Source organism: Klebsiella sp. K-Nf6, from assembly GCF_002806655.1.
GTDB lineage: Bacteria > Pseudomonadota > Gammaproteobacteria > Enterobacterales > Enterobacteriaceae > Klebsiella > Klebsiella variicola.
The window spans coordinates 57672-173014 of sequence record NZ_PIBN01000008.1; the positions used below are offsets into that span (position 1 = coordinate 57672).

At 56.9% G+C, this 115343-nt stretch carries 94 protein-coding genes, 1 tRNA gene and 1 pseudogene (2 of these 96 cut by a window edge); 58 read left to right on the forward strand and 38 right to left on the reverse strand.

The genetic code is table 11. The features are described from left to right. The 8 genes from ftsK to CWM61_RS15010 form a co-directional block, all read left to right on the forward strand. Positions 1–2231 carry the 3' portion of a DNA translocase FtsK gene (gene ftsK, locus CWM61_RS14970; protein ID WP_100631470.1) on the forward strand. Its footprint begins 1957 nt before the window's first position, so the window shows 2231 of its 4188 coding nt (coding positions 1958–4188); the start codon falls outside the window, past its left edge; the stop codon is at positions 2229–2231. Positions 2232–2353: 122 nt separating this feature from the next. Continuing rightward, positions 2354–2965: an outer membrane lipoprotein chaperone LolA gene (gene lolA, locus CWM61_RS14975; RefSeq protein WP_061155191.1), complete on the forward strand. Its 612-nt coding sequence runs from the start codon at positions 2354–2356 to the stop codon at positions 2963–2965. 8 nt (positions 2966–2973) lie between these two features. Continuing rightward, positions 2974–4317: a replication-associated recombination protein RarA gene (rarA, locus tag CWM61_RS14980; protein ID WP_061155190.1), complete on the forward strand. Its 1344-nt coding sequence runs from the start codon at positions 2974–2976 to the stop codon at positions 4315–4317. 91 nt (positions 4318–4408) lie between these two features. Beyond that, complete coding sequence (serS, locus tag CWM61_RS14985; RefSeq protein ID WP_049003789.1) at positions 4409–5701, forward strand: serine--tRNA ligase; 1293 nt, start codon at positions 4409–4411, stop codon at positions 5699–5701. A 200-nt stretch (positions 5702–5901) separates the two neighbouring features. Further along, on the forward strand, positions 5902–8340 hold the full coding sequence (dmsA, locus tag CWM61_RS14990) for a dimethylsulfoxide reductase subunit A (RefSeq protein ID WP_100631471.1): 2439 nt from the start codon (positions 5902–5904) through the stop codon (positions 8338–8340). A gap of 10 nt (positions 8341–8350) precedes the next feature. Continuing rightward, entirely contained in the window at positions 8351–8968 is a 618-nt protein-coding gene (locus CWM61_RS14995) for a DMSO/selenate family reductase complex B subunit (protein ID WP_100631472.1), read from the forward strand. A gap of 1 nt (position 8969) precedes the next feature. Beyond that, the gene (locus tag CWM61_RS15000) at positions 8970–9833 is read left to right on the forward strand and encodes a dimethyl sulfoxide reductase anchor subunit family protein (RefSeq protein ID WP_074386421.1); all 864 of its coding nucleotides are present in this window, start codon (positions 8970–8972) and stop codon (positions 9831–9833) included. A 274-nt stretch (positions 9834–10107) separates the two neighbouring features. Further along, positions 10108–11256, forward strand: a complete 1149-nt coding sequence (locus CWM61_RS15010) for an MFS transporter (RefSeq protein ID WP_061155186.1) — start codon at positions 10108–10110, stop codon at positions 11254–11256. Positions 11257–11423: 167 nt separating this feature from the next. Here CWM61_RS15010 and pflA read toward each other — a convergent pair whose 3' ends face one another. The 4 genes from pflA to ycaO form a co-directional block, all read right to left on the reverse strand. Continuing rightward, positions 11424–12164 (reverse strand): pyruvate formate lyase 1-activating protein, encoded by a 741-nt coding sequence (pflA, locus tag CWM61_RS15015; protein ID WP_002898145.1) that lies wholly within the window; start codon positions 12162–12164, stop codon positions 11424–11426. Positions 12165–12356: 192 nt separating this feature from the next. Continuing rightward, positions 12357–14639 (reverse strand): formate C-acetyltransferase, encoded by a 2283-nt coding sequence (gene pflB / locus CWM61_RS15020; RefSeq protein WP_061155185.1) that lies wholly within the window; start codon positions 14637–14639, stop codon positions 12357–12359. Between the two features lie 51 nt (positions 14640–14690). Beyond that, entirely contained in the window at positions 14691–15548 is an 858-nt protein-coding gene (gene focA, locus CWM61_RS15025; RefSeq protein WP_061155184.1) for a formate transporter FocA, read from the reverse strand. Between the two features lie 385 nt (positions 15549–15933). Further along, on the reverse strand, positions 15934–17694 hold the full coding sequence (gene ycaO, locus CWM61_RS15030) for a 30S ribosomal protein S12 methylthiotransferase accessory factor YcaO (RefSeq protein ID WP_061156392.1): 1761 nt from the start codon (positions 17692–17694) through the stop codon (positions 15934–15936). Between the two features lie 116 nt (positions 17695–17810). On the opposite strand from ycaO, the gene CWM61_RS15035 reads away from it, so the two are divergent. The 13 genes from CWM61_RS15035 to CWM61_RS15095 all read left to right on the forward strand — a co-directional run bounded on the left by CWM61_RS15035 (position 17811) and on the right by CWM61_RS15095 (position 32778). Beyond that, on the forward strand, positions 17811–18503 hold the full coding sequence (locus CWM61_RS15035) for a DUF421 domain-containing protein (protein ID WP_061155183.1): 693 nt from the start codon (positions 17811–17813) through the stop codon (positions 18501–18503). A gap of 188 nt (positions 18504–18691) precedes the next feature. Further along, positions 18692–19780, forward strand: a complete 1089-nt coding sequence (serC, locus tag CWM61_RS15040) for a 3-phosphoserine/phosphohydroxythreonine transaminase (protein WP_100631473.1) — start codon at positions 18692–18694, stop codon at positions 19778–19780. A 73-nt stretch (positions 19781–19853) separates the two neighbouring features. After that, positions 19854–21137: a 3-phosphoshikimate 1-carboxyvinyltransferase gene (gene aroA / locus CWM61_RS15045; protein WP_100631474.1), complete on the forward strand. Its 1284-nt coding sequence runs from the start codon at positions 19854–19856 to the stop codon at positions 21135–21137. 174 nt (positions 21138–21311) lie between these two features. Next, complete coding sequence (gene cmk / locus CWM61_RS15050; RefSeq protein WP_012542319.1) at positions 21312–21995, forward strand: (d)CMP kinase; 684 nt, start codon at positions 21312–21314, stop codon at positions 21993–21995. 133 nt (positions 21996–22128) lie between these two features. Beyond that, positions 22129–23802 (forward strand): 30S ribosomal protein S1, encoded by a 1674-nt coding sequence (gene rpsA / locus CWM61_RS15055; RefSeq protein ID WP_061155180.1) that lies wholly within the window; start codon positions 22129–22131, stop codon positions 23800–23802. 151 nt (positions 23803–23953) lie between these two features. Beyond that, the gene (ihfB, locus tag CWM61_RS15060) at positions 23954–24241 is read left to right on the forward strand and encodes an integration host factor subunit beta (RefSeq protein ID WP_004100704.1); all 288 of its coding nucleotides are present in this window, start codon (positions 23954–23956) and stop codon (positions 24239–24241) included. Positions 24242–24446: 205 nt separating this feature from the next. Further along, positions 24447–26711, forward strand: a complete 2265-nt coding sequence (locus tag CWM61_RS15065; RefSeq protein WP_100631475.1) for a ComEC family protein — start codon at positions 24447–24449, stop codon at positions 26709–26711. Between the two features lie 36 nt (positions 26712–26747). Next, positions 26748–28496: a lipid A ABC transporter ATP-binding protein/permease MsbA gene (msbA, locus tag CWM61_RS15070; protein ID WP_061155178.1), complete on the forward strand. Its 1749-nt coding sequence runs from the start codon at positions 26748–26750 to the stop codon at positions 28494–28496. After that, positions 28493–29473, forward strand: a complete 981-nt coding sequence (lpxK, locus tag CWM61_RS15075) for a tetraacyldisaccharide 4'-kinase (protein ID WP_100631476.1) — start codon at positions 28493–28495, stop codon at positions 29471–29473. The genes msbA and lpxK overlap by 4 nt, the downstream gene beginning before the upstream one ends. A 54-nt stretch (positions 29474–29527) precedes the next feature. Next, on the forward strand, positions 29528–30757 hold the full coding sequence (locus tag CWM61_RS15080) for a winged helix-turn-helix domain-containing protein (protein ID WP_100631477.1): 1230 nt from the start codon (positions 29528–29530) through the stop codon (positions 30755–30757). A gap of 63 nt (positions 30758–30820) precedes the next feature. Next, a complete protein-coding gene (gene ycaR, locus CWM61_RS15085; RefSeq protein WP_004201390.1) occupies positions 30821–31003 on the forward strand; it encodes a protein YcaR in 183 nt (60 codons plus the stop codon). After that, positions 31000–31746 carry a 3-deoxy-manno-octulosonate cytidylyltransferase gene (gene kdsB / locus CWM61_RS15090; protein ID WP_100631478.1) on the forward strand — a complete coding sequence of 249 codons (747 nt, stop codon included), beginning with the start codon at positions 31000–31002 and terminating at the stop codon, positions 31744–31746. Before ycaR ends, kdsB begins: the two co-directional genes overlap by 4 nt. 138 nt (positions 31747–31884) lie before the next feature. Then, on the forward strand, positions 31885–32778 hold the full coding sequence (locus tag CWM61_RS15095; RefSeq protein ID WP_100631479.1) for a YcbJ family phosphotransferase: 894 nt from the start codon (positions 31885–31887) through the stop codon (positions 32776–32778). On the opposite strand, the gene elyC is transcribed toward CWM61_RS15095, so the two are convergent. Continuing rightward, positions 32755–33534, reverse strand: coding sequence for an envelope biogenesis factor ElyC (gene elyC, locus CWM61_RS15100; RefSeq protein ID WP_100631480.1), 780 nt, complete (start codon positions 33532–33534; stop codon positions 32755–32757). The two genes, CWM61_RS15095 and elyC, sit on opposite strands and share 24 nt — an antisense overlap. Before the next feature lie 121 nt (positions 33535–33655). Here elyC and cmoM point away from each other — a divergent pair, with 121 nt between their 5' ends. From cmoM to CWM61_RS15140, 7 genes are all read left to right on the forward strand, one after another. Beyond that, on the forward strand, positions 33656–34456 hold the full coding sequence (cmoM, locus tag CWM61_RS15105; RefSeq protein ID WP_016160569.1) for a tRNA uridine 5-oxyacetic acid(34) methyltransferase CmoM: 801 nt from the start codon (positions 33656–33658) through the stop codon (positions 34454–34456). Next, positions 34453–35775: a chromosome partition protein MukF gene (mukF, locus tag CWM61_RS15110; protein WP_008805866.1), complete on the forward strand. Its 1323-nt coding sequence runs from the start codon at positions 34453–34455 to the stop codon at positions 35773–35775. Before cmoM ends, mukF begins: the two co-directional genes overlap by 4 nt. Further along, positions 35756–36460 (forward strand): chromosome partition protein MukE, encoded by a 705-nt coding sequence (gene mukE / locus CWM61_RS15115; RefSeq protein ID WP_100631481.1) that lies wholly within the window; start codon positions 35756–35758, stop codon positions 36458–36460. The genes mukF and mukE overlap by 20 nt, the downstream gene beginning before the upstream one ends. After that, complete coding sequence (gene mukB, locus CWM61_RS15120; protein WP_100631482.1) at positions 36460–40908, forward strand: chromosome partition protein MukB; 4449 nt, start codon at positions 36460–36462, stop codon at positions 40906–40908. The genes mukE and mukB overlap by 1 nt, the downstream gene beginning before the upstream one ends. A 200-nt stretch (positions 40909–41108) precedes the next feature. Next, positions 41109–42902 (forward strand): L,D-transpeptidase, encoded by a 1794-nt coding sequence (ldtD, locus tag CWM61_RS15125; RefSeq protein ID WP_100631483.1) that lies wholly within the window; start codon positions 41109–41111, stop codon positions 42900–42902. A 303-nt stretch (positions 42903–43205) separates the two neighbouring features. Further along, positions 43206–43757 (forward strand): YcbK family protein, encoded by a 552-nt coding sequence (locus tag CWM61_RS15135; protein ID WP_061156391.1) that lies wholly within the window; start codon positions 43206–43208, stop codon positions 43755–43757. Between the two features lie 13 nt (positions 43758–43770). Beyond that, positions 43771–44418 (forward strand): MBL fold metallo-hydrolase, encoded by a 648-nt coding sequence (locus CWM61_RS15140; RefSeq protein WP_061155170.1) that lies wholly within the window; start codon positions 43771–43773, stop codon positions 44416–44418. Between the two features lie 76 nt (positions 44419–44494). Here the strand turns inward: CWM61_RS15140 and CWM61_RS15145 are convergent, their stop codons facing one another. The 4 genes from CWM61_RS15145 to CWM61_RS15160 all read right to left on the reverse strand — a co-directional run bounded on the left by CWM61_RS15145 (position 44495) and on the right by CWM61_RS15160 (position 49582). Beyond that, on the reverse strand, positions 44495–45685 hold the full coding sequence (locus CWM61_RS15145) for an amino acid aminotransferase (RefSeq protein ID WP_061155169.1): 1191 nt from the start codon (positions 45683–45685) through the stop codon (positions 44495–44497). 187 nt (positions 45686–45872) lie between these two features. Further along, positions 45873–46952 (reverse strand): porin OmpK35, encoded by a 1080-nt coding sequence (gene ompK35 / locus CWM61_RS15150; RefSeq protein ID WP_077268408.1) that lies wholly within the window; start codon positions 46950–46952, stop codon positions 45873–45875. A gap of 591 nt (positions 46953–47543) precedes the next feature. Further along, positions 47544–48944 carry an asparagine--tRNA ligase gene (gene asnS / locus CWM61_RS15155; RefSeq protein ID WP_039103039.1) on the reverse strand — a complete coding sequence of 467 codons (1401 nt, stop codon included), beginning with the start codon at positions 48942–48944 and terminating at the stop codon, positions 47544–47546. A gap of 176 nt (positions 48945–49120) precedes the next feature. Beyond that, a complete protein-coding gene (locus CWM61_RS15160; protein ID WP_074386408.1) occupies positions 49121–49582 on the reverse strand; it encodes an Lrp/AsnC family transcriptional regulator in 462 nt (153 codons plus the stop codon). A 369-nt stretch (positions 49583–49951) separates the two neighbouring features. Between CWM61_RS15160 and dpaL the strand changes: the two genes are divergently transcribed. The 4 genes from dpaL to CWM61_RS15180 all read left to right on the forward strand — a co-directional run bounded on the left by dpaL (position 49952) and on the right by CWM61_RS15180 (position 55023). Beyond that, positions 49952–51166, forward strand: coding sequence for a diaminopropionate ammonia-lyase (dpaL, locus tag CWM61_RS15165; protein ID WP_227521382.1), 1215 nt, complete (start codon positions 49952–49954; stop codon positions 51164–51166). A 122-nt stretch (positions 51167–51288) separates the two neighbouring features. Then, positions 51289–52578, forward strand: a complete 1290-nt coding sequence (locus tag CWM61_RS15170) for an aromatic amino acid transport family protein (protein ID WP_074386406.1) — start codon at positions 51289–51291, stop codon at positions 52576–52578. Between the two features lie 24 nt (positions 52579–52602). Next, positions 52603–53841, forward strand: coding sequence for a Zn-dependent hydrolase (locus CWM61_RS15175; protein ID WP_074386405.1), 1239 nt, complete (start codon positions 52603–52605; stop codon positions 53839–53841). A gap of 18 nt (positions 53842–53859) precedes the next feature. Then, the gene (locus CWM61_RS15180; protein WP_100631484.1) at positions 53860–55023 is read left to right on the forward strand and encodes a M20 aminoacylase family protein; all 1164 of its coding nucleotides are present in this window, start codon (positions 53860–53862) and stop codon (positions 55021–55023) included. Between the two features lie 44 nt (positions 55024–55067). On the opposite strand, the gene pncB is transcribed toward CWM61_RS15180, so the two are convergent. Further along, complete coding sequence (pncB, locus tag CWM61_RS15185; RefSeq protein ID WP_100631485.1) at positions 55068–56270, reverse strand: nicotinate phosphoribosyltransferase; 1203 nt, start codon at positions 56268–56270, stop codon at positions 55068–55070. Between the two features lie 325 nt (positions 56271–56595). Here pncB and pepN point away from each other — a divergent pair, with 325 nt between their 5' ends. Continuing rightward, positions 56596–59211, forward strand: a complete 2616-nt coding sequence (gene pepN / locus CWM61_RS15190) for an aminopeptidase N (RefSeq protein ID WP_061155167.1) — start codon at positions 56596–56598, stop codon at positions 59209–59211. A gap of 97 nt (positions 59212–59308) precedes the next feature. Here pepN and ssuB read toward each other — a convergent pair whose 3' ends face one another. From ssuB to ssuE, 5 genes are read right to left on the reverse strand one after another with little or no spacing between them, the layout of a single operon-like run. Beyond that, complete coding sequence (gene ssuB, locus CWM61_RS15195) at positions 59309–60082, reverse strand: aliphatic sulfonates ABC transporter ATP-binding protein (RefSeq protein ID WP_074386401.1); 774 nt, start codon at positions 60080–60082, stop codon at positions 59309–59311. After that, positions 60079–60870 carry an aliphatic sulfonate ABC transporter permease SsuC gene (ssuC, locus tag CWM61_RS15200; RefSeq protein ID WP_008805877.1) on the reverse strand — a complete coding sequence of 264 codons (792 nt, stop codon included), beginning with the start codon at positions 60868–60870 and terminating at the stop codon, positions 60079–60081. Before ssuC ends, ssuB begins: the two co-directional genes overlap by 4 nt. Positions 60871–60880: 10 nt before the next feature. Beyond that, positions 60881–62026: an FMNH2-dependent alkanesulfonate monooxygenase gene (gene ssuD / locus CWM61_RS15205; protein WP_061155165.1), complete on the reverse strand. Its 1146-nt coding sequence runs from the start codon at positions 62024–62026 to the stop codon at positions 60881–60883. Beyond that, entirely contained in the window at positions 62023–62985 is a 963-nt protein-coding gene (locus tag CWM61_RS15210; protein ID WP_074386400.1) for a sulfonate ABC transporter substrate-binding protein, read from the reverse strand. The genes ssuD and CWM61_RS15210 overlap by 4 nt, the downstream gene beginning before the upstream one ends. After that, positions 62978–63553 (reverse strand): NADPH-dependent FMN reductase, encoded by a 576-nt coding sequence (ssuE, locus tag CWM61_RS15215; protein WP_008805880.1) that lies wholly within the window; start codon positions 63551–63553, stop codon positions 62978–62980. The genes CWM61_RS15210 and ssuE overlap by 8 nt, the downstream gene beginning before the upstream one ends. 248 nt (positions 63554–63801) lie before the next feature. Here ssuE and pyrD point away from each other — a divergent pair, with 248 nt between their 5' ends. Together pyrD and zapC are read left to right on the forward strand one after the other, a co-directional pair. Next, complete coding sequence (gene pyrD / locus CWM61_RS15220) at positions 63802–64812, forward strand: quinone-dependent dihydroorotate dehydrogenase (RefSeq protein ID WP_074386399.1); 1011 nt, start codon at positions 63802–63804, stop codon at positions 64810–64812. Between the two features lie 169 nt (positions 64813–64981). Further along, complete coding sequence (zapC, locus tag CWM61_RS15225) at positions 64982–65524, forward strand: cell division protein ZapC (RefSeq protein ID WP_061155162.1); 543 nt, start codon at positions 64982–64984, stop codon at positions 65522–65524. On the opposite strand, the gene CWM61_RS15230 is transcribed toward zapC, so the two are convergent. Continuing rightward, a complete protein-coding gene (locus CWM61_RS15230; protein WP_074386398.1) occupies positions 65521–66630 on the reverse strand; it encodes a YcbX family protein in 1110 nt (369 codons plus the stop codon). The genes zapC and CWM61_RS15230 overlap by 4 nt on opposite strands. Before the next feature lie 99 nt (positions 66631–66729). Here CWM61_RS15230 and rlmKL point away from each other — a divergent pair, with 99 nt between their 5' ends. The 6 genes from rlmKL to rmf all read left to right on the forward strand — a co-directional run bounded on the left by rlmKL (position 66730) and on the right by rmf (position 74649). Then, on the forward strand, positions 66730–68835 hold the full coding sequence (gene rlmKL, locus CWM61_RS15235) for a bifunctional 23S rRNA (guanine(2069)-N(7))-methyltransferase RlmK/23S rRNA (guanine(2445)-N(2))-methyltransferase RlmL (RefSeq protein ID WP_074386397.1): 2106 nt from the start codon (positions 66730–66732) through the stop codon (positions 68833–68835). Between the two features lie 12 nt (positions 68836–68847). Beyond that, positions 68848–70755, forward strand: coding sequence for an ABC transporter ATP-binding protein (locus tag CWM61_RS15240; RefSeq protein WP_061155159.1), 1908 nt, complete (start codon positions 68848–68850; stop codon positions 70753–70755). Between the two features lie 14 nt (positions 70756–70769). Further along, on the forward strand, positions 70770–72038 hold the full coding sequence (pqiA, locus tag CWM61_RS15245) for a membrane integrity-associated transporter subunit PqiA (protein WP_074386396.1): 1269 nt from the start codon (positions 70770–70772) through the stop codon (positions 72036–72038). Further along, the gene (gene pqiB / locus CWM61_RS15250) at positions 72028–73665 is read left to right on the forward strand and encodes an intermembrane transport protein PqiB (protein ID WP_074386395.1); all 1638 of its coding nucleotides are present in this window, start codon (positions 72028–72030) and stop codon (positions 73663–73665) included. The genes pqiA and pqiB overlap by 11 nt, the downstream gene beginning before the upstream one ends. Then, positions 73665–74228, forward strand: coding sequence for a membrane integrity-associated transporter subunit PqiC (pqiC, locus tag CWM61_RS15255; RefSeq protein ID WP_074386394.1), 564 nt, complete (start codon positions 73665–73667; stop codon positions 74226–74228). Before pqiB ends, pqiC begins: the two co-directional genes overlap by 1 nt. Positions 74229–74481: 253 nt before the next feature. Continuing rightward, positions 74482–74649 carry a ribosome modulation factor gene (rmf, locus tag CWM61_RS15265; RefSeq protein WP_002898396.1) on the forward strand — a complete coding sequence of 56 codons (168 nt, stop codon included), beginning with the start codon at positions 74482–74484 and terminating at the stop codon, positions 74647–74649. Positions 74650–74717: 68 nt separating this feature from the next. On the opposite strand, the gene fabA is transcribed toward rmf, so the two are convergent. Both fabA and CWM61_RS15275 read right to left on the reverse strand, forming a co-directional pair. Further along, positions 74718–75236, reverse strand: coding sequence for a bifunctional 3-hydroxydecanoyl-ACP dehydratase/trans-2-decenoyl-ACP isomerase (gene fabA, locus CWM61_RS15270; RefSeq protein ID WP_012542300.1), 519 nt, complete (start codon positions 75234–75236; stop codon positions 74718–74720). A gap of 69 nt (positions 75237–75305) precedes the next feature. Beyond that, positions 75306–77063, reverse strand: a complete 1758-nt coding sequence (locus CWM61_RS15275; RefSeq protein WP_100631486.1) for an AAA family ATPase — start codon at positions 77061–77063, stop codon at positions 75306–75308. A gap of 185 nt (positions 77064–77248) precedes the next feature. Between CWM61_RS15275 and matP the strand changes: the two genes are divergently transcribed. After that, the gene (gene matP / locus CWM61_RS15280; protein WP_008805891.1) at positions 77249–77701 is read left to right on the forward strand and encodes a macrodomain Ter protein MatP; all 453 of its coding nucleotides are present in this window, start codon (positions 77249–77251) and stop codon (positions 77699–77701) included. Between the two features lie 107 nt (positions 77702–77808). Here matP and ompA read toward each other — a convergent pair whose 3' ends face one another. Next, a complete protein-coding gene (ompA, locus tag CWM61_RS15285; RefSeq protein ID WP_008805892.1) occupies positions 77809–78861 on the reverse strand; it encodes a porin OmpA in 1053 nt (350 codons plus the stop codon). Positions 78862–79213: 352 nt separating this feature from the next. Then, complete coding sequence (gene sulA, locus CWM61_RS15290) at positions 79214–79723, reverse strand: SOS-induced cell division inhibitor SulA (protein WP_074386393.1); 510 nt, start codon at positions 79721–79723, stop codon at positions 79214–79216. 350 nt (positions 79724–80073) lie between these two features. On the opposite strand from sulA, the gene CWM61_RS15295 reads away from it, so the two are divergent. Beyond that, complete coding sequence (locus CWM61_RS15295; RefSeq protein WP_100631487.1) at positions 80074–80670, forward strand: TfoX/Sxy family DNA transformation protein; 597 nt, start codon at positions 80074–80076, stop codon at positions 80668–80670. Positions 80671–80683: 13 nt separating this feature from the next. Here the strand turns inward: CWM61_RS15295 and yccS are convergent, their stop codons facing one another. Together yccS and CWM61_RS15305 are read right to left on the reverse strand one after the other, a co-directional pair. Further along, positions 80684–82819 carry a YccS family putative transporter gene (yccS, locus tag CWM61_RS15300; protein ID WP_100631488.1) on the reverse strand — a complete coding sequence of 712 codons (2136 nt, stop codon included), beginning with the start codon at positions 82817–82819 and terminating at the stop codon, positions 80684–80686. A 17-nt stretch (positions 82820–82836) separates the two neighbouring features. Then, on the reverse strand, positions 82837–83283 hold the full coding sequence (locus CWM61_RS15305; protein ID WP_012542294.1) for a YccF domain-containing protein: 447 nt from the start codon (positions 83281–83283) through the stop codon (positions 82837–82839). A 124-nt stretch (positions 83284–83407) separates the two neighbouring features. On the opposite strand from CWM61_RS15305, the gene helD reads away from it, so the two are divergent. Next, the gene (gene helD, locus CWM61_RS15310; protein ID WP_100631489.1) at positions 83408–85462 is read left to right on the forward strand and encodes a DNA helicase IV; all 2055 of its coding nucleotides are present in this window, start codon (positions 83408–83410) and stop codon (positions 85460–85462) included. A gap of 11 nt (positions 85463–85473) precedes the next feature. On the opposite strand, the gene mgsA is transcribed toward helD, so the two are convergent. Beyond that, positions 85474–85932 carry a methylglyoxal synthase gene (gene mgsA, locus CWM61_RS15315; RefSeq protein ID WP_008805898.1) on the reverse strand — a complete coding sequence of 153 codons (459 nt, stop codon included), beginning with the start codon at positions 85930–85932 and terminating at the stop codon, positions 85474–85476. Positions 85933–86085: 153 nt separating this feature from the next. On the opposite strand from mgsA, the gene CWM61_RS15320 reads away from it, so the two are divergent. Continuing rightward, positions 86086–86499, forward strand: coding sequence for a CoA-binding protein (locus CWM61_RS15320; protein ID WP_002898434.1), 414 nt, complete (start codon positions 86086–86088; stop codon positions 86497–86499). Positions 86500–86528: 29 nt separating this feature from the next. Here the strand turns inward: CWM61_RS15320 and hspQ are convergent, their stop codons facing one another. Continuing rightward, positions 86529–86846: a heat shock protein HspQ gene (hspQ, locus tag CWM61_RS15325; protein WP_002898441.1), complete on the reverse strand. Its 318-nt coding sequence runs from the start codon at positions 86844–86846 to the stop codon at positions 86529–86531. A gap of 59 nt (positions 86847–86905) precedes the next feature. Then, positions 86906–88108 carry a 23S rRNA (cytosine(1962)-C(5))-methyltransferase RlmI gene (gene rlmI / locus CWM61_RS15330; protein WP_100631490.1) on the reverse strand — a complete coding sequence of 401 codons (1203 nt, stop codon included), beginning with the start codon at positions 88106–88108 and terminating at the stop codon, positions 86906–86908. Between the two features lie 190 nt (positions 88109–88298). Between rlmI and CWM61_RS15335 the strand changes: the two genes are divergently transcribed. From CWM61_RS15335 to yccX, 3 genes are read left to right on the forward strand one after another with little or no spacing between them, the layout of a single operon-like run. Further along, complete coding sequence (locus CWM61_RS15335) at positions 88299–88853, forward strand: YbhB/YbcL family Raf kinase inhibitor-like protein (RefSeq protein ID WP_077268407.1); 555 nt, start codon at positions 88299–88301, stop codon at positions 88851–88853. Between the two features lie 17 nt (positions 88854–88870). Further along, complete coding sequence (locus CWM61_RS15340) at positions 88871–89659, forward strand: AraC family transcriptional regulator (RefSeq protein WP_061155147.1); 789 nt, start codon at positions 88871–88873, stop codon at positions 89657–89659. A 48-nt stretch (positions 89660–89707) separates the two neighbouring features. Then, positions 89708–89989, forward strand: a complete 282-nt coding sequence (yccX, locus tag CWM61_RS15345) for an acylphosphatase (protein ID WP_012542291.1) — start codon at positions 89708–89710, stop codon at positions 89987–89989. Here the strand turns inward: yccX and tusE are convergent. Together tusE and yccA are read right to left on the reverse strand one after the other, a co-directional pair. Next, positions 89986–90315 carry a sulfurtransferase TusE gene (tusE, locus tag CWM61_RS15350; protein WP_002898457.1) on the reverse strand — a complete coding sequence of 110 codons (330 nt, stop codon included), beginning with the start codon at positions 90313–90315 and terminating at the stop codon, positions 89986–89988. The two genes, yccX and tusE, sit on opposite strands and share 4 nt — an antisense overlap. A gap of 89 nt (positions 90316–90404) precedes the next feature. Further along, positions 90405–91064 carry an FtsH protease modulator YccA gene (yccA, locus tag CWM61_RS15355; protein WP_002898458.1) on the reverse strand — a complete coding sequence of 220 codons (660 nt, stop codon included), beginning with the start codon at positions 91062–91064 and terminating at the stop codon, positions 90405–90407. 268 nt (positions 91065–91332) lie between these two features. On the opposite strand from yccA, the gene CWM61_RS15360 reads away from it, so the two are divergent. From CWM61_RS15360 to CWM61_RS15375, 4 genes are all read left to right on the forward strand, one after another. Beyond that, positions 91333–92958 (forward strand): ABC transporter substrate-binding protein, encoded by a 1626-nt coding sequence (locus tag CWM61_RS15360; protein WP_100631491.1) that lies wholly within the window; start codon positions 91333–91335, stop codon positions 92956–92958. A gap of 146 nt (positions 92959–93104) precedes the next feature. Then, a tRNA-Ser gene (locus tag CWM61_RS15365) sits at positions 93105–93192 on the forward strand. A gap of 302 nt (positions 93193–93494) precedes the next feature. Then, complete coding sequence (locus CWM61_RS15370) at positions 93495–95921, forward strand: glycogen/starch/alpha-glucan phosphorylase (protein ID WP_100631492.1); 2427 nt, start codon at positions 93495–93497, stop codon at positions 95919–95921. A gap of 63 nt (positions 95922–95984) precedes the next feature. After that, a complete protein-coding gene (locus CWM61_RS15375) occupies positions 95985–96323 on the forward strand; it encodes an STAS domain-containing protein (RefSeq protein WP_061155144.1) in 339 nt (112 codons plus the stop codon). A 38-nt stretch (positions 96324–96361) separates the two neighbouring features. Here the strand turns inward: CWM61_RS15375 and CWM61_RS29875 are convergent, their stop codons facing one another. Together CWM61_RS29875 and CWM61_RS29880 are read right to left on the reverse strand one after the other, a co-directional pair. Beyond that, positions 96362–97129 (reverse strand): cyclic diguanylate phosphodiesterase, encoded by a 768-nt coding sequence (locus CWM61_RS29875; protein WP_227521386.1) that lies wholly within the window; start codon positions 97127–97129, stop codon positions 96362–96364. 153 nt (positions 97130–97282) lie between these two features. Continuing rightward, positions 97283–97897, reverse strand: a pseudogene (locus CWM61_RS29880) (CSS-motif domain-containing protein); the annotation flags it as partial. A 402-nt stretch (positions 97898–98299) separates the two neighbouring features. Between CWM61_RS29880 and CWM61_RS15385 the strand changes: the two are divergent. The 4 genes from CWM61_RS15385 to CWM61_RS15400 all read left to right on the forward strand — a co-directional run bounded on the left by CWM61_RS15385 (position 98300) and on the right by CWM61_RS15400 (position 103085). Then, complete coding sequence (locus CWM61_RS15385; RefSeq protein WP_074386385.1) at positions 98300–99316, forward strand: iron ABC transporter substrate-binding protein; 1017 nt, start codon at positions 98300–98302, stop codon at positions 99314–99316. A gap of 21 nt (positions 99317–99337) precedes the next feature. Continuing rightward, a complete protein-coding gene (locus CWM61_RS15390; protein WP_165785078.1) occupies positions 99338–100912 on the forward strand; it encodes an ABC transporter permease in 1575 nt (524 codons plus the stop codon). Position 100913: 1 nt separating this feature from the next. Beyond that, complete coding sequence (locus CWM61_RS15395; RefSeq protein WP_100631495.1) at positions 100914–101942, forward strand: ABC transporter ATP-binding protein; 1029 nt, start codon at positions 100914–100916, stop codon at positions 101940–101942. Positions 101943–102185: 243 nt separating this feature from the next. Next, positions 102186–103085 (forward strand): GGDEF domain-containing protein, encoded by a 900-nt coding sequence (locus CWM61_RS15400; RefSeq protein ID WP_100631496.1) that lies wholly within the window; start codon positions 102186–102188, stop codon positions 103083–103085. A 17-nt stretch (positions 103086–103102) separates the two neighbouring features. Here CWM61_RS15400 and CWM61_RS15405 read toward each other — a convergent pair whose 3' ends face one another. Continuing rightward, the gene (locus tag CWM61_RS15405; RefSeq protein WP_100631497.1) at positions 103103–103936 is read right to left on the reverse strand and encodes a helix-turn-helix transcriptional regulator; all 834 of its coding nucleotides are present in this window, start codon (positions 103934–103936) and stop codon (positions 103103–103105) included. A gap of 260 nt (positions 103937–104196) precedes the next feature. On the opposite strand from CWM61_RS15405, the gene CWM61_RS15410 reads away from it, so the two are divergent. Beyond that, entirely contained in the window at positions 104197–104964 is a 768-nt protein-coding gene (locus tag CWM61_RS15410) for a phytanoyl-CoA dioxygenase family protein (protein ID WP_074386380.1), read from the forward strand. A gap of 13 nt (positions 104965–104977) precedes the next feature. Here the strand turns inward: CWM61_RS15410 and CWM61_RS15415 are convergent, their stop codons facing one another. From CWM61_RS15415 to CWM61_RS15435, 5 genes are read right to left on the reverse strand one after another with little or no spacing between them, the layout of a single operon-like run. Further along, positions 104978–105319 (reverse strand): PTS fructose-like transporter subunit IIB, encoded by a 342-nt coding sequence (locus tag CWM61_RS15415; RefSeq protein WP_074386379.1) that lies wholly within the window; start codon positions 105317–105319, stop codon positions 104978–104980. A gap of 15 nt (positions 105320–105334) precedes the next feature. Further along, positions 105335–106210, reverse strand: coding sequence for a [formate-C-acetyltransferase]-activating enzyme (locus CWM61_RS15420; protein ID WP_100631498.1), 876 nt, complete (start codon positions 106208–106210; stop codon positions 105335–105337). Next, entirely contained in the window at positions 106176–108473 is a 2298-nt protein-coding gene (locus tag CWM61_RS15425) for a formate C-acetyltransferase (RefSeq protein ID WP_100631499.1), read from the reverse strand. Before CWM61_RS15425 ends, CWM61_RS15420 begins: the two co-directional genes overlap by 35 nt. Positions 108474–108523: 50 nt before the next feature. Continuing rightward, entirely contained in the window at positions 108524–108844 is a 321-nt protein-coding gene (locus CWM61_RS15430) for a PTS fructose-like transporter subunit IIB (RefSeq protein WP_004179264.1), read from the reverse strand. Between the two features lie 20 nt (positions 108845–108864). Continuing rightward, a complete protein-coding gene (locus tag CWM61_RS15435) occupies positions 108865–109941 on the reverse strand; it encodes a PTS fructose transporter subunit EIIC (RefSeq protein WP_074386376.1) in 1077 nt (358 codons plus the stop codon). A gap of 309 nt (positions 109942–110250) precedes the next feature. Here CWM61_RS15435 and ptsP point away from each other — a divergent pair, with 309 nt between their 5' ends. Further along, positions 110251–112752, forward strand: a complete 2502-nt coding sequence (ptsP, locus tag CWM61_RS15440; protein ID WP_074386375.1) for a phosphoenolpyruvate--protein phosphotransferase — start codon at positions 110251–110253, stop codon at positions 112750–112752. A 37-nt stretch (positions 112753–112789) separates the two neighbouring features. On the opposite strand, the gene CWM61_RS15445 is transcribed toward ptsP, so the two are convergent. The 3 genes in view from CWM61_RS15445 to yeaW are tightly spaced (at most 57 nt apart) and all read right to left on the reverse strand, a layout consistent with a single transcriptional unit that may run on beyond the window. Then, positions 112790–113755: a PDR/VanB family oxidoreductase gene (locus tag CWM61_RS15445; RefSeq protein WP_074386374.1), complete on the reverse strand. Its 966-nt coding sequence runs from the start codon at positions 113753–113755 to the stop codon at positions 112790–112792. Positions 113756–113812: 57 nt separating this feature from the next. Then, the gene (locus tag CWM61_RS15450; RefSeq protein WP_100631500.1) at positions 113813–115261 is read right to left on the reverse strand and encodes an NAD-dependent succinate-semialdehyde dehydrogenase; all 1449 of its coding nucleotides are present in this window, start codon (positions 115259–115261) and stop codon (positions 113813–113815) included. Between the two features lie 18 nt (positions 115262–115279). After that, a protein-coding gene (gene yeaW / locus CWM61_RS15455) for a carnitine monooxygenase, oxygenase subunit YeaW (RefSeq protein WP_100631501.1) crosses the window boundary here: on the reverse strand, positions 115280–115343 show its 3' portion. Its footprint extends 1061 nt past the window's final position; only the last 64 of its 1125 coding nucleotides appear in the window; its start codon lies off the right edge, out of view — the gene reads right to left on this strand; it ends in the stop codon at positions 115280–115282.

The window sequence follows — 115343 nt, forward strand, 5'->3', positions numbered from 1 at the left end:
CATCCGCTGCGGCTGCGCCATTGTTCAGCCCGGCGTCCAGCGGACCGCGGGTTCAGGTGAAAGAAGGCATCGGTCCGAAATTACCGCGACCAAATCGCGTTCGTGTCCCAACGCGTCGGGAGCTGGCCTCATACGGCATCAAGCTACCGTCGCAACGGGAGGCTGAACAGCGTGCGCGGCAGGCGGAACGCGATCCTCATTATGACGATGAGCTGCTCTCTGATGAAGAAGCCGACGTTCTGGAGCAGGATGAACTGGCCCGCCAGTTCGCCGCCACCCAGCAGCAGCGCTATGGTCATCGCTGGGAAGACGATAACGCGACTGATGACGATGACGCCGACACTGCGGCGGAAGCGGAGCTGGCGCGTCAGTTTGCTGCCACCCAGCAGCAGCGCTACGCCGCTGAGCAGCCGCCGGGGGCGAACCCGTTCTCGCCGGCGGATTATGAATTTTCACCAATGAAGACGCTGGTCAATGACGGACCGAGCGAGCCGCTGTTTACGCCGACACCGGAAGTCCAGCCGCAGCAACCGGCCCCGCACTATCAACAACCGGCGGCCGCTCCGCAGCAGGGTTATCACGCTGCGCAGCATCAACCTGTACACCATCAGCCAGTGCCGCCGCAGCCAGTGCAGCAGCAACAACCGGTTGCCCCGCAGGGGTATCAGCCTGCTGCGCCTGCGCCGCAGGAGAGCTTGATCCACCCGCTGCTGATGCGTAATGGCGATAGCCGTCCGCTGCAAAGACCGACCACGCCGCTGCCGTCGCTGGATCTGTTAACGCCGCCGCCCAGTGAAGTCGAACCGGTGGATACCTTTGCTTTAGAGCAGATGGCGCGACTGGTAGAAGCACGCCTGGCCGATTTCCGTATCAAAGCGGATGTCGTTAACTACTCGCCAGGCCCGGTGATCACCCGCTTTGAGCTCAATCTGGCGCCAGGTGTTAAAGCGGCGCGGATCTCGAATCTGTCACGGGACCTGGCGCGTTCGCTGTCAACGGTTGCTGTGCGCGTGGTGGAAGTGATCCCGGGCAAGCCGTATGTCGGCCTGGAATTACCGAACAAAAAGCGTCAGACCGTCTATCTGCGTGAAGTGCTCGACAATACCAAGTTCCGCGATAATCCGTCGCCGCTGACCGTGGTGCTGGGTAAAGACATCGCTGGCGACCCGGTGGTGGCTGACCTGGCGAAAATGCCGCACCTGCTGGTTGCCGGTACTACCGGTTCCGGTAAGTCAGTCGGTGTGAACGCCATGATCCTCAGCATGCTCTACAAAGCGCAGCCGGAAGATGTGCGTTTCATTATGATCGACCCGAAAATGCTCGAGCTGTCGGTCTACGAAGGTATTCCACATCTGCTGACGGAAGTGGTCACTGACATGAAAGACGCCGCCAATGCGCTGCGCTGGAGCGTCAACGAGATGGAGCGCCGCTACAAGCTGATGTCAGCGCTGGGCGTGCGTAACCTGGCGGGCTATAACGAGAAGATCGCGGAGGCCGCGCGCATGGGGCGTCCGATTCCGGATCCGTACTGGAAGCCGGGCGACAGCATGGATGCCGTGCATCCGGTGCTGGAAAAACTGCCATACATCGTGGTGCTGGTGGACGAGTTCGCCGACCTGATGATGACCGTCGGCAAGAAGGTGGAAGAGCTGATTGCCCGTCTGGCGCAAAAAGCGCGTGCGGCGGGGATCCATCTGGTGCTGGCGACGCAGCGTCCGTCAGTGGATGTCATTACCGGCCTGATTAAGGCCAACATCCCGACGCGCATCGCCTTTACCGTATCGAGTAAAATCGACTCGCGTACCATTCTCGATCAGGGCGGCGCGGAATCGCTGCTGGGTATGGGGGATATGCTCTACTCCGGGCCGAACTCTACCACGCCGGTGCGTGTCCACGGGGCGTTTGTGCGCGACCAGGAAGTCCACGCCGTGGTTCAGGACTGGAAAGCCCGCGGTCGTCCGCAGTACGTCGATGGCATTACCTCCGACAGCGAAAGTGAAGGCGGCGGTGGTGGCTTAGACGGCGGTGAAGAACTTGATCCGCTGTTCGATCAGGCGGTCAACTTTGTGACTGAGAAGCGCAAAGCATCGATTTCCGGCGTACAGCGTCAGTTCCGCATTGGGTATAACCGTGCAGCGCGCATTATTGAACAGATGGAAGCGCAGGGGATCGTCAGCGAGCAGGGCCATAACGGTAACCGCGAAGTGCTGGCACCGCCGCCCTTTGAATGAGTGCAAAGTTGGGTAAATAAGCGCAAAATCAGCCAATTCTTCTGTTCCGCCGCCATCAGCGGTCCTACATTAGGGGCAGAAGAGGCTCCCGCGTCGGGAGTGACGCACATTAAGGAATAACAATGAAAAAACTCGCAATCACCTGTGCATTACTGTCTGGTATGGTCGTCAGCCAGGTCTGGGCAGATGCGGCCAGTGACTTAAAAAGCCGTCTTGATAAAGTGAGCAGTTTCCATGCCAGCTTCACGCAGAAAGTCACTGACGGCAGCGGTAATGCCGTCCAGGACGGTCAGGGCGACCTGTGGGTAAAACGTCCGAACCTGTTTAACTGGCATATGACCCAGCCGGACGAGAGCGTCCTCGTCTCTGACGGTAAAACACTGTGGTTTTACAACCCGTTCGTTGAGCAGGCCACGGCGACCTGGCTGAAAGATGCTACCAGCAACACGCCGTTTATGCTGATTGCCCGCAACCAGTCCAGCGACTGGCAGCAGTACAATATCAAACAAAACGGCGATGATTTTGTGCTGACGCCGAAAAGTGGCAGCGGTAACCTGAAGCAGTTCACGATCAACGTCGGTCGGGATGGCACCATCCACCAGTTCAGCGCCGTCGAGCAGGATGATCAGCGCAGCAGTTATCAGCTGAAGTCGCAGCAGAATGGCGCAATCGACGCATCTAAGTTCACCTTTACGCCGCCGAAAGGGGTGACGGTGGACGATCAACGTAAGTAGAGGCGAAAGTGAGCAATCTGTCGCTCGATTTTTCCGACAACGCGTTTCAACCTCTGGCCGCTCGTATGCGGCCAGAAAATTTAGCGCAGTATATTGGCCAGCAGCACCTGCTGGCGCCGGGTAAACCCCTGCCGCGGGCGATTGAAGCCGGGCACCTGCATTCAATGATCCTCTGGGGGCCGCCGGGCACCGGCAAGACCACCCTCGCGGAAGTGATTGCCCGCTACGCCAGCGCCGATGTCGAACGGATCTCGGCGGTGACCTCAGGGGTCAAAGAGATCCGCGAAGCCATTGAGCGCGCGCGGCAAAACCGCAACGCTGGCCGACGGACCATCCTGTTTGTTGACGAAGTGCATCGTTTCAACAAAAGCCAGCAGGATGCCTTTCTGCCCCATATTGAAGACGGCACCATCACTTTTATTGGCGCGACCACCGAAAACCCCTCCTTTGAGCTTAACTCAGCGCTGCTCTCCCGTGCGCGCGTCTACTTACTGAAATCGCTGACCGCCGACGATATCGAGCGGGTGCTTGACCAGGCGATGAACGATAAGTCCCGCGGCTACGGTGGGCAGGATATTATTCTGCCGGATGAGACCCGCAAGGCCATCGGCGAACTGGTGAACGGCGACGCGCGTCGGGCGCTGAATACCCTGGAAATGATGGCCGATATGGCCGAGAGCGATGACTCGGGCAAGCGGGTGCTGAAGGCGGAACTGCTGACCGAGATCGCCGGCGAGCGCAGCGCGCGCTTTGATAACAAAGGCGACCGGTTCTACGATTTGATTTCCGCCCTGCATAAGTCGGTGCGCGGTAGCGCGCCGGATGCGGCACTTTACTGGTACGCGCGGATCATCACTGCCGGTGGCGACCCGCTGTACGTTGCCCGTCGCTGCCTGGCGATTGCCTCGGAAGATGTCGGCAACGCCGACCCAAGGGCGATGCAGGTCGCTATTTCGGCGTGGGACTGCTTTACCCGCGTCGGGCCAGCAGAGGGCGAACGAGCAATTGCCCAGGCCATTGTCTATCTGGCCTGTGCGCCGAAGAGCAACGCCGTCTACACCGCCTTTAAAGCGGCGCTGGCCGACGCCCGCGATCGTCCTGACTATGACGTTCCGGTGCATCTGCGCAATGCGCCGACCAAACTCATGAAAGAAATGGGTTACGGGCAGGAGTATCGTTACGCTCATGACGAACCCAACGCCTACGCCGCTGGCGAGCAGTACTTCCCGCAGGAAATGGCGCAAACGCGCTATTATCACCCGACAAACCGGGGGCTTGAGGGCAAAATTGGCGAAAAGCTCGCCTGGCTCGCTGAACAGGATCAAAATAGCCCGATAAAACGCTACCGCTAATTGAGGCGTTGCGGTAAGGTTATTACACTATTTCCGTGGTCGTAGTCTGCGGCCACTTTTCTTTATTTAATTCGATAAGCACAGGATAAGCATGCTCGATCCCAATCTGCTGCGTACCGAGCCAGACGCAGTCGCAGAAAAACTGGCACGCCGGGGCTTTAAGCTGGATGTAGATAAACTTCGCGCGCTTGAAGAGCGTCGTAAAGTTCTGCAGGTGCAAACGGAAAACCTGCAGGCGGAGCGCAACTCCCGATCGAAATCCATTGGCCAGGCGAAAGCGCGCGGGGAAGATATCGAGCCATTACGCCTGGAAGTGAACAAGCTTGGCGAACAGCTGGATGCCGCAAAATCCGAACTGGAAGCGCTACTGGCGGAAATTCGCGATATTGCCCTGGCAATCCCGAACATTCCCCATGATGATGTGCCGGTTGGCCGTGACGAAAACGACAACGTTGAAGTTAGCCGCTGGGGTACGCCGCGCCAGTTCGATTTCGAAGTGCGCGATCACGTGACGCTGGGGGAAATGCACGGGGGGCTGGATTTTGCCGCCGCCGTTAAGCTCACTGGCTCGCGTTTTGTAGTGATGAAAGGCCAACTGGCCCGTCTGCATCGCGCTCTGGCCCAGTTCATGCTGGATCTGCACACCGAACAGCATGGCTATAGCGAAAACTATGTCCCGTATCTGGTGAACCAGGACACGCTGTATGGCACCGGCCAGTTGCCGAAATTCGCAGGCGACCTGTTCCATACTCGTCCGCTGGAAGAAGAAGCCGACAGCAGCAACTACGCGTTGATCCCGACGGCGGAAGTGCCGCTGACCAACCTGGTGCGCGATGAAATCATCGACGAAGACGATCTGCCGATCAAAATGACCGCCCATACGCCGTGCTTCCGCTCTGAAGCCGGTTCCTATGGTCGCGACACCCGCGGTCTGATCCGTATGCACCAGTTCGACAAAGTTGAAATGGTGCAGATCGTGCGTCCGGAAGACTCCATGGCGGCGCTGGAAGAGATGACCGGCCATGCCGAGAAAGTGCTGCAGCTGCTGGGTCTGCCGTACCGTAAGGTCGCGCTGTGCACCGGCGATATGGGCTTCAGCGCCTGCAAAACCTACGACCTGGAAGTGTGGGTTCCGGCGCAGAACACCTATCGTGAAATTTCTTCCTGCTCTAACGTCTGGGATTTCCAGGCGCGTCGTATGCAGGCTCGCTGCCGCAGCAAGTCCGACAAGAAGACTCGTCTCGTTCATACTCTGAATGGTTCTGGTCTGGCGGTAGGTCGTACCCTGGTGGCGCTGATGGAAAACTATCAGCAGGCCGATGGCCGTATTGAAATCCCGGAAATTCTGCGCCCGTATATGCGTGGCCTCGAATATATCGGGTAATTTTTTCTTCCTCTCTTTTAAAAGCGCCTGCGGGCGCTTTTTTTACGCCCTTATTGATACCGGGCAATAATCCATTCTACGAATGCAGTGATACTCCCTTTGGATTAAATCAGCATAAAAAACCAATAATATTTCAAAGCAATATATATATGACTATATAGCGCTTGTCAGTTTATTGTGAGCAACCAAAGCGAGTATCCATGAAAATTAAAGCCCCCGATGCTTTACTGGCTGCTGAGGTAAGCCGCCGTGGTTTAATGAAAACCACGGCAATAGGCGGCCTGGCGCTGGCCAGCAACGCACTAACATTACCCTTTACCCGTATGGCGCATGCCGCCGATACACCGGCTCCCGCCAGCGAGAAGGTGGTCTGGAGCGCCTGTACCGTCAACTGCGGCAGCCGCTGCCCGCTGCGCATGCACGTGGTGGATGGCGCGATTAAATACGTTGAAACCGATAATACCGGTGACGATAACTATGATGGCCTGCATCAGGTTCGCGCCTGCCTGCGTGGTCGCTCGATGCGTCGCCGGGTCTATAACCCGGATCGCCTGAAGTACCCGATGAAGCGCGTCGGTAAACGCGGCGAGGGCAAGTTCGAGCAAATCAGCTGGCAAGAGGCGTTCGATACCATCGCCAGCAATATGCAGCGGCTGATTAAAGAGTACGGCAACGAATCCATCTACCTGAACTATGGCACCGGCACGCTCGGCGGCACGCTGACACGCTCCTGGCCGCCAGGGAAAACGCTGATTGCTCGCCTGATGAACTGCTGCGGCGGCTATCTCAACCACTACGGCGATTACTCTTCGGCGCAGATTGCCGAGGGCCTCAATTATACCTACGGCGGCTGGGCCGACGGCAATAGCCCGTCGGATATTGAAAACAGCCAGCTGGTGGTGCTGTTCGGCAATAACCCCGGCGAAACGCGGATGAGCGGCGGCGGGGTGACATACTACCTTGAACAGGCGCGGCAGAAATCCAATGCCCGTATGATCATCATCGATCCGCGCTATACCGACACCGGCGCCGGACGCGAAGATGAATGGATCCCGATTCGCCCCGGGACCGATGCGGCGCTGGTATCAGGTCTGGCGTGGGTGATGATCACCGAAAACCTGGTCGATCAGCCGTTCCTCGATAAATACTGTGTGGGATACGACGAGAAAACGCTGCCCGCCGGTGCGCCAGCCAATGGTCACTACAAAGCTTACATTCTTGGCCAGGGCGCTGATGGTATCGCCAAAACGCCGGAGTGGGCCTCGACGATTACCGGTATTCCGCGCGAACGTATTGTTAAACTGGCGCGCGAAATTGCCACCGCCAAACCGGCCTATATCAGCCAGGGTTGGGGGCCGCAGCGTCACGCCAACGGCGAAATCGCCACCCGGGCTATCTCGATGCTCGCTATCCTGACGGGTAACGTCGGGATCAACGGCGGCAACAGCGGCGCGCGCGAGGGCTCCTACAGCCTGCCGTTTGAGCGCATGCCGACGCTGGAGAATCCGGTTCAGACCAGTATCTCGATGTTTATGTGGACCGACGCTATCGAGCGTGGTCCGGAAATGACCGCGCTGCGCGACGGCGTTCGTGGCAAAGATAAGCTCGACGTGCCGATCAAAATGATCTGGAACTATGCGGGCAATTGCCTGATTAACCAGCATTCTGAGATCAACCGTACCCATGAGATCCTGCAGGACGACAAGAAGTGCGAGATGATCGTAGTCATCGACTGCCATATGACCTCGTCAGCGAAATACGCCGATATTCTGCTGCCGGACTGCACCGCCTCCGAGCAGATGGATTTCGCGCTGGATGCCTCCTGCGGCAACATGTCCTACGTCATCTTTGCCGATCAGGCCATCAAGCCGCGTTTCGAATGCAAAACCATCTATGAGATGACCACCGAGCTGGCAAAACGCCTCGGCGTGGAGCAGCAGTTTACAGAAGGCCGTACCCAGGAAGGCTGGATGCGCTATCTGTATGAGAAGTCGCAGAAAGCGATTCCCGATCTGCCAGATTTCGACACCTTCCGCCAGCAAGGCATTTATAAGCAGCGCGATCCGCAAGGACACCATGTGGCCTACAAAGCCTTCCGCGAGGATCCGCAGGCCAATCCGCTGACCACGCCGTCGGGCAAGATCGAAATTTACTCGCAGGCGCTGGCGAAAATCGCGGCTACCTGGGAACTCCCGGAAGGGGATGTTATCGATCCGCTACCTATCTATACCCCGGGCTTCGAAAACTACAACGATCCATTGACAGCGAAATACCCGCTACAGCTGACCGGCTTCCACTATAAATCGCGCGTTCACTCAACTTACGGCAACGTCGATGTGCTGAAGGCCGCCTGTCGGCAGGAGATGTGGATTAACCCGATCGACGCCCGCAAGCGCGGTATTGCCAACGGCGATCGCATTCGCATCTTCAACGACCGCGGTGAAGTACATATCGAAGCGAAGGTGACGCCGCGCATGATGCCGGGCGTTGTCGCGCTGGGGGAAGGGGCCTGGTATAACCCGGACGCTTCGCGGGTGGATCAGGCGGGCAGCATCAACGTGCTGACCACCCAGCGTCCTTCGCCGCTGGCGAAGGGGAACCCGTCGCATACCAACCTCGTCCAGGTTGAGAAGCTGTAAGGAGTAACCGATGACAACTCAGTATGGATTTTTTATTGATTCCGCCCGTTGCACCGGTTGCAAGACCTGCGAACTGGCCTGTAAGGATTACAAGAACCTGACCCCGGAGGTCAGCTTCCGCCGCATCTATGAGTATGCCGGCGGCGACTGGCAGGAGGACAACGGCGTCTGGCAGCAGAACGTGTTCGCCTACTACCTCTCCATCGCCTGTAACCACTGCGAGGATCCGGCCTGCACCAAGGTCTGCCCGAGCGGGGCAATGCACAAGCGTGAAGACGGTTTTGTCGTGGTCAACGAAGAGGTGTGCATTGGCTGCCGCTACTGCCATATGGCCTGTCCGTACGGCGCCCCGCAGTACAACGCCGACAAAGGCCATATGACCAAGTGCGACGGCTGTCACGAGCGCGTCGCCGAGGGGAAAAAGCCGATCTGCGTCGAGTCCTGCCCGCTGCGGGCGCTCGATTTCGGGCCGATTGCCGAACTGCGCGCTAAGCACGGCCAGCTGGCCGCGGTGGCCCCGCTGCCGTCGGCGCACTTTACCAGTCCGAGTATCGTTATCAAACCTAACGCCAATGCCCGGCCGTGTGGCGATACCACCGGTTATCTGGCGAACCCGAAGGAGGTGTGAGATGGGAAACGGATGGCATGAATGGCCGCTGATGATCTTTACGGTCTTCGGCCAGTGCGTCGCAGGCGGGTTTATCGTCATGGCGCTGGCGTTGATGACGGGCAATCTCTCCCGTGAGCAGGAGCGGCGCGTGGTGGGGAGCATGTTTGGCCTGTGGGTATTGATGGGGATCGGTTTTATTGCCTCGACGATGCACCTTGGCTCACCGCTACGGGCCTTTAATTCGCTGAATCGCGTGGGGACCTCGTCGCTGAGTAATGAGATAGCCAGCGGGGCGATCTTCTTCGCCGTCGGCGGAATTGGCTGGCTGCTGGCCGTGTGCAAAAAGCTGCCTGCCAGCCTGCGTAGCCTGTGGCTGATAGTCACCATGGTGTTGGGCGTGATCTTCGTCTGGATGATGGTGCGGGTGTACAACACCATCGACACGGTGCCGACCTGGTATACCGTCTGGACACCGCTGAGCTTCTTTCTGACGCTGTTTATCGGTGGTCCGCTGCTGGGATATCTGTTGCTGCGCGTGGCAGGCGTTGACGGTTGGGCGCTGCGCCTGCTGCCGGTGGTCTCTTTGCTGGCACTGCTGGTGAGTATTGTCGTGATCCTGATGCAGGGGAGTGAACTCACTACTATCCGCAGTTCAATCCAGCAGGCCTCGGCCCTGGTGCCGGATTACGGGGTGCTTATGGCCTGGCGGGTGGTGCTGCTGGCGCTGGCCCTGGCCTGCTGGTGTGTGCCGCAGATCCGCGGCCGCAAGCCGGCGGTCTCTCTGCTCAGCCTGGCGTTTGTTCTGGTGCTGGCGGGAGAGATGATTGGCCGCGGCGTATTCTATGGTCTGCATATGACCGTGGGAATGGCCGTCGCCAGTTAATCCGCGTCATCATGCCGGCGTGCGACCGCCGGCATGATGAAAACGTGCTGTCGATAGATGAAATTTTTCAACTGAAATTAACATCGACATTTATTAATAAATTAAGAAAAACAACAGCGTATTATCTGTTGCCTCACCTTTACCCATTCTGTGGATAAAAAACTTCTATCGTAGCCTGCAAAACCGCGTCACGCCTGATTTCAGGTGGATTGACATTGTTTTTAGCGGTGGCATGATGCGCTCGCGATCTGAACATTCCTCACGGTTTTTACCCATGACCATCTATACCCGGCCAGTGCAAATGCTGCTCTGTGGCCTGCTTTTACTGACCCTGGCGATAGCGGTGCTGAATACGCTCGTCCCGCTCTGGCTCGCCCATGAAAATATGCCAACCTGGCAGGTCGGCATGGTGGGGTCATCTTATTTTACCGGCAACCTGGCCGGTACGCTGCTGGCCGGTTGGGTGATTAAGCGCCTTGGGTTTAACCGCAGCTATTATCTCGCGTCGTTAATTTTCGCCGTCGGCTGCGTAGGGCTGGGGATCACCGTTGGCTTCTGGACGTGGCTGAGCTGGCGTTTTATCGCCGGCGTAGGCTGCGCGATGATTTGGGTGGTGGTGGAAAGCGCGCTGGTCTGCAGCGGGACTTCCCGCAGCCGCGGCCGTCTGCTGGCGGCGTACATGATGGTCTATTATGTCGGTACCGTACTGGGCCAGCTGATGGTCAGTAAATTACCCACCGATTTAATGAGCGTCCTGCCGTGGGTGACAGGGCTGGCGCTGGCGGCGATCCTGCCGCTGCTGTTTACCCGTATTATGGGACAGGCTGAAGAGCCGCATGAAACAGTACGTATCTGGCCGATGCTGAAGCTGCGCCAGGCGCGCCACGGTGTCAATGGCTGCATTATCTCGGGGATTGTCCTCGGCTCGCTGTACGGCCTGATGCCGCTATGGCTGAACCATCAGGGCGTCAGCGACTCCGGCATTGGTTTCTGGATGGCGGTGATGGTTAGCGCGGGCATCCTGGGGCAGTGGCCGGTAGGGCGCCTGGCTGATCGTTATGGCCGCCTGCTGGTGCTGCGGGTGCAGGTCTTTGTGGTGATCATCGGCTGTCTGGCGATGCTGAGTCAGGCGGCAATGGCCCCGGCGCTGTTTGTGCTTGGGGCATCCGGTTTCACGCTGTATCCGGTGGCAATGGCCTGGGCCTGTGAAAAAGTGGAGCACCATCAGCTGGTGGCGATGAATCAGGCGCTGCTGATGAGCTATACCATCGGCAGCCTGCTGGGCCCGACCCTGACGGCGATGCTGATGCAGAACTTCTCAGACAACTTGCTGTTTATCATGATCGCCAGCGTGTCGTTTATCTATCTGCTGACCCTGCTGCGTAAAGCCGGGCATCATCCGACGCCGGTGGCGCACGCATAACCATTGTGACGTGCAGCGAAGGCTGCGCGTCATCTGCTTCAATCGATCGTGTTTTCCACTGCAGAGAGACGGCATTGCGCTTTTCATGAGGATCAACGGCGGGGCTGGAACGATTTCCCGTGTCGCTTCGGGCCGGCGTAAGCGCACCACCGACCCTGATGAGGCTATTAGTACATCACCTTGTGACCATACTGCTCAAGAATGCCTTTCACCCGCTCCATGGTCTCTTTCTTCGGCGGGTGGACACCGTCCAGTTTGTATTCTTCACCCATCGCTACCCATTTGTGTTTGCCCAGCTCATGGTAGGGCAGCAGCTCAATTTTCTCGACGTTGCCCATATCGCGGGTAAATTCGCCCAGGCGGTGTGCGGAGTCATCATCGTCTGACCAACCCGGAACCACCACATAGCGGATCCAGACATTGATATTCTTTTTCGCCAGGTACTGGGCAAACTCGAGGGTGCGGTGGTTGGACACGCCGACCAGGTTCTGGTGAATTTCATCGTTCATCTGTTTGAGATCCAGCATGACCAGGTCAGTCACCTCCAGCAGTTCGTCGATAACCGGATCGTAGCGACGGACAAAGCCGTTGGTATCGAGGCAGGTATGAATACCTTCCTTCTTACAGGCGCGGAACCAGTCGCGAACAAACTCCGCCTGCAGGATCGCTTCGCCGCCCGACGCCGTGACGCCGCCGCCTGAGGCATTCATAAAGTGACGATAGGTCACTACCTCTTTCATTAACTCTTCAACAGTGATTTCTTTGCCGCCGTGGGTATCCCAGGTGTCACGGTTATGGCAGTACAGGCAGCGCATCAGGCAGCCCTGGAAAAAGGTAATAAAGCGGATGCCCGGGCCATCAACGGTGCCACAGGATTCAAAGGAGTGGATGCGACCAATAACTGACATTGCGGTGTTTTCTCCAGATGTGGCCCATCCGGGGCCGTGTTGGTGCACAGCTCAGCGGCTGTGTCGAGTCTGTTTTGACAGGTACCCAAAGTATAGATAACTGGCAAAGCAGGCTGGGGCGGGGAAGCACTTGTTAAAAAGGCCCCACTGACGTGGGGCCTTTATTGTACGCTTTTTCAGTCAGACTGGGAATTACATGGTCTGAGTGAAGGTACGGGTAATAACATCCTGCTGCTGTTCTTTCGTCAGGGAGTTAAAACGTACGGCGTAGCCAGATACGCGGATGGTCAGCTGCGGATATTTTTCCGGGTTTTCCATCGCGTCGAGCAGCATTTCGCGGTTCATGACGTTCACGTTCAGGTGCTGACCACCTTCGATGGACGCTTCGTGATGGAAGTAACCATCCATCAGGCCCGCCAGGTTGGTCTTACGAACTTCGTCATCTTTACCCAGTGCGTTCGGCACGATAGAGAAGGTGTAAGATATACCATCTTTCGCGTAAGCAAACGGCAGTTTAGCTACGGAGGTCAGAGAGGCAACAGCACCTTTCTGGTCACGACCGTGCATCGGGTTAGCACCTGGTCCGAACGGCGCGCCAGCGCGACGACCGTCTGGGGTGTTACCGGTTTTCTTACCATATACCACGTTAGAGGTGATGGTCAGAACAGACTGAGTCGGGATAGCGTTGCGGTAGGTGTGCAGTTTCTGAATTTTCTTCATGAAACGTTCAACCAGGTCAACGGCCATATCATCGACGCGAGCATCGTTGTTACCAAACTGCGGGTATTCGCCTTCGATTTCGAAGTCGATAGCCAGACCGTCTTCGTCACGAATCGGTTTAACTTTCGCATATTTGATAGCAGACAGGGAGTCAGCAGCAACGGACAGACCAGCGATACCACACGCCATGGTGCGGATAACGTCACGGTCGTGCAGCGCCATCAGAGAGGCTTCGTAGCTGTACTTGTCGTGCATGTAGTGGATGATGTTCAGCGCGGTGACGTACTGTTTAGCCAGCCAGTCCATGAAGTGATCCATGCGATCCATGACTTCGTCGAATTTCAGGACGTCGCCTTTGATCGGTTCAGATTTCGGACCCACCTGCATTTTCAGTTTTTCATCCACGCCGCCGTTGATAGCGTACAGCATGGTTTTCGCGAGGTTGGCACGAGCGCCGAAGAACTGCATTTGCTTACCAACAACCATCGGGCTTACGCAGCATGCGATAGCGTAGTCGTCGTTGTTGAAGTCCGGACGCATCAGGTCATCGTTCTCGTACTGCAGAGAAGAGGTATCGATAGACACTTTAGCAGCGAATTTCTTGAAGCTCAGCGGCAGTTTTTCAGACCACAGGATAGTGATGTTCGGCTCCGGAGACGGCCCCATGGTGTACAGGGTGTTCAGGAAGCGGAAGCTGTTTTTGGTCACCAGGGTACGACCGTCAACGCCCATACCACCGATGGATTCCGTTGCCCAAATCGGGTCACCGGAGAACAGTTCATCATATTCCGGGGTACGCAGGAAGCGAACCATACGCAGTTTCATGACCAGGTGGTCAACCATTTCCTGCGCGTCTTGCTCGGTGATTTTACCCGCTTTCAGGTCACGTTCGATGTAGATATCCAGGAAGCTGGAGGTACGACCGAAGGACATTGCCGCGCCGTTCTGAGATTTCACGGCAGCCAGGTAACCGAAGTAGGTCCACTGGATTGCTTCCTGAGCAGTTTTTGCCGGAGCAGAGATATCGCAGCCGTATTTCGCTGCCATTTCTTTGATCTGACCCAGAGCGCGATGCTGTTCAGCGATTTCTTCACGCAGACGGATAGTTGCTTCCAGATCTTCGCCGCTTTCCAGTTTCGCTTGCAGAGACTGGAACTGAGCGTATTTGTCTTTCATCAGGAAGTCGATACCGTACAGCGCAACGCGACGATAGTCACCGATGATACGGCCACGGCCATAAGCATCCGGCAAACCGGTCAGCACGCCGGATTTACGGCAGTTCAGGATGTCTTTGGTGTAAACATCAAATACGCCCTGGTTGTGGGTTTTACGGTACTCGGTGAAGATTTTTTTCAGCATCGGGTCCAGCTCGCGATTGTACGCTTTGCAGGAACCTTCAACCATTTTGATACCACCGAACGGGATGATTGCACGTTTCAGCGGCGCTTCGGTCTGCAGACCAACAATTTTTTCCAGACCTTTCTCGATATAGCCTGCGTCGTGAGAGGTGATGGTGGAAGCCAGGGCAGTGTCAAAATCAACAGGCGCGTGAGTGCGGTTTTCCTGTTTTACACCTTCCATTACGCTGTCCCACAGCTTGGTGGTCGCTTCAGTTGCGCCAGCCAGGAAGGATTCGTCGCCTTCATATGGGGTGTAGTTTTTCTGAATGAAGTCACGGACGTTGACTTCATTCTGCCAGTCACCTTTCGCAAAACCTTCCCAGGCTGTGGCTAACTTTTCATTAAGCTCGGACATGTAACACCTACCTTCTTAAGTGGATTTTTTATTTACTGCCTGAAACAACCCTTAGTGATGGTCGTTGCCACGCAGGTAAATGACCCAGTATGTCAACCCGACCAGCAGACCTCCGCCGATAATGTTCCCAATAGTCACCGGAATCAGGTTATCAGTGATGAAGTTCATAACGGTCAAGTGTGAGAAACTTTCCGGAGTTGAACCGACCGCGGTCCAGAATTCCGGGCTCGCAAAATTGCGGATTACGATACCCATTGGGATCATAAACATGTTGGCGATGCTGTGCTCAAAGCCGCTGGCAACGAACATCGCTACCGGCAGGACCATGATCATCGCTTTATCCATCAGGCTACGACCGGAATAGCTCATCCATACGGCGAGACAAACCATCAGGTTAGCGAGGATACCCAGGCTCACGGCCTCCACAAAAGTATGGTGCATTTTGTGGTCAGCGGTCTGCAGGACGTTTAGCCCCCAACCGCCGTTGGCAGTCATATATTCGCCTGATAACCACATCAGCAGCACAAACAGCAGTGCGCCCACCAGGTTACCAAAATAGACGTTGAGCCAGTTTTTTGCCAGTTGCCCCCATGTAATTCGACCGCTGGCTTTCGCCACCACGATCAATACGGTAGAGGTAAAGAGGTCAGCGCCGCAGATGATGCACAGAATCAGACCCAGGGAAAAACAGACCCCACCGATAAGCTTGGCAATCCCAAAAGGCATCGCGGCAGTGCCGGTGGTCGCGGTGATATAGAATACGAAAGCGATGGAGATGAAAACGCCAGCGGTGATCGCCAGATAAAAGGTCTTCATCGGATGCTTCGTTGCTTTATAGACACCTGCTTCTTCGGCGACTTTCGCCATCGCGGCAGGGAGCAAAAGATCAAAAGGGTTGTCAGCTTTCACACTAACTCTCTCTTTATATAAGTTGGCGGTGAGATACTAACAAAGCATTATAGAAGGGAAATTGATATAGATCATATCTCACCGGAACTATATGCCTTTTTAGTGTGTGGTTTTTGTCTATTTGATGTTTAACTATTTGAATTTTTTATGGAAAATAAATTTTAAAATTTATAACTTATGTTGAATTTTTTCGTTTTCGCCCCAGTTTTTGAGTTAATTAAAATGGAGTATTTTATTTAAAATTAACAATTGGTAAATGATATAAGTTCGATATTTACTATTAATTAACTTTGCAACTACAAACTATAGTGGATACCTCGCCAGGTTTAAATAACGGAGCCGCATCGGGCTCCGTTGTTGGCAAGCATGTTGGCGCAATGAGGGCTTATTTTGCCCAGAATGCCGCTTTCGCCCGCTGCAGCTTTTCATACGCTTTCAGCAGCGACTGATGAGCCGGGAAGGCTTGCAGATCGCTGTCGACAGCCTGAAGGCCATAGAACGGGGCTTCCCCGCTCAGCGCAGCGCTGGCGGCCTCGACCGCATCAGTGCCGTACATACGGAGGAAGGCGTTCAGATACTGTAGCGGCTGACGATCCTCTTCCTGGCTCAGCAGCAGCAGGGTCTGCAGGCAACGATAGTAGTTTGCGCGCTCAGGGCTGAAGATAGAGGCATTGAATTCCATGGTCCATTCGGTCCAGATCAGCGCCTGTTCCAGATCGCCGCCAGCCAGGGCCAGCATCGCTTTCAGCTCGCCGATGCGCAGGGTATACCAGCCGTTGTCTTTCCCGGTGGCAAGGCCCAGCAGTTCGCGAACGCGGGTGAAATCATCCAGGCCTTCGTCATCCATTTGTTCGATGAGCGCCAGATAATCTTCTTTTTCCCACTCGCTGCCCGGCAGAGACAGAATGGTGTCCCGCAGATGGGCGCCCATGCTGTTGTTTGCCAGCCACAGGTCTTCTGCCGGATAAATATCCGACATTCCCGGAACGATGATACGGCAGGCGTAAACGCCCAGATGCTCGTAGTCGGCAATGTACACTTCTTTATCTTCGGCCTTGAAGATGGCCATCAGGGTGGCGAACTCTTCTTCGGTGGTACCGGAGAAACTCCAGTCAACGAACGGATAGTCGGCATCCTGCTTGAACATATCCCAGGAGATCAGACCGCTGGAGTCGATGAAGTGGGTTTCGAGGTTAGCGTGCTCGGCGACTTCTTCGTCATCAAAGGTCGGCGGTGTAAAGACGTCGAGGTCTTTCAGGCTGCGGCCCTGCAGCAGTTCTGTGACGGTACGCTCCAGCGCCACGCCGAAGTCCGGGTGGGCGCCAAAGGAGGCGAAGCAGGTGCCGTTAGCCGGGTTAAACAGCACGACGCAGATAACCGGGTATTTGCCGCCCAGTGATCCATCGTAGGCAAAAATCGGGAAACCTTCGGCTTCAAGTTTAGCGATCGACTCCACGACGCCAGGATAGCGCGCCATGACTTCCGCCGGGATCTCCGGCAGGCTGATGCTCTCTGCGATGATGCGGTTTTTGATGTGACGCTCAAAGACTTCGGACAAACCCTGCACGCGCGCTTCATTCGGGGTGTTACCCGCTGACATACCGTTGGATACGTACAAGTTACCAACGATATTCATCGGAATATAGACGGTTTCGCCGTCGGACTGGCGGGTAAAGGGCAGGCCGCACACGCCGCGCTCATCGTTCCCCGACTGCAGATCCACCAGCATACCGGCGGTCAGTTGATCGTCAGGATCGTAGAACGCGCGCAGGCGGGCATCCAGCAGACCTTCCGGTACTTCATCGTCTTCGGTCAGTGGGAACCATTTTTCGTTCGGGTAATGAACAAATGGGCCGTTAGCGATGGTGTCGCCTAACCAGAAGTCGGCGAAGAAATAGTTGGTGGACAGACGCTCGAAATATTCGCCCAGCGCGGAGGCCAGGGCTGCCTTTTTGGTGGCGCCTTTACCATTGGTAAAGCACAGCGCGCATTCTTTATCGCGAATGTGAACGGACCACACGTGCGGCACCGGGTTCAGCCACGAGGCCTCTTCGATATCAAATCCGAGGTCGAGCAATTTCTGCTGGAAGCGAGCGATGGAATCTTCCAGGGCGGCATCTTTGCCGGGAATAAACGTTTGGGTCATGGCGATCACTTTTGTCGTACGGAAAGCGCGCAATGATACGGCTTTTATCTGACAGGTGCTATCTCCATCATCTGGCTATGCTTAGAGGCAACTTATGACCCACAGGGAGATGATAGATGAAAGCCTTTGACTGGCAGCGGATGGCGCTCGATAAAGTGCCGGTGGAGTTTCTTGCCGAGGTGGCGCTGCGTTGCCTCTACACCTTCGTTCTGGTCTTTATTTTCCTCAAAATCACCGGACGGCGCGGCGTGCGGCAGATGTCACTATTTGAGGTGCTGATAATTCTGACCCTCGGCTCGGCGGCAGGGGACGTGGCGTTTTATGACGATGTACCGCTACTGCCGGTGCTGGTGGTCTTCATCACCCTGGCGCTGTTGTATCGCGGTATCATGTGGCTGATGGGGCACAGCGAAAAGCTGGAGGATCTGCTGGAAGGCAAACCTATTGTGGTGGTCGAGGAGGGGCAGCTGGCGTGGGAGAAGCTGCATGCGGAAAACATGACCGAATTCGAATTTTTCATGGAGCTGCGGGTCAACAGCGTCGAGCAGCTTGGCCAGGTCCGGCTGGCGATCCTCGAAACCAACGGGCAGATCAGCGTGTTTTATTATCCCGATGAAGAGGTCAGAGCGGGGTTGTCTATCCTGCCAACACACTGTACCGCGCGTTACACCACCATTCCGCAGGAGGGGATCTATGCCTGCGTACGCTGCAGCATCGTAATGGCGATGCAGGCGGGAGAAAAGCGAATATGTCCGCGCTGCGCAAATGCAGAATGGTCGAAGGCCAGCCGGGCGAAACGGCTCACCTGACAGCAAATATGTCGGTTTTATTACGTCAAGCCGATAGATTCTGTTGTGTGACGGAGGCCGCGTTTTACCGTTGGCGAGTTTTAGCCATTGCGGACCGTGTCACTGAATGATAAAACCGATAGCCACAGGAATAACTTATGCCCGCGGCGGTTCGCGGGCAAAACAACATAGCAACGTGGTGAGGGGAAATGGCTCAGGTCTATAACTTTAGTTCGGGCCCGGCAATGCTGCCGGCGGAAGTACTCAAACTGGCTCAGCAAGAACTGTGCGACTGGCACGGTCTGGGTACGTCGGTCATGGAGATCAGTCACCGTGGTAAGGAGTTTATCCAGGTGGCAGAAGAGGCAGAACAGGACTTCCGCTCCCTGCTGAATATCCCTTCCAACTATAAAGTTTTGTTCTGCCACGGCGGCGGCCGCGGCCAGTTCGCGGGGATCCCGCTGAACATCCTCGGCGATAAAAACGTCGCTGACTATGTGGACGCCGGCTACTGGGCAGCCAGCGCGGTCAAAGAGGCGAAGAAATACTGCACGCCGAACGTTATCGACGCGAAAATCACCGTCGATGGCAAGCGGGCTGTTACGCCGATGAGCGAGTGGCAGCTGACGCCGGGCGCTGCCTATCTGCATTACTGCCCGAACGAAACCATTGACGGTATCGCGATTGATGATACGCCGAACTTTGGCGACGACGTCATCGTCGCGGCCGATTTCTCCTCCACCATTCTGTCCCGTGAAATTGACGTCAACCGCTACGGCGTGATTTATGCCGGCGCGCAGAAAAATATTGGCCCGGCAGGGCTGACGCTGGTTATCGTGCGTGAAGATCTGCTGGGTAAAGCCAGCGTGGCCTGTCCGTCGATCCTCGACTACACCGTGTTAAGCGAGAACGACTCAATGTTTAACACGCCGCCGACGTTCGCCTGGTATCTGGCTGGTCTGGTGTTTAAGTGGCTGAAACAGCAGGGCGGCGTCGCTGCGATGGATAAAATCAACCAGCAGAAAGCCGAACTGCTGTATGGCGTGATCGATAACAGCGGGTTCTACCGTAACGATGTGGCGCAAGCCAACCGTTCACGCATGAACGTGCCGTTCCAGCTGGCGGACAGCGCGCTGGACAAACTGTTCCTCGAAGAGTCGTTTGCCGCCGGGTTGCACGCGCTGAAGGGCCACCGCGTGGTGGGCGGCATGCGTGCCTCCATCTACAACGCGATGCCGCTGGACGGCGTGAAGGCGTTAACCGACTTTATGCTGGACTTCGAACGCCGCCACGGTTAATCGCCTGTTTCTTTCTTCCTCCCCGCGGCCAGTCTGCGGGGTTTTTATTCTGTTTGTTTGAGAGTGAAGTTTGATGGAATCCCTGACGTTACAACCCATCGCTCGCGTAGAGGGCACCGTGAACCTGCCAGGTTCGAAAAGCGTCTCCAACCGCGCGCTGCTGCTGGCCGCCCTGGCCCGCGGCACGACGGTGCTGACCAACCTGCTGGACAGCGACGATGTGCGCCATATGCTGAATGCCCTGAGTGCGCTGGGAGTTCATTACACCCTGTCTGCTGACCGCACCCGCTGCGAAGTGACTGGCAACGGTGGTCCGCTGCGCTCTACTGCGGCGCTGGAACTGTTCCTCGGCAACGCCGGTACCGCGATGCGCCCACTGGCTGCGGCCCTGTGCCTTGGCAGCAACGATATTATGCTGACCGGCGAGCCGCGGATGAAAGAGCGCCCGATCGGCCATCTGGTGGATGCCCTGCGTCAGGGCGGAGCTCAGATCGACTATCTTGAGCAGGAAAATTATCCACCGCTGCGCCTGCGCGGCGGTTTTCAGGGGGGCAATGTCGAGGTTGACGGCAGCGTCTCCAGTCAGTTCCTGACCGCGCTGCTGATGACCGCGCCGCTGGCACCGCAGGATACCGTGATCGCCATTAAGGGCGATCTGGTGTCGAAACCCTACATCGACATTACACTGCACCTGATGAAAACCTTCGGCGTTGAGGTGGACAATCAGTCTTATCAGCGTTTTGTGGTGCGCGGCAAGCAACAGTATCAGTCACCAGGGGATTACCTGGTGGAAGGCGATGCTTCCTCGGCCTCGTATTTCCTCGCCGCTGGCGCCATTAAGGGCGGCACGGTAAAAGTCACCGGTATCGGCCGCGGCAGCGTACAGGGCGATATTCGTTTCGCCGACGTACTGGAAAAAATGGGCGCCACCGTGACCTGGGGCGACGATTTCATCGCCTGCACCCACGGCGAGCTCAAGGCTATCGATATGGATATGAACCATATCCCGGACGCGGCGATGACCATCGCCACCGCCGCGCTGTTCGCGCAAGGGACCACTACGCTGCGTAATATCTACAACTGGCGTGTCAAAGAGACGGACCGTCTGTTCGCCATGGCGACCGAGTTGCGTAAAGTGGGCGCCGAGGTGGAAGAGGGGGAAGATTATATTCGCATCACCCCGCCGGCGAAGTTGAAGTATGCTGAAATCGGCACCTATAACGACCACCGGATGGCGATGTGCTTCTCGCTGGTGGCGCTGTCTGATACGCCGGTGACCATCCTTGATCCCAAATGTACGGCCAAAACGTTCCCGGACTATTTTGAGCAATTGGCGCGGATCAGTACCCTCGCCTGAGTAAAACTTTGTCATCCCGCGGGCTGATGTCCTGTCAGCCCGCTATAATTGCGCAAAACTTCTGCTTTTCATTTCCTGTAGTCCGTAATTTACAAGCAATGCTCACTTTCCGGCGTATTGATGCGTATAATGCGCGGCGTTTATATTCCATGCGCCTTGCTGAAGGAGAAAAAGATGACGGCGAATATTCCGGTAATCACCATTGATGGGCCTGGCGGTGCGGGTAAAGGTACGTTGTGCAAGGCAATGGCGGAAGCGCTGGGCTGGCATCTGTTAGATTCAGGCGCGATCTACCGCGTTCTGGCGCTGGCGGCGCTGCATCATCATGTTGACGTAGAGTCCGAAGAGGCGCTGGTGCCCCTGGCGGCCCATCTTGACGTGCGCTTTATTTCTACTGACGGCACCCTGGAAGTGGTGCTGGAAGGGGAAGATGTCAGCGGCGAAATTCGCACTCAGGAGGTCGCCAATGCCGCCTCGAAAGTGGCCGCTTTCCCACGCGTTCGCGAAGCGCTGCTGCGCCGCCAGCGTGCTTTCCGTGAACTGCCCGGGCTCATCGCCGACGGGCGCGATATGGGCACGGTGGTTTTCCCGGACGCACCGGTCAAAATTTTCCTTGATGCCTCTGCCGATGAACGGGCGCATCGCCGTATGCGGCAGTTGCAGGAAAAGGGCTTTGATGTTAACTTTGAACGTCTTTTGTCCGAGATAAAAGAGCGTGACGATCGCGACAGAAATCGTGCCGTGGCGCCGCTTGTCCCGGCTGCCGATGCATTAGTTCTCGATTCAACAGAACTAAACATTGAGCAAGTGATTGAAAAAGCGCTACAATATGCGCGCGAAAAATTGGCCGTTGCGTAAGCCTTAGCCGGTAACGCGCCGAAGCCTCCGAATTATAGCAGTACCCCGCGGCAATGGATGGTCAGCGGGTATGTGAAACAACCCCATCCGGCACGGAGCCAGGTGGACGTTAATATTAACCTGAAGATTAAACATGACTGAATCTTTTGCTCAACTGTTTGAAGAATCCTTAAAAGAAATCGAAACCCGCCCGGGTTCCATCGTTCGTGGTGTTGTTGTTGCTATCGACAAAGACGTAGTACTGGTTGACGCCGGTCTGAAATCTGAGTCCGCCATCCCGGCTGAGCAGTTCAAAAACGCCCAGGGCGAGCTGGAAATCCAGGTTGGTGACGAAGTTGACGTTGCTCTGGATGCAGTAGAAGACGGCTTCGGTGAAACTCTGCTGTCCCGTGAGAAAGCTAAACGTCACGAAGCTTGGATCACGCTGGAAAAAGCTTACGAAGACGCTGAAACTGTTACCGGTGTTATCAACGGCAAAGTTAAAGGTGGCTTCACTGTTGAGCTGAACGGTATTCGTGCGTTCCTGCCGGGTTCCCTGGTAGACGTTCGTCCGGTGCGCGACACGCTGCACCTGGAAGGCAAAGAGCTTGAGTTCAAAGTCATCAAGCTGGACCAGAAGCGTAACAACGTTGTTGTTTCTCGTCGTGCCGTTATCGAATCCGAAAACAGCGCAGAGCGCGATCAGCTGCTGGAAAACCTGCAGGAAGGCATGGAAGTCAAAGGTATCGTTAAGAACCTCACTGACTACGGTGCATTCGTTGATCTGGGCGGCGTTGACGGCCTGCTGCACATCACCGATATGGCCTGGAAACGCGTTAAGCATCCGAGCGAAATCGTAAACGTTGGCGACGAAATCACTGTTAAAGTGCTGAAGTTCGACCGCGAGCGTACCCGTGTATCCCTGGGCCTGAAACAGCTGGGCGAAGATCCGTGGGTAGCTATCGCTAAACGTTATCCGGAAGGTACCAAACTTACCGGTCGCGTGACCAACCTGACCGACTACGGCTGCTTCGTTGAAATCGAAGAAGGCGTTGAAGGCCTGGTTCACGTTTCCGAAATGGATTGGACCAACAAAAACATCCACCCGTCCAAAGTTGTTAACGTTGGCGACGTAGTGGAAGTGATGGTTCTGGATATCGACGAAGAGCGTCGTCGTATCTCCCTGGGTCTGAAGCAGTGCAAATCTAACCCATGGCAGCAGTTCGCGGAAACCCACAACAAGGGCGACCGTGTTGAAGGTAAAATCAAGTCTATCACTGACTTCGGTATCTTCATCGGCCTGGACGGCGGCATCGACGGCCTGGTTCACCTGTCTGACATCTCCTGGAACGTTGCAGGCGAAGAAGCAGTTCGTGAATACAAGAAAGGCGACGAAATCGCAGCAGTTGTTCTGCAGGTTGACGCAGAGCGTGAGCGTATCTCCCTGGGCGTGAAACAGCTCGCGGAAGATCCGTTCAACAACTACGTTGCTCTGAACAAGAAAGGCGCTATCGTTGTTGGTAAAGTGACTGCAGTTGACGCTAAAGGCGCAACCGTAGAACTGGCTGACGGCGTAGAAGGTTACCTGCGTGCTTCTGAAGCATCCCGTGACCGCGTTGAAGACGCAACTCTGGTTCTGAGCGTTGGCGACGAAGTTGAAGCGAAATTCACCGGCGTGGATCGTAAGAACCGCGTAGTGAGCCTGTCTGTACGTGCGAAAGACGAAGCGGATGAAAAAGACGCTATCGCTACCGTGAACAAGCAGGAAGACGCGAACTTCTCCAACAACGCCATGGCTGAAGCGTTCAAAGCAGCGAAAGGCGAGTAATCTTTGTCATTCAGGTAATAACAACCTGAATAGTGACGAGTTTACTTGACAGATTGCAGGATTCGTCCTGTAATCAAGCACAAAGGGCGGCTACGGCCGCCCTTGTTTAAGCTGTTAGCTAATTTTTGCCTTGAAGGAAACCGGAGGAATAATGACCAAGTCAGAATTGATTGAAAGACTTGCCAGCCAGCAATCTCACATTCCGGCGAAAGCGGTGGAAGATGCTGTTAAAGAAATGCTGGAACATATGGCCTCAACGCTTGCTCAAGGTGAGCGCATTGAAATCCGCGGTTTCGGCAGCTTCTCTCTGCACTATCGAGCACCTCGCACCGGACGTAACCCGAAAACTGGTGATAAAGTCGAACTGGAAGGTAAGTACGTTCCGCACTTTAAGCCCGGGAAAGAATTACGTGACCGCGCCAATATTTATGAAGAGTAAGTTGCACGACGTGCAACCTGCCTGACGATAAAAAAAGCACCTTCGGGTGCTTTTTTTGTGCCCGCGATTTACCTCCTCCTTCGCAAAAAAACTGTGCCTGACTGCAACAGATGTGAATGTCTGGAACGCGCTGCGCAAGCCTGAACTCGGCGGCAGGACGCCCCCGTTGCTTTGCGTAACACTGCCTGCTCACAGGGAGGTGTTTATGCGTCTACCATGGCTTGCCGGATGCGCCATCATCGGTATGCTGCCGCTACTCTGGTTACCCGCCTTGCCGGGTCCGCGTATTTTGGCAGGCGCGTGCTTCATGGCGTTGCTGTTGACCCGCCTGCATGGAACAGCCATGGCTTGTGTGGCGATGACGCTTCTGCTGATGGTCTGGGGAGTATTGAGCGGACATCAGGCGCTGTGGCCTGCGCAGCACCTCTCCGGCGCCACCCGGCAGGCGGAAGTGATCCTCAGCGAGACGGATGGCCAGGCTCAGCACCGTGGTCAGATTGTGCGGCTGGCGGGTCGCTACCTGTTTCCCCCGGTTGGCGTGACGCTGTACGGTGAACTTGCACCTGCACCCGCCTGTGCGGGTCAGCACTGGCTGATGACGCTGCGCCTGCGCCCGGTACACGGGCAGCTCAATGATGGGGGCTTCGACAGCCAGCGTTATGCGCTGGCGCAGCACCGGCCGCTGAGCGGGGGAATTGTCGCAGCTTCCGCGCTGGATCCCCGCTGCAGCCTGCGCGCCCGCTATCTGGCGTCGCTGACCCGACGGCTGCAGACTTATCCCTGGCATCCGGTGATGCTGGGACTGGGGATGGGGGAGCGGCTGGCCCTGCCGACGGCGATTAAAGTCCTGATGCAGAACACGGGCACCTCTCATCTGATGGCCATCTCCGGTCTCCATATTGCCCTCGCAGCTTCCCTTATCGTGCTCATGCTGCGCGGCGTGCAGTATATTCTCCCGGGCCGCTGGATCGGCTGGCGGTTGCCGCTGCTGGCCGGGCTGGCCGGCGCCGTCGGTTACGGCTGGCTGACCGGCATGCAGCCGCCGGCGCTGCGGACTTGCGTAGGGTTGGGCGTGTGCTGCGCCTTACGCTTGTCGGGGCAGCGCTGGACGGCGTGGCAGGTGTGGCTCTGCTGTCTGGGGGCGATACTCGTTGCCGACCCGCTGGCGGTGCTGTCGCAAAGCTTGTGGCTATCCGCCTTCGCCGTGGCGGGGCTGATCTTCTGGTTTCAGTGGGTACCGCTTCCTGTCGGCCGCTGGCGCTGGCCGTGGAAAGCACTGTTCGCCCTCGTTCATTTGCAGGCTGGCGTGACGCTGCTGCTGGCGCCGCTCCAGCTCCTGCTTTTCCATGGAGTTAGCCTGACGTCCATGGCCGCCAATTTGCTGGCGGTACCCCTGGTGACCCTGCTGGCGGTGCCGCTTATTCTCGGCGCGATGCTGCTGCATCTCACGGGTCCGGGGATGGTGGAGTCGCTGCTCTGGCTGGCGGCCGATCGCGTGCTGGCGCTGCTGTTCTGGGGATTACGACATTTACCGGACGGCTGGCTGCCTCTTGACGCCCGCTGGCTCTGGTTCAGTAGCCTGCCGTGGCTGCTGGTGATGGGCTGGCGTTTTCAGAGCTGGCGGCATTTCCCGGCCCTGTGTCTGAGTGTACTGCTTTTGCTGATGCGGCCCTTCTGGAGGCAAATTCCCGCAGACGAATGGCGGGTGACGATGCTGGATGTCGGGCAGGGGCTGGCGATGGTGATCGAGCGTCACGGCAAGGCGCTCCTGTATGATACCGGGCCTGCATGGCCGCAGGGCGACAGCGGTCAGCAGGTGATTATCCCGTGGCTGCGCTGGCATCATCTGCAGCTGCAGGGCATTGTGCTAAGCCACGAACATCTCGATCATCGCGGCGGCCTTGATTCAGTGCTGCAGGCATGGCCGCAGGCGTGGGTGCGCAGCCCTTTACGCTGGGCGCGTCATCTGCCGTGTCATCGCGGCGAGCGCTGGCAATGGCAGGGACTCAATTTCCAGGCCCTGTGGCCGCTGCCGGGCAGCACGGCAAAGGGTAATAATCACTCCTGCGTGGTGAAGGTGGATGATGGTCGCTCCAGCATCCTGCTCACCGGCGATATAGAACGTCAGGCAGAGCAGGCGATGATCAGCCGTTACTGGCAGCATCTGACGTCTACACTTATCCAGGTTCCGCACCACGGTAGCAACACCTCGTCCAGCGAGCTGCTGGTCCGCCGGGTAGATGGCGCGGCCGCGCTGGCTTCTGCTTCGCGCTACAATGCATGGCGGATGCCTTCGCACAAGGTGGTTCAGCGCTACCGCCAGCAGGGGTATCGCTGGTTAGCCACGCCGCAGCAGGGACAGATAACGGTGGTTTTTTCCGCAGAAGGGTGGCAAATCCACAGCTTACGGGATCAAGTTTTACCTCGTTGGTATCATCAGTGGTTTGGCGCGCCCGCCGATAACGGGTAGAATATGCGGCTATTTCAACACAAGCTGGTTTATTGAATGCAGAACGATAAAGATCTCTCCACGTGGCAGACCTTCCGCCGACTTTGGCCGATTATCGCGCCGTTTAAAACCGGGCTAATCGTCGCGGCGGTGGCGTTAGTGCTTAACGCGGGCAGTGACACCTTCATGTTATCGCTTCTTAAACCGTTATTGGATGATGGTTTTGGTAAAACGGATCGCTCAGTGCTGCTATGGATGCCGCTGGTGGTTATCGGGCTGATGGTGCTGCGTGGGATCACCAGCTACATCTCGAGCTATTGTATTTCCTGGGTTTCCGGCAAAGTCGTGATGACCATGCGTCGTCGCCTGTTCGGCCACATGATGGGCATGCCGGTGTCCTTCTTTGACAAGCAGTCTACCGGGACGCTGCTGTCACGCATTACCTATGATTCTGAGCAGGTCGCCTCATCCTCTTCCAGTGCCTTGATCACCGTGGTCCGCGAAGGGGCATCCATTATCGGCCTGTTCGTGATGATGTTCTATTACAGCTGGCAGCTGTCGCTGATCCTGATCGTACTGGCGCCGATTGTGTCGGTGGCGATCCGCGTGGTCTCCAAGCGTTTTCGCAATATCAGTAAGAATATGCAGAACACAATGGGGCAGGTCACCACCAGCGCCGAGCAGATGCTGAAGGGTCACAAAGAAGTGCTGATGTTTGGTGGCCAGGAAGTGGAAACCAAACGTTTTGATAAGGTCAGCAATAAAATGCGCCTGCAGGGGATGAAGATGGTGTCAGCCTCGTCTATCTCTGACCCGATCATTCAGCTTATCGCATCGCTGGCGCTGGCCTTTGTCCTGTATGCCGCCAGCTTCCCGAGCGTGATGGATACCCTGACCGCCGGGACCATTACCGTGGTCTTCTCCTCGATGATTGCGCTGATGCGCCCGCTGAAGTCGCTGACCAACGTCAATGCCCAGTTCCAGCGTGGGATGGCCGCGTGCCAGACGCTGTTTGCGATCCTCGATTCCGAGCAGGAGAAAGACGAAGGTACGCGGGTCATTGAGCGGGCGAAAGGCAATCTCAAGTTTGAAAACGTCACATTCACCTATCCGGGGCGCGAAGTGGCCGCGCTGCGCAATATCAATCTCGATATCCCGGAAGGGAAAACGGTCGCGCTGGTGGGGCGCTCCGGGTCGGGTAAATCGACCATCGCCAGCCTGATCACCCGCTTCTACGATGTTGACGACGGCCAGATCCTGCTGGATGGTCACGACCTGCGCGAGTACAAGCTGAGCTCGCTGCGCGATCAGGTGGCGCTGGTGTCACAGAACGTGCATCTGTTCAACGATACCGTCGCCAACAACATTGCCTATGCGCGTACCGAAGAGTACAGCCGCGAGCAGATTGAAGAGGCCGCGCGAATGGCCTACGCCATGGATTTCATCAACAAGATGGACAATGGTCTGGATACGATCATCGGCGAGAATGGCGTAATGCTGTCCGGTGGTCAGCGCCAGCGTATTGCTATCGCCCGTGCGCTGCTGCGTAACAGCCCGATCCTGATCCTTGATGAAGCTACCTCGGCGTTGGATACCGAGTCCGAGCGTGCCATTCAGGCGGCGCTGGATGAGCTGCAAAAGAACCGCACCTCGCTGGTTATCGCCCACCGTCTGTCGACCATTGAACAGGCTGATGAAATCGTGGTGGTTGAAGACGGGCGGATTGTGGAGCGCGGAACTCACCACGATCTGCTGGAGCATAAAGGCGTGTACGCCCAGCTGCATAAGATGCAATTCGGCGAATGATCGCGCGCATCTGGTCCGGGGAATCGCCGCTGTGGCGCCTGCTGCTGCCGCTCTCCTGGCTGTATGGCCTGGTGAGCGCGGTGATTCGCCTCAGCTATCAGCTGGGGTGGAAAAAAGCCTGGCGCGCGCCGGTGCCGGTGGTGGTGGTCGGTAATCTCACGGCCGGCGGCAATGGTAAAACCCCGGTGGTGATCTGGCTGGTGGAGCAACTGCAGCAGCGCGGTATTCGCGTGGGGGTGGTCTCTCGCGGCTACGGCGGTAAAGCCGACCGCTACCCGCTGGTATTAACTGACCGGACCAGTACGGCGCAGGCGGGTGATGAGCCGGTGTTAATTCATCAGCGCACTGGCGCGCCGGTGGCGGTTTCTCCGCTGCGCAGCGACGCGGTGAAAGCGCTGCTCAGCGCGCACGATCTGCAGATTATCGTGACCGACGACGGGTTGCAGCACTATAAGCTCGCGCGGGACAGAGAAATTGTCGTCATCGACGGTGTGCGTCGCTTTGGCAACGGCTGGTGGTTGCCTGCCGGGCCGATGCGCGAGCGGGCCTCGCGCTTGCAAAGCGTTGACGCGGTTATCGTTAACGGCGGTGTGGCGCGTCCGGGGGAGATCCCGATGCAACTGCGTCCCGGAAGGGCGGTTAACCTGCTCACCGGCGAACGTCGCGATGTCTCCACCTTCACGAACGTGGTGGCGATGGCCGGCATCGGCCATCCGCCGCGCTTTTTCGCCACCCTCGAAAGCTGCGGTATCCAGCCGGTCAAAACCGTGGCACTGGCGGACCATCAGGCGTTGAGCCAGTCCGATGTCGCCGCCCTGGCGACCGCCGATCAGACGCTGCTGATGACCGAGAAAGATGCCGTGAAATGTCGCGATTTCGCCGCCGCGAACTGGTGGTATTTACCGGTCGACGCCATAATGGCCGATGAACGTGCACAGCGGTTGCTTGCGGACCTGGCGACGTTGGCGCAACGTTAACCATCGCGCCGGCTTTGCTCGCCGCTGTGCTGGAATTCCTGACGGAGAACCTGCATGTCGGTATTGCAATTTTCGCTTAACGAGGCGCGCCACCTCCATCTCGCGGCGCAGAGGTTGTTAAAAAAGCCCCGGCGTCGCGCTCGCCAGAATGACATCCTTTCCACCATCCAGCAGATGTCGCTGCTGCAAATCGATACCATCAACGTGGTGGCCCGTAGTCCCTACCTGGTGCTGTTCAGCCGCCTCGGCAGCTATCCGCAACACTGGCTGGATGAGTCGTTGCGCAGCGGCGAGCTGATGGAATACTGGGCGCATGAAGCCTGCTTTCTGCCGCGCAGCGATTTCGCCCTGGTGCGCCATCGCATGTTGAATCCCGACAATATGGGCTGGAAATATCATCGAGCGTGGATGCACGAGCATGCCGGGAGTATTGCAGAGCTGCTGGCGCACATCGGGCAAAATGGCCCGGTCCGCTCGGCGGATTTTTCCCACCCACGCAAAGGCGCCAGCGGCTGGTGGGAATGGAAACCGCATAAACGCCATCTGGAAGGGCTGTTTACCGCCGGCGAAGTGATGGTGGTGGAACGGCGCAATTTTCACCGCGTGTATGATTTAACCCAGCGGGTGATGCCTGACTGGGACGACGAACGTGACGCGCTTTCCCGCGACGCGGCTGAAGCCATTATGCTGCGCAACAGCGCCCGCAGCCTCGGTATCTTTCGCCCCCAGTGGCTGGCTGATTACTATCGCTTGCGCCAGCCGTCGCTACCGGGTCTGCTGGCTGCCTGGCAGGAAGAGGGCCTGGTGGTGCCGGTTAACGTGGAAGCACTCGGCGAGATGTGGTTGCATCGCGACGCGCTGGCGCAGCTTGAGTCAGCGCCTGGCGGTAAGCTGATCGCCAGCCATAGCGCCGTGCTTTCTCCTTTTGACCCAGTGGTCTGGGATCGGAAACGCGCTGAGCAACTCTTCAACTTCAGCTATCGCCTGGAGTGCTATACCCCGGCACCGAAGCGGCAGTATGGCTACTTCGTACTACCCCTGCTGCACCAGGGCAAGCTGGTCGGGCGGATGGACAGTAAAATACATCGCAAAAGCCAGGAACTGGAAATCTTCTCTCTGTGGCTGGAGGAGGGGGTGAAGATCACCCGTGGCCTTGAGCAGGGGCTGCGCCGGGCGATTAATGACTTCGCGCGCTGGCAATCGGCGGAACGGATCTTGTGCCGGCGCCTGCCGGAAGGGCTGTTTGTCGGTCATGAGCAGGGGTGGGAAATCGACGCCGATTGATCCCGGCGCCGACCTTCCTGTGATATGCTGCTGAGAAATCTATCCGGTCCATCAGGAGGAAACATGGATCACCGTTTACTTGAAATCATCGCCTGCCCGGTCTGTAACGGTAAGCTGTATTACAGTCAGGATAAGCAAGAACTTATTTGCAAACTTGATAGTCTGGCGTTTCCGCTGCGCGATGGTATCCCTGTGCTGCTGGAGACAGAGGCGCGTCCGCTGGCGGTAGAAGAGAGTCACTCATGAGTTTCGTGGTTATTATTCCTGCGCGTTTCGCCTCCACGCGCCTGCCGGGAAAACCACTGCAGGACATTAATGGCAAGCCGATGATTGTTCATGTGCTGGAGCGCGCGCGCGAGTCCGGGGCGGATCGGATCATTGTCGCCACCGATCATCCGGACGTGGCCAGCGCCGTTGAAGCGGCGGGTGGTGAAGTGTGCATGACCCGCGCCGATCACCAGTCCGGCACCGAACGGCTGGCGGAAGTGGTGGAGAAGTGCGCATTCAGCGATGACACTATCATCGTCAATATTCAGGGCGATGAGCCGATGATCCCCCCGGCAATCGTCCGCCAGGTGGCCGAAAATCTGGCGTCCAGCGCCTGCGGAATGGCGACGCTGGCGGTGCCGATCCACGACGCGGAAGAGGCGTTTAATCCGAATGCGGTCAAAGTGGTGATGGATGCCCAGGGCTATGCGCTCTATTTTTCACGCGCCACCATTCCGTGGGATCGCGATCGCTTTGCCCACTCCCGGGACGCTATCGGTGATTCCCTGCTGCGTCATATCGGCATTTATGGCTACCGCGCCGGCTTTATTCGCCGCTATGTCAGCTGGGCGCCGAGCCCGCTGGAGCAGATTGAAATGCTCGAGCAGCTGCGGGTCCTGTGGTATGGCGAGAAAATCCATGTTGCCGTAGCAGCAGAAGTACCAGGCACCGGCGTCGATACCCCGGAAGATCTGGAGCGCGTCCGCGCTGAGCTGCGTTAACCCCCTGTCCCCTCCTTACAGGGGGGGGATATCCCCGCCGGTTTTTCGCTTTTTTTGCCCCTTTTTGATCTTATTCGATGACAACCCTGGTGCGGGCGCTCATTATGAAACCAGTAGTGTTCATAGGGGTAATCGACAATGGAACAGTTGCGAACCGAACTCAGTCACCTGCTTGGCGAAAAGTTGAGCCGGGTGGAGTGTATCAGTGAAAAAGCCGCTACGGCGCTGTGGTCCCTGTATGATGCGCAGGGAAACCCGATGCCGCTGCTGGCGCGCAGTTTCACCACGCCCGGTGTGGCGCGGCAACTGGCATGGAAGATCTCCACTCTCGCGCGCAGTGGTACAGTGCGCATGCCGGTGGTTTACGGCGTGATGACGCATGAAGAGCATCCTGGGCCGGATGTGCTGCTGCTTGAGCGCCTGCGCGGTGTTCCGGTGGAGGCCCCCACGCGTACGCCGGCCCGCTGGGAGCAACTGCAGGAGCAAATCGTCGAGGCGCTGCTCGCCTGGCATCGTCAGGACAGCGGCGGTTGCGTAGGGATGGTCGACAATACCCAGGACAATCTGTGGTCGAACTGGTACCGCCAGCGGGTAGAGATGCTATGGAGCACTCTGAACCTGTATCAGGATACCGGTCTCACGATGCAGGATAAGCGCATTTTGTTTCGCTCCCGCGAGTGCCTTCCGGAGCTGTTCCGCGATTTCAATGACAATGCCGTGCTGGTACACGGCAATTTTACCCTGCGCAGTATGCTGAAAGACCCACGCAGCGATCAGCTGCTGGCGATGGTGGGGCCGGGGATGATGCTATGGGCGCCACGCGAGTATGAACTGTTCCGCCTTGCAGAAGGCGGTCAGGCCGAGCAGCTGCTGTGGCGCTACCTGCAGCAGGCGCCGGTTTCAGAGGCCTTTGTCTGGCGGCGCTGGCTCTATCTGCTGTGGGATGAGGTGGATAGCCTGGTCAATACCGGGCGCTTTGATCGCACCCGTTTCGACCTCGCAAAAAAATCACTCCTGCCCTGGCTCGCCTGAGCTACCTTTCAGCCATTGCCAGACGCGACCGAGGGTTTCATAGCCGACCCGGTCGCTGTGCATCAGCCATACCGGGGAGGGGATGGCTCGCTCCCACGGATTAAGCGGCGAGGTCACCGCTAACTGATTTGCTGGCGCGGGCAGGGGATCCAGACCGGCATGACGAAAGAAAATCATCGCCCGTGGCAGGTGTGACGCCGAAGTGACCAGCAGGAAGGGGGCATCGCCGATGGCGTGCTTCACCGCCTGCGCTTCCTCTTCCGTATCTTTCGGTCGATCGAGCACAATGATATCGCTGCGCGGTACGCCGAGGCTCTCGGCCACTCTCGCCCCAGCTTCTGCCGTGCTGACGGGATTCGTTTTTGCCGCCGCGCCGGTGAAGATCATTTTCGACCCGGGATGCTCATGCCAAAGGCGGATACCCTCCGTCAGGCGCGGCAGGCTGTTATTGATAAGATTAGAGCTTGGTGCCCACTCTGGATTCCAGGTATAGCCGCCGCCCAACACTACCACGTAGCTCACCGGCTGCTCGCCGCGCCAGGTGGGGTAGCTATCTTCAATCGGTTTCAACAGGCTGTCGGCCACGGGCTGCAGGCTCAGCAGCGCCAGCAGCAACCAGCCGAGGCTCACGCATAGCTTTCCGGTACGTTGAAAGCGGCTGAACCATAACAGCGCGATCCCGATCCCGATCAGCAACAGCAGGGCGGGAAGCGGCAACAGCAGACCGCCGACGATCTTTTTTAGCGTGAAAAGCATGCCAGATGGTTCCTTTTTTAACCATATAACCAAAGTTATGTTCGGATCTTATAACAGATCGCTTCATTCTCGGCGTGGGTATGACAAAATAGCGGTTTTGTGTTGGCTTGTGGAGTCGCCCGTGCAGGATCGCAATTTCGATGACATTGCTGAAAAGTTTTCGCGCAATATTTACGGCACCACAAAAGGTCAGCTGCGCCAGGCGATCCTTTGGCAGGATCTGGAACCGCTGCTGGCGCAGCTGGGGCCGGGACCGCTGAGGGTGCTGGATGCCGGCGGCGGCGAAGGGCAAACGGCCATCAAAGTGGCGCAACTGGGCCATCACGTGACGCTGTGCGATCTCTCTGCTGAAATGGTGGCGCGCGCCCGCCAGGCGGCCGTCGATAAAGGTGTGATCGACAACATGCATTTTGTACAATGCGCGGCTCAGGATATTGCGCAGCATTTGGAAAGCCCGGTCGATCTGGTACTGTTTCATGCGGTACTGGAGTGGGTGGCGGAGCCCCAGGAGGTGCTGCGTACGCTGTGGTCGACGCTGCGTCCTGGCGGTGGGCTGTCGTTGATGTTCTACAATGCTAACGGCCTGCTGATGCACAATATGGTGGCCGGTAATTTCGATTACGTACAATTGGGCATGCCAAAAAAGAAAAAACGCACGCTGTCGCCGGATTATCCGCGTGAGCCGCAGCAGGTTTATCACTGGCTGGAAGAGATTGGCTGGCAGATTGTCAGCAAAACCGGCGTGCGGGTGTTTCATGATTATCTGCGTGAAAAACGCCAACAGCATGACAGCTATGCGGCACTGCTGGAGCTGGAAACGCGCTACTGTCGTCAGGAGCCGTATCTCAGCCTGGGCCGTTATATTCATGTCACCGCGCTTAAGAGCCAGGCTCATAGCCGCAGATGCAAGGATAAAGTATGAGTGAATTTTCCCAGACAGTCCCCGAACTGGTTGCCTGGGCCAGGAAAAATGATTTTTCTATCTCGCTGCCGGTCGACAGACTCTCTTTTCTGCTGGCGGTCGCCACGCTGAACGGCGAACGGCTGGAAGGGGAAATGAGCGAGGGAGAACTGGTGGATGCGTTCCGCCACGTCAGTGATGCGTTTGAGCAGACCAGCGAAACCATCAGCCAGCGCGCCAATAATGCGATCAACGATTTGGTGCGCCAGCGTCTGCTGAACCGCTTTACCAGCGAAATTACCGAAGGCAATGCGATCTATCGCCTGACGCCGTTGGGGATCGGGATCACCGATTACTATATCCGTCAGCGTGAATTCTCGACGCTGCGTCTCTCGATGCAACTGTCGATCGTCGCCGGCGAGCTGAAGCGCGCGGCGGATGCCGCAGAAGAGGGCGGGGATGAGTTCCACTGGCATCGCAACGTTTTCGCTCCGCTGAAATATTCCGTGGCGGAAATTTTCGACAGCATCGACCTGACGCAGCGCATTATGGATGAGCAGCAGCAGCTGGTGAAAGACGATATCGCGCAGCTGTTAAATAAAGACTGGCGCGCGGCGATTTCCAGCTGTGAACTGCTGCTGTCGGAAACCTCTGGCACGCTGCGTGAACTGCAGGATACGCTGGATGCGGCGGGGGATAAACTGCAGGCGAATCTGCTGCGCATCCAGGATTCGACCATGGCGCGCGACGATTTGCATTTTGTCGACCGGCTGGTATTCGACCTGCAAAGCAAGCTCGATCGCATCGTCAGCTGGGGTCAACAGGCGATTGACCTGTGGATCGGCTACGACCGCCACGTGCACAAGTTTATCCGTACCGCTATCGATATGGATAAGAACCGCGTCTTCGCCCAGCGTCTGCGCCAGTCGGTACAGACCTATTTTGATGAGCCGTGGGCGCTGACTTACGCCAACGCCGACCGTCTGCTGGATATGCGCGATGAAGAGATGGCGCTGCGCGATGAAGAGGTCACCGGCGAACTGCCGGCGGATCTCGAATTTGAAGAGTTTAACGAAATTCGCGAGCAGCTGGCGGCGCTAATTGAAGCGCAACTGGCGGTCTATAAAGAGAAGGGAATACCGCTGGACCTCGGCCTGGTGGCGCGGGAGTTCCTGGCGCAGTATCCGCGCGGGCGTCACTTCGACGTGGCGCGGATCGTCGTGGATCAGGCGGTACAGCTGGGCGTCGCCCAGGCAGATTTCACCGGACTGCCGGCAAAATGGCAGCCGATTAATGATTACGGAGCCAAGGTACAGGCGCATGTCATTGACAAATATTGAACAAGTGATGCCGGTTAAGCTGGCGCAGGCGTTGGCCAATCCGTTATTTCCGGCGCTGGACAGCGCCCTGCGCGCGGGCCGTCATATCGGTCTCGACGAGCTGGATAATCACGCATTTTTGATGGATTTCCAGGATTATCTGGAAGAGTTTTACGCTCGCTATAACGTCGAGTTGATCCGCGCGCCGGAAGGGTTCTTCTACCTGCGCCCGCGGTCCACCACGCTGATTTCGCGCTCGGTGCTGTCGGAGCTGGATATGATGGTGGGCAAAATTCTTTGCTATCTCTACCTCAGCCCGGAGCGTCTGGCAAACGAAGGGATTTTCACCCAGCAGGAACTCTATGACGAACTGCTGACCCTGGCGGATGAAGCCAAGCTGCTGAAGCTGGTGAACAACCGTTCCACCGGTTCGGATCTGGACCGCCAGAAGCTGCAGGAAAAAATGCGCGCGTCGCTTAACCGCCTGCGCCGCCTGGGGATGGTGTGGTTTATGGGCCATGACAGCAGCAAGTTTCGCATTACCGAATCGGTATTCCGCTTTGGCGCCGATGTGCGCGCCGGCGACGACCCGCGCGAGGCGCAGCGCCGCCTGATCCGCGACGGGGAAGCGATGGCTCTGGAAAATCACCTGCAGCTCAATGATGAGAATGAAGAAAACCAGCCGGATAGCGGGGAGGACGAGTAATGATTGAACGCGGTAAGTTTCGCTCGCTAACGCTGGTTAACTGGAACGGTTTCTTTGCCCGGACCTTTGATCTTGATGAACTGGTGACCACCCTCTCCGGGGGGAACGGCGCGGGTAAGTCCACGACCATGGCGGCTTTCGTCACGGCGCTGATCCCGGATTTAACCCTGTTGCACTTCCGTAACACCACCGAAGCGGGCGCCACCAGCGGTTCGCGCGATAAAGGCCTGCACGGTAAACTGCGCGCCGGCGTCTGTTACTCGGTGCTCGACGTGATCAACTCGCGCCACCAGCGCGTGGTGGTTGGCGTACGTCTGCAGCAGGTCGCCGGGCGCGACCGTAAAGTCGATATTAAGCCATTTGCCATCCAGGGGCTGCCCACCTCGATCCAACCGACCCAGCTGTTGACCGAGACGCTCAACGATCGTCAGGCGCGCGTGGTAAGCCTCAATGAGCTGAAAGACAAGCTCGAGGCGATGGAAGGGGTTCAGTTCAAGCAGTTCAACTCGATCACCGAATATCACTCGTTGATGTTCGATCTGGGCGTGGTGGCGCGTCGTCTGCGTTCCGCCTCCGATCGTAGCAAATACTACCGCCTGATTGAGGCCTCGCTGTACGGCGGGATCTCCAGCACCATTACCCGCTCGCTGCGCGATTACCTGCTGCCGGAAAACAGTGGCGTGCGTAAAGCGTTCCAGGATATGGAAGCGGCGCTGCGGGAAAACCGCATGACGCTGGAAGCCATTCGCGTTACCCAGTCCGACCGCGATCTGTTTAAACACCTGATCAGCGAAGCCACCAACTACGTGGCGGCGGACTATATGCGTCACGCCAACGAGCGGCGCATTCACCTGGATAAGGCGCTGGAGTATCGTCGCGATCTCTTTACCTCGCGTTCGCAACTGGCGGCCGAGCAGTATAAGCACGTCGAGATGGCGCGTGAGCTGCAGGAGCACAACGGCGCGGAAGGCGATCTGGAAGCCGATTACCAGGCCGCCAGCGATCACCTGAACCTGGTGCAGACCGCTCTGCGTCAGCAGGAAAAAATTGAGCGCTACGAAGCGGATCTCGACGAGCTGCAGATCCGTCTGGAAGAGCAGAATGAAGTGGTGGCGGAAGCCGCCGACCAGCAGGAAGAGAACGAAGCCCGCGCCGAAGCCGCCGAGCTGGAAGTGGATGAGCTGAAAAACCAGCTCGCCGACTATCAGCAGGCGCTCGACGTCCAGCAGACCCGTGCCATTCAGTATAACCAGGCGCTGCAGGCGCTGGAGCGCGCGAAGGCGCTGTGCCATCTGCCGGATCTGACGCCAGAGAGCGCCGACGAGTGGCTGGAAACCTTCCAGGCGAAAGAGCAGGAAGCGACGGAGAAAATGCTGTCGCTGGAACAGAAAATGAGCGTGGCGCAAACCGCGCACAGCCAGTTCGAACAGGCGTACCAACTGGTGGCGGCGATTAACGGCCCGCTGGCGCGTAATGAAGCCTGGGACGTGGCGCGCGAATTGCTGCGCGACGGCGTTAACCAGCGCCATCAGGCCGAGCAGGCGCAGGGGCTGCGCAGCCGTCTCAACGAGCTGGAGCAGCGTCTGCGCGAGCAGCAGGACGCCGAGCGTCAGCTGGCTGAGTTCTGCAAACGCCAGGGCAAACGCTACGATATCGACGATCTGGAAACGCTGCATCAGGAGCTGGAAGCGCGCATCGCGTCGCTGGCCGACAGCGTCTCTGACGCTCAGGAACAGCGCATGACCCTGCGTCAGGAGCTGGAGCAATTGCAGTCGCGCACCCAGACGCTGATGCGTCGGGCGCCGATCTGGCTGGCGGCGCAGAACAGCCTCAACCAGCTGTGCGAGCAGAGCGGCGAACAGTTTGAGTCCGGCCAGGAGGTCACCGAGTACCTGCAGCAGCTGCTGGAGCGTGAGCGTGAGGCTATCGTTGAACGTGACGAGGTCGGCGCCCGCAAGCGGGCCATCGACGAAGAAATCGAGCGTCTCAGTCAGCCGGGCGGCTCTGAAGACCCGCGTCTGAACGCGCTGGCGGAGCGCTTTGGCGGCGTCCTGTTGTCGGAAATTTATGACGACGTTAGCCTCGAAGATGCGCCGTACTTCTCCGCGCTGTATGGCCCGTCGCGCCATGCGATCGTGGTGCCGGATCTGTCGCAGGTGGCGGAGCAGCTCGAAGGGTTGGAAGATTGTCCGGAAGATCTGTATCTGATCGAAGGCGATCCGCAGTCCTTCGACGACAGCGTATTTAGCGTCGACGAGCTGGAAAAAGCGGTGGTGGTGAAGATTGCCGACCGCCAGTGGCGTTATTCACGTTTCCCAACGCTGCCGCTGTTTGGTCGCGCGGCGCGCGAAAACCGCATCGAAACGCTGCATGCTGAGCGTGAGAGCCTCTCCGAGCGTTTCGCAACCCTGTCGTTCGACGTGCAGAAAACCCAGCGTCTGCACCAGGCTTTCAGCCGCTTCATTGGCAGCCATCTGGCGGTCGCTTTCGAGGACGATCCGGAAGAAGAGATCCGCAAACTGAACAGCCGCCGCGGCGAGCTGGAGCGTGCGCTGAACGCCCATGAGAGCGATAACCAACAGAACCGCGTGCAGTATGAGCAGGCGAAAGAGGGCGTTTCTGCGCTCAACCGCCTGCTGCCGCGCCTGAACCTGCTGGCGGATGATACGCTGGCCGACCGTGTGGACGAGATCCAGGAACGTCTGGATGAAGCGCAGGAGGCGGCGCGCTTTATTCAGCAGCATGGCAATCAGCTGGCGAAGCTGGAGCCGATCGTCTCGGTGTTGCAGAGCGATCCGGAGCAGTTTGAGCAGCTGAAAGAAGATTACGCCTATGCGCAGCAAACCCAGCGCGATGCGCGTCAGCAGGCCTTCGCGCTGGCGGAAGTCGTGCAGCGCCGGGCCCACTTCAGCTACTCCGATTCGGCGGAGATGCTCAGTGGCAACAGCGATCTCAACGAGAAGCTGCGCCAGCGTCTGCAACACGCGGAGTCCGAGCGTAGCCGCGCGCGCGAAGCGATGCGAAGCCATGTTGCGCAGTTGAACCAGTACAACCAGGTGCTGGCGTCGCTGAAGAGCTCGTATGACACCAAAAAAGAGCTGCTCAACGATCTGTATAAAGAGCTGCAGGATATCGGCGTGCGCGCCGACGCCGGGGCGGAAGAGCGTGCGCGTGCGCGTCGTGACGAGCTGCACATGCAGCTGAGCAACAACCGCTCCCGCCGCAATCAGCTGGAGAAAGCGTTGACCTTCTGCGAAGCGGAAATGGACAACCTGACCCGTAAACTGCGCAAGCTGGAGCGTGATTACTGCGAAATGCGTGAGCAGGTCGTCAGCGCCAAGGCGGGCTGGTGTGCGGTGATGCGTCTGGTGAAAGACAACGGCGTGGAACGTCGTCTGCACCGCCGCGAGCTGGCTTATCTCTCTGCCGACGAACTGCGTTCGATGTCGGATAAGGCGCTGGGCGCGCTGCGTCTGGCGGTTTCCGATAACGAGCACCTGCGTGACGTGCTGCGTATTTCGGAAGATCCGAAACGTCCGGAGCGCAAAATCCAGTTTTTCGTCGCCGTCTATCAGCATCTGCGCGAGCGTATCCGTCAGGATATTATTCGTACCGATGACCCGGTGGAAGCGATCGAGCAGATGGAGATCGAGCTCAGTCGTCTGACCGAAGAGCTGACCAACCGCGAACAGAAGCTGGCGATCAGTTCCCGCAGCGTGGCGAACATTATTCGCAAAACCATTCAGCGTGAGCAGAACCGTATCCGGATGCTCAACCAGGGGCTGCAGAGCGTCTCGTTCGGCCAGGTTAACAGCGTGCGTCTGAACGTCAACGTGCGCGAAACCCACTCGACGCTGCTTGATGTACTCTCCGAACAGCATGAGCAGCATCAGGATCTGTTTAACAGTAATCGCCTGACCTTCTCGGAAGCGCTGGCGAAACTGTATCAGCGCCTGAATCCGCAGATTGATATGGGGCAACGTACGCCGCAAACCATCGGCGAGGAGCTGCTCGACTACCGCAACTATCTGGAGATGGAAGTGGAAGTTAACCGTGGCTCCGACGGCTGGCTGCGCGCGGAGTCCGGCGCGCTGTCAACCGGGGAAGCGATCGGTACCGGGATGTCGATTCTGGTGATGGTGGTGCAGAGCTGGGAAGATGAATCCCGTCGTCTGCGCGGCAAGGACATCTCGCCATGTCGTCTGCTGTTCCTCGATGAAGCGGCGCGTCTCGATGCCCGCTCCATCGCCACACTGTTCGAACTGTGCGAACGTCTGGAGATGCAGCTGATTATCGCGGCGCCAGAGAACATCAGTCCGGAAAAAGGCACCACCTATAAACTGGTGCGTAAAGTGTTCAATAATCATGAACATGTGCACGTGGTCGGGTTGCGCGGTTTTGCCGCGCCGGTGCCGGAAGCCCTGCCGGGGACTGCCGACGCCTCCTGAGGCTGCGGCTAAATCCTGGTGCGTAAGCGGTGAAAAGGGCAACGTTAAGTTGCCCTTTTTGCTATCCAGCCTGGTATGCCTGGGTGGTATAATCTTTAAGCTTCTTTACATTAGGTAAGGCAAAAGCCTTTTCGTCTTTATATACTGTGATAAAGCCCACTAATTTGTGGGCGGCAATGTGTGACAACAGGGGGCAAGGGATGTTGCTAAAGAAACGGTATGGTCGTCCATTGTCAGCGCTCAGCCTGAGCCTGGCACTGGCATTTGCTCCGCTGTTCAATGTCCAGGCCGCAGAGCCTGAAGTCGTACCCGGTGATAGCTCCGCTACACCTGGAGAGCTTTCCGTCGCGCTGACGCAAAGCGATGGGCAATCGCCGGCGGTCGCGAAGCTAGCCGGTGAGCAGCCGTTGTCGATGGAGGCCGCGGCGAACAGTCGCGCCCAGATCGAAGCGCTGTTGCCGGCAGGGTACAAACCTGTCTTTATGAATCCGCTGGTATCGCTGTACGCCGCCAGGGATATGAAACCGATGTGGGAAAACCGCGAGGCGGTGCAGGCGTTCCAGCAGCAGCTGGCGGAAATCGCTATCGCCGGTTTTCAGCCGCAGTTTACCACCTGGGTCAGCTTGCTGACCGATCCCGCTGTCAGCGGCATGGCGCGCGATGTGGTGTTGTCGGATGCCATGATGGGCTACCTGCATTTTATCAGTGGTATCCCCACCCAGGGCACTCGCTGGTTGTACGGTTCGACACCGTACAAAATGGCGACCCCACCGCTGTCGGTAATTAACCAGTGGCAGCTGGCGCTGGACAATGGTTCCCTGCCGGCGTTTATCGCCGACCTGGCACCGCATCATCCACAGTATGAAACCATGCACCAGTCGCTGCTGGCGCTGGTGGCTGATTCTCGCCCGTGGCCGCAGCTAACCGGCAGCGGCTCGCTGCGCCCCGGTGAATGGAGCAATGATATCGGTGCCCTGCGTGAGATCCTCCAGCGTACCGGGATGCTGGAAAATACGGCCGATATCGTTCTGCCCGGCGATGTGGTCAGCCCGTCGGCGAAGAAAAAGAGCAAATCGGCTGCGGCCCGCGGCGTGTACGATCGCCAGCTGGTGGAGGGCGTGAAGCGCTTCCAGGCCATGCAGGGGCTGGGGGCGGATGGCGTCATTGGCCAGTCCACCCGCGACTGGCTCAACGTCTCCTCCGCGCAGCGTGCGGGGGTGCTGGCCCTGAATATTCAGCGTTTACGCCTGCTGCCGGGCAAACTCTCGACCGGCATTATGGTGAATATTCCCGCTTTCTCGCTGGTCTATTACCAGGATGGCAGCCAGGTGCTGGCCTCGCGGGTGATCGTGGGGCGTCCGGACCGCAAAACGCCGATGATGAGCAGCGCGTTGAATAACGTGGTGGTCAATCCGCCGTGGAATGTGCCGCCGACGCTGGCGCGCAAAGATATCCTGCCGAAGGTGCGGAATAACCCAGGCTATCTGGAACAACATGGCTACACCATGATGCGCGGCTGGAACAGTAAAGAGTCGATTGATCCTTACCGGGTCGACTGGTCGACCATCACCGAGAATAATTTACCGTTCCGTTTTCAGCAGGCGCCGGGGGCGCGTAACTCACTGGGCCGCTACAAGTTTAATATGCCGAGTTCGGATGCTATCTATCTGCACGATACGCCAAACCATAATCTGTTCCAGAAAGATGTTCGTGCGCTCAGCTCCGGCTGCGTACGCGTCAATAAGGCCTCGGAGCTGGCCAATATGCTGCTGCAGGATGCGGGCTGGAACGACACGCGTATTTCCGATGCCCTGAAGCAAGGGGATACGCGCTATGTCAATATTCGGCAAAATATACCGGTGAATTTATATTACTTAACGGCTTTTGTGGACGCTGATGGACGTACACAATATCGAACAGATATTTACAATTATGATCTTACCGCGCGATCCAGTGCACAAATTCTGACGAAAGCTGAACAATTAATCAGGTAAATGAAGTAGTTCAATGGATTTTGTTGTCCTAGCACTGGGTAAAAAAGGGCGCTGCTCCTCTGCAGCGCCCGATTTTCCTGGGGTGAGGCTGCCTTGACGTTGGCAATAATGCCCGGTAAGGTGCCTTTCGTGCGCCAGAAGTGCATATACATATAATTCCGCTCAATGCGTAGCGCGGCCAGCGCGAACGCTCTCCTTTGCCGGGCTGTATCACGGTTGTGGCGAGCGATGGCGAGCTGGCGGTTAGCCTCGTGCGATGCGGAAAAAGTATATAACGATTCATTGACTGTAGACCTGATTATCATGGACAAATTTGACGCTAATCGCCGCAGATTGCTGGCGTTGGGTGGTGCTGCGCTGGGTGCTGCCGCCATTCTCCCTGCGCCGGCATTTGCCACCCTCTCGACCCCCCGTCCGCGTATTTTGACGCTGAATAACCTGCATACCGGTGAATCGCTCAAGGCGGAGTTTTTCGATGGCAGAGGCTATATTCAGGATGAATTAGCAAGACTTAATCATTTTTTCCGTGATTACCGCGCGAATAAAATTAAGTCCATCGACCCAAGTCTGTTCGATCATCTTTATCGGTTGCAGGGATTGCTTGGCACCAACAAACCTGTCCAGCTTATTTCTGGTTATCGTTCCCTCGATACCAACGATGAGCTTCGCGCACGAAGCCGTGGTGTAGCGAAACACAGCTATCACACCAAGGGGCAGGCAATGGATTTCCATATTGAAGGCATTTCGTTAAGCAATATACGCAAAGCGGCGTTATCTATGCGCGCAGGTGGTGTAGGATATTACCCACGTAGTAACTTTGTGCATATTGATACCGGTCCGGTAAGGCACTGGTAACGAAAGGAGCGTCATGAACTATCGTATTATTCCGGTTACCGCGTTCGCGCAGAACTGTTCTCTTATCTGGTGCGAACAAACCCGGCTGGCAGCGCTGGTCGATCCTGGCGGCGATGCTGAACGTATCAAAGCGGTGGTGGCGGAGGCGGGCGTCACGCTGATGCAGATCCTGCTGACGCATGGCCATCTCGATCACGTCGGCGCCGCTGCGGAACTGGCGCAGCATTATGGCGTACCGGTTATTGGTCCGGAAAAAGAAGATGAGTTCTGGCTGGAAGGATTACCGGCGCAAAGCCGGATGTTCGGCCTGGAGGATTGCCAGCCGCTGCGTCCGGATCGCTGGCTCAATGAAGGCGATGTGGTCAATGTAGGGAATGTGGCGTTGCAGGTGTTCCACTGTCCGGGCCATACGCCGGGTCACGTGGTCTTCTTTGATGACGCCTCCCGATTGCTCATTTCCGGGGACGTGATTTTTAAAGGCGGGGTGGGGCGCAGCGATTTTCCACGCGGCGACCATGGACAGCTGATTGCGGCCATTAAAGATAAGCTGTTGCCGCTGGGCGATGACGTGACCTTTATTCCCGGCCATGGTCCACTGTCGACGCTGGGTGAGGAACGCCGTAACAACCCGTTCCTGCAGGATGAGATGCCGGTCTGGTGACAGACATGACGCGAACACATAAAAAAGGCCGCATTCGCGGCCTTTTTCTTTTATCTCGCTTAGCGCACTCTGTCGCTTACAGTACCGCGACGATGGCTTCGCACAGCGGCGCCATATTGTCGGGCGTCATCCCGGCCACGTTGATACGTCCGGAAGCAACCGCATAAATGGCGAACTCTTCGCGCAGACGCAGCACCTGCTCTTTGCTCAGCCCGCTGAACGAGAACATGCCGTTCTGCTTGCTGATAAAGCTGAAGTCGCGACTCGCGCCTTTCTCCTGCAGGGTGTTGACGAACAGCAGGCGCATACGCTGGATGCGCTGGCGCATATCGGTCAGTTCCTGTTCCCAGATCGCACGCAGCGCATCGTTGCTCAGAATAGTGGCGACCACAGAGGCGCCATGCGCAGGCGGGTTGGAGTAGTTGGCGCGGATCACCGATTTCATCTGACTGAACGCGCGGTCCACGGTCTCCTGATCGGCGGCGACCAGCGTGCAGGCGCCGACGCGCTCGTTGTACAGGCCAAAGTTTTTCGAGTAGGAGCTGGCGACCAGCAACTCTTTGTGCAGCGCAGCAAAGGCGCGCAGCCCTTCAGCATCTTCTTCCAGACCGCGGGCGAAGCCCTGGTAGGCGAAATCAAACAGCGGGAGCCAGCCTTTTTCCACTGACAGCTGCGCCAGCTGCTGCCACTGGTCGAGCGTCGGATCGATACCGGTCGGGTTGTGGCAGCAGCCGTGGAACAGCACCACGTCGCCTGCCTGCGCTTCGTTCAGGCTGGCCAGCAAACCATCAAAGTCCAGCGCATGGTTAGCGGCGTCGTAGTAGGTATATTCGCGCACTTCCAGGCCGGCAGAGTTAAACACGCTTTTATGGTTCGGCCAGCTTGGGTTGCTCACCCAAACGCGTTTTACGTCGGTGTTTTTGGCGAGGAAGTCAGCCGCGACACGCAGAGCGCCAGTACCGCCTGGGGTCTGCGCAGTACGGGCGCGTTTATCAGCGATAATCGCATTGCCTTTACCGAACAGCAGCTCCTGGGTGCAGCGACCAAATTCAGGAATACCATCGATGCCCAAATAGTTTTTAGTCGTTTCATTTTCCAGCAGGTACTGCTCTGCTTTTTTGACGCTGGTCAGAACGGGTGTTTTACCGGTTTCATCCTTGTAAACACCAATTCCGAGGTTAATTTTTTCAGGGCGGTCATCGGCACGAAACAGATCGGCCAGACCTAAAATCGGGTCGGCTGGGGCGGCGGTAATGTTCTCAAACATGACGAGGTTCCATTGTGATTACTGAAGGGAAATCCGCTATCAGGTTAACGGGAGAATAACGAATTGCCAACCGTTTGCGACAAAAAGCGAGAAGGTTTTCGAAAGATACGATCTTTGCCTCACGAATACAGAAAAGCAGGACCGAAGTCCTGCTTTGAAGGCATATCACGAAGGGGTGTACTGCAGATTAGAACTGGTAAACGATACCCACGGCCGCCTGGTCGTCGGTCGCTACGCCAGCCGCTTTGGTGTAATCGTTGTCGCTCAGCTGGTTGAATTTATACGCAGCATAAACGTTCATGTTCTTGTTGAAGTAGTACCAGGTACCCACTTCGATGTATTTAACCAGATCCGCATCGCCGCCGGAGAAGCCAGCACGCGACTGCAGGTCTTTACCTTTGGTCTGCACGTAGCCGATGGACGGACGCAGGCCGAAGTCGAACTGATACTGTACGACAGCTTCAAAGTTCTGAGTTTTGCCCGCGAAGTGGTTATCTTCTTCCGGAGTCATGTTGTAGGTCTGGGAGTACATGACTGCCGCGTAGACGTTGTTGGCGTCATATTTTGCAGAGGTTGCCCAGGCTTCGGCTTTGTCGCCATTGCCGTCAGCTTTCTGATCGACGCTACGGTTGGAGCCGGAGTAGCCTGCAGACAGCGCGATACCGTTGTCGAACGCGTAGGTGGCCGCGGTGCTGAAGCCGTCGCCATTCTGCTTGCGAACCGCACGGTCGTGGTCGTTTTTACCCTGGTACTGCAGCGCGAAGCTCAGGCCGTCAACCAGACCGAAGAAGTCAGAGTTACGGTAGGTTGCCACGCCGTTGGTACGGCCGGTCATGTAGTTGTCGGTGTAGTTCCAGCCGTCGCCGCCCCATTCAACCAGCATATCGGTTGCTGCTTCGACATCGTAGATCGCGCCGTAGTTACGGCCGTAGTCGAATGAACCGTATTCGCCCGCTTTCAGACCCGCGAACGCCAGACGGGTTTTCGTCGGCTGGGAACCTTCAACGTTGGACGCATCCATGTTGTATTCCCACTGGCCGTAACCGGTCAGCTGATCGTTGATCTGAGTTTCGCCTTTCAGGCCGATACGGGCATAGGTGGTATCGTCGCTGCTGGTGTTACCATTGGTGGTCCAGACGTGCTCGCCGACCATTTTCCCGTAGAAGTCCAGTTTGTTGCCGTTTTTGTTATAGATTTCTGCAGCGTTGGCTGCACCGGCTACCAGCAGGGCAGGGATCACCACTGCCAGAATATTGCGCTTCATCATTATTTATTACCCTCATTAATATTTTTTATATGAACACGTGCCACTGCCGTCAATAAGTTCTGTCAATAAAAACTTACAGAACCATTGATGAGAGTTTGGTGTCTGAAGGCATCTTTCCATCCGCGACAACGTTTCGCTAGCCGGAAAATGCTACTAATATCTCATATGAGTAACAAAACGAAAAATCATGTAACTAAATGTGTATTTTAGGGAACTTTGTGAACTTAATCAAAATTCCGTTCCACCTGATAAGGCAAAACGCCATTGCTTATCTATCTATATGAATTATTTATGATTAATTTGGATAAGCGGTAATTCGTTCATTTTGTGTGTTGAATTCGCCTTCTTTTTATTCAGCTCCTGTCTTTGCAAGACGTGCGGCGAGTGGTTAAAAAATGAGCAGATTTATCAGTGGTTTTGCGTTCTTATGAACATAAAGTGCGATCTGCGTCACTGGCATGCACCGAAACAGTGCGTAACATAAATGTGATTTCCAGGCCTTGATGTTTAAGTTTGTTGAATTTTGCTAACAGTAATTGACATAAAAAAAGGCCAGCTTGCGCTGGCCTCTGAGGTTTATAACCGAAAAATTTAGAATGTCGCGTTGCGCGGGGTTCGCGGGAACGGAATGACATCGCGGACGTTCTGCACGCCGGTTACGTAGGCAATCAGACGTTCGAAGCCCAGACCAAAGCCGGAGTGTGGCACGGTGCCGTAGCGGCGCAGGTCGCGATACCACCAGTAGTCTTCTTTGTTGAGCCCCATCTCTGCCATACGTGCGTCCAGCACGTCGAGACGTTCTTCACGCTGGGAACCACCGATGATCTCACCGATGCCCGGCGCCAGGACATCCATTGCCGCGACGGTTTTACCGTCTTCGTTAAGGCGCATGTAGAACGCCTTAATGTCTTTCGGGTAGTTTTTCACCACGACCGGTGCTTTGAAGTGCTCTTCGGCCAGATAACGTTCGTGCTCGGAGGAGAGATCCACGCCCCAGTAAACCGGGTTCTCAAACTGCTTGCCGCAGTTTTCCAGAATAGTGACGGCATCGGTGTAATCCACCTGGGCAAAGTCAGCGGAGACGAAACGCTGCAGACGGTCGATAGCGTCTTTGTCTACGCGCTCGGCGAAGAACTGCATATCATCCGCACGCTCTTCCAGTACTGCCTTGAAGACGTACTTGAGCATCGCTTCTGCCAGACCTGCAACATCATTCAGGTTGGCGAAGGCGACTTCCGGCTCCAGCATCCAGAACTCCGCCAGGTGACGGCTGGTGTTGGAGTTTTCGGCACGGAAGGTCGGGCCGAAGGTGTAAATTTTCGACAGCGCACAGGCGTAGGTCTCGCCGTTCAGCTGGCCGGATACGGTCAGGAACGACTCCTTACCGAAGAAGTCTTTATCGAAGTCGACTTTGCCCTGGTCGTTACGCGGCAGGTTTTCCAGATCCAGCGTCGACACGCGGAACATTTCGCCGGCGCCTTCGGTATCGGAAGCGGTGATCAGCGGGGTGGAAACCCAGAAGAAGCCCTGTTCGTCGAAGAAACGGTGCAGCGCCTGCGCCAGGGTATGACGCACGCGAGCTACCGCACCAATCAGGTTGGTGCGCGGACGCAGGTGCGCCACTTCACGCAGATACTCGATGCTGTGGCGCTTGGCCGCCATCGGGTAGGTGTCCGGGTCTTCCACCCAGCCGGTCACTTCCACGCTGGTCGCCTGGATCTCAAAGCTTTGACCCTGACCCTGGGAAGCCACGACTTTACCGGTGACAATCACCGAGCAACCGGTGGTCAGACGCAGCACTTCCTGATTGTAATTGGGCAGAGAATTATTAATAACGGCCTGTACAGGATCAAAGCAGGAACCGTCATAGACGGCGAGGAATGAAAAGCCAGCTTTAGAATCTCGGCGGGTACGCACCCATCCGCGGACCGTGACTTCGCTGTCAACGGCAACGCGGCCCTGGAGTACGTCGGCTACAGGCACAACGCTCATAATAGTCTCTCTTTGTAGTCCAATAAAAAATTCTGTTTCCCCCTTCAGCGGGGGGATATCTATGTTACCTGTCATCTTCCATCAGACAAGCAGAATTCGCACATGGGAGGGAGGATTTCGGAAATAAATTAGCCGCGGGGCCGTTCTTTACCTTCCGTTTACCTCTTTTACGCGAATTATTCGATAATGACCGTCATTTCCTGCTTCGCGTTTTGCATCGATACGATGGTGCGGAAGGATTTGATATTCCCCGAGGCAAAGAAGAGCTCACGGGTCAGGGCTTCGTATTCCGCCATATCGCGGACGTTGATCACCAACAGAAAATCGAAGTCGCCGGTGACGTAATAAACCTGCTGCACCTGCGGGCAACTGACAAACCGCTGTTTATCCTCTTCAAGTAGGTCAAGGCGTTCATTCTCGATCGTAACCTGCACCATGATAGTGGTTGGACGGCCCACTTTACTGGCATCAACCACGCTCACGCTGCCTTTAATGATGCCAGCTTCTTCCAGCGTGGCAATTCGCCGGTTGACCGCCGAGGCGGAAAGACTGACGCGATCGGCGATTTCCCGCTGCGACAGGCGATTGTTGCGCTGTAGCAGGGTGAGAATTTTTTTATCCCAACTATCCAGTTTCATTATCTTTGTCGCCCTAAATACCTGTGATCGGCCTCACGCATGCAACTTTGTTGCGTGAAAGAGGTGAATCAGAGTGAAAATTGCGAAGTTATGGGCAATTTTGCGCCATTTAACCATCGGCGGCAGTGTACCATCTCAGACAGTGGTAAAGCGTGAAATCGCTACAGAAAACCACTGACGTTATTTCTATAGCCTAAATAATTCGAGTTGCAGAAAGCCAACACACATGCAACTTGAAGTATGACGGGTATACATCGATTTATTCGACCATCTCTTTATTGGCCGCGCGGATCCCTGCGCCCTTTATTTGGCCGGGCTGGTCGTTGATTAATTCATCGTCGTACGACGATATGGATAAAAGGTTTATTTATGACGGACACGATTAAATATCAACTCAACGCCCGGCATCTGCCGTATGAACAGGGGGCGGACCTCAGTCTGCTCAATGAAAGCGTTGGCGACGAAGTGCTGGCATTCCATCAAAAATTCCCCGCCTATCGGGTAACGCCGCTGCGCAAGTTGGATTATTTAAGCCAGCGTCTCGGGCTGGGATCGTTGCATATAAAGGATGAAGCGCAGCGTTTCGGCCTTAACGCCTTTAAAGGATTAGGCGGTTCTTATGCGATGGGAAAATATCTCGCTGAACAGCTTGGGCGCGATATTAATACTTTGAGCTTTAGCGATCTTAATTCACCAGAAATTAAAGCCCGTATTAAAGATATTGTGTTTGTCACCGCCACCGATGGCAACCACGGCCGCGGCGTGGCGTGGGCGGCGGAGCAGCTTGGGCTACGGGCGGTTGTTTATATGCCTAAAGGTTCCTCGCCGGTCCGCGCACAGAATATTCGCCAGCATGGCGCTGAGTGCACAATAACCGAACTCAATTATGACGATACCGTCCGTCTGGCGGATAAAACCGCCAAAGAGCAGGGGTGGGTACTGCTGCAGGACACCGCCTGGCAGGGCTATGAACAGATCCCTACCTGGATCATGCAAGGTTATATGACGCTCGCCGTTGAAACCTGGCAGCAGTTGGCGCAAAGCGGCGCCAGGATGCCTACGCATCTGTTTTTACAAGCCGGCGTCGGCTCTTTTGCCGGCAGCATTATGGGGTATTTCGTTGAGAAGATGCAGCAGAATGCGCCGACGATAGTGATCCTTGAACCGCATAAAGCGAACTGCCTGTACCGTTCGGCAACCATCAATGACGGGCAACCGCACAGCGTCGGCGGCAACATGGCGACGTTAATGGCCGGCCTTGCTTGCGGCGAACCCAATATCACCAGTTGGCCGATGCTGCGTGACCATGCCCGTTGTTTTATCTCTGCCGATGATTGTCTTGCCGCTAACGGCATGCGCCTGCTGGCCGCGCCGCGGCCAGGTACCGATGAACCCTTTATCTCCGGCGAATCCGGCGCCATCGGCGCGGGAGTGCTTTATGCGCTGATGACCCAGCCGGAATACCGCGAACTTGCCGAAGCGCTGCGGCTGAATGCTGATGCGCAGGTCCTGTTAATCAGCACTGAAGGAGATACGTCCCCGGATGTCTATGAAGACATCGTCTGGTTTGGCCGTAATGGCTAATCGCCATCGGCAATAACAAGAGGGTCATCTTACCTACCCTACGAGCCCTCGGTATGACATGCGTTCTGACTAATAACGAAAACATACGCGGATTCGCGTAATGCATAGAGAGAACCTGACCGATGAATACTGAAAATGCTGTGACAGAAAGAGGATGTTGCGATGCCGCAAAGTGGCATAGCGAAGATACCGTGTGGGTGCTTGGCCTGTTCGGCACGGCAATTGGCGCCGGGGTGTTGTTTCTGCCGATTAACGCCGGAATTGGCGGTTTTTGGCCGCTGCTTATCGTTTTTGCTCTTGCTTTTCCCATTACTTATCTGGCGCATCGCGGGCTGGCACGATTTATTTATTCTTCCAACACGCCGGAAAGCACGATCACCGATGTCATTGGCGAGCATTTTGGCGCGCTAGCGGGGAAGGTGTTTACCGTTATCTATTTCTTCGCTGTGTACACCATTTTGATTATGTATGCGGTAGCCATTACGAATACTGCGCAAAGTTTTATCAGCCATCAACTGGGGCTGGCGGAGCCGCCGCGGGCAGTGGTGTCGATTGTGCTGATCCTCGGGCTGATGTTTATTGTCCGCCTCGGGCAGCGTTTGATTATGCGCGTGATGAGCACCCTGGTTTATCCCTTCATTATTTCACTTATTTTTATGGCGCTGTTTTTGATCCCGCACTGGAACGGCGCGATTTTGCACACCGTGAGCTTCAGCGCAATGGGCGATGGGCGCGGCATTTTACTGACGCTGTGGATGACTTTTCCGGTGCTGGTTATGTCGTTTAACCACTATCCGATCGTCTCGCCGATGGTCGTACGCCAGAAGCAGCGCTACGGACTCGCGCTTGCCGAGCGCAAATGCGCGCAGATCCAGCGCTATGGCATCCTCTTAATGACCGTGGTGGTGCTATTTTTCGTTCTCAGCTGCGTGTTGAGCCTGTCACCACAGCAGTTAGCGGAAGCAAAAGCGCAGAATTTGTCGATCCTGTCGTACCTTGCCAACCAGTTTGAGACGCCGATTATTGCCTGGCTATCGCCAATCATTGCGTTTGTCGCGATTACGAAATCGTTTCTTGGCCACTATATCGGCGCTTATGAATCGCTGCGCGATCTGATTATCGAGGCCGCCGCCGCGCGGGGGAAAAAACCGACTATCCGCGCAGTTGACGCCGTTATTCTGGTTTTTATGGTCCTCACCTGCTGGTTCGCCGCCTATAAGAACCCAAGCATCCTCGGTATTATCGAGTGCATCAGCGGCCCGACCGGGGCTGCGATTCTACTGCTGTTGCCGATGTATGCCATTCATAAGTTACCGGTGCTGGCGCCGTATCGCGGCAAAGCCAGCAACGTTTTCGTCACCCTGATTGGGTTAATTACCGTATCCGCCATTTTTTACGGCATGTTCCAATAACCCCGAACAATAGCGAGATGTTTTATGAGTCATGATCTACAGATAAACGGCCAGCGGCTGATCGATTCCCTGTTTGCGCTTGGTGAATGCGGCGCGTTGGAAGGCGGCGGCGTCTGCCGCCTTGCGGCGACCGCGGAAGATAAAGCCGGTAGGGACTTTGTTGTTGCCCGGATGAACGCGCTGGGGCTGACTATCTATATCGATGCTATCGGCAACGTTACCGGTGTTTATCGCGGAGAAGAGGCGCTACCGATGGTGATGATGGGGTCGCATATCGACACCGTGGGTACTGGCGGCCTGTACGATGGCAACTACGGCGTGATGGCCGGTCTCGAGGTGATTGCCACCCTTCAGGATGCCGGGATTCGTCCGCGGCGTCCGTTAGCCGTAACCTTCTTTACTAATGAGGAGGGGGTGCGCTTCCAGCCCGATATGATGGGAAGCGTGGTGTTTGCCGGGGAGTATCCACTGGCGCAGGCCCTGGCGGCAAAAGACCACAATGGCATTACTCTTGACGAGGCGCTGCGGGAGATTGGCTATAAAGGCGAACATCAGCCGGGCAATCTGCCGGTAGATAGCTACGTCGAACTACATATCGAACAGGGACCTATCCTCGATAAGGAACGGATTGATATCGGCGTCGTCACCGGCGTGCAGGGTATTTCATGGCAAGAATTTACGCTAACAGGCGTGTCGAATCACGCCGGTACGACACCGATGTCCATGCGCCGCGATGCCGGCCTGGCGGCGGCGAAAATCGCCGTTTTTGCCCGTGAACTGGCGATGAGCCTCGGCGGCAATCAGGTGTCTACCGTCGGGCATATCAGCGTTAAACCCAACCTGATTAACGTCATTCCAAATCACGTCGTGATGTCGGTGGATTTACGCAATACCGATAACGCTATCTTAATTGAAGCGGAACGGCGCTTAGCCGAGTTTGTCGCCACAACGGCGCAGGAAGAGGGGGTGGAGATAGCCAGCCGTTCACTGGTGCGTTTTAACCCGGTCATTTTTGCCGATGAAATCGTCAATGCCGTTGAAGCGGAGGCGAAACGTCAAGCCCTCAGTTATCGGCGCCTGCCGAGCGGCGCCGGCCACGACGCGCAATTTATGGCTTCGGTATGCCCCGCAGGGATGATTTTTGTCCCCTGTGTTGACGGCATTAGCCACAACGTCAATGAACATAGCGAAGCCAAAGATCTCATTGCCGGCGCCAATGTGCTGCTGCAGGTGGTATTACAGCGCGCGCAGCGTGCGGCATAATTTTTACAGGAGTGAAGAATGAATCAACAACAGCTAAAGCAGCAGCTTATTGCCTGGCGCCATCACCTGCATGCCAATCCGGAAAGCGCCTTTGAAGAAGTCAAAACCTCGCAGTTTATCGCCGAGAAACTCGAAGCGATGGGCATTGAGGTTCATCGTAATATAGGTAAAACCGGGCTGGTGGGCGTGTTGAAATGTGGCGACGGTAACGGTGTTATCGCCATCCGCGCCGATATCGATGCTATTCAATTGAACGAACAGGGTGAACGGCCTTACCGCTCCACGACCGCCGAACGGATGCACGGCTGCGGGCATGATGGCCATACCTGCATTGCGCTGGGCGCGGCGCAGTTGCTATTGCAGCGGCAAAACTTTAACGGCACCGTCTGTTTTGTTTTTCAACCTGCGGAAGAACCCGGTTATGGCGCCAATGCGATGATGACGGACGGCGTTATCGAGCGTTTCGGCATCGAGGAGATTTACGGCCTGCACAATATGCCGGGTATGAAGGCCGGGACCATCGCCACCCGTGTCGGCGGTATTATGGCCAGCGAAGATAACTTTATTATCCGTATTAAGGGGCAGGGGGCGCATGCCGCCCGGCCGCATATGGCGAAGGATCCGCTGGTGATTGCGGCAGAAATTATTCTGGCGCTGCAGACCATCGTTTCACGCAATATCGACCCGAACGTGCCGGCGGTGATCTCCTGTACGGAGCTTCATACTGACGGTATCCGCAATGCGATCCCCACGCATGTGGAAATTAAAGGGGATACCCGCAGCTACTCGGCTGACGTACAGGCGCTGCTGGAAGCGCGCATGCGGACCATCAGCGAAGCGATTTGCGCGATGCACGGCGCGCAGTGCGAGTTTAGCTATACCCATGAATTCGCCCCGACGGTGAACTGGCAGCAATGCGTTGATGTCGCGGTCAATGCGGCGGTGAACGTCGTGGGGGCGGAAAATGTCGACGGCAACGTCGCGCAGATGATGATTTCGGAGGACTTCGGCGCCTTCCTGCAGGAGATCCCCGGCTGCTTCATCTTTTTAGGTAACGGCGATGCGTCTGATACTCAGGGCAATACGCCGCTGCATAACGCTTGCTACGACTTTAATGATGAAATTTTACTGACCGGCGCGGAGTATTTTGCCGAGGTGATCAGGACAAGATTGCCGCAGTAGTGATGTTAGTCGGCCCGGCAGCGTAACGCCGCCGGGCCGTTTTTTTAACTCGCCTTTTTAATCGGCGGCAGGTCGAACGCCTCGCGCAGGGCGCGGACGAACGCCTTATCGTGGCAGATGGTTTTCCCCGGGCTGTCGGAGAGTTTCGCCACCGGCTTGCCGTTACATTCCACCAGCTTAATCACGATATTGAGCGGTTTAACCTGCGGCAGATCGCAGGTTAAACGGGTGCCGATACCAAAGCTCAATTTCACCCGCGAAGCGAAGTGGCGATACAGGTCGACGGCTTTCGCCAGATCGAGGTTATCGGAGAAGACCAGCACTTTGCTCTGCGGATCGATGCCCAGCTTTTGATAATGGGCGATGGCTTTTTCACCCCATTCCACCGGGTCGCCGGAGTCATGGCGCAAACCCTGATAGCGGGTAGCGAATTCCGGACCAAAATCGCGCAGGAACGCATCCATGGTGATGCAGTCGGTCAGCGCGATGCCCAGCTGGTCGGGATACTCTTCCAGCCAGGCGGCAAGGGCCGCCCGCTGGCTGCTGGCGAGGTTCGGGCTGATCTGCTGGTGGGCCTGGAACCATTCGTGCGCCTGGGTGCCCATCGGGGCTAAATGTAAACGACGAGCCAGATCGTAATTGCTGGTGCCGACAAACCACGGCTCCTGCTGCAGACGTTGCACAATGGCCTCTTGCACTTCGCGTGAAAAACGACGGCGGGTGCCGAAGTCCATCAGGCGGAAGGCGCGCATATCGAGGCCAGCGGTCATGCTGGCGAAGTCGCCTAGCTTATGTTCCAGCGTGTTCAGCGCCTGATCGACGCCCGTCTCGGGTGAACGATAGCGATGGACCAGCTCGCTTATCACCGCCAGCAGCGGGACTTCCCACATGATGGCTTCACGCCACGGGCCGGTAAGGCGAATGTTCAGCTTGCCGTTGTCATTGCTGACCGTGACCTGGCGCGGGTCATAGCGAAAATCGCGCAGCCAGTCGAGATAATCCTGGCGGAAAAAGGGAAGGGTGGACAACCAGTGATATTCATCATCCCGCAGTCTCAGGTCGCGCATGGACTCCACCTGCTCGCGGATCGCGTCGGCATAAATGCCGAGCAGGTCGTCTCCGCGGCAGCGAAACTCCGCCGCCACATGCACATCGCCGTAGCGGTGGAAGACAGCCTGCTGCATGTGCAGCTTGTAGGCATCCGTATCAAGCAGCGAGTGCAGTACAGGAGAAGTGAATTGTGTCATGGTGCGCAGTAGCATCCTCTCACTGGAGCGTTCCATCCAAACCAACGCGAAAAAGGAGGCGGAGTATACCTTTATTACCCGGCTCTGTCCCGCGATGGCGAGCGATGGCGACGCTGACGGTCATTTGCGAGGCCTAGTTTAATATATTGAACATGGATCACACCACAAGCTTTGCGTCGGGTCGAGGGCATTTCGTGCCGCGCGTGTTAACAAAATGTAGCGGTTTTCGTGTTTCACATTGAAAAGATGAAGATTCTGCATAGCGCGATTGACACAACGGGAATAGACTGGGACGACACTTTACCCAAGATGCGAAAGGTTTTTTATGACACAACAGCCCCAAGCCAAATACCGCCACGACTATCGTGCGCCGGAGTATCTGATTAGCGATATCGATTTGACCTTTGACCTGGATGCCGCAAAAACCGTCGTTACGGCCGAGAGCAAGGTCTCCCGCCACGCGGCTGCGTCTGATGTGCCATTGCGCCTCGACGGCGAAGATCTGACCCTGATCGCGCTGCAAGTGAACGGCCAGCCGTGGAGTGACTATAAAGAAGAAAACAATCAGCTGGTGATCGGCGGTCTGCCGGAGCATTTCACCCTGACCATCGTCAATGAGATCAGCCCGGCGGCGAACACCGCGCTGGAAGGCTTGTATCAGTCAGGCGAAGCGCTGTGTACTCAGTGCGAAGCGGAAGGTTTCCGCCATATTACCTGGTACCTGGACCGCCCGGACGTGCTGGCGCGGTTTACCACCAAAATCATCGCCGACAAAGCGAAATACCCGTTCCTGCTCTCCAACGGCAACCGCATGGCGCAGGGAGAGCTGGAGAATGGCCGTCACTGGGTACAGTGGCAGGATCCGTTCCCGAAACCGTGCTACCTGTTTGCGCTGGTGGCCGGTGATTTTGACGTCCTGCGTGACACCTTTACCACTCGCTCCGGTCGTGAAGTGGCGCTGGAGCTGTACGTCGATCGCGGCAATCTCGACCGCGCGCCGTGGGCAATGACCTCGCTGAAAAATTCCATGAAATGGGATGAGGAGCGCTTTGGCCTCGAGTACGACCTCGACATCTATATGATTGTCGCCGTCGACTTCTTTAATATGGGCGCGATGGAGAACAAAGGCCTCAACGTCTTTAACTCCAAATATGTCCTGGCCCGTACCGATACCGCCACCGATAAAGACTATCTTGATATCGAGCGGGTGATTGGTCATGAGTATTTCCATAACTGGACCGGCAACCGCGTCACCTGCCGCGACTGGTTCCAGCTCAGTCTGAAAGAAGGGCTAACCGTGTTCCGCGATCAGGAGTTCAGCTCCGACCTCGGCTCACGGGCGGTTAACCGCATCAACAATGTGCGCACCATGCGCGGGTTGCAGTTTGCTGAAGACGCCAGCCCGATGGCGCACCCGATCCGCCCGGATATGGTTATCGAGATGAATAACTTCTACACCCTGACGGTTTATGAAAAGGGTGCCGAAGTGATCCGCATGCTGCATACTCTGCTGGGTGAAGAAAACTTCCAGAAAGGGATGCAGCTGTACTTTGAACGCCATGACGGCAGCGCGGCAACCTGCGATGATTTCGTCCAGGCGATGGAGGATGCCTCGAACGTCGATCTGTCCCACTTCCGCCGCTGGTACAGCCAGTCTGGTACGCCAATCGTCACCGTACATGACGACTACAACCCGGAAACCGAGCAATACACGCTGACCATCAGCCAGCGTACGCCGCCGACCGCCGAGCAGGCCGAAAAGCAGCCGTTGCATATCCCGTTTGCCATTGAGCTGTACGATAACGAAGGCAAAGTGATCCCCCTGCAGAAGGGCGGCCATCCGGTACACCCGGTGCTCAATGTGACTCAGGCCGAGCAGACTTTCGTCTTCGATAACGTCTATTTCCAGCCTGTGCCGGCGCTGCTGTGCGAATTTTCAGCACCAGTGAAACTGGAATATAAGTGGAGCGATCAGCAGCTCACCTTCCTGATGCGTCATGCGCGAAATGATTTCTCGCGCTGGGATGCGGCGCAGAGCCTGCTCGCGACCTACATCAAGCTGAACGTCAACCGTCATCAGCAGGGACAGCCGCTGTCGCTGCCGGTGCATGTGGCGGACGCCTTCCGTGCCATCCTGCTGGACGAGAAGATTGACCCGGCGCTGGCCGCCGAGATCTTAACCCTGCCGTCGGCTAACGAAATCGCCGAGATGTTCGCCATTATCGATCCGATCGCCATCGCCACCGTACGCGAAGCGCTTACCCGCACCCTGGCGAATGAGCTGGCGGACGAGTTCCTCGCAGTTTATAACGCCAATAAGCTCGACAGCTACCGGGTGGAGCACGCCGATATCGGTCAGCGTGCCCTGCGTAATACCTGCCTGCGCTATCTGGCGTTTGCGGAACCGACGCTGGGCGATAAGCTGGTGGCAGCGCAGTATCACCAGGCGGATAACATGACCGATGCGCTGGCCGCGCTGTCGGCGGCGGTTGCGGCTGAACTGCCGTGCCGCGATGCGCTGATGCAGGAGTACGATGACAAATGGCATCAGGACGGTCTGGTGATGGATAAGTGGTTTATCCTGCAGTCCACCAGCCCGGCGGCCAATGTGGTGGAAACAGTGCGTGGTCTGCTGAATCACCGTTCGTTCAGCATCAGCAACCCGAACCGCGTGCGGTCGTTAATCGGCGCTTTCGCCAGCAGCAACCCGGCGGCGTTCCATGCTGAAGACGGTAGCGGCTACCAGTTCCTGGTGGAGATGCTGACCGAGCTTAACCAGCGCAACCCGCAGGTGGCGTCGCGTCTGATTGAGCCGTTGATTCGTCTGAAGCGTTATGATGAGAAACGCCAGGCGCTGATGCGCGCCGCGCTGGAGCAGTTGAAGGGGCTGGAGAATCTCTCCGGCGATCTGTTCGAGAAAATCAGTAAGGCGCTGGCGTAACGGCCGCAAAATCCCCGGTTGCGCTCTCGCTTACCGGGGCTACCGCGCTGTGCGATGTGGTAGCCCGGCCGAGCGAAGCGCGGGCCGGGGACGTTAGTTAGCCATGACTAAACAAACGCGGTGCGCTCTCGCTCTTGCCGCGTTTCATCACCCGATCCAGCACCTCTGCCTCCAGCTCGGCCAGCTTCGCCGACCCGGTGCGCCGCGGTCGTGGAATATCCACGTTCAAATCGAGGCCAATTTTCTTCTCTTCAATTAACAGTACCCGGTCGGCCATGGCCACCGCTTCACTGACGTCGTGCGTGACCAGCAGGACCGTAAAACCATGCTCCTGCCACAGGGAGACGATCAGCTCCTGCATCTCCAGACGGGTGAGGGCATCCAGCGCTCCCAGCGGCTCGTCCAGCAGCAGCAGGCGCGGGCGATGGATCAGCGCGCGGGCCAGCGCAACGCGCTGCTTTTGCCCGCCTGACAGCGCCGCCGGCCACTCCTGCGCGCGGTTCTCGAGTCCGACGCTGGCCAATGCCTGTAGGGCGGCGTCGCGCCAGGCGCCTTTTAACCCCAGCCCCACGTTATCAATCACTGTTTTCCACGGCAGCAGGCGCGCATCCTGAAACATCATCCGGGTGTCGTCCTGGATTGCCGCCAGGGGCGTCGCGCCCGCCAGCAGCTCGCCGGCGTTCGGTTTTTCCAGACCCGCCAGCAGGCGCAGCAGGGTACTCTTGCCGCCGCCGCTGCGTCCCACCACCGCCACAAACTGGCCGCTGGGAATATGCAGATCCAGCTCGTTAAGAATAGTGTTATCGCCATAGCGTTTCGTCACCCCGTTCAGCAGCAACGGGATACCTGGGTTCAGACGGGCAGTGTTCATGCGTTAGCCTCCTGAAGATGATACGCCGGGTTCCAGCGCAGCCAGAGCCGTTCCAGCAGCTGGGCGCAGACGTCGGCCAGTTTGCCAAGGATGGCGTAAAGAATGATGGCGACCACCACCACGTCGGTTTGCAGAAATTCACGCGCATTCATCGCCAGATAACCGATGCCGGCATTCGCCGAAATGGTTTCGGCGACAATAAGCGTCAGCCACATCAGGCCAAGAGCGAAACGCACGCCGACCATAATTGAGGGCAGGGCGCCGGGTAAAATCACGTGACGGAACAGCGCGAAGCCGGATAAACCATAGCTGCGCGCCATCTCCACCAGCCCACGGTCGATATTACGGATCCCGTGCCAGGTGTTGATATAGATCGGGAACAGGGTGCCCAGCGACACAAGGAAGATCTTGGCGGTCTCGTCGATGCCGAACCACAAAATCACCAGCGGGATCAGCGCCAGATGCGGCACATTGCGCAGCATCTGGATCGAGGTGTCCAGCAGACGCTCGCCCCAGCGTGACAGGCCGCTGATCAGGCCGAGTACCAGTCCGATGGAGCCGCCGATGGCGAAGCCGACCAGCGCCCGCCACGAGCTGATGGCCAGATGCTGCCACAGCTCACCGCTGGCCGAGAGCGTCCAGAACGCTTTCAATACCCCCTCCGGCGAGGGCAGCACCCGCGTCGAGAGCCAGCCGACGGACGAGGCCAACTGCCAGACAATGACCGTTCCTACCGGCAGCAGCCAGGGGGCGAGGCGTAACAACAGGGGATGGGTTGATTTTGCCATCAGTGCCTCCTCAGCTTTGCGCCACTTTACGCGGGATAAACTCGTTGGCGACCGCTTCCCCCTGCAGGCGCAGGTTTTGCGGCTGCGGGATAGACGGCACGGCGACGTCGAGCAAGGGGAACAACAGCTCGCCGACCCGATACGCCTCTTCCAGATGCGGATAGCCGGAGAAGATAAAGCTATCGATCCCCAGCGCAGCGTATTCATTGATTCGTTCGGCAACGGTGGCGGCATCGCCCACCAGCGCAGTACCGGCGCCGCCGCGCGCTAAACCGACACCGGCCCACAGGTTAGGGCTGATCTCGAGCTGATCGCGTCGACCGTTATGCAGCGCCGCCATTCGCTGTTGACCGACCGAGTCGGTTCTGGCGAAGGCTGCCTGGGCGCGGGCGATAGTTTCATCATCAAGGTGGGAGATAAGGCTGTCCGCGGCCTGCCAGGCTTCCTCGTTGGTTTCCCGCACGATCACGTGCAGACGGATGCCAAAACGCACCCGGCGTCCATGCCGGGCCGCTTTCTCCCGGACCTGAGCAATCTTCTCTGCCACCTGCTTCGGCGGTTCACCCCAGGTGAGATAGAGATCGACCTGCTCAGCGGCCAGATCCTGCGCCACCTCAGACGAACCGCCGAAATAGAGCGGTGGACGAGGCTGCTGGAGCGGCGGGAACAGCAGTTTGGCATCGCGAACGCGCTGATGCTTGCCGTTAAAGGTGACGGTTTCTCCCTCCATCAGCTTGCGCCAGATGTGGGTAAATTCAGCCGAGGCCTCATAGCGCTCGGTGTGATCGAGGAAGACGCCGTCGCCGGCCAGCTCGGCGGGATCGCTGCCGGTGACCAGATTGAACAGCGCCCGGCCGTTTGACAGTCGGTCCAGGGTCGCCGCCTGGCGGGCGGCTACCGTCGGCGACACCACGCTAGGCCTGAGGGCGACAAGAAATTTCAGTCGTTGCGTCACCGGGATCATCGAGGCCGCAACCAGCCAGGCATCTTCACATGAGCGTCCGGTCGGGATCAGTACGCCGGTGAACCCCAGTCGATCCGCCGTCTGCGCGATTTGCTGCAGATAGCCGTAATCGACCGGGCGGGCGCCCTCTTCGGTGCCCAGATAACGACCATCACCATGGGTCGGTAAAAACCAGAACATATTCAGACTCATGATTTCGCTCCTTGTGCGGCGGCGGGCTGCCAGATACGGGCCCGGATATCAACTTTTTTCGGCACCAGCTTGTTCTCATAGAACAGGTCGGCCGTCTGCTGCTGGCGAGCGGCGGTTTCGGCGCTCACCGGGGTCACTGAGGTGGGGGGACGATGGTCCAGATAGCTGGCGATCACCGCTTCCGGTAATCCCATCGTTTTCGCCAGCAGCGTAATGCTTTGCGCGCGCTGGCTATGGGTCAGGGCATCGGCCTGAGTAAAGGTGTCGAGTACGCCTTCAATGAAAGCGCCATTGCGTTCAGCGTAGGGCCGGGAAGCAAGATAGAACGATCCCGTCTGTTTCAGATCGGTTCCGTCAGTCAGCACCCGGGCGCCGCCCTGCAGCAGCGCGGCGGAGTAGTACGGATCCCAGATGGCCCAGGCGTCGACATTACCCTGCTGGAAGGCGGCGCGCGCATCGGCAGGGGCAAGGTAAACCGGCTGAATATCGCTAAATTTCAGACCCGCCAGCTGCAGGGCGCGCAGCAGCAGATTGTGGGAGCTGGAACCTTTCTGGAAAGCGACCTTTTTCCCTTTTAATTCGGCAACGTTGTGAATAGGACTGCCTTGCGCCACGAGGATGACTTCCGCTTTGGGCTTGGGCGGCTCCGAACCGATATAGACCAGATCGGCGCCCGCCGCCTGGGCAAAGATAGGCGGAATATCGCCGGTACTGCCGATATCAATGCTGCCGACGTTCAGCGCCTCCAGCATCTGGGGACCGGCCGGGAATTCAATCCACGAGATATGGGTGCCCGGATAGCGCTGCTCCAGCAGCTGATGGCTCTTCGCCAGCACCATGCTGACGCTGCCTTTCTGATAACCAATGCGCAGGGCATCGGGCGCCGCCGGGGCGGCGTGGCTCAGCGCAGAGAACAGCAGCAGTCCGCCGAGGGTCAGCGCGCGGAGAGGATTAAACATGTTCCACCCCACGCAGAGACGTTAACGACGGGGCGCGGCTGCTGGGACGATGCAGCGCCTGCCAGAAGGTCTCCAGGGACTCATCCAGGCGCCGCTGCAGGTTAGGGGTGAACTGCGGCTTATGCTGGTAATCCGTGACCTGGCTGTCATCGGCGAAGACGCCATGGAGGATCTCCTGGGCCTTCAGGGCATTCAGGACGGGTTTCAGAGCGTAGTCCACCGCCAGCATGTGGGCGATGGTGCCGCCAGTGGCCAGCGGTAGCACGATTTTGCCCTCCAGGGCCCGCTCAGGAAGCAGATCGAGCAGGGTTTTCAGGGCGCCGGAAAACGAAGCTTTATACACTGGCGTGGCGATAATCAGGCCGTCGGCCCCCGCCAGTTGCTCATTGAGCGTTTGTAGCGCCGGGTTGTCAAAGCGAGCGTACAGGAGGTCTTCCGGGGCAAAGTTCTGCAGATGCCAGTGGCAGACTTCGATATCGGCGGCGGTGAGCGTCTCTCTGGCATATTCCAGCAGGGCGCTGGAACGGGAAGGGTAACGCGGGCTGCCCGCAAGCGTAATGACGCGCATCTCTCTCTCCTTATAACTAAATGTTTGCATTTATCTATAATTGATAACATTTGCAGTGAGTGTGACAGAGCACCATTATTTCCCTAAATGATTTATCCACCGTTAGATAGCCGAAAAGCGCATAACGGCGCGGGGAGAGGTAATCGTTTGCGCTGATGGGTGATTTTTTGTCGCAGGTCAATTCCCTTTCAGCTGCGGATCGCACATAATACGCCCCCGGTTTGCACACCGGGAATCCAGGAGAGTTCATGTACTACCCCTTCGTTCGTAAAGCCCTTTTTCAGCTCGATCCTGAGCGCGCTCATGAAGTTACCTTTCAACAATTACGTCGTGTCACCGGGACGCCGCTGGAAATGCTGGTTCGCCAGAAGGTACCGGCCAGGCCCGTTACCTGTATGGGGCTGACCTTTAAAAATCCGCTGGGTCTGGCGGCCGGGCTGGATAAAAATGGGGAATGCATTGACGCGCTGGGCGCGATGGGTTTTGGTTCGATTGAGATCGGCACCGTGACCCCGCGTCCGCAGCCGGGTAACGATAAGCCGAGGATCTTCCGTCTGGTGGATGCCGAGGGGTTGATCAACCGCATGGGCTTTAATAACCATGGCGTCGATAACCTGGTTGAGAACGTGAAAAAGGCGCATTTTGACGGCGTGCTGGGCATCAATATCGGCAAAAATAAAGATACGCCGGTGGAGCACGGGAAAGATGATTACCTGATTTGTATGGAAAAAGTCTATCCTTACGCCGGGTATATCGCCATTAATATCTCCTCACCGAATACCCCGGGGCTGCGTACGCTGCAATACGGTGAAGCGCTCGATGATTTACTCTCCGGTATTAAAAATAAGCAGCTTGAGCTGCAGCAAAAGCATCAAAAATATGTTCCGGTCGCCGTTAAGATCGCACCGGATCTTTTACCAGAGGAATTGATCCAGGTTGCCGATAGCCTCGTGCGTCATAATATTGACGGGGTGATTGCAACCAATACCACCCTCGATCGTTCTCTGGTTCAGGGAATGAAACATTGCGATGAGACCGGCGGGCTTAGCGGTCGTCCATTACAATTAAAGAGCACCGAAATTATCCGTATGCTCTCCGCTGAGCTGAATGGTCGTTTGCCTATCATCGGCGTGGGCGGTATTGATTCGGTGATTGCTGCGCGGGAAAAGATGGCCGCCGGAGCATCGCTGGTGCAGATTTATTCCGGATTTATTTTTAAAGGTCCGCCGCTGATTAAAGAAATTGTTACCCACATCTAATCTTTTCCTCCGCTGAATCCCACCCAGGGCTTTATTTCCGGCCCTGGTTGTTTTATATTCCCTCACTGTTGCTTATTTAAACATTTTAGACTTTTCTTAATTTTAGAAAATATTCTGCGGCAAGTCGCAACAACTTTGCAGAGGCGTATGAAAGGGGACAGGGGGAAAAATGCGCATTAAACCTGACGATAACTGGCGTTGGTATTACGATGAAGAGCACGACCGTATGATGCTCGATTTGGCCAATGGCATGTTATTTCGCTCGCGCTTCGCCCGGCGAATGCTGACCCCGGATGCCTTTGCGCCGTCGGGATTCTGCGTCGATGACGCCGCGCTCTATTTCTCCTTTGAAGAAAAATGCCGCGATCTCGGGCTATCGAAAGAACAGCGGGCAGAATTAGTCCTCAACGCGCTCACTGCCATCCGTTTTCTCAAACCGCAGATGCCGAAAAGCTGGCACTTTACCGCCCACACTCATCACTGGCAACCCAGCAGCGGCGACGCCGCCTGCGTCTGGCTGAGCGATACCGGCGAGCAGGTGAATTTGCTGGTGGTGGAGCCGGGAGATAACGCCGCGCTTTGTCTGCTGGCCCAGCCGGGGCTCACCCTTGCCGGGCGCGTGATGCAGTTAGGCGACGTCATTAAAATCATGAACGACAGGCTGCAGCCGGCGCAGAGCGCGGTCAGCTACAGCCTGGGACAGGCGGTTTAAGGCGCCAGGCGCAGCGCCGTTTTTGGTACGCAGCTGCAGGCGAGAATGGTGCCATCCCCGGCGACCGCATTTTTCTTTAACGCGCTGACTTCACCCTCTTCCAGCCGAATGCGGCAGCTGCCGCAGATCCCCGCCCGACACGAATAGGGTACGCGAATGCCCTGTTGCTCCAGTTGCTCAAGCAGCACCTGCTGGTTATTCCCGGTAAACTGTTGACCCTGCCATTCGATGGCAACCGTAGCCTGCTGCTGCGCTTCCGGGGCTGGAGTATCGTCGCTCTCGCCTGCGCCGTAGGCTTTCGCCGGGCCGCGGGCGAGGATTTCGACTTCATCACCTACCCGGATCACCCCGCTGTTGCGGGCAATCAGGTTCTGGCCAAAATCGACATCGCCATTGTCCAGCGCAGTACGAAAACGTTTTAAGGTTTCCAGCGGCTCCCCGGTGGGATGCTTCTGTCCGCGCGCCGGACTGACGGTGGTAAAAATGCAGCGGCTACAGGGCTTGGCGACGTCAAACACCACCTCGCCGACGCGGATCACTTTCCAGCTATCTTCATCCCAGGCCGCCGCGCCGGTGACCACGAGATTAGGACGAAACTGTTCTATGCTTACGCTGGCAGGACACCGTTGCTGCAGATCGCGCAGCGAGGCCTCGTTAGCCAGCAGGTACGGGTAGCCGTCGGCGAAGGAGAGCGGTACCGCATCGTGGCGCTTCACCCGGCGGGTTAACTGCGGCCCCAGCCAGCGCAGCTGGACATCGCGCTTGAAAAAGCCGCTGAGCCACTGGTTAACGGCAGCGGGGGCGATGAGGGCGGTGAAATGGTTGCCCCAGACTTCGGTCGGCTCGGCCTGCGGGGCGAAATCGCTAAAACGCACCACGGCGCTGCTGCCGTCCGGTGCGGTCAGGTGAAGGCCATCATGAAGCGGCGCCGGAATAAATTTCACCATTTGCGGAAACTGGCGGGCGGTAATAAAGGTCCCGTCGGTTTCGGTGACCATAAACAGGCGATCGAAGGCCAGGCCGCTGATATCAGCAAAGGCATGGGTCAGGCCCATGCCGCGCATGGATTTAACGGGATGAATAAAAAGTCGCGAGAGCGTTACCATACGCTGCCTCCGGGTTCCAAAAATAAGCCTATAACTTTATGACATAGGGCACATATTGGCTATAATGCGCACCAATTTTCTTTAAGTAAAAGTGACGATATGAATTCTCTGTTTGCCAGTACGGCTCGTGGGCTGGAAGAGCTGTTAAAAACTGAACTGGAAGGACTTGGCGCGACGGACTGCCAGGTCGTCCAGGGCGGGGTCCATTTTCAGGGGGATACGCGCCTGCTGTATCAAAGCCTGATGTGGAGCCGGCTGGCTTCGCGCATCATGCTGCCACTGGGTGAGTGCAGCGTGTATAGCGATCTGGATCTCTATCTGGGGGTTCAATCGATTCCGTGGACGGAGATCTTTACCACTGACGCGACCTTCGCGGTGCATTTTAGCGGCCTCAATGACGAGATCCGCAACAGTCAGTATGGCGCATTAAAAGTCAAAGACGCTATCGTCGACAGCTTCACGCGTAAAAACCTGCCGCGCCCGAATGTCGATCGTGAAAATCCCGATCTGCGGATCAATGTCTGGCTGAACAAAGAGACGGCGCATATCTCTCTGGATCTGAGCGGGGAAGGGTTGCATCTGCGCGGCTACCGCGATGGTACCGGTATGGCGCCGATCAAAGAAAACCTCGCGGCGGCGATCGTCATGCGCTCTGGTTGGGCTCCGGGTACGCCGCTGCTCGATCCGATGTGCGGCTCCGGTACCTTGCTGATTGAAGCGGCGATGCTGGCGACCGATCGCGCGCCGGGTCTGCACCGCGGCCACTGGGGCTTTGGCGGCTGGGCACAGCACGATGACGCCATCTGGAAAGAGGTGAAGGCAGAAGCGCAAACCCGCGCCCGCCAGGGGCTGGCGGCCTATGGGTCGCGCTTCTATGGATCTGACGTCGACGAGCGTGTCATTGAGCGCGCGCGCCGCAACGCCCGCCGGGCTGGCATCGGCGAACTGATCGATTTTGCAGTAAAAGACGTCGCCCAACTGAATAACCCGCTGCCGAAAGGCCCGTACGGTACGGTGATCAGTAACCCGCCGTATGGTGAGCGCCTGGAAAGCGAACCGGCGCTGATCGCCCTGCACAGCCTGCTGGGCCGGATCATGAAAAGTCAGTTTGGCGGCTGGAACCTGTCGGTGTTCAGCGCCTCGCCGGAACTGCTGAGCTGCCTGCAGCTGCGTGCCGATAAACAGTTCAAAGCCAAGAACGGCCCGCTGGACTGCGTACAGAAGAACTATCACCTGGCGGAGAGCGAAGGCGGCAAGCCGGCGATGCTGGCGGAAGATTTTGCCAACCGTCTGCGTAAGAATCTGAAGAAATTTGAAAAGTGGGCCCGTCAGGAAGGCATTGAATGCTATCGCCTGTACGATGCCGATCTGCCGGAATATAACGTGGCGATCGATCGCTACGGTGACTGGGTGGTGGTGCAGGAGTATGCGCCGCCGAAAACCGTCGATGCGCACAAAGCGCGCCAGCGTCTGTTTGATATTATCGCGGCGACCATCGCCGTGCTGGAAATTGCCCCCAACAAGCTGGTGCTGAAGACCCGCGAGCGGCAAAAGGGCAAAAACCAGTATCAGAAGATGGCGGAGAAGGGCGACTTTATCGAGGTGCAGGAGTACAACGCGCGCCTGTGGGTTAACCTCACCGACTACCTGGATACCGGTCTGTTCCTCGACCACCGTATCGCCCGTCGCATGCTGGGCCAGATGAGCAAAGGTAAGGATTTCCTCAACCTGTTCTCCTATACCGGCAGCGCCAGCGTCCACGCCGGCCTCGGCGGGGCGCGCTCTACGACCACGGTGGATATGTCGCGTACCTATCTGGAATGGGCGGAACGCAACCTGCGTCTCAATGGCCTGACCGGTCGTGCGCATCGCCTGATGCAGGCTGACGTGCTGGGCTGGCTGCGGGAAAGCACCGAGCAGTTCGATCTGATCTTTATCGATCCGCCGACTTTCTCTAACTCCAAACGGATGGAAGATGCTTTTGACGTGCAGCGCGATCATATTCGTCTGATGACCGATCTAAAACGTCTGCTGCGTAAAGGCGGCACCATTATGTTCTCGAATAACAAACGCGGTTTCCGTATGGATCATGACGGGCTGGCGGCGCTTGGCCTGAAGGCGCAAGAGATTTCGCAAAAAACGCTGTCGCAGGATTTTGCCCGCAACCGTCAGATCCACAACTGCTGGCTGATTACTGCAGCCTGAAAGGAATAAAGAATGTCACTGATTAGTATGCACGGCGCCTGGCTTTCATTCAGCGATGCGCCGCTGCTGGATAATGCTGAACTGCATATCGAAGATAACGAACGCGTCTGTCTGGTTGGGCGCAATGGCGCCGGTAAATCGACCCTGATGAAGATCCTCAACCGTGAACAGGGGCTGGATGACGGGCGCATTATTTATGAACAGGATCTGATCGTCGCGCGTCTGCAGCAGGATCCGCCGCGCAACGTTGCCGGTACGGTGTACGATTTCGTCGCCGAAGGGATCGCCGAACAGGCCGCTTACCTGAAGGCCTACCATGACGTGTCGCATCAGGTGATGACCGACCCGAGCGACAAAAATTTAAATGAACTGGCCCGTCTGCAGGAACAGCTGGATAACCTGGGGCTGTGGCAGCTGGATAGCCGCATCAATGAAGTGATCGAGCAGCTTGGTCTTAACGCCGACGCACAGCTGGCTTCGCTTTCCGGCGGCTGGCTGCGTAAAGCGGCGCTGGGCCGCGCGCTGGTCAGCGGGCCGCGCGTGCTGTTGCTGGATGAACCGACGAACCACCTCGATATCGAAACTATCGACTGGCTGGAAGGGTTCCTGAAAAGCTTTAAAGGCACCATTATCTTTATTTCGCATGACCGCTCCTTTATTCGCAATATGGCGACGCGCATCGTCGATCTCGATCGCGGCAAGCTGGTGACCTATCCGGGCAATTACGATCAGTATCTGCTGGATAAAGAAGAGGCTCTGCGGGTTGAAGATCTGCAGAATGCCGAATTTGACCGCAAGCTGGCACAGGAAGAAGTATGGATCCGTCAGGGGATCAAAGCGCGCCGCACCCGTAACGAAGGTCGCGTTCGCGCCCTGAAGGCGATGCGTCGCGAGCGCGGCGAGCGCCGGGAAGTGATGGGCAGTGCGAAGATGCAGGTTGAAGAGGCTTCGCGCTCCGGCAAAATCGTTTTCGAAATGGAGAACGTCAACTATCAGGTTGACGGCAAAGTGCTGGTGAAAGATTTCTCCGCGCAAATTCAGCGCGGCGATAAGATTGCCCTGATCGGCCCGAACGGCTGTGGCAAAACCACGCTGCTGAAGCTGATGCTTGGCCAGCTGCAGGCCGACAGCGGGCGGATCCACGTCGGCACCAAGCTGGAAGTCGCCTACTTCGACCAGCACCGCGCGGAGCTGGATCCGGACCGGACGGTGATGGATAACCTCGCCGAAGGTAAGCAAGAGGTGATGGTTAACGGTAAGCCGCGGCACGTGCTGGGCTATCTGCAGGACTTCCTGTTCCATCCGAAACGGGCGATGACGCCAGTCCGCGCGCTGTCCGGCGGGGAGCGTAACCGCCTGCTGCTGGCGCGACTGTTCCTGAAACCCAGTAACTTATTGATTCTCGATGAACCGACAAACGACCTTGATGTCGAAACGCTGGAGCTGCTGGAAGAGCTGATCGACGGCTATCAGGGTACCGTGATGCTGGTCAGCCACGATCGTCAGTTTGTTGACAATACCGTGACCGAGTGCTGGATCTTCGAGGGCGGCGGCCATATTGGTCAGTACGTTGGCGGTTATCACGACGCCCGCGGTCAGCAGGCCCAGTCGCTGGCGCAGAAGCAGCCGGCAGCGAAAAAAACGATGGAAGTTGCTCAGCCAAAAGCAGAAACTGTCAAACGCGGCGGGAACAAACTAAGCTATAACCTGCAGCGCGAGCTGGAGCAACTGCCGCAGAAGCTGGAAACCCTTGAGGCTGAACTGCAGACGCTGCAGGAGCAGGTAGCCGATCCCGACTTTTTTGGCCAATCGCACGATCGTACGCAGCAGGTGCTGGCGCAGCTGGCCGAGGCGGAGCAGGCGCTGGAAGCCGCCTTTGAACGCTGGGAATATCTCGAAGGATTAAAGAACGGCGCCTGAGCCGAGGAGTTGTCATGTGCGATCACCATCATGCTGCGCGACATATTTTATGTCCCCAATGTGATTTGCTGGTGGCTTTGCCGCAGCTTGAGCATCGCCAGAAAGCCGCCTGCCCGCGCTGCGGTACAACGTTAACCACCACGTGGGACGCGCCTCGCCAGCGTCCCACGGCTTACGCGCTGGTCGCGCTATTTATGCTGTTGCTGGCCAACCTGTTTCCTTTTATCTATATGAAAGTGGGTGGCATCAGCAGCGAAATAGAGCTGCTGGAAATTCCCAACGTGCTATTTACCGAGGATTACGCCAGCCTCGGCACCTTCTTTTTACTCTTTGTGCAACTGGTACCGGCGTTTTGCCTGGTCACCATTTTGTTGCTGGTCAATCGGGTCAGGATGCCCCTCGGGCTGAAGGCATTCCTGGCGCGTATTCTGTTTCACCTCAAGACCTGGGGCATGGCGGAAATCTTTCTTGCCGGCGTGCTGGTCAGCTTTGTCAAACTGATGGCCTACGGCGATATCGGTATCGGCCTAAGCTTTATTCCCTGGTGCATGTTTTGCCTGCTGCAGTTACGTACCTTCCAGTGCGTCGACCGCCGCTGGTTGTGGGATGATATTGCCCCCATGCCGGCGATTACCCAACCGCTGAAAATTGGGGTTGCCGGGATCCGCCAGGGGCTGCGCTCCTGCGCCTGTTGTACGGCGGTGTTACCGGTCGACCAAACGGTCTGTCCGCGCTGTCACAGCAAAGGAACGGCGCGGCGTAAAAATAGCCTGCAGTGGACGCTGGCGCTACTGGTGACCTCATTTATTCTCTATCTTCCCGCCAATATTATGCCCATCATGATCACCGATCTGCTGGGCGATAAAATGCCGTCGACCATTATGGCCGGGGTGGTTTTGCTGTGGAGCGAAGGCTCTTATCCGGTGGCGCTGGTGATTTTTATCGCCAGTATTATGGTGCCGACGCTGAAGATGATCGCCATCGCCTGGCTGTGCTGGAATGCCAACGGAAACGGTGCGCGCGATTCGGAACGCATGCATCTGATTTATGAAGTGGTGGAATTTGTTGGCCGCTGGTCAATGATTGACGTTTTTGTCATCGCCGTGCTCTCTGCGCTGGTGCGCATGGGAGGGTTGATGAATATCTATCCCGCCATCGGCGCGGTCATGTTTGCGCTGGTGGTGGTGATGACCATGTTTTCAGCGATGACGTTTGATCCCCGTTTACTGTGGGATCGTGAGCCAGATTCAAGCCATGAGGAAATACAACAACATGGAAAATAAGAGCGGAGAAGCGAAAGTGCAGAAGGTGAAGAACTGGTCACCGGTGTGGATCTTCCCTATCGTCACTGCGCTGATCGGGGCGTGGATCCTGTTTTATCATTACAGCCATCAGGGGCCTGAGGTCACGCTGATCACCACCAACGCGGAAGGCATCGAAGGGGGAAAAACCCGGATCAAGAGCCGCAGCGTGGATGTTGGGGTGGTAGAGAGCGCGACGCTGACTGACGATTTAACCCATGTGGAAATCAAAGCTCGCCTCAATTCCGGGATGCAGAAATTACTGCATAACGATTCCGTCTTCTGGGTGGTGAAACCACAGGTAGGGCGCGAGGGGATCAGTGGTCTCGGGACATTATTGTCCGGGGCCTATATTGAACTGCAGCCGGGGTCGAAAGGTTCGGTGCCGGCGCAGTATCCGCTACTGGATTCTCCGCCGCTGGCCTCGCCGGATGCCAAGGGGATCCGTATTTTGCTGGAAAGCAGCAAAGCGGGCCAGCTTTCGCCAGGCGATCCGGTGCTGTTCCGCGGCTATCGCGTGGGGTCGGTGGAAACCAGCACTTTTGATGCGCAAAAAAGGCATATCACTTATCAGCTGTTCATCAATGCGCCAAACGACCGCCTGGTGACCAGCAACGTTCGCTTCTGGAAGGACAGCGGGATCGCCGTTGATTTGACCGCGGCGGGGATGCGCGTCGAGATGGGCTCGTTGTCGACATTGTTTGGCGGCGGCGTGAGCTTCGATATTCCGGAAGGACTGGATCTCGGCGAGCCGGTGGCGAACAAAACGGAATACCACCTGTTTGACGATCAGAAGAGCATCCAGGATTCGGTCTTTACCGAACATATCGACTATGTCATGTTCTTCAAGGACTCGGTTCGCGGCCTGCAGCCCGGCGCGCCGGTGGAGTTCCGCGGCATCCGTCTGGGAACCGTCGGCAAAGTGCCGTTCTTTATTCCTGGGCTGAAGCAGCGTTTGAACGATGACTATCGCATTCCGGTAGAAGTGCGGGTCGAACCGCAACGTCTGGTCAACCAGCTCGGCGGCGATCCGAATATTCGCGCCCACATTGACGATCTGATCAACCGCGGACTGCGCGGCTCGCTGAAAACCGGTAACCTGGTGACGGGTGCGCTGTATATCGATCTCGACTTCTATCCGAAAGCGCCGCCGCGCGGGAAAATTCAGGAGTTTAACGGCTATCCGATTATCCCGACCATCAGCGGTGGCCTGGCGCAGATCCAGCAGCGTCTGATGGATGCGCTGGATAAAATCAATAACCTGCCGCTCAATCCACTACTGGAACAGGCAACCAGTACGCTGGCGCAAAGCGAGAAGACCATGCAGCACGTGCAGGCCACGCTGGATAGTCTGAATAAGATCACCTCCAGTCAGTCGATGCAGCAGCTGCCTGCTGATATGCAGACGACGCTGCGCGAACTGAACCGCAGTATGCAGGGCTTCCAGCCGGGCTCCGCGGCCTACAATAAGATGGTGGCCGATATGCAGCGTCTGGATCAGGTGCTGCGTGAACTGCAGCCGGTCCTGAAAACGCTCAATGATAAGAGCAATGCGCTGGTATTTGAGGCGAAGGATAAAAAAGACCCACAGCCGAAGGGAGCGAAATAATGAAAAAATGGTTACTGGCAGCAGCCGTTTGCGCGCTGACAGCGTGCAGTAGCGGCGGCGAGAGCAAAACATACTACCAGCTGCCGGTGGTGCAGGGCGGCGCACAGAGCGCCGCCAGCCAGGGGGCTCGCCTGCTGTGGGTGGAGCAGATCAGCATCCCGGATTATCTGGCGGGCAATGGAGTGGTCTATCAGACCACCGATGTGCAGTATGTGATCGCCAGTAATAATCTGTGGGCCAGCCCGCTGGACCAGCAGCTGCGTACTACGCTGGTGGCAAACCTCAGCCAGCAGTTGCCGGGCTGGGTAGTGTCGTCCCAACCGTTGGGCAGCGAGCAGGATACGCTCAATGTGGCGGTAAATGGCTTTCACGGGCGCTACGACGGGCGGGTTATCGTCAGCGGCGAGTGGTTATTGAAGCATCAGGGACAGCTGATTAAGCGCCCGTTTAACATCGTGCTCAAGCAGCAGCAGGATGGCTATGACGCGATGGTGAAGACCCTGGCGCAGGCGTGGAGCCAGGAGGCGGCGGCCATTGCCGGCGAGCTTAACCGTCTGCCATAAGTAAAATTCATAAAAGTGATATGCCGCGCGGTTCATCTGAGCCGCGCGGCATTTTTTTTGCCAGGTCAGTTCGTTAGCAACCGCGGCGCGGAATGAACAAAAAATGAACTCTTATATAGGTCACAAATATGACACTGGCGTGAATTTTGCGCATTGACGTTGCCTTCATTTCGCGGTATTCGTAACCCGTGGCTGCACAATTTGCGACCACTGTTTTCTTTTCCACCAGATCAAAGAATGAGGGAAACGAGGCATGAAGAGACAAAAACGAGATCGCCTGGAACGGGCACATCAACGTGGATATCAAGCGGGTATCGCGGGAAGATCGAAAGAAATGTGTCCATACCAGAGCTTGAATCAACGCTCATGGTGGCTGGGAGGCTGGCGAGAAGCCATGGAGGACAGGGTACTAACGGCCTGACACTGTCTCTTTAAAAAAGAAGCCTCCGCATAGCGGGGGCTTCGCCTTTTAATCGCTGCCGATGATTATCAGAAAGCGGAAGTATCCTGGAACAGGCCTACTTTCAGATCGTTCGCGGTATAGATCAGACGATCGTCAACCAGCACTTCGCCATCCGCCAGGCCCATAATCAGACGACGGTTAACAATGCGCTTGAAGTGGATGCGGTAGGTGACTTTTTTCGCGGTCGGCAGAACCTGACCGGTGAATTTCACTTCGCCAACGCCCAGCGCACGGCCTTTGCCTTCGCCGCCGAGCCAGCCAAGATAGAACCCGACCAGCTGCCACATCGCATCCAGGCCCAGGCAGCCCGGCATCACCGGATCGCCGATGAAGTGGCAACCGAAGAACCACAGGTCCGGGTTGATGTCGAGTTCTGCCTCAACATAACCTTTGTCATAGTTACCACCGGTTTCGCTCATTTTGATGACGCGGTCCATCATCAGCATGTTTGGTGCTGGCAACTGCGGGCCTTTCGCGCCGAACAGTTCACCACGACCAGAGGCAAGAAGATCTTCTTTTGTATAGGATTCGCGTTTATCTACCATGTTTTCAGTAAGCCTTATTTTAAGTTCGGGACGCAGGATAGCTAACACGTGTAAGCTGAACAAGTCCGATCAGTTAGAACTTGTCCCACCTAACCAGCGTAGCGGCCACGGAAAACGATGGCGAGTCTCTTGCTGGGTCGCCTGCGCTATCCGCTCCTGAATGGTTTGTCGCAGCGTCTGCCCTTCACCGTCCCACATCAGTTGGGTCAGCATCGGCAGCGCTTCGGTGATATCGTCAATGGCCCAGATGGCAAACTGGTTTTCGGCAACGGCCTGACGGAGCTCATGGCTAAGACTGAGATGACGAACGTTGGCCGCAGGGATAATGACGCCCTGTTTACCGGTTAGCCCGCGCTGCTGACAGATAGTGAAGAATCCTTCAATTTTTTCATTCAGACCGCCGACCGGCTGCACGCGACCAAACTGGTCGACGGAACCGGTAATTGCGATGCTCTGATTAATCGGCACATTGGCCAGCGCGCTGATTAAGGCGCAGAGTTCGGCCATGGAGGCGCTGTCGCCGTCCACTTCACTGTACGACTGTTCGAAGGTCAGCGAAGCGGAGAAGGGAAGCTGCTGCTCCAGCTCCAGCTCGGACATCAGAAAAGCCTGCATGATCATCATACCTTTCGCATGAATATTGCCGCCGAGCTCGGCTTTGCGTTCGACGTCAATAAACTCGCCATCACCAATGTGCACGACGCAACTGATGCGCGAAGGTTCACCGAACGCGCGCGGATGGCCGGGAAATTCAATCACCGACAGGGCGTTGATCTGCCCGACGCATTCGCCTTCGGTTTCAATCAGGATCTGTTCCTGCAGGATTTCATCCTGCATTCGTTCTGCGAGGTAGCCTTCACGCCACTCCCGGCGTGCCAGCATCGTCTGCATTTCTTCGCCAGTAATCTCCTCGCCCTCGCAGAATGCGGCGGCCTCCCGCAGCTGGCGGGCTATCCATAGCGGACTGAGCGGCAGGGTCTCCTGATCGCCGGTGTAGCGCGTCCCCTCATCGATCAGCAGTGGCCAGGCGTCGGCCGCCGGACCTGGCAGCGTCAGCTGCTGGGCATTTTGCCATACCCACTGGCACCAGGCTTTCAGCGTCTCGGCGTCAGCAAACTGCAAAGTGTCTTCATACTCACTGTAGATCGCCTGAGCACAAAGCTCTGGTTCCATTTCCTGGAAATCCGCCAGCGATTCGCGTTCGCCGACCAGCATGACTTTCAGGCTCAGCGGCATGGAGGGAATGCTGACCGGCAGCGGGCGTGACTCATCGATGGAGAGCCAGTCAAACCGCTGACGGGTCACCATATTTTTCAGGCGCACCCACAGCAGCGGTTGCGCCAGCAGTGTACGAAGCGAGATTACCAGCACGCCACCATTGGCCTGATGAACCAGGCCTGGCTGGAGGGTGATGCCACCGTTAAACTGGCGTACGCAGCCAAATAGCTGTTCCGCCTCTACCCAATCGGCCGCGACGACCGGCGCGGTGCTGGCAAAATTATCCTCAGCACGTTGTGCCGGGGAGAGCGTCACGCGAGCGCCGTCAATGTCATAGCGGACCCCGTAGAGCGGGGCGGCAGGTTCATGCAGCGTGCGGGTTTCTGCCGTCAGCCATTGCAGATACTCCGGTTCTTCGGGGGCTTTCACCAGCATGAAGGAGGAGACTGCCGGCGTGCACAGCAATTGCTCAAGCGCGTAGAACAAACGCGGCTGCAGATCGCCCGAGAGGGAGGGGGCCGGTTGAGAGAGATCAGCTTGGGCAAACAGCGCCTGATAAGGTTCCATATCGGGCGCAAGGTCGGTTCGGGTCAGTTTCGTAATGGTCAAAGTCGCTGTTTTTTAGTTAGATGTAAAGCGCGCAATTATACCTGATGCCGCGACTGAGCACACGGAGGATTATGATTACCCCGATGATTCCCCGGCCATACACATCACGAATAATGATTTATATTCAGCACATCAGGAAAAAACTGATATCCTGAAATGAGTTACACGGTCACATTGAGATCGCAATGAAATATCAACAACTGGAAAATCTTGAAAGCGGCTGGAAATGGAAATATCTGGTAAAGAAGCACCGGGAAGGTGAGCTGATTACCCGCTACATTGAGGCCAGCGCTGCGCAAGCTGCGGTAGATGACTTGCTGACGCTCGAGAATGAACCTGTGCTGGTGCATGCCTGGATTGAGCAGCATATGAATCCGGCGCTGATGAACCGCATGAAGCAGACCATCCGTGCGCGACGGAAACGGCATTTTAACGCGGAGCATCAGCACACGCGCAAGAAGTCTATCGATCTTGAGTTTGTCGTCTGGCAGCGTCTTGCCGGCCTGGCGCAGCGGCGGGGTAAAACCTTGTCTGAAACCATTGTGCAGCTGATTGAGGATGCTGAGCATAAAGAGAAGTATGCCAGCAAAATGTCGAGCCTGAAGCACGATCTGCAGGAACTGTTAGGCAAAGAGTAGCCTGTACGGCCAGTCAGGGGTTACCCTGATATGGAGGCTTCCACCGCGAAAGCGAGCGAGAAGACATAAAAAAACCCGCCGAGGCGGGTTTTTTCATCAGTTCTAACTTAAGCCGCTGGCTGAGTTACAACTTCTTTGTAGCCTTTAACTTCGATCTCTACACGACGATCCGGGGCCAGGCAGTCGATCAGTGCAGCGCGAGCTTTCACGTTGTCACAGGTGTTGCCAGTAACCGGGTTGGATTTACCCATACCGCGTGCGGAGATTTTGCCAGCCGGGATGCCTTTAGCAACCAGGTAGTCAACAACGGACTGAGCACGTTTCTCAGACAGCTGCTGGTTGTAAGCTTCGGAACCGATACGGTCGGTGAAGCCCATAACAACTGCAGAACCGTCTTTCGGATCCATGTTGCTCAGCTGGGTGTACAGCTGATCCAGAGCCTGCTGACCTTCCGGTTTCAGGGTTGCTTTGTTGAAGTTGAACAGAACGTCAGACTTCAGGGTGAAGTGCTTGGTAGTCACTTCCGGAGCCGGAGCCGGAGCCGGAGCTACAACCGGTGCAGCATCTTCCTGACCGAAACGGTAGGAAACACCCACGCTCAGCATGCCGTTGTCCGGACGAACGCCAACGGTGCCCGCGTCGCCAATGTTGTTAACCCACTGGTATTCCAGACGGGTAGCGATGTCACGAGTCACAGCCCACTCTACGCCGCCAGCAAATACCGGGGAAACGCCAGTGTCGTGGTTGTCGCCAGCGATGCTGTTGCTGGAGTCTGCGCGCCATACCATGCCGCCCAGACGGGTGTAGATGTCCAGATCGTCAGTGATCGGGTAACCCAGTTTAGCGGTCAGCTGAACGCCCTGAGCTTTGAATGCGCCATTAACCTGGTCGCCTTTGTACGGCATACGGCCCAGCCAGTCGTAACCCATTTCGAAACCGAGGTACGGGTTAACCTGGTAACCACCGAACGCACCAGCGCCCAGCTGGCTTTCGTGGGTCGGACCATTGTTGTTCAGAGAGCTGTTGTACCAGCCAGTGTCATGGAACTGGGACCAACCCAGTTTACCACCTGCATACCAGGTGTTATCTTTCGGAGCGGCCTGCGCTACGGTAGCGAAGCCAGCCAGTGCCACTGCAATCGCGATAGCTGTCTTTTTCATTTTTTGCGCCTCATTATCATCCAAAATTCGCCATGAAGTTACAAAAGACCTCACGGTTAAATCCTTCACCCGGGGCGTGACTTGTTGTTAACTATGCTGATACATGCAGCGTAAGCCGATCACCCCTGGCGATGTAAAGTCTACAACTTAGTTCGAAACTTACAAGTGTGAACTCTGTCAGGCATATGAAAAAAAAGGGTTGTGTACACAATATTTAACAAATATGGTTGATTTTCGTACGCAGAAAAAAGACAGAAATGCCCGTGTGACAGGCATTCCGCGAAAAAGACCCTGAAAAACGCTGTGGCTTTACCATCGGTAAAAAAAATTCCAGGAATAATCCTAATTTCACTCAATGATACAAATTTGAGTGAATTTTTAGCCCGTTGAGTTGTCTGCCGAGCGTGCCTTGATTTCTCACCGGGCGCATGATGAATCCCATCGCGCAACCTTCCTGGGCTGCATTGACCAGACGCTCATGCTCTTCCGCGGTTAGCTCCTCCGTTAGCCAGCAGATAACCACACTATAATTACCAGTGCGCAGCGCGCGGATCATCGAGTCTACGGTATGGCAGGGTGACAGCTGGCTAATTTGCATGACTTTAGACAGCGGTAGACCGGCAGACTGGACCCACTCTCGGCTAAGCTTTTGTTGCGGCGTGAGCCACAGCTGCCAGCGAGACTGTTGACCCAGCTGTTGTAATAAAGGTAGCAGCAGTAACTGTGTCATCATGGGTTGATCTTCACGATAGACAATTTCACTGATCAGCCCATTGGCGGTCTGTTCGCCAGAACGATGAGCGTAGTGGCCTGCAGAAGCAGAAGCCTGTGCTGAACGATTTGCGTGAGCTGAAGTAAACATAGTCTATCCCGCCTGTAGTTACTGTATGCATATACAGTATATCTACCTGGGGAAAAGATCAACCGCAATTTGCCATTTTGCTGGCTGAAATTTAATCATTTCCAGGCGCGTCTTATCTATAGAGATGCGCACCTCTTCTCAACGATATCCTTCACGCGGGCTAATCATTTCTTTCCACCCTGTTGATTGCAGCAACGTCAGCGATTTTCTGAAAGCGTCTCGCAAAACCGCGTTCTGGTGGAAAAGTCGGCGAAAATCATCTTGCTGCTGTTCGGGAAGTCCCTTATGTTTTCTCTTAGCGGATCCGTTAACAACTTAAGTTTAATTACATGATTAACAAAGGAATGATCATGAGAAAACTAGTATGTCCGCGGTTCCCGCAATTTCAGGCCTGCGTCTCGCCGCTGGGTCAGTTATATTCTCGTCCGCTTTTTGGCGGCTATAGCCTGGCCATTGATGATACGGTGTTTGCGATGGTGGCAGAGGGGGATATTTACCTGAGAGCCTGCGAGCAGAGCGCCGCGTATCGGGTTGAACATCGTAATCCTTTATTAACGCTACGCCGACACGGGCGCATCGTGCCGATGAAGTATTATCAAATTGACGAGGCATTGTGGCGCGATGAAACACAGCTTTTTCGGCTGTCGCTGCTGTCGTGGCAAAGCGCCCAGCGTGAAAAGTACCACCGCCGGGAGTCTGGCCGCCTGAAGGATTTACCCAATATCAGCTTTCATATGGAATTGCAGCTGATCCACGCGGGCATACCGGATGTCAGGACGCTTCGGGAGGTAGGCGCTCAGCAGGCCTGGCAACGGCTGCGAGAAAACAACGCCTCCATGTCGGTCAACGTCTTGCTGGCGCTGGAGGGGGCGATTGTCGGCGTTCACACCGCTGCACTCCCGACGCTGCGGCGTCAGGAGCTGCTCGAATGGGCTGGAGCCCGCTAGCGGACGACCACCGTTATTCTGTTTGAGCGTGGACGCGCTGTTGCAGGCGGCAAATTTCAGGCAGCAGCGCGAGCAACAAGCCAATCTGCTGCAATACCAGCGGCTCTTTACTGTCCGCGCGCGGTTCCAGATGCTGGATCCGGCTTTGCAGGCTGCTCAAAGCCTTCTGCACCCGATGTTCATCGGCGGGGGTATGGTGCAGGGCGTCATCAACATAACAAACGGCATCATCCAACAGGGCAAGGATATCAGGGGTGGACAGTTTTTCCCGATGCGCGCCGAGAGCGGAGATGTAGCTGGTGAAGGTATGGTTGAGACACAGCAAGCGAAAAGCGGTCTCGCGCTGGGCGCCATCCGCGCGCGGTTCAGTCGACAAATTCGAGACCACGGAGGCCAGTTCGGCATCACGGTTGTAGGCATCACGGCGGGCGACACGATAGGCCAGACGGTTGTCGCGGCCCTGGTGATACTGCTCCAGAATGGCATCCAGATAACGGCAGTTCGCGTTCATCGCCCGGTCCAGGACGCGCGGCAGATTGCGAAATTTCCAGTCCGGCCAGATGAAGCTGACCGCCGCCCAGGCGATGGCGCAGCCGATCAGGGTATCAATGATGCGCGGCAGCGCGACCTCAAAGCCTTCGCCAAGCAGGTTAAAGCACAGCAGCACCAGCAGCGTAATAAACATGGTGGCATGGGCGTACTGCACGTTACGAAAGGCAAAGAACAGCACGCCGGTGAGCACGATCAACACCAGTTGCCCTTCAACAGAAGGCACCAGCAGCAGGACGGGCAGGCCGATCGCCACCCCCACCAGCGTGCCGATGATCCTCAGCGCCAGTCGGTGTCGGGTGGCGTTATAGTTCGGCTGACAGACAAACAGGCTGGTCAGCAGGATCCAGTAGCCATGCTGGAGCCCGGTAAACTGGATAAAGGCATAGCCGGCGCAGAGGACCAGCGACATACGTACCGCGTGGCGAAAGAGAGCGGACTCCGGTGACATGTTGCGCCGCAGACGCAGCCAGATGTCGTTCAACCCGCCGAGTCTGTCGTCGGCCAACAGCGTCTCGGTGTTGCTCCCGGCAGGCGCGGTCGTTTGCACAGATTCAATCGTGGCCAACTGCGCATCGATAGCGCGCAGGTTATTGAGTAAAAATCCAAGGGCATTGATCTGCTCGTCGGACGCGCCGCTGGCGCGCACGCGGTCGAGCGCCGCGTCGAGATGCATAAACGCGCGTTCAAATTGGGCGTCATGCTGGTAGGGTTCGCGCAGCAAAATCGCCCGTGAAAGTTTCTGACAGGCCTGGGCCTGCATCGAGAGCATGCGCTGGAAACGGAACATCACATCGCTGTAGCGGAATTGATCGCGTAAGGTCTGGTACTGAATATGCGATGAGCTGGCGCGTTCGTGGATATCCTGGGCCACAAAATAGTACTGCAGCGTGCGGCGGGTGCCGCGCTGGCCCCGATCGCCTCGCAGCCTGGTCAACAATGAGACCTTAGTTTGATTGAGCGTGGCCACCAACTGGCCGTTGGCGAGGGCCAGATCGTACAACGGCGCCTGGCTCTCATCCTCCAGGTCAGGATCAAACAGTCGGGATTTGAGCTCAAGATAGCGGGCCAGTTGCTCATAGCTGCGCGCAAGGTTGTCCTGTAGCGGTCGAATCGGAAATATCAGGTGCCCGGACAATGTCAGCAGGTTGTACCACACGGCGCCCGCCAGCAGAAACAACGGCTGCAGATACCAGTGATCGTACAGCGTGACGCCGAGCATCGTGTAAATGGCGATGAGCAGGGCGCCGAAGGCGATAGTGGCATAGCGCTGACCGAGGCCGCCGAGCAAAATAAAGCCAATGGTAGACACGGTCAGGCCAAGAGCAAACAGCGGCGGCCACGGAAACAGTAGCTCCACAGAGGCGGAGGCGATGAAAAAACAGACCAGGGTAATGGCGAGGTTGCGCAGACGACCGGTCAGCCGGTCGTCGAGGTCGGTCAGGGCCGCGGCAACAACGCCAAGGGTGAGAGGGATGGTCAGTTTGACTTCGCCGATCCACCAGGGAAACAGCGTTGTGCCGCAGAGCGCGATAAAGATCCGTACGTTATAAAGCCAGGCACTGTTCCAGGTATAGCGGCGTAGCAGGGGGCTAATCATGTCCGTGTTCCGTTCGGTTACTGAAAGCGACGACGCGCATTGGCTTCACGTGCGGCACGCGCGGTTTCCACAGAGACGACCCTGCGCCCTACCGGCCAAAGGGCAATGGCAGCAATTTTAAAATTCGCGATCCCCACCGGGATGCCAATAATGGTCAGACATTGAGCTATGCCGCTGAAAATATGCATCAGGCACAACCACCAGCCGAAAAAAATGAACCACAGAATATTCAGCACGGTGCCGCCGGCGTTGAGAAGACCGTTTTTACGGCCCGGCTCCAGCTCATCGACATGAATCGCCTCGTTACCGTAAGGAAATAACGAGAGTCGGGTGATTTCCCAGCAGGAGCGGGTCAGCGGCAGCGTGACGACCAGAATGATGCTAACCAGCGTGGCGAGCAGCCAGCCTAAAGTGGTGGCGAAACCACCAAGGATAAAGTTCAAAATATTCAGAATGGTACGCATAAACCCTCGGTTTTGCCCTGTGGATAATAAGACCTGACAATTGTAACGTTTTTTTGCGCTGGAGCACCTGGTCCCGGGCGGTTAAACTGAAAAACAATCCACCCTGATTGAAAATCGACATTATATGGAACTTAAAGCGACAACATTGGGCAAACGCATGGCTCAGCACCCTTATGATCGGGTGCAGTTACTGAATGCCGGCGTAAAGGTTTCCGGCGACCGTCATGAGTATCTTATCCCTTTCAATCAGTTATTGTCAGTGCATTGTAAGCGCGGTCTGGTCTGGGGCGAACTAGAGTTTGTGCTGCCTGACAGCAAAGTCGTGCGTTTGCACGGTACCGAGTGGAGCGAAACGCAGCGCTTCTATCACCATTTACAAGCACTCTGGGAGCAGTGGAGCGCGGAAATGAGCGACATCGCCGCAGGCGTGCTGAAGGCGCAGCTGGCGACGATCGAGCACACCCGTGCGGAAGGCAAATGGTTGACGCGTCAGCAGGTGGCGGATGTGCAGGATAACATTCGCCAGGCGTTGACTGGCTTGCCGATGCCCACCAGCCGGCTTGAAGCCTTTGACAACTGTCGGGAGCTGTGGCGGGAGTGTCAGCGCTGGTTAGGGGATATTGAAGCGACACGCCTGGCCCATAACCAGGCCTTCACCGAGGCGATGCTGGAGCAGTATCGCGGCTTTTTTGACGGCGTTGAGTCGTCCCCTCTTAATGCCTCACAGGCACGGGCGGTGGTGAACGGCGAACGTTCCCTGCTGGTGCTGGCGGGCGCGGGCAGCGGCAAAACCTCGGTGCTGGTGGCGCGGGCAGGCTGGCTGCTGGCGAGGGGAGAAGCGGCAGCAGAGCAAATTTTGTTACTGGCATTCGGCCGCCAGGCGGCGCAGGAGATGGATGCGCGGATCCGCGAGCGTCTTGCATCCGACGATATCACCGCGCGTACCTTCCACTCGCTGGCGCTACATATTATTCAGCAGGGCAGCAAAAAAGTCCCCACCATCAGCAAACTGGAAAGCGATAGCGCAGCTCGTCAGGCGCTGCTCGTGAAAAGCTGGCAGCAGCAGTGTCAGGAGAAAAAAGCGCAGGCGAAAGGCTGGCGCCTGTGGCTGGAAGAGGAGATGGGCTGGCAACTGCCGGAGGGCGATTTCTGGCAGGACAAGAAGGTGCAGCGGCGTATGGCCAGTCGGCTCGACCGCTGGGTTAGCCTGATGCGTATGCACGGTGGCTCCCAGGCAGAGATGATTGCCGGGGCGCCGGAGGCGGTACGCGATCAGTTCAGTAAACGGGTGAAGCTGATGTCGCCTCTGATGAAAGACTGGAAAGCGGCACTGAAGGCCGAGAATGCGGTCGATTTTTCCGGCCTGATCCATCAGGCGGTCAATATTCTCGATAAAGGCCGCTTCGTCAGCCCATGGAAACACATTCTGGTGGATGAATTTCAGGATATCTCGCCGCAGCGGGCCTCGCTGTTGGCCGCATTACGCCGGCAGAATACCCAAACCACGCTCTTTGCCGTCGGGGATGACTGGCAGGCGATTTACCGGTTCAGCGGGGCCCAGCTTTCCCTGACCACCGCGTTTAATCATTACTTTGGCGAAGGGGATAGCTGTGCGCTGGATACCACCTATCGCTTTAACGGCCGCATTGGCGAAATCGCCAATGGCTTTATCCAGCAGAATCCACATCAGTTAAGTAAACCGCTGAACAGCCTGACGGCGGGCGATAAAAAGGCCGTCACGCTGTTAGCCGACGATAAGCTGGATGATTTACTGGATAAACTGAGCGGCTACGTTAAGCCCGAGCAGCGGATCCTGCTGCTCGCCCGCTATCATCATCTGAAACCCGACGCGCTCAACAAGGCGGCGACGCGCTGGCCGCATCTGCAGCTTGATTTTATGACTATTCATGCCAGCAAAGGCCAGCAGGCGGACTATGTGATTGTGCTGGGACTGCAGGAGGGAGAGGATGCGTTTCCCGCGCCGGCGCGCGAGTCGATCATGGAGCAGGCGCTCCTGCCGCAACCGGAAGATTTTCCTGATGCGGAGGAGCGTCGACTACTGTACGTGGCGATAACCCGCGCACGTCATCGGGTGTGGTTGTTGTTTAACAAAGCGCAACCTTCGCCGTTTGTCGACATCCTGCAGGCCCTGGATGTGCCGGTTGCCAGGAAACCCTGATCACGGCTGGGTTATTTCAGGCGCTCGGCAAGATAACGCGGATAATCCGGGATTAGAATATCGAGCGGCTGATTAAAGTGCGGTGACTGGATGATAAAGTCAGCGGTGGAGACGTTAGTCGCGACCGGAATGTTCCAGACGGTGGCCAGGCGCAGCAACGCTTTGACGTCCGGGTCGTGAGGCACGGCGTTCAGCGGATCCCAGAAGAAGATCAGCACGTCGATTTTCCCTTCTGAAATGAGCGCGCCAACCTGCTGGTCACCGCCCATCGGGCCGCTCAGCATGGCATTGACCTCCAGTCCGGTAGCCCGCGAGACCAGGTTACCGGTGGTGCCGGTGGCATACAAAACGTGTTGCGCCAGCAACGCCTGATGGCGAGCGACCCATTTCATCAGCATATCTTTACAGTGATCGTGAGCCACCAGCGCGATATGTTTTTGCGCGGACAGGGTACGAGTTGTCAGTTCCATATTTTCATTCCACATTTTGACCTGCAGACAGATTACTGAATGTGGCTGCTGCTGCAAGCATCGGGGTGAAAATTTTGTCGAATCTGTGGGTTAGCCTGGATGGCCGCCTGCTGCGGATTAGCATACACTTAGGTGAAATAGCAGGAGGAACCCATGAAAGAGAACGATATTGCCGGCATCCTGACGTCGACACGGACGATTGCGCTGGTTGGCGCCAGCGACAAACCTGACCGCCCGAGCTACCGGGTCATGAAGTATCTGTTGGATCAGGGGTATCACGTTATCCCGGTTTCGCCGAAGGTGGCGGGCAAGACGCTGCTGGGACAGCAAGGGTATGCGACGCTCGCCGACGTTCCGGAAAAGGTCGACATGGTTGATGTCTTCCGTAATTCAGAAGCGGCGTGGGGCGTGGCGCAGGAGGCGATAGCCATCGGCGCGAAAACGCTGTGGCTGCAGCTGGGGGTGATCAATGAGCAGGCCGCAGTGCTGGCCAGAGAAGCCGGGTTAAACGTGGTGATGGATCGTTGTCCGGCCATTGAGCTGCCGCGACTGGGATTAGCAAAATAACAAAAAACCCCGCCAGGCGGGGTTTTGTTTTAGTTGCGAAGGCGCGGAGCCTGCAGCTGCTGACGAATCGTTTTGGCCAGTTCGTCGAGGGACGGCTGTTCCGGGTGTTCGTCGCGGGTTTCGCTGCTCAGCTGCGCTTCTGCCAGATAGGTGTGGATCGGCTGACCATCATCATCTTCCATCACCACATGGTACCAGGGCGCCGCACGCAGTTCGTCATTGGCGGCAATCTCATCCTCTTCCGGTTCCGCGAGTGAATACTCGGGATCGACATCGACGATGACGCCCAGGTAGCCCAAGAGCGTATGGCGGACCTGTTGGCCGATACCGAATTTGCTGGCTATCATAGGCACCTCCTGGGAAACATGAATACTCCCTATATGAGGCTCATGTTTCGTTTTTCAAGTTACATGACGCGACAGGCAAACCCCTTCAGATACAGCCCTTCCGGGTAGGTTGCGATCACCGGGTGGTCGGCAGCCTGACGGAACTGTTCTATAAATTGTACATCACGCCCGGCATCAATTGCGGCATCCGCGATGATTTTCTGAAATAAATCGGTGGTCATCAGGCCGGAGCAGGAGAAAGTCAGCAGCACGCCGCCGGGGTTCAGCAGCTGGATCGCCAGCATATTGATATCTTTATAACCGCGGCAGGCGCCCATCAGCTGGCTTTTGTTTTCCACGAACTTCGGCGGATCCATCACGATCACGTCGAATTTCTCTCCCTGATCGCGGTATTTACGCAGCAGTTTGAACACGTCGTCGCGCACAAATTCCGCTTTGGACAGATCCAGTCCGTTGAGCTCTACGTTCTGTCGGGCAACGTCCAGCGCTTCCTGAGAGGTATCCACGCTGGTGACCTGGCGGCAGCCGCCCATCAGCGCTGACACCGCAAAGCCGCCGGTATAAGAGAAGCAGTTCAGCACTCGCTTATCGGCGACATAGCGGCGAGTAGCCAGGCGACTGTCGCGCTGGTCGAGGTAGTAGCCGGTTTTGTGCCCGCCCTGGATATCAACCAACAGCTTCATGCCGTGCTCGGTGATTGGCAGCAGCGCCGGGGGCAGCTCGCCCACCACCGGCCCCTGGGCCAGCTCCAGTCCCTCTTTTTTACGCACGGCGACATCGCTGCGATCGTAAATGGCACAGTCCGGGAACAGGTTCTGCAGGGCGCTGATGATGGCGGCCCGCTGGTATTCCGCGCCTGCGCTGAGCAACTGCAGCACGAAAAAGTTGCCAAAGCGATCAATCGTCACGCCCGGCAGCCCATCGGACTCGCCGGCGATCAGACGGTAGCTGTCGAGGCCATCGCGCTCTGCCAGCCATGCCCGCCAGGTTTGCGCTTGCTGCAGGCGGCGTTCAAAGAAGGCGCTATCGATGGTTTCATTGCGGTCGAAGGTCCACACGCGGGTGCGGATCTGCGACGACGGCGAGTAAGCGCCGCGGGCCAGCCATTTTCCCTGATGGTCAACGATATCGATGGTTTCACCGCTGCGGGCTTTACCCTCCATGCGGGCGACGCCGCCGGAGAAAATCCACGGATGGCGACGCAGCAGGGATTTCTCGCGTCCTTTGGCTAACACTAAGCGGGGGAATAGGGAATCTGTCATGGAGCTACCTTTAAGCAACGGGAATGTCGGCACCGAAAAATGGCGCGTAGAGTAGCACACCTGGCGCACGCAAGCATCTTTCGCCCGGCAGGCACAGGTGAGCGTTTCGGCACAAAATGCAGGCGCTTCGGCACATTCAGCTTGTGCGGACTCTCATACCCTGTTTTCTCACCCCAACGAGGATCAGATGATGAAAACAGGTATCCGCATGGCCGTGGCGATGGTCACGATTGTGAGCAGTGGCGCGATGGCTGCGCCGTTTAGCGTGAGCAGCGATGATATGCATGACGGGCAGGCGCTGACCCGGAAGCACTGGTTTGCCGGTTTCGGCTGTACCGGAGGCAATGTCTCCCCGCAGCTGGCATGGAAAAATGCCCCGGCGGGGACGCGAAGCTTCGCGGTCACTGTCAGAGATCCCGATGCGCCTACCGGCAGCGGCTGGTGGCACTGGACGGTGGTCAATATCGCCAGCAGCGTCTTTTCGCTGCCCGCTGGCGCGGGAGATAAAAACAGCGCTACACTGCCGGGCGGAGCGGTACAGGGCCGCAACGATTTTGGCTATGCCGGCTTCGGCGGCGCCTGTCCGCCAGCGGGAGATAAACCGCACCGCTACCGTTTTACAGTATGGGCGCTGGATGTCCCTACGCTGCCGGTGGATGCCGGGGCCAGCGGGGCGCTGGTCGGCTATCTGTTACACAGCCATGCTCTCGCCAGCGCACAGTTGACAGCGATGGCCGGGCGCTAAAATAAAGGGTCGATCCGATGGAGAGTATCCACTTCCAGCATAACGCCTTAACCGCGGCAGAGGTCACCACCCGACGGCTGTGTAGATTGCATCGGGTGCGCCTGTTCTCCCCGGCGCTCTGTCGGGTTAAACGCGGCAGCAAAGTGATTGTGCAAGGGGAGAGCCGGGTGCTGGCGACGCCGCAACAGCTGATTGTGTTGCCGGCTGACGTTGAGCTGGAGGTGATTAACCAGCCGGATAACGGCCTGTTTTGTTCCGATCTGCTGTCGCTGACCCCCGAGCTGCTGACGATGTTTAAGACCCGTTATCTCAGGGAACCACCGCCAGGGCGTCTGACCTCGCTCTGTGCCCCGGTGACGACAGAGCTGGCGTTTATGTGGCAAAGCGTCCTGCAGGCGGTGCGGGAAGGCTTATCCTCTTCACTACAGCACCACCAGACCATGGGCCTGCTGCTGGCCTTGCACGAGGCGGGCTATGCAGGCCCGCTGCTCGTCGAGCGGCAGCAGGATCTGTCGGCGCAGGTTCGACAACTGGTCATGCTGTCGCCGGCGCAGGCATGGAGCGTGTCGCGGGTGGCGAAAATGCTCTTTCTCGGCGAGTCCACGCTGCGCCGTCGGCTGCAGCAGGAATCGCAGAGTTTTCGCCAGATTGTTGAGGAGGTGCGGATGGCCCACGCCCTGGGGCAGCTGCAGACCACCTCGCGGCCAATAGGCGAAATCGCGCAGAACAGCGGATATCAGTCGGGATCGCGCTTTACCGCGCGCTTCCGTCAGCATTATGGTTTACTGCCGAAGCACGTACGCTGAGCGAATTTGCTATCCTCAGCGTAAAGTGTGAGCGAAAAGGAGATGATAATGGCCAGTATCTGCACGATGGCATGGGTTTACGGTTCGGTTCAGGGCGTAGGGTTTCGCTATTCAACACAGCGGGAAGCGCTGCAGCTGGGGTTGACCGGCTATGCCCGTAATCTGGACGACGGCGGGGTGGAAGTGCTTGCCTGCGGCGAGGCAGAGCAGGTGGAGAAACTCATCGCCTGGCTGAAAGCCGGGGGGCCGCGCAGCGCGCGGGTTGACCGAGTGTTAACCGAACCCCATCAACCCACCCGCAGCTGGGAAAAATTCGCGATTCTCTATTAGATGCACTTCACCGGCTTCGGCAGCCCGGCGATTTTGGTCGCCTGTTTGGCGGGGCCTTTCGGGAACAGGCGATAGAGATAGCGGCTGTTGCCTTTCTCTTCGCCAAACTTGTTGGCCATCGCCTTCACCAGCATGCGGATCGCCGGAGAGGTATTGAACTCAAGGTAAAACTCGCGCACAAAGCGCACCACTTCCCAGTGTTCAACGGCGAGCGTTATCCCTTCCTGCGCGGCAATGACTTCCGCCATCGCCTCGCTCCACTGGGTGGTATCTTTCAGATAGCCTTCGCTATCCGTTTCAATTTCGTTGCCTTCAAAAATAAACATGATTTTTCACATACCGCCTGAAACTGGCCGCAGTGTAGCAAAAAAAAAGGCCCCGCATAAGCGAGGCCTCAGGATGAGCAGGAGAGCGGTTAGTCCCGGCTGGCGAAGCCCAGGATGCTCAGCAGGCTGACAAAGATGTTGTACAGCGAGACATACAGGCTAACCGTTGCGCGGATGTAGTTGGTTTCACCGCCGCGGATGATGTTGCTGGTCTCGAACAGGATGGCACCCGAAGAGATCAGGATGAACACCGCGCTAATCGCCAGATGAAGCGCCGGCAGCTGCAGGAACAGGTTAGCGACCATACCAATCAGCACGACCACCACGCCCGCCATCAGCATCCCGCCGAGGAATGACATGTCTTTTCGCGTCGTCAGCACGTAGGCCGAGCAGCAGAAGAAGACCAGTGCGGTGCCGCCCAGCGCCAGGCCGATTAAATCGCCCATGCCGGCAGAAAGGTACGCGTTCAGCATCGGCCCAAGGATATAGCCGAGGAACCCGGTGAAAGCGAAGGCGGAAATAATCCCGGTGGGTTTATTCGCCGTTTTATAGGTCAGGAACATCAGACCGTACATCCCCACAAGAGTTAAAATCAGCCCCGGGGAAGGAAGCATCAGCACCGTGCTGGCGGTGGCGGTGATAGCGGAAAACGCCAGCGTCAGGCTGAGCAGGAAATAGGTATTACGCAGAACCTTGTGCGTGCTGAGCAGCGAGGAACGGTCACGCGATGATGTAATTATGCGATCCATGAGTCACTCTCTTATGACAGATGTAATTAGGGATAAAGAATAAGAAAAACAAGCGTGAAGCCCTAATGCTTTTACCCATCTTTACTTAGCTTTTGCCGCTATTGCCTAGCATAAAATTCCACATGGATTGGGAAAAGCGATATGTTTTCGCGTTTCGCATCGGTGAGCCGATCGAAATCTTATAGGTTGCTGAAATACATTGCTTTATTGAATTTCTGCGACTAAGTGTGGAAGGGGGAATCACTCCGTACGTTAAAGGCAAAGGGAAATGACATTACACAAAAACAATCACATCACGCGAACGTTCCTGGCAATGAGTCTGATGGTCATAACCGGCGGGGCGCTGGCGGCACAGGTGCCGCCTGGCACCCAGCTGGCGGAAAAGCAGGAGCTGGTCAGAAATAACGGCAGTGAACCTGCCTCACTCGATCCGCATAAAGTCGAGAGCGACATTGAATTCAACATCATTAGCGATCTCTTTGAAGGGCTGGTCAGCGTGACGCCTGCGGGGGCGATCCAACCCCGGCTGGCGGAGCGCTGGGAAAACAAGGACAACCTGTTATGGACCTTCCATTTACGCCCCGGTCTGACCTGGTCCGACGGCACGGCCATCACGGCGCAGGATATCGTCTGGAGCTGGCAACGGCTGGTCTCGCCGGCCACCGCCTCGCCCTATGCGAGCTATCCCGGCAATATGCATATCGCCAACGCCCGCGAAATTGCCCTGGGGCAAAAGGGACCCGAGACGCTGGGGGTAAAAGCGCTGAACGACTCCACGCTGCAGGTCACTCTGAACCAGCCGAATGCCGCTTTCCTGGCGATGCTGGCGCACCCTTCGCTGGTACCGATCGACAAAGTGCTGGTGGAGCGTTTTGCCGATAAATGGACCCGACCAGAGCATATCGTCACCAGTGGCCCGTATAAGCTGACCCAATGGGTGGTGAATGAGCGGTTGGTGGCTGAACGTAATGCGAAGTACTGGGATAATGCGCACACCGTTATTAATAAAGTGACTTACCTGCCCATCTCTTCGGAGGCTGCCGATGTCAACCGCTACAAAGCGGGGGAGATCGATATTGTTTATACGGTGCCGATCAATCAGTTTGCGCAGTTGCAGAAAACCATGGGCGACCAGCTGGACGTTTCGCCACAGCTGGCGACCTATTACTACGAATTTAACACCACGCGGCCGCCGTTTAACGACGCCCGCGTGCGTCGCGCGCTGAATATGGCGCTTGATAAAGATATCATTGCCGGAAAAGTGCTTGGCCAGGGGCAGCGACCGGCCTGGCTGATCAGCCAGCCGGATATCGGCGGCGTGACGCTGCGCAACCCGGACTACGCCAGCTGGCCGCGCGAGCAGCGGATTGCTGAGGCGAAAAAACTGCTGGCGCAGGCGGGGTATGATGACAGTCACCCATTGGTCTTTACCCTGCTGTATAACACCTATGAGTCGCACCAGCGTATCGCCATCGCCGCCAGCTCTATGTGGAAGAAAAACCTCGGCGTCGAGGTGAAGCTGCAGAACCAGGAGTGGAAGACGATGCTGGATACCATGCATACGCATAACTTTGACGCCGTCCGCTATGCCTGGATCGCCGACTACGACGATGCCGCCACTTTCCTCAATACGTTCCGTACCGGGGATAGCGAGAACACCAGTCAGTACAGTAACCCGGCTTACGATGAGGCCCTGCGCAATGCGGCGAAAGCCTCCGACGTAGCGACCCGGGGCAAATACTATCAGCAGGCGGAAGATCTGCTGGCGCAGGATGTTCCCGCCATTCCGGTCTATCACTATGTGCGCACCCATTTAGTGAAACCCAGGGTGGGCGGTTTCACGCCGGATAAGCTGGGGTATTACTACACCAAAGACATGTACATTAAAAAATAGTCATCTGATAGTGGTGAGGGGCGCTGATTTTCTGTGCGAACTGCCTGAAATTCAGACGAATAACACAAAATTGTTTGTTTTTAAGGCAGTTGAACAAAATGGTGCTTTACAGCATCCGCCGAGGTGTTTATAGTGCGCCTCACACCGGAAGTGTGGCCGAGCGGTTGAAGGCACCGGTCTTGAAAACCGGCGACCCGAAAGGGTTCCAGAGTTCGAATCTCTGCGCTTCCGCCATATAAAAGAAGGGGTTACCGAAAGGTAACCCCTTTTTGCTTTTCCCTCTAGCCGTCCTGACTGCACTTCACCTTCACCTCCCGACTCCGCAAACCTGCCATGTCTGTAGCGTTATCGCTGGCGAAAAGGTGACGATCAATCCATTGCAAATGGTTGTTATTTTAATTATTCAGCCTCTCGTTATAAACGGCAATGGTGCTGAGGAATAAAAACCATTCGGCAAAATATCTTCGTCTATACTTGGAAAAATGATGATTTACCTGCCATGGTTTTACGCAGATACAGAGACCAGTGAGGTCAGAATGCCTGTCACTAATCGTCCAGAAATCAAAGAACTACGGGTTTTGGTAGAACAGCAATTAAAGTACACATTGTGTGTTAGCTTAAATAAAGCTACGCATGGCGATATTTTTAACGCGGTGGCGCTGGCCATTCGTCATTTTCAACAGGACCATTTTCTGTTGAGCCAGACGCGGCAACGTGAAGAACATAAAAAGCGCGTTTACTATCTGTCGATGGAGTTTTTACTGGGACAGTCGCTGCGTAATAACCTTTTGAATATGAATTTACTGGCGGAGATGCGCCAGGTGGTGAATGACCTGGGGTTTGATCTTGACCACCTTCTTGACGAAGAGCCCGACGCCGCGCTGGGCAACGGGGGGTTAGGGCGCTTAGCCGCCTGTTTTATCGATTCGATGGCCACCCTTGATATTGCCGCATCCGGGCATGGCATCAAATACGAATATGGTCTTTTTCGCCAATCCTTTCAAAATGACCAGCAGATCGAGCATCCGGATGACTGGCATTCCATGCACTCCCCGTGGCTGGTCGAACACCATGCTCAGCAAATCCTGATCCCGCTGGGAGGCTATATTGAACACAGCGAAGATATTGATGGTAATTACAACCCAATGTGGCTGGGTTGGAAAACGATTATCGGTATTCCCCATGACTATTTCGTTTCCGGTTACCGGGATACGACGACCAACAAGCTGCGGCTCTATAGCGCGGTCGCCTCTGACTCCTTTAATATCCATATTTTCAATCGTGGTGATTATATTAAGGCGGTGAGTGATAAAATTGCTTCGGAGAATATTTCAAAAATTCTTTATCCTTCCGATGAGGTGCTCACCGGAAAAGAGCTGCGGCTGACGCAAGAGTATTTTCTGGTGGCCTGTACGCTGCGGGATATATTCCGTGACTATGCCGAGGTTAATGACGATATTACTTTCCTGCCGCAGCATGTGGCGATTCAGCTTAATGACACCCATCCGGCATTAGCGGTGGTGGAGCTGATGCGCATCCTGGTCGATGAATACCGGTTGCCCTGGGAGCAGGCGTGGGAGATAACGCAAAACACCTGTGCCTACACGAATCATACGTTGATGCCGGAAGCGCTGGAGACCTGGCCGGTGACGCTGTTTGAAAAACTGCTGCCGCGTCATTTGCAAATTATATTTGAGATCAACCATCGTTTCCTTGAAGAGGTGGCCCGGCGCTGGCCGGATAAACATCATCTGTTATCTTCGCTGTCTTTAATTGACGAACATCACGATAAGCAAATCCGCATGGCCAATCTGGCCATTGTTGGTAGCCATCGCGTGAACGGGGTAGCATGGCTGCATTCGGAACTGGTCAAGAAACAACTGGTGCCGGACTTCTATTTTATGACGCCGGAGAAATTCATTAATCAGACCAACGGCGTCACGCCGCGACGCTGGGTGCAGCAGGCTAACCCCGGCCTGGCAGCATTTTTGCACCAACAGCTGGGGGAAGGGTGGCCAACCGATTTACCCTTGCTGTCCAGTCTGGAAAGCCTGGCCGATGATACTGCTGTTATTGATAACATCCGGGCCATTAAATTTGCCAACAAAACCGCGCTCAGCCAGCTGGTCGCTCAACGCTATGGCATCGCCCTGGATCCGCTGGCGATGTTTGATTGTCAGGTCAAACGTATTCATGAATATAAGCGCCAATTGCTCAATATTCTTCACGTGATCGCGCTTTACCTGGATATCAAAGAGACAGGGAAAACTATCGCGCCTAAGGTGCATTTGTTTGCGGGTAAAGCGGCGCCGGGCTATCGGATGGCGAAGCTGATTATTCAGTTGATTAATACCGTCGCGCGGAAAATTAACAGCGACCCGCAGGTTGCCGGGCAGCTTAAAGTGGTTTTCCTCGAAGATTATAAAGTTTCGCTGGCGGAAAAAATCATTCCGGCCACGGATCTCTCTGAGCAGATCTCCACCGCCGGTACCGAGGCGTCCGGCACCAGCAATATGAAGTTTGCCATGAACGGCGCGTTAACCATCGGCACCTATGATGGGGCGAATATCGAAATCCGTGAGGCCGTGGGAATCGATAATTTTTATCTGTTTGGCGCCGTAGCGGAAGAGATTGAAGAGAGCCGGCGACTCGGGCATCACCATGCTTTCTATCATCAGAACCCGGCTATTGCGCGTGTTGTCGATACCCTCGTGTCTGGGTTGTTCACCAGCGATCGTGAGCTGTTTGCACCACTTCACCACATGTTGACGGAGGGCGATCATTACTGTCATTTACTGGATTTCGACAGTTATTGTCAGGTCCAGCGGCAGGCGATGGCCGATTTTGAACTGCCGGAACAATGGCACCGTCGGGCCTTACTCAATATTTGTCGGATGGGAGAATTTTCCAGCGACAGAACCATACGTGGCTACGCCCGGGATATTTGGGGTATCACCTGCTAAAGAGAGAACACGCCGAGCGGAAAGGGACTCGTCGACGGATATCAGTCACTATTGAGGATGAGCATGAACGTTGAATTACATACCGAGCAGGGCGTAAAAATTATTATGCCACTGGTGCGCCGACTGGACGCTTCCGTCGTACAGGCGTTTAAGCAGCAGGTTCTGGAGGCTATCGACCCGGATACCAAAAACGTGCTGCTGGATCTGAGCCACGTTGATTTCATCGACAGTAGTTGTCTTGGCGCGTTGGTATCCATTCTGAAAAGCGTCAACGGTCAGGGCGAGCTGGTGCTGTGTTCGCTCAATGACACGATTAAAAACCTGTTTAAGCTCACCCGTATGGATCGCATCTTTTCCATTAAGGAGACCCGACAGGATGCGCTGAACACGTTCACTCAGTGATGACGTTGGTGCAGGCCAGCGGGTGATGGGTCGCCCGCTTATTCTTCGACAATCTGCGCCTTCGGTTTGCTCAGCAGGAGCATCACCAGCGCGACGTAGGGCATCGGCTTCCAGAAATAGTAGCCCTGTAACAGATGAATATTCTGGCGATTGAGATAATCTAGCTGGGCCTGGGTTTCGACGCCCTCGGCAATGATGCGCAGTGACAGCGTCCGGGCCATCTCTATCACGCAGTCCAGCAGTTTGCTTGACGGTGTCTCCCCGGTCACCCTGCCGACAAAGCTCTGATCGATTTTGATATAGTCGAAAACCAGCTCGTGGAGATAGGAAAGCCCGGAATAGCCGGTGCCAAAGTCGTCCAGCGCGATGGAAAACCCGCGGGAGTGTAACGTATTGAGCTTGTCCACAACCGCGCCGTTGAGCAACAGCGGCTCCTGCTCGGTGATCTCCAGCATCAGCTTCACCGCTTTGCCCTCAAAGCCGCGCTGATAGTGCAGGCAATCGTCGATAAACGTCGGAGCGTTAATGTGTGACGCGCTGATATTCAGGCCAATATGAAACCCATCCGGCAGCTTACTGAAGATAGGTCTCATCTGGGCGGAGACTTGCGCCATCAGGCTGCGGGTCAGCGGGATAATTAAGCCGGTACGTTCGGCCAGTGGAATAAATTCAGCGGGCGAACGCCACTGCGCGGTGGTATTTTTCCAGCGGGCCAGAATTTCCACGCCGTATATCTCTCCCGTTTTCCCGTTCACGACGGGCTGGTAGTAGGGAACGATATCCCCCTGGGCGATAGCGTAGCGCAAATTCTCTTCTTCAGAGGTATAGACATTGAGGTATTTGCGCAGCAGGAAATAAAACAGCAGTGAGACAGAAAAAATAAAAATCAGCAGACTGAAACCATTATGAAATAAGCGGCCGGGGCTAAAAAAAGGCGACTCGGGATAGATAATGCGAAACGGGTAGTCCGGTGAGCTAAATATACCCTGGTGTGGACCCGCGTTTAGCGATTCCACATCGCCATACCTGGCGATCATCTGATGGTTGACCCATAGTACCAGTCCGTCGTTATCCGTATCGCTATACAGAGCATCGCGGAGATGCACGTCGCTGATAGTGACAATCACCCGGATCTGCGCTGAGTGCGTCTGATAAATGAGCACCGGTCGCTTATTAACCATCATTCTGGCTGGCAATAGCAGCAGTGGTTCAACAGACAAAGACTCAGGATGAAGCGTCAGTACGCGATTTCCTGGCAGCGACGAGCACCACACCTGGCCATCTTTTATCAGCAAAATGGTACGCAAATGTGGCTGCAGAGCGGTCTCGGTTCCGAGCTGAAACTGGCCCTGCACGGAGCAACCGCTGCGGCTGACGTTCAGGGCTGTGACCGTCGCGGCTCGAGCCTCATCAATAATAACGGCGATTTTCTTCGCCGCCTGACGGGCGGAGGCGACATGGGTGGCCTGGTCTGAATGCCACAGCTGCCAGTTAATGACGAACACCCCAGCCAGAAATACCACCAGCGCCAGGGAAAAGGCAATCCATGCGTTTCGCACCGTTATCTTTTTCATTTATTACGCGTGCTATGTGGAGCGAGCATAAAATGAACCATCCATCCCGCTGAAAAGGCGTTATCCACTGATCGTAGAAGGGGGATATCCTCCGTGACGACGGAGCATGTAAAAACATGATCATTATCACAATACCTGCTGATAAAAACCGCTCACGACCGGATGCGGCTACGAGTCCGTCACGACAGGAATAAAAAAACAAATCTTAATGTTTTCTTAATATAAATTCTGGCAATGGATGGTTTTAAGCATTTTCTAATCCCTAATAACAGACAGACGCTATTTTTTGCTTTTTTAAGTTTATGATAATTGTTTTCATTATCATTCTTTTTTTGCTGTGATTTAATCCTCTCCGCTCAGGCTATTTACCGTTTATTGCCCTATTTCATTAAGGATGCGTTCATGAAATCTCGCTTATCGCCCCTCCGTACGGCAGCGTTGGTTGCCGCTTCTCTGTTTCTGGCGCCGCAGGGGATGGCGGCTGACGCTCAGAACGGGATTGTGGTCTACAACGCCCAGCACGAAAATCTGGTGAAGTCGTGGGTGGATGGATTTACCAAAGAGACCGGTATTAAGGTCACGCTGCGCAATGGCGATGACAGTGAGCTGGGTAACCAGCTGGTTCAGGAAGGCTCCGCGTCGCCGGCCGATGTGTTTCTGACCGAGAACTCACCGTCGATGGTGCTGGTTGATAATGCCAAACTTTTCGCCCCGCTGGATGCTGCCACCCTGCAGCAGGTTCCGGCGCAGTACCGTCCGCAGCATGGTCGCTGGATCGGCATCGCCGCGCGCAGCACCGTTTTCGTCTATAACCCGGCGAAAATCAGCGAGGCGCAGCTGCCGCATTCCCTGATGGATCTGGCAAAACCGGAGTGGAAAGGGCGCTGGGCGGCTTCGCCATCAGGGGCTGATTTCCAGGCTATCGTCAGCGCGATGCTGGCGCTGAAGGGTGAGCAGGCGACTCTCGACTGGCTGAAGGCGATGAAAACCAACTTTGTCGCCTATAAAGGCAACAGCACGGTGATGAAAGCGGTCAATGCCGGGCAGATCGACGGCGGGGTGATCTACCACTACTATCGCTTCGTCGACCAGTCAAAAACCGGTGAGAACAGCAAAAACACCCAACTGTATTACTTCAAACACCAGGATCCGGGCGCCTTCGTCAGCATTTCCGGCGGCGGTGTGCTGGCCTCCAGCAAACATAAAGCGCAGGCGCAGGCCTTTATTAAATGGATCACCGGCAAACAGGGGCAGGATGCGCTGCGCACCAATAACGCCTTCGAATATGCCGTGGGGGTAGACGCGGCCTCTAACCCGAAACTGACCCCGCTGAAAGATCTGGATGCACCGAAGGTAGAACCTTCCTCGCTGAACAGTAAAAAGGTCATTGAGCTGATGACGCAGGCTGGCCTGCTCTGATCCTGAGGAAGTGATGTTGCTATGTCTGTTCTGAGTCTGTCGCTCGGAAAGAAAACAGGACGCCTGCCCGAGCGCAGGCGTCCTGCATTTCCGATGGTGGCGTTAGCGCTGCTGTTTTCATTGCTGGCGCTGTTGCCGTTAGGGTTTGTGGTGGCGGTTGGGTTCGACACCGGCTGGCCGACGATCAAAGCGCTGGTCTTTCGTCCGCGGGTAGGGGAGCTGCTCAGCAATACCCTGTGGCTGACGGTGCTGGCGGTCCCCATCAGCATTGTGCTCGGCGTGACGTTGGCCTGGCTGACGGAACGTACCGCCCTTGCCGGTCGGCAGCTGTGGTCGGCGCTGGCGGTAGCCCCGCTGGCGATCCCGGCCTTTGTCCAGAGCTACGCCTGGGTCAGTGCCGTGCCTTCGCTGCATGGCCTCTCCGCCGGGGTGTTTCTCTCGGTGCTCGCCTACTATCCGTTTATTTATATGCCGGTGGCGGCCGTGCTGCGCCGCCTCGATCCCACCCTTGAAGATGTCGCCGCGTCGCTGGGCACGCCGCCGTGGAAAGTGTTCTTCCGGGTGGTGCTCCCGCAGCTGCGTCTGGCAATCTGCGGCGGTGCGCTGCTGGTGGCCCTGCATCTGCTGGCGGAATATGGCCTGTATGTGATGATCCGCTTCGATACCTTCACGACTGCTATTTACGATCAGTTCCAGTCGACCTTCAGCGGTCCGGCCGCCAATATGCTGGCAGGCGTGCTGGCCTTGTGCTGCCTGGCGATCCTGCTGCTGGAGAGCGCCTCACGCGGTAAAGCGCGTTACGCGCGTATCGGCGCCGGGGCGGCCCGCGAGCAGAAGCGGCTTGTGCTGGGTAAAGGGGCGGCTGTTGGCGCGCAGCTACTGCTTCTGCTGCTGGTGATGCTGGCGATGGGGGTTCCCTTACTGGTCCTGTGCCGCTGGCTGTGGCTGGGCGGCATCGACAACTGGCTGCATGCCGATCTGTGGCATTCGCTGCGCCAGACCCTGCTACTGGGCGTGGGCGGGGCGCTGCTGACGACAACCTGCGCGATCCCCATTGCGTGGCTCGGCGTGCGCTATCCGCGCCCGCTGTTCCGCCTGCTGGAGGGGTGTAATTACATCACCAGCTCGCTGCCCGGCATTGTTACCGCGCTGGCGCTGGTGACGGTCACCATCCACTACGCCCGCCCGGTGTACCAGACCGAAGTGACGTTGTTTCTGGCCTATCTGTTGATGTTTATGCCGCGTGCGCTCATTAACCTGCGTGCCGGTATCGCGCAGGCGCCGGTAGAACTGGAAAACGTTGCCCGTAGCCTCGGACGCAGTCCGGCCCGCGCCCTGTGGAGTATTACCATGCGGCTTGCCGCGCCGGGTGCGGCCGCAGGGGCCGCGCTGGTGTTCCTTGGCGTCAGCAATGAGCTCACCGCCACGCTACTGCTCTCGCCGTTAGGCACCCGCACCTTGTCGACCGGTTTTTGGGCGTTAACCAGCGAGATCGACTACGTGGCGGCGGCGCCGTACGCGCTGTTGATGATTGTCATTTCGCTGCCGCTGACCGCGGTTCTTTATATGCAGTCGAAAAAAATGGCAGGGTTGTAACATGCTGGAATTGTCTTCTATTTCGAAATCCTTCGCTGATGCGCTGGTCCTCGATAATCTCAATCTGACCGTAGCGCCGGGGAGCCGGACGGCCATTGTTGGTCCGTCCGGCTCGGGGAAAACCACGTTGCTGCGCATTCTCGCCGGTTTTGAAACGCCCGATCGCGGGCGGATCGTCATGCACGGTAAGTCTCTGTTTGCCGACGGTGTGTTTGTCCCCGCCCACCAGCGACGGATCGGCTATGTTCCGCAGGAAGGGGCGCTGTTTCCTCATCTTAATGTTGCGGACAATATCGCCTGGGGGCTCGACGCCAGCCGTGAGGAGAAGCGTCGCCGCGTGGGGGCGTTGATGGAGATGGTCGCCCTCGACCCTGGCCTGGCGAGCCACTGGCCACATGAAATTTCCGGTGGTCAGCAGCAGCGCGTTGCCCTGGCCCGTGCGCTGGCTCAGCAGCCGGCGCTGATGCTGCTGGATGAGCCGTTTTCTGCACTGGATACCGGGCTGCGCGCCAGCACACGCAAAGCGACGGCGGATCTGCTGGCCGAGACGGGGATCGCCTCGATTCTGGTGACTCATGACCAGAACGAGGCGCTGTCGTTCGCTACGCAGGTGGCGGTAATGCGTCAGGGGCGCTTCGCCCAGGTTGGAACCCCGCTGACGGTTTACTCGCAGCCGGTGGATGAAGAGACGGCGTTATTTCTTGGCGATGCCCTGATCCTCCCCGCACGCCTGAGCCCCGGCCGGGCAAGCTGCGCGCTGGGGGACCTGGCGACGGACGCACTGCATCCTACTGGCGAAGGTAGGGTGATGCTGCGTCCGGAACAACTGAGCGTCAGTGTGAGCGGGCCGCAGGAAAGTACCGCCATCATCCGCGATGTCGATTTCTCAGGCCAGCTTTCCACGTTGACGCTGTCGATGGCCGGGCACGAGCGGCCGATTGTCCTGCGAACCGTGAGCCAGCCGGCGTGGCAGCCCGGCGCGACGGTACGACTGACGGTCAGCGGCAAGGCGCGGGTGTTTAGCGGCTAATCCCTGAGCAGGCGCCGTCGGCTATCGACGGCGCCGCACGGAAAGCTAATCAGATGGCGGATGAAGCCGCTAGTATCCGCGCCACTGACCTCGTCGCCATGGAGTGGTAGTACGTTGGAACAATTCCGCGGGGTCAGTCCAGCGCCCACCATTTTACCGATCCGTCGCTTTTTCATTCGTCCCGCTACGCTTAACTGCTATCCTGTCTCGCGATCGGCCCTGTTGTTACCATGAGACATCGCTATGCCTGAACTCCATACTCCTGCGAATCGCCCCGGCCCGGCCGCTGCGGCCCGGGTGACGCTCCTGCCAGCGCTGCTGGTTATCGTCGCCATCGCTGTCGGCTGTGTCCTGGTGTCGCCTCCGGTCGGCACACGACACGAGATCCTGACTAACCCCGGCCTCTATATCGATCTACTGGCGTTGTTGTTTCTGGTGTTTATGCTGTGGAGCTCGGCAAAGGTGCGGATGAGCCACATTGCCGTCAACTGGGTGCGTTATGGGCTGCTGCTGTGGATTGCCGGTGGCACCTTTGACGTGATGGATGAGATCGTGGTTCAGCCGCGCTGGATGGGCTATTACTGCGAAGATCTGCTGCGCCTCTCCGGGATGCTGCTGACCGTGGTGGGTGTCTACAAAATTATTGAGCGGATTAACCTGCTGTACGTTGACGCGCGATCGCAATCCCTGAAGGATGAGCTCACCCAGTTGCCCAACCGGCGTTTTTTCATCAATACCATCCGCGAGAAGTCCGGGCATGCGCTGGGACTCATGATTCTGGATATCGATTTTTTTAAGAAAATTAACGATACCTTGGGCCATCTGGTGGGCGATGAAGTGTTATTTTCGCTGGGTAAACAGCTGGCAAACTTGACCAGCGATCGCATCCAGCCGGCGCGTATCGGTGGGGAAGAGTTTGCCATTATCGTCGATGGCCTGTCGGAGCCCGAGCTGCACGCCCTGGCGCAGGCGATCCTCGACAATGCCGGCACCATCCTGATCAATCATCAGACGCCGTTGTCGATCAGCATTGGCGTCGGAATGTGGCGGCCAGGCGAAGCGCAGGAGACATTTATCCGTAAAGTCGACGAGGCGCTGTACAAGGCCAAGCACAACGGACGCGGACGCGTGGAGTGGGCGTAAGATTCCGGCGCGGCAGGTTAGGCCTGCTGCGCGCTACGGCAGTGTCGCCGATACTCCGACGGTGAGCGTTCGGTGTAGCGTTTGAATACCCGGCAAAAATAGTTGCTGTCGACGAAACCGCAATTATGGGCGATCTCTTTCACCTTCAGGTCATAGCCGCGCAGTAGCTGCTTCGCCTTTTCCAGGCGAACCCGGGTCAGATACTCATTAAATCCCACCGAGCCTGATTTCTGAAAAATATGCGATAGATAGTTGGGTGTGATGTGAAAACGTTTGGCTACCGATTCCCGTGTCAGCGGCAGGCTAAGATTTTCCTCGAGGTAGTCCTGGACGGCGAGAAACAGATCCCGACTGCGGCTGACGCGCATTTCCAGACCGACCAGCTGTTCACGACAATGACTCAACAGCGCGGCGACCACCAGCCGTGCGGTCAGCGGGTCGGGTTGCAGGCTGACTTCATTCAGGCTCAGCAACAGGTAAGAGCCCACGCGCGGTCCGAGGCGGGAAACGCTCTGCTTTTCCGTATGCAGGCATTTCCCGTCCCAGCGCTGAATACTGAATCCCAGTTTCTGCCGACCAAACAGGATGCTCAGGGTAGTGGCCGGGCCGGTCCACTGCGGCAGCGTCCACTTCCCCGCCTGCACGTACAGTACCTGCAGCGTGGTTAACGTCGAGGCGGCCAGCGGCAGTCCCTGTTCACTCAGCTGGCCCTCCAGCACAATTTCCAGACGCGGAAACGGCACGTTGAAGGCGAGGGCAGGCACGGAGATATCCGGCTCAGGAAATCTCACCTGTAAGTGATCTTTTTGACCGATTAACCGATGCAGAATATCCGGCAGTTCTTCAATCATTCTATGGCCTCAGCATGCGCATTATCCTGTTGATGGTAATCTAATTTTTTCGGCTCGACAGCGTTTGTTTAGCGATTTTGCGCTGCGAATTCATGACCAACTGCAGCGCATCCATCGTCGGAAATAAGATTATTGATGCCCATCACACTTTGTGAGCTCGCATACGTATGTCCAGTTTTTCGTAGCGCTCGCCTCCTGTTATACCGCGGCGGGGCCAGTAGAGTTTATTTGTGTTATCGGAACGTTAAAAGGAACGCAAAATGAACTCATCATCGGCTAGCTTTCTCGATGCGTTAGGCGCCAGCCTGGCGCTCAGCGCGCAAATGAAACACGAGCTCGACACCCTCGGCTACACCGTCGTGCATAACGTCGTTGACGCCCAGTGGCTGAGCGAAATGCGCCTGCTCATTGACACCCTGGTTGAACGCGAAGGCGACAATCTGGCGATGGAACATCATCAGGAGGCGACGGCGACGCGGATCGCTAACCTGATTAATAAGGGAGTTATCTGGGAGAAAGTCTGGTCGCATCCGCTGATCCTCTCCGCTTGTCGCTATATCTTCGGCGGCGATTTTAAAGTCTCCAGCCTGAACGCGCGCGAGGCGCTGTATAACGGTGGTCATCAGCCGCTGCACGCCGACTGGAAAAAGCCGCGCCCGGATTTTCCCAAAGTCCACCTGGTGAATACTATCTGGGCGATAGATGATCTGAGCGCCGCCAACGGTGCACCGCGGATCATTCCCGGTACCCACCTGCGCCCGGCGTTGCCGGAGGAGGTGCTGGCCGACCCGGAACTGACCCATCCCGATGAGATTGTGTTTGCCGCACCGGCCGGCAGTGTGATGATTTATAACGCGCACGCCTGGCACGGTGGTACTCGTAATCGTGAAGGCAGCAGACGACGCGTACTGCATGGGTTATATATCGATCGCGCGGATACGCCGCAGCAGGACCAGCGGCGCTGGCTGACGCCGGAGACGGCAAGCCGGCTGACGCCGGCGCAAAAGTGGCTGCTGGATGTAGAATAAGGTCTGTCGCCGGTCAGGGAAGTTCTACATAGACGACCGGCTTTTTCATGATGCTTTTCACGGCCTCGACGATCTGCTGCGGCTGCAGCAGGAAGCTCTTGATGCTGGTTTTAATCGTCCGCAGGCCGCGAAAGCGCTGGGCGTCATCGATTTCGATATCCGTCACCAGCAGCACCACTTCGGCGCGGGCGATATCTTCGGCGGTGATCCGGTTTTCAACACCGAGCGCGCCCTGGGTTTCGACTTTCAGGTGCCATTTTTCATGATGACCGACCTTTTCCAGTCGTTCGGCGGCCATGTAGGTATGCGCCACCCCGCTGACGCAGGCGGTTACGGCAACGATCGTAAAGTCCATAATATCCTCCTGGCGTTATCCGCCGATAGTGACGTGGAATCCGGCCGCTTCGGCCAGCGTCCGGTAAGGTTGAATTTCCGCTTCGTCAGGTGCTTTCACGCCGGCGAGCGGCCAGCGTTTGCCCAGCAGACGGTATTTGGGCTCGCCATATTGATGAAACGGCAGCAGGTGTATTTCTTTTAGCGCGAACGGCGCGAGAAACGCCAGAATCTGGCGAAAATTATCGACGTTCAGGGTGTAGCCTGGGATCAGCGGCACCCGCGGGATCAGGTTGATTTTTCTCGCCGCCAGCTGGCGAAAATTGTCCAGCACCCGTGGCTGATTCATTCGCAGCAGCGACCGCGCCCGCTCAGGTTCCATGATTTTAAAATCAAACAGGACTTCATTGCAGGCTTCGGCCACCGGCAGGAAGCGGTCGAAAGCGCAGTCGCCCGCGGTTTCGATGGCGGTGCGGATCCCCCACTGGCGCAGGCGCTGGAGAAAGCGGGCGGCAAACCCGGCCTGCATGAGCACTTCGCCCCCGGAGAGGGTGACGCCGCCGCCGGAGGCGCGAAAGAAGACCTCATCCTTCAGCACCTCCTGCAACAGGTTATCCAGCGTCACATCGCGGCCAATCTGTTCCCACGCACCGGACGGACATTCGGCGACGTCCTGCAGGCAGCGGGTGCAGCGCAGGCATTTGCTCTCCCGGCGCAGGGTCTGAATCCTGGGTGAAATTGATTCGGGATTGGCGCACCACGGGCAGGTATGAGGGCAGCCTTTAAAAAAGACCACCGTGCGGATCCCTTGTCCGTCATTGAGCGAGTAGCGCTGGAGGTTAAAAATGCGCGCCCGGTCGGCGCGCGTGTCGATGACCTCACAGCTGATGCGCGGTGCGGCGGATAATGTCATCCTGAATCTCCTTTGACAGCTCAACAAAGAAGGCGCTGTAGCCCGCGACGCGTACCACCAGGCCGGCAAAGTCCTGCGGCCGCTGCTGCGCTTCACGCAGGGTGTCGGCGTTGACCACGTTGAACTGAATATGCTGCAGCTTGAGCTTGCAAAAGGCCTGTAAAAAGTCTGCCAGTTTGTTCAGGCCGCCGTCGCCGGCCAGCGTTGCCGGGGTGAATTTGACGTTTAGCAACGTACCGTTCGACAGCAGATAGTTATCCAGCTTGCTGACCGATTTCAGCACTGCCGTTGGCCCCTGGGAATCCTGACCGACCATCGGCGACAGGCCGCCGTCTGCCAGTTGCTCACCGGCCAGCCGCCCGTCCGGGGTGGCGCCCACCACCGAACCCAGCGGCACGTGCGCGGAGACGGTGTAGGAGCCGGGGGTAAAATGACCGCCGCGCGGGTTCAGATACTGCTCAACCTCTTTGCAGTAAAAACGCAGCAGATCGGCGCTAATATTGTCGACATCGTCGATATCGTTGCCGTACTTGTCAAAACGGTTAATCAGTCGGGCGCGGATTTTTTCCCCTTCCGGCGTCTGGAAATTGGCTTTCAGCACGGCCATCAGTTGGTCAAAGCTGAGACGCTGCTGGTCGAAGACCATACCCTTCAGGGCGTACAGCGAATCGCTCAGGTTAGCGATCCCGATACCCTGGACGCCGGAGAAGTTATAGCGCGCGCCGCCGGCGGTGATATCTTTGCCGTGCTGCACGCAATCTTCAATGAACGAGGAGAGCAGGGGGACCGGCGCCCAGTCGCGGTGGCCGATATCGCAAATGTTGCTGCCCTCGACCATCAGTTTGATGTAATGGCGGATTTTGTCGCGGATCTGGCTGATAAGCCCGTCCCAGCTGACTTCAGGTTGCCCTTCATTCTCCTGCAGCACAATTTCCATCACCTTCAACAGATTAAACATGGCGATATCGTGCAGGCCGTAGGTGCGGCCGGGAATGGAGAGCTCCACGCAGCCAACCACCGCGTAATCACGGGCATCTTCCAGCGACACGCCGCGATTGAGGAAAGCAGGGACCACCACCTCGTCATTGAAAATCTGCGGGATGCCGGTGCCCAGGCGGATGGTTTCGGCAGTTTTGCGCAGGAACGGGCGATCAATCAGCTCGTTGACCCGCACGCCCAGATTCGGCTGCGGTAGCTGAACGTTTTGATAGGCGTCGAGGCATAAAAATGACAGCACGTTGACCGCGCTGCGCCCGGTGTCCGTCAGCCCGCCGAGCAGGGCGGTATAGCCAGTGGGAAAACCCGCGAAATAGCGCGCGCTGCTGGAGGAGCGTAGCAGGACGATATCGTTGCATTTCACCCACAGCGACTCCAGCAGCGCCTTGAGATACGCGGGATCCTGACCCTGATTCAGCGATGCCTGATAAAACGGCAGCATATACTGGTCAAAACGCCCCAGCGAAATCGAGCTGGCATTGGATTCGTACTGCAGAATGATATTCATATACCAGAACAGCTGGCAGGCCTGGGGGAAGTCCGTTGGCCGATGCTGCGCGTTGTGGCGCGAAATAGCGGCGATGGTTAATAGCTCTTGCTGACGCTGCGCTTTCGTGCAGTTCGCGGCCATCGCTTCGGCCAGCGCGGCGTAGCGCAGAATATGGCGCTGGGAAGCTTCCAGCAGAATCAGTACCGCCTGATAAAAGGGGTTCTCCGGTTGCTGGGCGCAGTGCGTTTTGAGTTCGGTGACCAGCGCGCCAAGGCCATGATTCAGCAGTCGTGGATAGTCGATGATGATATGGCCCTGGCCTTTATCGGTCTGGTTAACGCTAAATATCTGGGTGCTGACAGCAGCCTTGACCTCTTCAGTCATCTGACCGTTGATGAAATCTTTCATTGAGCGCTTTTCCCAGTAGGGGAACAGCGTTTCGCGGTAGATTTGTTTATCTTCTTCGCTTATTTCGAAGCGATCCTGCGGGCGGGTCGGGAAGGCGTCGAGCTCGTTGAGTAGCCAGTAGGGGTCCATCTCTGGCGACATGATTCCCGCGCGTGGTTTGACGGTGCGGTTGCCAGCGATCAGTTCATCCTCACGAATCGAAATCATCACCTTATCGAGGATCCACGCCGTGGCTTTCGCCCGGCGGATAATGACCGGTTCGCCCTCCGTCTGCCGATGGCTGGCAGTGTAGAGTAATGCGCGTTCAAGGGAGATTTCGCGCGGCTGGGCGAACAGGCTGGCTTTCAGGCGTTGGGTACGATTCGTCATGATAAACTCCATGTTGTGGCGAAGGGCGCGAGGGCGCCCTTTTTAAGGCTTCAGGCGCTCTGGGAAAGGTGGCTGTCTATCTTGTTCATGATGGCGTCGGCGCGTTTTACCGCATCGCTGATGTTGACGCGCACGATAGTTTTCCCGGCAAAACGCTCTTCGAATTTGATGCCGATATCTTTGGTCAGAATGACCATATCGGCGGCGGCAATCTCTTCCGCCGTCAGTTCATTTTCAATACCGATAGAACCCTGCGTTTCTACCTTGACCTGCCAGCCTTTGGCTTTGGCGGCGCTTTCCAGCGATTCGGCGGCCATGTAGGTGTGAGCCACGCCCGACGGGCAGGCGGTGACAGCGATAATGTGGGTCATAATCTGTTCCTTCCAGTCTGTTAGTTAATTTCGAAATCAAGGTCTAGTTCATCGTCAGCGTTGACGTCAGTGGGTTTCTTTTTGGCAAAGGCTTTCAGCAGGATGACGCAGGCGGCGCTGACGCAGGCGCCGACCAGCAGCGCGGCGACAAAGCCCAGCTTGCCCTGGACCACCGGCAACACGATGAGCCCGCCCCAGCCGGCGTAACACTGGACGCCCATCAGCGCGGCGGTGACGCAGCCGCTGGCGGCGCCAATCATATTGGCCGGAATGACGCGCAGCGGATCCGCGGCGGCAAAGGGAATCGCCCCTTCGGTCACGCCGACACAGCCCATCACCAGCGCCGCTTTGCCGGTTTCCCGCTCTTCGGCGGTGAAATATTTGCGGCCAATCAGCGTCGCCAGCCCCATGCCCAGCGGCGGTACGGCGATACCGACGGCGGCGATGGCCACCACGCTGTAGACGCCCTGCGAAACGCAGATCAGCATGAAGGCGTAGGCCACTTTGTTCACCGGGCCGCCCATATCAAAGGCCAGCATCAGGCCCATAATGATGGCCAGCACCACGATGCTGCCTTCACGCATCCCCTGCAGCCAGCCGGTCAGATTAGCGGTCAGCGCGCCAACCGGCTCGCCAAGCCCCCACATCATGATCCCGGCGGTGATAAAGGTGCCGACGATGGGAATGATGAAAATCGGCATCACCGAGCGCAGAACTTTATGTACGGGGATTTTTTTCAGGTAATAGACCACCAGGCCGCCAATCATGCCGGCGATCAGCGCGCCGAAGAAGCCGGCGCCAAAGCTGTTGCCCACCCATGCGCCGATGGCGCAGGGGGCCAGCGCGGCGCGGTCAGAAATGGAGTAGCCGATGTAGGCGGCGAGAAAGGGCACCATCAGCGTCAGCCCGGCGACGCCAATATCAAAGAGTTTCTTCAGATTAGGGTCGGTGGCGGCATCGGGCACCGCGCCTTTGCCATACAACATGACGGAGACCGCCAGCAGGATCCCGCCGGAAACCACGAAGGGGATCATGTGCGAGACGCCGGTCATCAGATGCTGGCGGGTATTTTTTAGTATTTGCACCAGTTCGTTCATTGCTTGCTCCTGAGCGCTGTAGGGCCCGTGACAGTATTGATGCCTCAACATTAGAAAAAGGGCGGGGTATTAAACAGTAGAGAAAAAGTGCATTTACTGGATATTTGTAAGGTGAGAAAAGAATTGCGATCCACCTCAAATCTTAGTGGTGACAAGAAAGATGAGCGCTAACAGGGTGGAATTGTGATGGCGGGCATAAAAAAGTATCGTGTGTACAATAGTCCAGTAATTGCCAGTTTTATCACCTAGTCCCGGGGGCTGTCTTTTATTACCTTTTGGGGAAATAATGGATTGCTCAGGAGGAAGGCGATGGCTCTGGTCATTGAATTTACATGTGATTTGCCCAACGGCGTGCATGCGCGTCCGGCCAGTCTGGTCGAAACGCTGTGTAATCGTTTTTCATCAGCGATTGAGTGGCGGAACTTGCGCCGCGAGAGCGGTGGAAATGCCAAGAGCGCGCTGGCGATTATCGGCAGCAATACCCTGAAGGGCGACGCCTGCCAGCTGCTTATCAGCGGCGAAGATGAAGCTGAGGCATTCGCCGCGTTAACGGCTTTTATGCGCGATGAATTTCCCCACTGTGACGCGCCGCTGCCCGCTGCGCCAACGCTGGATGTCCAGCCGGTGCCAGAGTCGCTTTCGCGGCTGAACCCGACGCTGTTTCATGCCCGTCCGGTGTGCGCCGGCAGCGCTGGGGGAACGCTGGTTCATCTCAAATCACGCGATCTGCACGAGCTGGGTGAACTGCCCGTCGCCGCCAGTCCCGAACAGGAGCAGGCGGCACTGGATAATGGCCTGCGGCTACTGGTGAAAGATATTGCGCTGCGGTTGCTGGACAACGACGGCACCGCCAGCGCGATCCTGGAAGCTCACCGTTCGTTGGCGACGGATGCCTCGCTGCGCCAGCACCTGCTTGGCGGTATTCTCACCGGGCTGAGCTGCGCCCAGGCGATTGTCGCCACCGGCGACCACTTCTGCGCCCAGTTCCGCGACTCCGGTAACCGCTATCTGCAGGAACGGGTACTGGATGTCCGCGACGTTTGCTTCCAGCTGTTGCAGCATATCTACGGCGAAGCCCGTTTCCCGGCGCCGGGCCAGCTGCGGGAAGCGGCCATTTGCCTTGCCGACGAGCTGACCCCCAGCCAGTTTCTGGAACTGGATAAAACGCATCTCAAAGGGCTGCTGCTGCGCAGCGGCGGCACCACCTCGCATACCGTGATTCTGGCACGCTCATTCAATATCCCTACTCTGGTGGGCGTGGATTTAGCCGCGCTGCTGCCGTGGGTGGATACGCAGGTGCAGATTGACGGCAACGCCGGGCTGCTGGTGGTGGATCCAAGTCCGGCGGTAGCGCGCTACTATCAGCAGGAGGCCTGGCTACAGACGCAAATCCAGCAACAGCAGCAGGTATGGCTGGATAAAGCCGGGCAGACGCAAGACGGTATCCGCGTGGAGATCGCCGCCAATATCGCCCATTCGGTGGAAGCGGTGGCGGCATTCAACCAGGGCGCGCAGTCGGTAGGGTTGTTCCGCACTGAAATGCTGTATATGGATCGCCCGAGCGCGCCGTCGGAAGATGAGCTCTACAACATCTTCTGCCAGGCACTGGAACCCGCTGCCGGGCGCAGCATTATCGTGCGGACTATGGATATCGGCGGTGATAAGCCGGTGGCCTATCTCAACATCCCTGCGGAAAACAATCCGTTCCTCGGCTACCGCGCGGTGCGCATCTATGAAGAGTATCAGGCGCTGTTTCACACTCAGCTACGGGCGATTTTACGCGCCTCGGCGCACGGCTCGCTGAAGATTATGATCCCCATGATTTCATCAATGGAAGAGATCCTGTGGGTGAAAGAGCGACTGGCGGAGGCCAAACAGTCGCTGCGCGCCGAGCAGATCCCGTTTGATGAAAAGATCCCGCTCGGCATCATGCTGGAAGTGCCGTCGGTGATGTTTATCATCGATCAGTGCTGTGAAGAGGTGGATTTCTTTAGCATCGGCAGCAACGACTTAACGCAGTATCTGCTGGCGGTCGATCGTGATAATGCGAAAGTGACACGCCATTACAACAGCCTGAATCCCGCCTTCCTGCGCGCGCTGGACTATGCGGTACAAGCGGTGCATCGGCAGGGGAAATGGATCGGTCTGTGTGGCGAACTGGGGGCCAAAGGATCGGTGCTACCGCTGCTGGTAGGCCTCGGTTTAGATGAATTGAGCATGAGCGCGCCGGCGATCCCGGCGACCAAATCGCGCCTGGCCCAGCTGGACAGCCGCGCTTGCCGCCAGCTGCTGAATCAGGCCATGCAGTGCCGTACCTCACTGGAAGTGGAGCATCTGCTGGCCCAGTTCCGCATGCGTCAGCAGGATGTGCCGCTGGTGAGCGCCGAGTGCATTACGCTCAATAGCGACTGGCGCAGCAAGGAGGAGGTGCTGAAAGGGATGACGGATAACCTGCTGCTGGCCGGACGCTGCCGCTATCCACGTAAGCTGGAGGCTGACCTGTGGGCCCGCGAGGCGGTGTTCTCCACCGGTCTGGGCTTTAGCTTCGCCATTCCGCACAGTAAATCCGAGCATATCGAGCAGTCGACCATCAGCGTCGCCCGCCTGGCGCAGCCCGTGATGTGGGGCGATGAAGAGGCGCAGTTTGTGATTATGCTGACGCTGAACAAGCACTCGGCGGGCGATCAGCATATGCGGATTTTCTCGCGGCTGGCGCGGCGCATTATGCACGCGGAGTTCCGTCAATCTCTGGTCTCCGCGGAGAGTCGCGAGGATATCGCTGGCCTGCTGCGCCGCGAGCTGGAACTGTGATCTGCACACCGGCCAGCGGTGCTGGCCGGAATGCGCTTTACAAATCCAGCACTAACCGACCGCCTTTGGCGCGCGAGCAGCAGATCAGCATACTCTGCTGGCTGGCTTTCTCTTCCTCGCTGTAATACTGATCGCGGTGGTCGGCTTCCCCCTCCAGAATCATCGTTTCGCAGGTGCCGCACACCCCTTCGCGGCACAGGCATTCCACCTTCGCCGCTTTGTTATTCTCAATAACCTGCAAAATGGTCATGTCCTGCGGTACGGTAAATTCGCGTCCGGAACGCGCCAGCACCAGGATAAACGCCTCTCCGCCTTTATCCTCAACGATAAACTGCTCAAAGTGCAGCTGACTGGCGGGCACCTGGTGGCGTTCGGCGGCGGCTTTCACCGCCTCGTTAAGCGCCGCCGGGCCGCAGGTATACACGTGGGTCCCGGGCTCGAGGTCGGCGAACAGGCGCGGCAGGTCGAGACGGCTGCCGAGCGCGGATACATGAACATTGACCCGATCGCGCCACGGCGCGGCGCTGAGCGCATCGACGAAAGCATTATTGTCGGCGTTGTGGAAACAGTAGTGCAGCTGCCAGTCGGCCTGCCGTTGTTCCAGTTCAGGAATATGCGCTAAAAACGGCGTGATGCCGATGCCGCCGGCGATCAGCAGATGTTTTCGCGCCTGTGGTTCGATGGCGAACAGGTTGTTGGGGGTGGACACCGTCAGGGTATCGCCCGGGCGTACCTGCTGGTGCATAAAACGCGAGCCGCCTTTGGAAGGCGACTCAAGACGCACCGCAATCTGCCAGCTGGTGGTATCCAGCGGCGAGCTCATCAGCGAGTAGGCGTTACTGTAGCGCTGCTCGCCATCCTGCATCTGGACGATAATATGGCTGCCGCCGCTGAATGCCGGCAGCGGAGCGCCGGTCGGCGATACCAGCGTAAAACGCTTCACAAGGGGGGTGATCTGTTCAACATCGCGAACGATCGCCTCAAACATTTGATAATCAGACATCGCTGAACTCCATCAAAAAATCCCGGCGTGGCCAGCGCCGCCGCCGGGAGAGGACATTTACAACCCCTGGCAGAGATACTTCATCTCCAGGTAATCTTCGATTCCGTGTTCCGACCCTTCGCGGCCAAGGCCGGACTGCTTCACTCCGCCAAATGGCGCGACTTCGTTGGAAATCAGTCCGGTATTGATGCCGACCATCCCGTATTCCAGCTGCTCGGAGACGCGCCAGATACGGGCGGCATCGTTGCTGTAAAAATAGGAGGCGAGGCCGTAGATAGTGTCATTTGCCTGCTCGATGACCTGCTGCTCATCGTCAAATTTCACCAGTGCCGCCACCGGGCCGAAAATCTCTTCCTGCAGCAGCAGTGACCCCGGCTGTACGTCGCCGATCACCGTAGGGGTGAAGAAATTACCGCCCAGTGGGTGCGCTTTACCGCCGGTTAACAACGTTGCGCCGCGGGTCAGGGCGTCGTCGAGCAGGGACTGGACTTTGCGCCCGGCGTCGGCGTTGATCAGCGGGCCAATCTGTACATCGGACTCGCTGCCATCGCCAACTTTCAGGGCGGCGACGCGGGCCACGAACTTATCGCAGAATTGGTCGTAGATGGCGCGATGAATATAGAAGCGGTTGACGCAGACGCAGGTTTGCCCGGCGTTGCGGAACTTGGCGATCAGCGCTCCCTCGACCGCTTTATCGATATCGGCATCGTCAAAGACGATAAACGGCGCGTTACCGCCGAGCTCTAAAGAGAGCTTTTTGATGGATTCCGCGCACTGGCGCATCAGTACGCGGCCAACTTCGGTCGAGCCGGTAAAGGAGAGTTTACGCACCCGCTCATCGCCGGTGAACACCGCGCCAATTTCGCGCGACTGGCCGGTAACGACGTTAATGACGCCCTGCGGGATCCCGGCCTGATTCGCCAGTTCCGCCATCGCCAGCGCGGTAAACGGCGTTTCGTTAGCCGGCTTTATCACCATCGTACAACCCGCAGCCAGCGCCGGGCCGGCCTTACGGGTGATCATCGCCGCCGGGAAGTTCCACGGGGTGATCGCCGCGCAGACGCCCACGCCCTGGCGGATCACCATCAGGCGTTTATCCGCGCCAGGGGAGGGGATTATTTCGCCGTTGGTGCGTTTGCCCTGTTCGGCAAACCACTCGATAAACGAGGCGGCATAGGCGATTTCGCCTTCCGCTTCCGCCAGCGGCTTGCCCTGCTCGGCGGTCATGATCTGCGCCAGCGCGGTTTTGTTTTCGAGGATCAGGCGGTGCCAGTTTTTCAATAGCGTGGCGCGCTGAGCGGCGGTTAATGCGCGCCAGGCCGGCAGCGCGGCCGCGGCGGCATCCACGGCCTGCTGCGCTTCCGCCCGACCCATATTAGGGATCTGGCCGAGCGCCGCGCCGGTGGAAGGATTGCTGACGGCAAGCGTCGTGCCGTCGGCGGCGTCGCGCCAGCTTCCGGCAATCAGCGCCTGCTGGCGAAACAGATCTGAGTGAAACACGGACATAGCAAACTCCTTCAACGATTACGGCTGGAACACCTGGGCCACCAGATTGTGGAAATGGGCGATACCGTGCTCGGAGATACCG

Excerpts from the sequence above, each read along its gene's own strand:
- lolA (WP_061155191.1), top strand. The coding sequence starts at position 2,354 with ATGAAAAAACTCGCAATCACCTGTGCATTACTGTCTGGTATGGTCGTC.
- serS (WP_049003789.1), top strand. The coding sequence starts at position 4,409 with ATGCTCGATCCCAATCTGCTGCGTACCGAGCCAGACGCAGTCGCAGAA.
- dmsA (WP_100631471.1), top strand. The coding sequence starts at position 5,902 with ATGAAAATTAAAGCCCCCGATGCTTTACTGGCTGCTGAGGTAAGCCGC.
- CWM61_RS14995 (WP_100631472.1), top strand. The coding sequence starts at position 8,351 with ATGACAACTCAGTATGGATTTTTTATTGATTCCGCCCGTTGCACCGGT.
- CWM61_RS15000 (WP_074386421.1), top strand. The coding sequence starts at position 8,970 with ATGGGAAACGGATGGCATGAATGGCCGCTGATGATCTTTACGGTCTTC.
- CWM61_RS15010 (WP_061155186.1), top strand. The coding sequence starts at position 10,108 with ATGACCATCTATACCCGGCCAGTGCAAATGCTGCTCTGTGGCCTGCTT.
- pflA (WP_002898145.1), bottom strand. The coding sequence starts at position 12,164 with ATGTCAGTTATTGGTCGCATCCACTCCTTTGAATCCTGTGGCACCGTT.
- pflB (WP_061155185.1), bottom strand. The coding sequence starts at position 14,639 with ATGTCCGAGCTTAATGAAAAGTTAGCCACAGCCTGGGAAGGTTTTGCG.
- ycaO (WP_061156392.1), bottom strand. The coding sequence starts at position 17,694 with ATGACCCAAACGTTTATTCCCGGCAAAGATGCCGCCCTGGAAGATTCC.
- CWM61_RS15035 (WP_061155183.1), top strand. The coding sequence starts at position 17,811 with ATGAAAGCCTTTGACTGGCAGCGGATGGCGCTCGATAAAGTGCCGGTG.
- serC (WP_100631473.1), top strand. The coding sequence starts at position 18,692 with ATGGCTCAGGTCTATAACTTTAGTTCGGGCCCGGCAATGCTGCCGGCG.
- aroA (WP_100631474.1), top strand. The coding sequence starts at position 19,854 with ATGGAATCCCTGACGTTACAACCCATCGCTCGCGTAGAGGGCACCGTG.
- cmk (WP_012542319.1), top strand. The coding sequence starts at position 21,312 with ATGACGGCGAATATTCCGGTAATCACCATTGATGGGCCTGGCGGTGCG.
- rpsA (WP_061155180.1), top strand. The coding sequence starts at position 22,129 with ATGACTGAATCTTTTGCTCAACTGTTTGAAGAATCCTTAAAAGAAATC.
- ihfB (WP_004100704.1), top strand. The coding sequence starts at position 23,954 with ATGACCAAGTCAGAATTGATTGAAAGACTTGCCAGCCAGCAATCTCAC.
- CWM61_RS15065 (WP_100631475.1), top strand. The coding sequence starts at position 24,447 with ATGCGTCTACCATGGCTTGCCGGATGCGCCATCATCGGTATGCTGCCG.
- msbA (WP_061155178.1), top strand. The coding sequence starts at position 26,748 with ATGCAGAACGATAAAGATCTCTCCACGTGGCAGACCTTCCGCCGACTT.
- lpxK (WP_100631476.1), top strand. The coding sequence starts at position 28,493 with ATGATCGCGCGCATCTGGTCCGGGGAATCGCCGCTGTGGCGCCTGCTG.
- CWM61_RS15080 (WP_100631477.1), top strand. The coding sequence starts at position 29,528 with ATGTCGGTATTGCAATTTTCGCTTAACGAGGCGCGCCACCTCCATCTC.
- ycaR (WP_004201390.1), top strand. The coding sequence starts at position 30,821 with ATGGATCACCGTTTACTTGAAATCATCGCCTGCCCGGTCTGTAACGGT.
- kdsB (WP_100631478.1), top strand. The coding sequence starts at position 31,000 with ATGAGTTTCGTGGTTATTATTCCTGCGCGTTTCGCCTCCACGCGCCTG.
- CWM61_RS15095 (WP_100631479.1), top strand. The coding sequence starts at position 31,885 with ATGGAACAGTTGCGAACCGAACTCAGTCACCTGCTTGGCGAAAAGTTG.
- elyC (WP_100631480.1), bottom strand. The coding sequence starts at position 33,534 with ATGCTTTTCACGCTAAAAAAGATCGTCGGCGGTCTGCTGTTGCCGCTT.
- mukF (WP_008805866.1), top strand. The coding sequence starts at position 34,453 with ATGAGTGAATTTTCCCAGACAGTCCCCGAACTGGTTGCCTGGGCCAGG.
- mukE (WP_100631481.1), top strand. The coding sequence starts at position 35,756 with ATGTCATTGACAAATATTGAACAAGTGATGCCGGTTAAGCTGGCGCAG.
- mukB (WP_100631482.1), top strand. The coding sequence starts at position 36,460 with ATGATTGAACGCGGTAAGTTTCGCTCGCTAACGCTGGTTAACTGGAAC.
- ldtD (WP_100631483.1), top strand. The coding sequence starts at position 41,109 with ATGTTGCTAAAGAAACGGTATGGTCGTCCATTGTCAGCGCTCAGCCTG.
- CWM61_RS15135 (WP_061156391.1), top strand. The coding sequence starts at position 43,206 with ATGGACAAATTTGACGCTAATCGCCGCAGATTGCTGGCGTTGGGTGGT.
- CWM61_RS15140 (WP_061155170.1), top strand. The coding sequence starts at position 43,771 with ATGAACTATCGTATTATTCCGGTTACCGCGTTCGCGCAGAACTGTTCT.
- CWM61_RS15145 (WP_061155169.1), bottom strand. The coding sequence starts at position 45,685 with ATGTTTGAGAACATTACCGCCGCCCCAGCCGACCCGATTTTAGGTCTG.
- ompK35 (WP_077268408.1), bottom strand. The coding sequence starts at position 46,952 with ATGATGAAGCGCAATATTCTGGCAGTGGTGATCCCTGCCCTGCTGGTA.
- asnS (WP_039103039.1), bottom strand. The coding sequence starts at position 48,944 with ATGAGCGTTGTGCCTGTAGCCGACGTACTCCAGGGCCGCGTTGCCGTT.
- CWM61_RS15160 (WP_074386408.1), bottom strand. The coding sequence starts at position 49,582 with ATGAAACTGGATAGTTGGGATAAAAAAATTCTCACCCTGCTACAGCGC.
- dpaL (WP_227521382.1), top strand. The coding sequence starts at position 49,952 with ATGACGGACACGATTAAATATCAACTCAACGCCCGGCATCTGCCGTAT.
- CWM61_RS15170 (WP_074386406.1), top strand. The coding sequence starts at position 51,289 with ATGAATACTGAAAATGCTGTGACAGAAAGAGGATGTTGCGATGCCGCA.
- CWM61_RS15175 (WP_074386405.1), top strand. The coding sequence starts at position 52,603 with ATGAGTCATGATCTACAGATAAACGGCCAGCGGCTGATCGATTCCCTG.
- CWM61_RS15180 (WP_100631484.1), top strand. The coding sequence starts at position 53,860 with ATGAATCAACAACAGCTAAAGCAGCAGCTTATTGCCTGGCGCCATCAC.
- pncB (WP_100631485.1), bottom strand. The coding sequence starts at position 56,270 with ATGACACAATTCACTTCTCCTGTACTGCACTCGCTGCTTGATACGGAT.
- pepN (WP_061155167.1), top strand. The coding sequence starts at position 56,596 with ATGACACAACAGCCCCAAGCCAAATACCGCCACGACTATCGTGCGCCG.
- ssuB (WP_074386401.1), bottom strand. The coding sequence starts at position 60,082 with ATGAACACTGCCCGTCTGAACCCAGGTATCCCGTTGCTGCTGAACGGG.
- ssuC (WP_008805877.1), bottom strand. The coding sequence starts at position 60,870 with ATGGCAAAATCAACCCATCCCCTGTTGTTACGCCTCGCCCCCTGGCTG.
- ssuD (WP_061155165.1), bottom strand. The coding sequence starts at position 62,026 with ATGAGTCTGAATATGTTCTGGTTTTTACCGACCCATGGTGATGGTCGT.
- CWM61_RS15210 (WP_074386400.1), bottom strand. The coding sequence starts at position 62,985 with ATGTTTAATCCTCTCCGCGCGCTGACCCTCGGCGGACTGCTGCTGTTC.
- ssuE (WP_008805880.1), bottom strand. The coding sequence starts at position 63,553 with ATGCGCGTCATTACGCTTGCGGGCAGCCCGCGTTACCCTTCCCGTTCC.
- pyrD (WP_074386399.1), top strand. The coding sequence starts at position 63,802 with ATGTACTACCCCTTCGTTCGTAAAGCCCTTTTTCAGCTCGATCCTGAG.
- zapC (WP_061155162.1), top strand. The coding sequence starts at position 64,982 with ATGCGCATTAAACCTGACGATAACTGGCGTTGGTATTACGATGAAGAG.
- CWM61_RS15230 (WP_074386398.1), bottom strand. The coding sequence starts at position 66,630 with ATGGTAACGCTCTCGCGACTTTTTATTCATCCCGTTAAATCCATGCGC.
- rlmKL (WP_074386397.1), top strand. The coding sequence starts at position 66,730 with ATGAATTCTCTGTTTGCCAGTACGGCTCGTGGGCTGGAAGAGCTGTTA.
- CWM61_RS15240 (WP_061155159.1), top strand. The coding sequence starts at position 68,848 with ATGTCACTGATTAGTATGCACGGCGCCTGGCTTTCATTCAGCGATGCG.
- pqiA (WP_074386396.1), top strand. The coding sequence starts at position 70,770 with ATGTGCGATCACCATCATGCTGCGCGACATATTTTATGTCCCCAATGT.
- pqiB (WP_074386395.1), top strand. The coding sequence starts at position 72,028 with ATGGAAAATAAGAGCGGAGAAGCGAAAGTGCAGAAGGTGAAGAACTGG.
- pqiC (WP_074386394.1), top strand. The coding sequence starts at position 73,665 with ATGAAAAAATGGTTACTGGCAGCAGCCGTTTGCGCGCTGACAGCGTGC.
- rmf (WP_002898396.1), top strand. The coding sequence starts at position 74,482 with ATGAAGAGACAAAAACGAGATCGCCTGGAACGGGCACATCAACGTGGA.
- fabA (WP_012542300.1), bottom strand. The coding sequence starts at position 75,236 with ATGGTAGATAAACGCGAATCCTATACAAAAGAAGATCTTCTTGCCTCT.
- matP (WP_008805891.1), top strand. The coding sequence starts at position 77,249 with ATGAAATATCAACAACTGGAAAATCTTGAAAGCGGCTGGAAATGGAAA.
- ompA (WP_008805892.1), bottom strand. The coding sequence starts at position 78,861 with ATGAAAAAGACAGCTATCGCGATTGCAGTGGCACTGGCTGGCTTCGCT.
- sulA (WP_074386393.1), bottom strand. The coding sequence starts at position 79,723 with ATGTTTACTTCAGCTCACGCAAATCGTTCAGCACAGGCTTCTGCTTCT.
- CWM61_RS15295 (WP_100631487.1), top strand. The coding sequence starts at position 80,074 with ATGAGAAAACTAGTATGTCCGCGGTTCCCGCAATTTCAGGCCTGCGTC.
- yccS (WP_100631488.1), bottom strand. The coding sequence starts at position 82,819 with ATGATTAGCCCCCTGCTACGCCGCTATACCTGGAACAGTGCCTGGCTT.
- CWM61_RS15305 (WP_012542294.1), bottom strand. The coding sequence starts at position 83,283 with ATGCGTACCATTCTGAATATTTTGAACTTTATCCTTGGTGGTTTCGCC.
- helD (WP_100631489.1), top strand. The coding sequence starts at position 83,408 with ATGGAACTTAAAGCGACAACATTGGGCAAACGCATGGCTCAGCACCCT.
- mgsA (WP_008805898.1), bottom strand. The coding sequence starts at position 85,932 with ATGGAACTGACAACTCGTACCCTGTCCGCGCAAAAACATATCGCGCTG.
- CWM61_RS15320 (WP_002898434.1), top strand. The coding sequence starts at position 86,086 with ATGAAAGAGAACGATATTGCCGGCATCCTGACGTCGACACGGACGATT.
- hspQ (WP_002898441.1), bottom strand. The coding sequence starts at position 86,846 with ATGATAGCCAGCAAATTCGGTATCGGCCAACAGGTCCGCCATACGCTC.
- rlmI (WP_100631490.1), bottom strand. The coding sequence starts at position 88,108 with ATGACAGATTCCCTATTCCCCCGCTTAGTGTTAGCCAAAGGACGCGAG.
- CWM61_RS15335 (WP_077268407.1), top strand. The coding sequence starts at position 88,299 with ATGAAAACAGGTATCCGCATGGCCGTGGCGATGGTCACGATTGTGAGC.
- CWM61_RS15340 (WP_061155147.1), top strand. The coding sequence starts at position 88,871 with ATGGAGAGTATCCACTTCCAGCATAACGCCTTAACCGCGGCAGAGGTC.
- yccX (WP_012542291.1), top strand. The coding sequence starts at position 89,708 with ATGGCCAGTATCTGCACGATGGCATGGGTTTACGGTTCGGTTCAGGGC.
- tusE (WP_002898457.1), bottom strand. The coding sequence starts at position 90,315 with ATGTTTATTTTTGAAGGCAACGAAATTGAAACGGATAGCGAAGGCTAT.
- yccA (WP_002898458.1), bottom strand. The coding sequence starts at position 91,064 with ATGGATCGCATAATTACATCATCGCGTGACCGTTCCTCGCTGCTCAGC.
- CWM61_RS15360 (WP_100631491.1), top strand. The coding sequence starts at position 91,333 with ATGACATTACACAAAAACAATCACATCACGCGAACGTTCCTGGCAATG.
- CWM61_RS15370 (WP_100631492.1), top strand. The coding sequence starts at position 93,495 with ATGCCTGTCACTAATCGTCCAGAAATCAAAGAACTACGGGTTTTGGTA.
- CWM61_RS15375 (WP_061155144.1), top strand. The coding sequence starts at position 95,985 with ATGAACGTTGAATTACATACCGAGCAGGGCGTAAAAATTATTATGCCA.
- CWM61_RS15385 (WP_074386385.1), top strand. The coding sequence starts at position 98,300 with ATGAAATCTCGCTTATCGCCCCTCCGTACGGCAGCGTTGGTTGCCGCT.
- CWM61_RS15390 (WP_165785078.1), top strand. The coding sequence starts at position 99,338 with ATGTCTGTTCTGAGTCTGTCGCTCGGAAAGAAAACAGGACGCCTGCCC.
- CWM61_RS15395 (WP_100631495.1), top strand. The coding sequence starts at position 100,914 with ATGCTGGAATTGTCTTCTATTTCGAAATCCTTCGCTGATGCGCTGGTC.
- CWM61_RS15400 (WP_100631496.1), top strand. The coding sequence starts at position 102,186 with ATGCCTGAACTCCATACTCCTGCGAATCGCCCCGGCCCGGCCGCTGCG.
- CWM61_RS15405 (WP_100631497.1), bottom strand. The coding sequence starts at position 103,936 with ATGATTGAAGAACTGCCGGATATTCTGCATCGGTTAATCGGTCAAAAA.
- CWM61_RS15410 (WP_074386380.1), top strand. The coding sequence starts at position 104,197 with ATGAACTCATCATCGGCTAGCTTTCTCGATGCGTTAGGCGCCAGCCTG.
- CWM61_RS15415 (WP_074386379.1), bottom strand. The coding sequence starts at position 105,319 with ATGGACTTTACGATCGTTGCCGTAACCGCCTGCGTCAGCGGGGTGGCG.
- CWM61_RS15420 (WP_100631498.1), bottom strand. The coding sequence starts at position 106,210 with ATGACATTATCCGCCGCACCGCGCATCAGCTGTGAGGTCATCGACACG.
- CWM61_RS15425 (WP_100631499.1), bottom strand. The coding sequence starts at position 108,473 with ATGACGAATCGTACCCAACGCCTGAAAGCCAGCCTGTTCGCCCAGCCG.
- CWM61_RS15430 (WP_004179264.1), bottom strand. The coding sequence starts at position 108,844 with ATGACCCACATTATCGCTGTCACCGCCTGCCCGTCGGGCGTGGCTCAC.
- CWM61_RS15435 (WP_074386376.1), bottom strand. The coding sequence starts at position 109,941 with ATGAACGAACTGGTGCAAATACTAAAAAATACCCGCCAGCATCTGATG.
- ptsP (WP_074386375.1), top strand. The coding sequence starts at position 110,251 with ATGGCTCTGGTCATTGAATTTACATGTGATTTGCCCAACGGCGTGCAT.
- CWM61_RS15445 (WP_074386374.1), bottom strand. The coding sequence starts at position 113,755 with ATGTCTGATTATCAAATGTTTGAGGCGATCGTTCGCGATGTTGAACAG.
- CWM61_RS15450 (WP_100631500.1), bottom strand. The coding sequence starts at position 115,261 with ATGTCCGTGTTTCACTCAGATCTGTTTCGCCAGCAGGCGCTGATTGCC.